The following is a 115,343-nucleotide window of genomic DNA, read 5'->3' on the forward strand; positions in this document are numbered from 1 at the left end:
AAAATGCCAGCGTCGGATAACGCTCAACAATGCCATGTCGATCACTCCACAGCCCCCGCTCAAACCACGAGGGGCAAGGGTCACACATGGGTCAAATCTCGATGGAAAAATCCCAGCCTGCTGGGTCAGTTCTCAGTGGCAATCAACACGAAGCTCTCAAAGAGGGCTTGGCCGCCGTATCGATCGAACTCGAGAGCGGCGACGACCCTCAGACGATCTTCGAGACGCTCAACAGCCGCGGCGTCGACCTGACGCCCGGCGATCTGATGCGGAACTTCATATTCCAGCGCGCAAAGGGGCTCGGCCAGGCTGACCATTCGCTGGTCGTGGACAAGCTCTACGAGAAGCACTGGCTGCCGCTCGATAGGTCGTTCTGGAGCCAACCAGCCTCTCGGGGCCGGCAGACCCAGACCCGCCTCGACTGGATGCTTACCGATCACCTCGCGATGCACATCGGCGATCTGGTATCGGTCGACAGGCTGTTTGACCGATACCGTCGTTGGATACTCACCGACAGGCCGTTCTCGACCGTGACACAGGAGCTGGAATCCATTTCAGCCACGGCTGCGATCGAAAGGCGGCTGTTTGATCAGGACCCCAACGACCCGATCGGCAACTTCGGCCGGCTGGCCGACGCGTTCGACGTATCAACCGTCATGCCGCTGGTTATCTATTTGGCCACCGAGCCCAGTGTCGCCTCGGAGATCGACCGCGCCCTTGAGGTTCTTGAGAGCTACATCGTGCGGCGGGACATCTGCGGCCTGACGAACAAGAATTACAACAGGCTGTTCGTCGGCTTGATCGATCGTCTGCGCAAAGCGGAAGGCGACAAGCTCGACGATATGGTGTCGTACCTGTCCGGTCGACGTTCCGACATAGATCGCTGGCCGGCCGACGATGAATGGCGCACTGCCTGGTTGGGGCGAGGGCAATACAAAGGCGCTCGCCAGCCCCGCCTGAGGTACCTGTTCGAAGCTATCGAGATGGCCAAGAGGTCGGCACTCAATGAAGATATCGAGATCAAGTCCGCCCTGACTATCGAACACATCATGCCTCAGCGTTGGCGTGAGGCATGGCCGGTCCCGGGCTTCGAACATCTGGACGACGATGACGACATGAATTTTGATCTTCTGACGCGGCAGGCGGAACGCGACGCCGTCATTGATCGCCTTGGCAATCTCACTTTGCTGACGGGGGCGCTGAACTCGACTGTATCCAACGGCCCCTATTCGGTGAAGATGCCCGCGGTGCGATCGCACTCCAGCTTGGCACTGAATCGCGAACTCAACCAGTTCGACCATTGGGACGAGGACACGATTGCCGCCAGGGGGCTCTCGCTCTTCGAGAATGCTCGCCGCATCTGGATGGCCCCCCTGCCCAGCGACGACAAGCAGATCGCTAACGGAGCGCCGGGACTGCCGGCGGACGGCACTCAGTGCCGCTTCACCTATGCCGGCCGACGTTACGAAGGTTACATCGAGAACGGTGCCCTTATGGTTGACGGCGTCGACCGCACATTCGGCTCGCTGTCTGCAGCATCGAGGTTCATCACCCGAACCCATCGAAACGGATGGAATGACTGGCACTTCGGGGATGGCATGGGTGGATGGGTGCTAGCTGATGCATGGCGGCGTGAGGCCGCTGAATAGCGGGCTTGCCACAAGCGGACACAGCATAGTTTCGGGGGATGTTTTTTTTGGCCGACACGACGAACGACCGGATTGCAGCGATAGCGGACCATACGCTTCGACACTTCGCAGAGACAGCGGACAGGGCAAGAGAGGGACTGAACGAACCTCGGCCGAACCTCGCCAACGCGTTCACCTCTTTCAACGCCGCTACCGACAATGCGCTGATCGACAACATGAGCGACGTCACGGACGCTCGTGCACGGGCGCTGCGCATGTTGCTGTCCGAGCCGGCCGTGGCGCGCGTCGTCGCCGAAGACGAGGACGGGAATCGTCGCGTCTACTTCGTGTCGCGCGCCACGCCCCACCGGTCTCCCTCTGACGGTAGCTACGCTGTCAGCTACAACGCCATGCCACTGGGCAGGCTGGCAGCAACGAAGATCGGCGGCGAGGTCGACGCTCCTTCCAGAAGCGGCCCCGTCACCCTCACAGTCGTGGAAAAGACCCTCCTGACGCCGAAGGAAGTCCGCGGTGAATGGGACTCGCAGAAATCCGTCGTGGAAGGAAAGAGGTTCGGCCCCTTCACGGTACCATCGTTGCGCGCCGTGCTGGAGGGCCTCGGCGTCACTGAGGATGAACTCGACGCCCTCGACCGCCTACTCGCCGAGGACAAGGCTGCGGGGCTCTTCATCGAAGGGCTGAAGCGCGACGCCATCGCCAAGATGGAACTACGGGATCTTGCGATCCTTGATGAGTACCAGGACGAGATCTTTCGGCTCCCCATAGACAGCCACCTGGTAATTCTCGGTCCTCCGGGCACGGGAAAGACAACGACCCTTATCAAGCGTCTGGGCCAGAAGTTGGACACCCCGAGCCTTATCGATGAGGAGCGTGACGTCATTGCGCGTACCAGTGCGGGTCCGGCCGGGCATCAAGACAGCTGGATCATGTTCACGCCCACCGCCTTGCTGAAGCAGTACGTGAAAGAGGCATTCGCGCGGCAGGGCGTCGCCGCTTCGGATCAGCGCATTCAAACATGGGACGACTATAGACACGACCTGGCGAGGAACCACTTTACAATCCTCCGATCGGGCTCCGGAGGGCAGCTAGTCTCCAAGGACGACCTACCCTCTCTCGTACCGGCAACCGTTCACACACAGCGCGAGTGGTTCGAGGACTTTTTCGATTTTCAGATCAATCTCTTCTGGGAAGATCTTCGCAATCATGCCGGCGTCCTCGCGCGAGATAATGCGGAGGCTATCAAGCAAATCGGGACGCGCGTTCAGGCTGCGCTTCCTGTCGCAGCATCTGGCATCGATACCGGCTCCATCGTCACACTCAACAACCTGTCCGAGCCTCTGCAGGCGCTGATCACCCAACTGCGCACTGACACCGACAAAACGGTCCGTTCCGCTATCGCCAAGGCATTTCTGAGTGAGCCGTCGCTGCTCGACGACTTGATGAAGTTCGTCGCCACCCTCGAAACGGTTGAAGAAGTCGATGACGACGAGCTTGATGGTGATGACGACGAGGAACCACGTCAGGTTCGCGTCGGTCGGGACGCGGCCGTTGACGCCCTTCTGAGAGCGCTTAAGGCCAAAGCGCGTGCAATCGCGAACAGCCGACCGACTTCGAAAAGATCTCGAAACGGCCGTATCATTGAGTGGTTCGGTGAGCGGGGTCCCGATCGGGACGCATTGCGCAAGATCGGCCAGGACCTCGCGGTACTGACCTCGTTGCGGCGGTTCCTGAACCCAGCTCGGCGGCTCCTTAACGGCATCTCTACTCGCTATCGGCGGTTCCGCCGGGAGCGACAGGCAGACAATCGCTGGTACGCCGCAAATGGGTTTCAGCTGCACGAACTGAATCCACTAGAAGTGGATGTCATTCTCTTGGGGCTCTTGCGGGCCGGGGCCGACCTTCTTGCTGACCGCCGCATCGCTCGTTCTGCCGCAGGCTTGGCAAACGCGGCGTTGGAACAGGTGACCTCGCTCTATCGGAATCAGGTTCTGGTCGACGAAGCCACTGACTTCTCCCCTATTCAGCTTGCTTGCATGGCGGCGCTCTGTGATCCGCAAGCTTCGTCTTTTGTGGCAGTCGGTGATTTCAACCAACGAATTACCGACTGGGGCAGCAGAGAAACTGAGGATCTCCAGTGGGTGTTCCCCGACTTTGACATTCGCTCGGTTTCGATCTCCTACCGCCACAGTCGGCAACTGAACGAGCTTGCACGCGACATCGCTCACATCTCGGACCCGAATGCCAATGAGGCCCAGCTACCGGATCGCGTCAACAACGATGGTTTTCGCCCGGCAGTCGGCACCGGTCTGACCACCACCGAGGAAACGGTGGACTGGTTGGCCGACCGCATCGCCGAGATCGAACACCTGGCCGAGGAGTTCCCGCCGATCGCCGTCCTGGTTACAAGCGAGGAGGAGGTGGTTCCGTTCGCGCAGGCGCTCAACCAGAAGTTGGCGGATTCCAATGTACGTGTGGTTCCCTGCCCCTTCGGCCAGCTCGCCGGTCAGGATAGCGACGTGCGCGTTTTCGACGTTCGCCACATCAAGGGCCTGGAATTCGAGGCCGTTTTCTTCGTAGGCATCGACCGCCTCGAGGAGACGCAACCCAACTTGTTCGAAAAGTTCCTCTACGTCGGCGCGACGAGGGCAGCGCTGTTCCTAGGGGTGACGACCTCCGGGGCGAAGCTTCCAGATCGGATCAGTTCTTTGGAGGCTAGCTTCGGTCACACCTGGCCATAGCTCCGAGATGTTGGCGGCACCGCTGCCTAGACGATGGCAGCAGTGTGCCGGCACTCCGGATAGCGGCTGCAGCCCATGAACGAGGCCCGCTTCTTCGAACGCCGCTCCACCAGATAGCCCGCCCAGCACTTCGGGCACGCCGGCAAAGCCTGACCATCGACGCCCTCGAACCGGATCTCCTTGCCGGCAATGTCGGCAAGCTCGTCGATGTAGCGAGACTGCTGATCCGCGTTGGTAAGCAGGAAGACGCCGCGACTAGCGCGCGTCAGCGCCACGTAGAACAGCCGCCGTTCCTCGGCATAGGGGAAGGTCTCGGGCTCGGGAATGACCAGGTGGAGCAACTCATCGTCCTCGATGCGGCTGGGTACGCCGTAGTCGCCCTCGCTGACATCGATCAGGATGGTGTAGTCGGCCTCTAGGCCCTTGGCCCTATGGAATGAGAATGCCTCTACCTCAAGGTGGTCGAACTTGGGGATTCGGCCCTCGAACGGATCGAGGTAGTTATAGCGCCACAGCACCAACGCCTTGAGCTTGGGCTTGGCGTCGGTTCGCCAATGCCCAGCAATGCCGCCGAGGAAGCCGTCGAGGCGTTCAAGCACCTGCCGGCAGGCCGGGCCGTAGTCGACCTTGCCGCGCACTGGCTTGACGGGGACGACGCGGATGGACTTCGAAATCGCCGGCCTTGTTGAGCGCACCGATTTCTTCAGCTGGGCGGGATTGCGCTGCACGAACTTGGCGGCGACGTCAGCGATCAGCTGGTTGCACCGATAGGTCTGCTCGAGCCTTCCCTGCCAGCTGGTGCCGAAGTTCTCCTTGAAGCGGGTGAAGATCGAGATGTCGGAACCAGCGAAGCGATAGATCGACTGCCAGTCGTCGCCCACGGCGAATACCTTGGCGAAAGGGTTCTGCTGTCGAAGCGCCTTGATGAGGTTGGCGCGAGGTTCGGAGATGTCCTGGAACTCATCGACGAGGATGAGCGAGTACGGGCTGACGTACCGCCGCGTCTCCACCAGCCGGGTGGCGTCTCCGATCATCGAGTCAAAATCGATCCGGCCGGCATCGGCCAGCTTCTTGGAATAGGCCTCGGTGATCAACCAGATGACCCGAGCGAAGATCCGGGCCCGCTCCTTGTCATGCAGGGCCTTGGCGCGCTCGAACAGCATGTCGAGGGTCAGCTGGCTGGAGCGGATATGCTTGATGCAGGTCCCGATGAGCTGGTGGTAGTGCTTGACCACCCGGGGGTTGATCGCCTTCTGAATCTCGTCAGGCGACCGCTGGACCAACGGGATCTCCCGGCGCTCCAACTCCGACTTCAGAACTGTCAGCAGTGTGCCGTCAGTGGCCTGTGCCGAGGTCGTCTCGAAGAAGTCCATCTCGGCCTCGCGATAGCCGCGACGCTTGCTCTCGGCGTGCATCACGTAATTGGCGAAGGGCGAGGTGCCATCGGCGTTTATGGCGAAGTGCTCATGCACCGTCTTCGTGGCGGGGTAGTAGAAGTCGGGATGCACGTGACGCACCGCGTCGGCCTCGTCGTCGGCTCCCACGTCCTCGGCGCCGTCTTCGTCGTCTTCATCGCAGTCGTCGTCTACATCGTCGACGGCGACCTGCTTCTCGTATTCGAACTCCACCGAGTTCAGCCACAACCAGTTGGCGATCGACTGCTCTTGCAGCGACTTCACATAGATGTCGCCAAGGGCGCGGATCGATGCCCTGCCCTTCGACCGTCGCTCGCTAACGTAGCGCTCGTACTCCGTGTCGGAATCGAAGACCTCCCGGGGAATGTCCGCCTTCGGGTGGAGGATCAGCAGCTCGATCCATAGTCGCTGAAACTCGGAATCGGCCTTGGCGAGATCCTGGATTATCTCCTCTATGGCCTTTGCCTCGCCAGCGGGGTGCTCGACCCAATTGGCCAATTGTGGCGGCCTGCCCTCGACCTCCTGAATGATGCCACGGCCAAGCGCGTGAAATGTCGTCACACGACAGCCGACCGCGTCTTCGTCGACATTCATCTGCTTGGCGATGCGGACCTTGAGTTCGTCGGCTGCGCTCTTGTTGAAGGCGAGGACAAGGATCTCCTCGGGACGATAGAGCTTCTTCTCGAGAACGTAGGCGACCTTGCCGACCATCGTGGCCGACTTGCCCGACCCCGCTGACGCCACCAGCAGGTTGTTGTCCTCGAGGCGAATACAGGCCTCGCGCTGCTGGTCCGACAATGAGCGGCCGTCGAGATCGTCGAAGAACGCGCGGAACGCAGCGAGCTCCGACCTCAAGAACTCACGATTGTACCGATCGCGAATACCAGGGTCGGTCAGAAGGTCGAACGACACCGGCAGTGCAGCCTTCAGCGTGGAGGCGGTGAGCTCCGGATCGAGCATTGGATGCGACAGGGCAGCCGCCGCCCTGCCCGGCACGCTGGCAATGGCCCGGCTTAAGTCAGCATGGGCGAGGTACTGGGCCTTGGCGCCAACGATGGCGTGCAGACGACCGTCAATCTCGCGCAGCCTGTCGCCGTCCGAGACGATCAGCTCGCAGAGATGGTCGTTGATGAACCGCTTCAGATCGACGGCCAGCTTGGCGGCTGCGTCCCCCGACAGACCGGATAGCCGATCCACACGCGAATGGGAGCGGATCTCCAGCGTGTGCCAAAGCAGCCCTTTCGTCGAGGAAATGGCTACGACGTCAAGGCACGGTAGCTCTACGTCGCCACCGTCTTCCAGCCGAATGACGTCGGAACCCCTTCGAGCCAACGTGAGCTTCCAGCTGCCGGCGTTGAACAGGCGAGCAATCAGTCCCGGGCGGTAGGTTCGGTTGAGACCAAGCATTGTGTCGAGTTGGTCGCATGATCAGGCTTTATGCATCGATAAGGCCACAGACAGCTATTCTCGCGCGAGCGAACCGCGCGTAACAGGACGATAGACCCTACGTATCCTCTGGCCAGTTATCTGGTAGCGCAAGCGCCTGACCCAGTGTTCCTCCAGGGTACTCCGTCTCCGCCTCCTGGGAGATGTGGAGTTCGCGCAGACCAACATCCAGCCTGGGCATCGTTCTAGCCGCCCATGGATTGGCAACTATCACTGGTGCGCGCGCCGCGAAATTCCACGGGTCAATCTGCTTGAACCACAGAACGCCACTAAGAACCCGTCTGCGCGGACCAGTCTCGTCGTGCCACACTCCATCGGGGTTCCGGCCGTGGCGCACCACCGCCTTGCCTTCATCGTCTTTGTGCACCACCGATATTTCCGTGCCGAGAAGCACATCTATCGCGTCGGTATCGAAGTTGAAGTTGTCGTACCCAGCCACGGCTACCAGCATGGGGTAGCTTAGCGCCTTGCCATACTTTCGTGCCTTAAACTCGACAGCATCCTTCATGCTCTCGGCGCGCATGACATTGCTGGCGCCAAAGTGACGGGCACCAATGCTCCTAGTGACACCCCTTCGGTGCTTTGGCCACGCAGTGAGCACAATCTCCAGCCCGTCGTGCTTGTATTTGAAGGGTGCCGCAGTCCTCGCAGCGTTACCCTCTGGAAGGCCGGCGATCCATTGCTTGAGAGCTCTCTGGAGCTTGTTGATTGGCACAGGCGTCCTCGGCGTGCCGTTGGTCCTCAGGTCTAGGAAGTGATCGGGGCTAGGCGTGCTGTCTATGGCGTTCAGTGCGGAATTCAGCCGCTGCTCCGCCCCTTGCGCTTCCTTTGTCAACCCCCTCGCGAGCACGGCTTCCAAATAGTACCGCTCACCCTTGGGGGTCTCCATCAGAAAGTCAGGTTTCTTCGTCGTTCCAGGTATTTCCGGCTCAACATCGATCACCTTATGGCCGCGCCTAAGGAATAGCTCGTGAAGCAGTAGCTCCAGAAAGGCACCGCGGTGAGCGGTGTCGATAGGCGAACGCAAACGTTGGACCAACGATGGCCGGTCATCCTCTGGGTAGCGAGTTAGCCAATCCTCGACTAGCGCGCGAACCTTCTTGGCCTCCTCGCGTCCTGACCTGTTCGTGTAGACGAAATCACTTTCCCCATACGGATGAGCCTCAACACCAGGCCTCTCGATGTCATCGAAGACAATCATAGCTCTCTCCTGTCGGCTCGGCGGGGAGTGTATCGGCCACTGCACTTGACTCGCTGCCCTTGTTCAACCATCTCATGGCCGATGACTTCAAAGTTCGGCAATCCTGAGCTTTGGTCTCCCTATCTGGGGCATCGGGGCATGGCTGCTCACTTTCTGGCTCTGCATTGACCTATCCATTAACTTGGAGACGCCGATGTCAAAGTCGCTGACTGCCATACTCAAGACTGGCTTGAACGCGCTCGGGGCACTGCGGGGCCGGAAACGGGAGTTGCGCCATGCCATCGGTGTCAAGATCTGGACCCAAATCTCGTCGGAGAGCCGGAAGTAGCCCCAGAGTGGCTTATCGCTACTCCCCCGCACCAGTTTCAACCCCGGCCTGAGTGCCGGGGTTTTTGCACCTTCTTGGAACTTTGGGCGTCGTGGAACCTGACAAACACTGCCTTGAACGCAACGCACGTGTCATTACTCATCCCACACCCTGTTGAGCACCTGCGCGGCGATAGCGGCTTTGTCCTGCGGCAGGAAGCGACCATAGTGCTGCTGCACCATATCGGGCGTGTCCTGGATCGCGTAGCTTGCCTGCTCGTATGAACCGGTCTTCTTGAGGATGTGGGTGGCCAGCACGTCGCGAACGTTGTGCGGCCCGTGCGGCAGCAATCCTTTGATGGCCCCGCGCTCGGTATAGGGGTTGTAGATCCCATAGCGCTGGATGATCAGCCGCCAAGCATCGTAGAAGGTGGTCTGGTCGTACCGGGCATTGGTGCTCGACTGCTTGACGGTCTTCACGAAGAAGGTCCCCGGATCGTCGGCGCTGGCCAGCAAGCGCGCCCGATGCCGATCGACATACGCATCGATCATCTCATAGAGGCCCGCCATGTCCGGCAGCACCAGCCGGAACGGCTTCTGGCCGAAGAAGGACGAGTTGGCATTCTTGAAGGCCACGGACGGGATCAGGATCTCCCAGCCATGATCGCGGCTGCTCCATCGGAGCTCACCGCACTTCATGTCCTCGAGGTTGCGCTCCGATGTCGGCATCCTGCCCGGCGGGCAGATCCGCAACTCGCGCAGGTTCTTCTGCCGCAGGCCCGTGTGCAGCCCGATCCGGAGCATCAGGAAGGATCGCACGGCTTCGGCCGCCGGCCGCGGATAGAGCCGCTCGTCCGGCATGAAGCGCAGGATCTCCTCGGTGATCTTCCGATACTCGCCAACGGGGCTGTCGGCCTCGAGGATGGGCAGGATCGGCTCGAACGGATCCCGGTGGACCTTCGCCACCCGCTCGATCTCCTTGAGGCGCTGGCGGGCGTGCCGGTACATCTCATCGCAGGCACCGTGCCAGTCGGCGCGAACGCGCGCGATATCGGCTGCGGTGATCAGGACGTCGATCGGACGCAGGCGATCGGCCAATGCCGGCGTCTGCCTGATCCAGCCCGTGTCCACCTTCACCACCGATGTCAGCAGGGCCAGCATGCCGACCTCCCACTTGGTGAAGAAGCCACGGCGCTGCTCGCGCCACTGCAGGTACCAGTCCCAGACCGGCGGGAACACCAGCATGGCGAAGCAGAGCGATTCCAGCGGCGCGCCGAAGCCGTGCACCGGACCATCCGCCGGCGCCGTGATGGCACCGAACATCAGCCCGAGGTGCTCGACCTTCTGCGATGCCGTCTCCTCGCCCCAGACGCCGTTGCGCTGGAATCCGAAGGCGGTCAGCGTCGCGGTCTTGAACTTGAGCAGGCCCGCCATCTCGCGTTCGAGTTCAGCCGGCGCATCCACCACCGACGACACCATCTCCTGATCGACATCGGCAGTGGCGGCCGGCTGCTTCTTCGGGAGGCCCTTGCCCTGGAATGCACGGAAGCGAACGGCATAGCGGTTCTTGATCGCCGCCGCCTGGAAGGCCCGGTAGTCGGTCGACCCAGAAATGATGACCCGGTTCACCCAGTCGAGGATCTCGTCCTGTTCGGCCGGCGAACGTGCATTGAAGTCGTCCGGGAGATGCCATGCCAACCTGCGCCGTTCGGCCGGCGTGAAGTCCTCAAGGACGTGACCAGTTCGCGCTCGTCCGAGATAAGGCAGCTTGGCCTTGAAGTAACCGGGCGGCAGTCGATATCGGCGCTCGATGCGCCCCAGCACCTCGAGGCTCTGGATAGACCGCGGCGTGAGCTCGCCGGTCGCCCACTTCATCAGCGTGCGATGGTTGGTGGCCTTGTCCTCCTTGGCCACCGCGTGGAACAGGTGACGGACGCTATCGCCGTGCCGCCGGATGTGCAGGTTCAGGGCGTCGGCAAAGCCATCCACGTCTTCCCATTCCGTCCAAAGTGGTTTCGGGAACTCGACGATCGGCCGCCGTGTGTACTGACGCTTCGGCCGAGCCGGTGCCGGCGGAACAGGAGCCGGCTTCGGCTGGACCACACCAGATAGAACGCGATTGGCGCGATCGGTGACATCCAGGGTTCGTCTCGGTGCGACGTCCTTCTTGACCGGCGGCGGCCTGACGGTCGTCTGCGTCTTGATTTCGGCAGGCTTGGGCGCCCGTGCCACCGATCGGCCGATGGCATCGAGGAGAGGGGTGATGTGCCGCCCTGCCCCGACCAGCATCTCCGCGGGCACGTTGGTCAGCATGCCCATGGCCGTCCAGTCGTACTTGCCTGCGTAGCGGGGAACGCCGACGCCGGTGTCGACGGAAGCGATCAGGAACTTCCGCAGGGCTTCGGTGTGCACCGGCAGCAGATATGGAGCGACGCGCTTCCGGCAGAAGTCGGAGATCATTCGCTCGGTGATAGGGGCGTTCGTCGGCACTGCTGTCTCCGGCTACGGGGCCGGCAGACATGGTGTTTGGGAGGTAGGGATTTACCCGGACAGATGTCCGGGTGGATGTGTAACACTAGCTATCCTCGAGGGCTAAGTGCTTACCGCTGCGCGCGAAGGGCAGATAGCAGGCTAGATAAGCCATTCCTGCTCTTGCTGCGCTACGGCTACTAGATCCGCATAGCTCCAAGTGCCATTCCTGAACCTGACGTAATCGATGTCGTACAGACTGTCGGTTCCAGACGATCCTACGATCTTGAGCTGACCAACGGTTTCTTCGAAAGTGAACGCTTCGAAGTTGGCATCGTACACTGCATAGTCCACCCCTCCGCCACCAGTGATCATGTCATTGCCAGACCCCATGTAGAAGGTATCGTTGGCTGTGCTGCCGTCGACGATATCATCTCCGGCACCATCCCAAATCCGGCTGGACTCGGTAACCCAGATGTAGTCGTTGCCGCCGCCAAGCCTGAACGTCCCGCCGCCTTCATACGAGTGCACGTAGTCTTCGCCGTCGCCACCCCACAATGAGTTGGTCCCCATAAGGCCCATAATGCTCCCTGCCGAACCACTGTAGATGGTAGCCGAACTGCGTTCCAAACTCTCAAATGAGAAATAGCCTCGTTGTCCGTAGACGACGACTGGCGCCGAACCTGCGCCGATCAAGTCGCCTCCTGCCGCACCCACATAGATGCGAGCTCGTCCAGTCATCGCGTGCGTGAACGCGTAGTCGTTGCCATCCAAATGAAGTTCGTAGGTACCAGATCCGTTCAAGTGGAACAGATCCCAATCTGAATCCCCGCCCGCATATGCGCGTACGAACCCACTACCATTCAGCTCGAAGATGTCGGCGCCCGATCCGCCGTGCACGTAGTGGTTGCCGTCAGAAACATCGAAGCGATCATCGCCAGATCCGCCGAACATTCGATCATTGCTTCCCTCTGACCAGAACTGGTCATTGCCGTCCCCGCCGTAGAGATAATTGTCGCCAGCTCCGCCATACAGTTGGTCATTCCCGGCGCCACCGTAGAGATGATCGTTTCCAGCGTCACCCCACAGGTAGTCATTCATGCCGAAACCATAGATCGTGTCGTTGCCACCGCCGCCTAGGATGTAGTCCGTCTGCGAGGTACCGTGCAGCACGTCGTCTCCCGACGTCGACTGCACGTTGGACGGCGCCCCGGCTGCATTGACAAAGAAGCTGATTGCTGTTGCCGAAGACAGTGTTCCGGCAGCATCCCTTGCTGCCACCGTAACCGTGTATTGCTGTGCGCCTATCACACCAGTTGTCCTGATTTCGTCCCCTACGATCGAAAACAGACCGGACGGGTCGGAAACGATCTGGAATCGGGGAGCGCCCCCGCTTCCTCCGAAGTGCGCCTCATCAGCAGCGTCACCGTCCACGACATTTCCAAGATAGGCCACGACGCTTCCGGCAGGCATGCCCTGCAAGAGGTCTAGGAGTTCGTAGCTAAAGGATGTAGGTGCCTCGTTCCGATCTTCGAGCATCACAGTCAATTCGCGATCAACGTGCTTCTCACCATCGTGGGCGCGGACGGTGAGGTTGATCTCGGGGTCGCTCTCGAAGTCGAGCGGTCCATCAATGAAAACTTCGCCAGTGATCGGGTCGATGCGGAACATGCCGCCGTCATCGAGCAGTGACCATGTCAGGCCGTCGCCCTCCGGATCATCGGCGTCGGCGATGGCAACTCGAGTGCCGACAGCGTTGTTCTCGGCAATCGTCAGTTCATTCACTGCCGTCACCAAATCTCCGCCGACGAAGCGCATGTTCTCGGGCGCCTCGTTGACGTTCTCGATGCCGAGCACAAGGTTCGTAAGAGCGGTAAGACCATAGCTATCGGAGACGATGGCTTTGACCACATAGATCGAGTTCATGAAGGCGGGCGTTTGCCACCACGTCTGCTGGCTGACGCCATTGACAAGATCCAGGATCGGCGCGCCGCCGAGCATGCCGACGTACTGCTCGAAGTCGAGAGTGATGTCGTGAGCGGCTCTGACGATGTTGCCGTCCAGATAGAAGTGCTCGAGGCTGTCCGCATGCAACGCCCACGTAAACAAGTCAGGGTTGTCATCAATGCCACCAAGTCTCGCGACTTCAGCGCCGGCGTCGATCACGCCTTCGAGGTGCAACGCCCCGGAAACGAACTCGGACCCGATCGGCGCGACGTTCATGATGTTTGAAAGATCGAATTCCAGATCATCCAGCGCGAACTGTTCCACGCTGTCCGTCAGGAAAATCGTGGGAGTAGAAGTCTCACCTCGCTTAGCCAGCACCAGCGTGTCACCGTGATACTGGATTGTGAAGTCGCTCCAGGCGAGGGTGCTCTCGAGGGTATCGATCCCGAGACCACCAAAGATCCAATCGATGCCAGCATTAGTGACCACCGTGTCGTCGCCACTCCCCAGATCGAAATACTCGCTGGCGCCCGTGCCAACCACGGATTGCACTCCAATGCCGGCCACAAACTTAGTGGCGCCTCCAGAAGAAAGCGTTGGCAACTGAAGATTGGTCACATCGCTGGCATAGACTAGCGAATCGTACCGTCCTGGCCCCTGCATCAACAAGGCCATGTCGGCGCTACTCAGCCCGCCGTCATTCATCAGCCAGCTGAAATCATGACGCAAACCTAAGTCAGATCGACTATCTCCCACCGCATCCCATGTCTGTTCCGACAGGTCAGCGGTAAGGATGTTTTTTGCAGCGTTGAAGGACAGGATGCCGTCAAAATCGCCAAACACGGCTTCGATGGCCAGACCGCCCGCATAACGTGCGACCTGATATCCGAGCTCAAAGTCCACGACAACGCCATTGACGATCGCACGCCCTAGGTCATTCATGTCGTCGGTCATCGCTTCCGCAGCTGAGTTCCCGAACTCTCCTCCAATGATGGTTTGAGAGATCATATCTTTCAGCACTCCAGATTTGGCACTGCCGAACTGTGAGGCCAAGATCCCAATATCTGAGGCAAGCACATCATCCATCAGAGGAGTAATAATTTGACTGGCCGCCTGCTCCCAGTTCATGTCGCTCCCGAATTTCTCCTTCAGCAACAGACGGTACGCCAACAAGGATTGGATGTGAGCGTTGGGCGAGTCCCAGCCCGGCACTAGAACGTAATTCCCCAGATCTAACGTGGTGTCTTGATGTGCAAGCTGTGGACCACGGAAAAAAATTCCGGCTACGTCATGCGTAAGCGACATGGTCTTCAGACTGGTGGCTTCTGCCTCTGTCCATGAGGGTTGCCCACGGAATATGAGCTCAGCGAGTTCAAGATCGGCATTCGGACCTAGGGCTGCGTCCATCACCGTTTCGGCCGCCCATTCAAATCCGGTGTTGTCGAACATCAAGCCAGCGGTTTTCTTAACGCTGGCCACGATGCCGGCCAACGCCCCGCCAAGCGAGTGGCCAACCGTGATGATCGGAAGTCCACTCAGACTAGGCGTGTTTACAATCTTGTCTTGGACAAGATTGTAGAATTCCAGCGCCAGGCGGACGTGATCGTCGACGTTCCCAGCACCAATATTTGCCACCGTGCCCATATCATCCCAGAAGAGCTGATCGGACCCGCGGTAAGAGATGACTACCTCGCCGTCGACCTTGTAGGCCACGGCATGAAAACCCACCTGCTCGTCGCGAAAATCGCTGCCATCAAAGCCCAAAGCCGCAGAATCGAAGATCACCTGAGCAAGACCAAGATCTTTGTTGGGGGTGGCAAGAAGAAGAGCGTTGCTGTCGCCAACGGCGTGCAGCTTTGCGCCATATCCACGACTGTACGAGTCGAGAGCCAACGCCGCATATAGCGAGTCGGAATGCAGGTATTTGGAAGCGATGTACGGAGGTGCAGCATATGTCATGAGTTAGCGCCTTCTTCCGAATTGTTGAAACTGGGTCCGATTGACGGTGACCATCTGCGTGCCGGCGGGCAGAAGCATGTAGGGTTCCGGGAAGGTCCCGTCAGTTACCCAAGGAAATGTTGCTGACGCCTCGGCCGTGAGTGGCTCTTGGGAACGTTCAAGCGTAGCCGACACAAGCTTGATCCCATCTGTTTCCGTTTGCTGCTGCCAAATGACCTCAAGGCCTTCATATGAAGCGACATTCGGCACCAAGACCGTCAAAGGCACTGAAGTAGGATCGAGCTTGCAGGGACCTTTGAACCCCGCGAGGAACTGCCACCAATCGTCGAAATCGTCCGCTTCAGGTGGCGCGCAACTCAGGACGGTTGAAAGAAGAGGGTTTCTCGACCCCCTGTGGTCATCGACGAGCACCGCCAACGCCGCTGTGCCCGGAAGATCGACAACGACCGCTTGAGCGTTCACTGACCTCAGGAAAAATCCAACCGACCAGAGATCACCGCCCCGTTCGACCGAGAACTCTTGAACTGAGTGCCCCGTGTACTTCACACCCGCAACTTCAGCGGTGACCGTCAGCTTCGTCCTGACGAACATCTCTGGATGTGCCCATGAACATCCGCTCACAGCCAAGCCCGTCGCGAATGCGACGCCGGCTGCCAATAATCGCGTCGCCGCGCCAACCCTCCACCCCCATTCCACGACGCACCCCATCGAATCGAATACACGATACTAGTAACGTGCATTTGAAACCGTGACAAGTATCGTGCATGCGAAATCGCTTAACCGATACACGTAACGGCATTGACGACTCCCTCGTCTCCATGCACACCTTCGCCATGGGCAGACCGAAGCAGTTCGACGAGCGAATCCAGCTGACGCTGGTCGAGGGCACCACCGGCAGGATCGATGCCTTGCTGGAGACCGGCGAGTACCGTCTCGATTTCATCCGGACGGCGATAGAGGTCGAGATCGCCAAGCGGTCGCAGGAAAAGCCGCCTACCAAACGCGGCAAACCATCTTTGGCTGGCATCACTGCCGGACCAGCCCCCCACAAGCGCTAGTTCCTAACCCTCCTCCGGCGTCTCGTGCGCGCCTGCTCAGACTTGGGCTAGTACCTCTAGACGTTGATGCCGCGTTACATCTTGGGAGTCGAACTCGGTACGTTCTCGGGAAAATCGTCCTCCGACCATGTCCAGTCCGCTTGAGGGACGACGATGCTCTGGCTCCGGACCAGAACCTCGCCCTCGATCGATAGATTCTCGTCACCCACAGCGTCCGCGAACGCATCTACGTCCACGAGGACGGACAGGTCCGATGCCTTCATCCTCATCACCACCCCGTTCTCGAACTGGTTGGCGTGTTCGATGGCCCATCCGGCGTCGACAGTCCAGCTGTCGATCAAATCGATGGACCGAGGAATGATCGAAAGAGAACCGTCCGCAAGTCGGTGCGCCTTCTTGAGATCGAAGGCCCTGTAGAGCAGGGCATCTTCAGCCGGCTTCGGCAGGGATTCCAATTCCGCTTCATGCTTGAGCAGGCGGGCGCCAAGAGACTTCTTCTTGGAACGATACCCCACTGAGTAGAGGGGGTCGTTCTCTTTCCACCGGACGAGCAAGGTATGGATGGCATCCATTTGATCGGGAAGGCTGGTCACTCGACGTCTCCTGTGCAGTAGGCTTCAAGCAGCCAGCCCTTAACGCTCACAAGTATATCGTGCATGTGAAATCCCACAAGTACCGTGCATACGAAATTGAGATTATCGAATACACTTTACGACCTCGACACTCCCGTCCTCCGCCTCCCCATTGAGCGGACCCAAGCAGTTCGAAGAGCGAATCCGGCGAACGCTGGCCAAAGTCTCAGGAAGGGGGCAGGCCAACTGCCGTCGATATCGTTGCTGTCAGGGAGATGGAATCTTGCTCCAGTCCTCTGCCCAGGACGCCGATAGCAAGTCATGCGGTCTGCCAAGGACTCTTTCGAAGGCCACAATGGCTGCTGTTGCGTCGGCATAGGCGAACTCCAAGGCGATCCTCAGGTCATCGCTCCAATTCGCACGATCGGCGTCCTCCTTGAATCCGTCGACGAAGCGCAACAGTAGACCTACCCTGCGCTCGCGCGACAAAGACTCCACGTTGGTGAGCAGGATGGACAGATCGCGAAGGTCGTGAAGCTTGGCCTCTTCAAGGCGCTCGGAAAGATCGGAGACGGTTCGCGCTGCGGCCCCCAGCCTGCCATCGATGCCGCCATTGCCGAACATCTCAAAGGCACGAAGCGTGTCGTCGTCGCACTGGACGGGGGCCTCGACTTCCCAGCCCATCGCTGACAAGGCGCGCGCAAGGCCGATCTGTCGGCCAATGTCCTCGTAGTCTCCGCCATGGGAACGAGATACGACGACGACATTGTCGAAGACGATCTTCTTCCCCGGCCCGATCTCCATGATCATGCTTGGCACAAGATCTGACGTGTAGAGAGAGCCATCGACGATGGACATGGTCGAGGACAGGAACCGGCTGGCGCGCTCAACGTCATCAGGCGCTGCCACCCTCTCGTCATTGCGCATGCCAGCGAAATTCTCCGGGTATGGCAATGAAGTCGCTGACGGGTCTCCGATGAGTTGCTTGAGGTAGGGGTAGAGGGTGATCTCCGGTCGATTGTGGCCAACAAGCATGTTGGTCCACCTAGGGACGTCCTCCACCGCTAGCGGCCGCATCTCGCCATCCTTTGGAAAGAGCATTGGCGTGACGGGAATGCCATCGATCAGCCCCCATTCGAGGGGGAGGTTGCGCGTTTGAGTCTTGAGGCCGCCCGAGGATAGTTTCTTCTCCTCGACTTCAACGGGTCGCGCGCCCAAGGCTCGAGGGACGAAGCCGTGGCGCCCACGCTGGGGATGGACGACATCGAACGTAATGGGGAACGCGAGCCGCATCGAAGTACTCCTGGTCATTGACACCAGTGAAAGCCACGCGCCAGCAAGCCACAACAGGCCCATGCACTTCGATGCCTCTTCATCGTTCCGGGGATCCGCGACAACCACAGTCGCGCGTCGGCTCAGGTGCGGCATAGGCTGCCACCACGGAATCGGTGATGGCGATGCGACTGCCTGAATGGACATGGCACTGGGCGTGGGTGGCGTTCCTGCGATGGAGCCTATGCCCAACGCTGGCCGGCAACCTCACCGCCCGCCAGCGATGGCAGGTCGTGCTCTGGTCGCTCTGGCCGGGTATCAAGCACCACTACCTGTCCCCAGTGACGGAAAGCCTGCATCGGAAGCTGCCGACTGCGATGCTGTTGGTCCGGCTGCAGCGCCAAGGCGCCGGGTGGTATCGAGTCCCATCCATGCCAGCAGCGATCCACCTATGGCGGCGACTGGGCGTCCACGTCCTCGAGGATGAGTTCGTCAGGATCGAGCGTGGCGTGGTCACGATGAAGGGGTACGTCGATGACGACCTTCAGGTCTGCGAGTTCTGGCCCGTATCGATAGAATGAATCCGCGTATTCCCCAATCGGAACAACGTGCTATCTTAGGAGCAATGCTTGTGCCTGAGCAGCGGAGCTTGATCCATGCTCAGAATAGACAACATCGACGTCAGGAATGCTTTGCCCGGCAGCGCGCATTTCGACACGGACTGGCGAGTTGCCCAAGTCGAGCGCCTGTCGACCGAACGCGACGGCTGGTGGTTCGAAACCTTCCGGCACCCGTCCTTCGGCTCGACCATCGCCCTGGTGGGTCGTAGCGATCGACTCCGACCTCTGCTGAAGAATGCCACGTGGCCAGAGGATGCCTCCGGTTCCGTCTTGGCGGTCGTGCATGTCGATTGGCATTGGCTCGAAGAGCAACTCAGCCGCTTCGCCGAAGACTTCGCATTCTCGTCCGCCACGACCCGCACGGTCGTTGCCCTGTTCATGACGGGCGACGTGCGACGGGCTGCCGATGAAGCGCGCATCTCCTACGAGACGGCGCGCGAGTATCTCGAAAAGGCACGAGCGCTCGTCGGCGCCAGCAACCTGCAACGGCTCGTCACCATGATGGGAATGGGACTGGGGCGGACCGGTGAGGATGCCGAAGAAAGCGATCAGTTCCTCGCCATCGCATACGGCGTGTCGGAACGGCAAATGCGGATCGCTGGCATGATCGCCAACGGCGACACGCGCGCCGAGGTCGCCATCGCGCTCGGGATGTCCGAGGCACTGGTGAAGAAGGAAATGGCCGTGGTCTATGCGGCTTTGAACATCACCACGGCGCCGGCGCTTGCTCGGGCAATGATCGAACTTCGCCTTCTGGCGATCGCGGCGTCCCTCGGCGATGGCGCCGAAAGATTCCCGGAGCCGGCGCATCGCACCCTGTCGATCGGCGCCCGCGACGGCCGAACGATTGCTGCGAGCGACTATGGTCCGCGCGGCGGGACGCCGGTGCTGGTACTCCACAGCAGCATGACCAGCCGGCCGGTCAATCGCGCACTTGTAGAAGCTCTGCAGAACAGTGGCTTTCGTCCGATATCCATGGATCGCCCCGGCTTCGGCGACACCCCGGCGCCAACGGATCAGAACGGAGAGGCCTACTTCGCGCTGGCGGCCCATGACATCGTCGACCTGTGCACCGCGATGAACTGGCAACGCATCGCCATCGTCACGCGCGGCGCCGCCCAGATCGTGCTGGCTCTGCACCAGGCGGCGCCCGGTCTCATCGAGGCCGCGATCGTGACGAACCCCGATCCGGATGCGACGTCGAGCTCGCGCCGCTCTGGCTTCCTCGCCACCATGAAGCACAACTTCGTCAAACGCCCGTGGGCGGTCGCGCTCATGGCCAGATGGTTCGCGCAATCCCTGACCTACGAACGGGCTGCGGACAACGTCATGCGATCGACGGCAGGCTGCCCGTCCGATCGTGAGGTCATGGCAAGGCCCGAGCAGATGGCGGACTACTACCGGTCGCTCTCGAGCTTCCGACAAGGTCGCCTGGACGGCTTCGTCACGGAGCAGACGGCTTTGGCGACGATCGGACGGCCAAGACCAGTCGATGGCACCGATCAGTTCACTCTGCTGGTCGGCGAGCACGACAGCATCCACGATCCCGGCGAGACCCTGGAATACTGGCGACAGGTGCTTCCTGATGCGCGCGTCGAGATGATCGAGGGAGCTGGCCGGTTCATGACGTACAGCCATGCCGATGTCGTGGTCGCCGCTTTGGCGGCAGGACTTCGCAAGACCAATGCGCGAGCCGCAGCATGACGATCGCCCGAAAGACCATGTTCGATCCGCTGCTCGAAGCACTGCCCGCCTTCCGGCCCATGCGCGAAGCTTTCGTGGATAAATGGGCGGGCAACGCGCACAACCATTTCGACGCGCCGGGAGATCTGCCGGAATACCTGCTGCTCGGCGATCTGGGGCGATGGCTCATCGATCTGCTGAACGCCGGAAATCTCGAGGAGGTTCGGCTCGCCCTCGCCGTGGTCGAACGGTGGCTGCTGGAAGGCGACCACTACGTCAAGGAGGCGGCCACGATCGGCTTCATCGAGACGCTTCAGAACAACATCGAGGACGACGACACGCGAAAGCATTTCTTCGATCTGCTTGGTCCCGAGGGGCAGCACTGGTGGAAGAAGCTCGACCGGTTCTGGACGAATGGCGAGCACCTCGTCGACGAGCGGAAACTGCCCGCTGACAAGCAGGCGACTTGGACGATCGACCAGGCAGTGAACATCCCGCTCTGGCGGGCGGGCCGCACTCCGAACGGAGCAGACGATTGATGCCGCAGCCACCGATTTCCCTCATCAGGGGCAATACCCCCCAAATGGATACGGCAAGCGTTGCATCGCGCGATATCGTGCGGCTGCGTGGGGAATTCCGTGAGGGGAACGACTGAAGTGACGTGTTGGAAGAACTGTATGAGCGCCCTGCTCGGCGTGATGATGTCGTCCATTGTGGCGCACCCGGTCCAGGCAGCCTGGTTCACGGAGGACTATCCCGAGTTCGGCGAGTTCTCCGCCGTCACCGACGACGAGCAGGGCAAGGTCGAGATGCACATCTCCTGCAGCCTCGACTATCCCGATGACGTGGGGATCACGATCTTGACCGGCGAGACCTACGACCCGGAGACGAGCTACGCGGACGAGGTCCCTATCAGTGTGATCGCCAGCGACCAGCAGCAGCCCGTCGCCTATGGTACGTTCGAAGAACGCAACGGTGAGCTCGTCGTCGTGTCGGATACGTCGCGGGACGACACACTGGCCTTGGTCATCGGTGCCATGGCGAAGAGCACGTCCACCATCGCCGTACAGTTCTTCACACGGGACTATCGGTTCTCGCCGGATGATCTCGATACCGCGCTCGTCTACCTGTTCGAGAGCTGCACATGACCGGAATGCGCTCCAGGTTTGCTTTGCTGCCAATCGTGCTGCTCATGTCGGGGGGCGTTGTGCAAGCCGCCCCCGAGGACGACTACGTTGCGCTGATGACGGCCCTCGAGATCGACAAGGCCTGCGTCGCCCTCAAGTACATGGAATTCACCGCGGTCCGCGGCATTGCCCAGCGGTATTTGGAGAGCACGTCCCGATACGTTCAGAGCTTGGATGGCCGGCTGTCGGCTGCCGATTACGACGCTTGGCGCATCGGACTCGAAGAACAGGCCCGCACGGCCGCGGCTGCTGCGGGGTGCACTGATCAAGCGATGAGCCATGTGCTGACCGCAAAGGCGGTGGCATCCGATCAGTTGTACCAAGGCCTTCTGCTCGCCTTCCATTTCGACAGCCTCCCCGATTTCGACCGCATCCCGCTGGACGGGCACAAGAAGCAGACTGCGATGGGCTACGAAGCCTATCTGCGTCAGCTCTACGGCCAGAACTTCGATGCCTTCGCGCAACGGCAGCGGGATGCCGTAGTCCAGATGATTCCGGTCGAAGATCCGGGACTATCCACGTGGTCTTGGTCGCCCGATGCAGAGCAGCACGCCGGCACGCTTTGGGATCTCCAGATCCGCGCAGCGGCCGCCATGAGCGCGGTTCAGTTCGAGGTGACGGCCGAGGCGAACGGGTACTTCGTCCGTCCATATTTCGTTACCGAGGTGATGGTGGTCCCGTCACTCGTGCGTCCTGAGGTCGAGGGCTCGCTGCCGATCATTCGGGGACCGAGCTATCAATTGATCAAGGACGGCGAGGAACTGGTCGAGCTCTATTCTGTGGCGGGCATGCTGCCTGATCGCCGCATAGGTCTGCTGTTCTACGGCGACACGGCAACCAAGCACATGCAGTCCCCGACCGTCAGGCTCTACGTCCCGCAGCAGCCTTATCCTGACGGCACGAGTGGCATCACGGCCTTCAACGACCCTGCGTTCCGGGAGAACGCCCTCGTCTTCGAAGGCACATGGGCCTCGGACGGCTGCATGGGCGCACCATGCTACGACTTCCCCGTCGAAGCCACTGACGCACTATTGGCAGATCCGGCAGGAACCTATGCCGAGCTGTTCGTCTCGTTCACGCCGGACGACCAGCCGCCCCCGATCGACGAGTCGGGTCGCGAGCGGTTCGACAGCCAGTGGCTGCTCTGGTGGGCCGACAGCGTTGGAGCGCAAAGGTGAACATGTTGAACCATCGCTTGTCGACACGATCACTGTCGGCGCTATTGGGGATATCTCTGGTCGCCACGCTTGGCTTTCCAATCGAGATTCGGGCCCAGCCTCAAGCCGTGAATGCCTGGAACCTCTACAGCGCAGAGGATGCTGACGGACGCCCGCATTTCTCGCTGAGCTACATGGACCCAATCGAAAGGCGGTTCACACTGACCTTCGCCTGCTCCGCCCATAGCGATGAGGTCACCATCGTCTACTACCCGCCTGCCGGAACGGCTGCAGACGAGCAAAGTCACGAGGTCAGGTTGGTCTCCGAGACCAACAGCGACACTTTCTACGGCCCCTACAGAGATGTGGAGGGGCAAGTCCTCATCTTCGGTCTGGACGCAAAGTCCACCGAGCAAATCGCCCTGTTGCGGAGCGGCTTCGCCGTAACGGTCGATGACGTTCATGGCGCCCGGCTCTACACGATGCCCGAACAGGCCACCGACGTCGAAGAGTTGATCGCCGGATGCTGGCCTTGAGCCGCCCAAGTCAGGATATGTCATGAAGACCCGCTTGCCTTCAGCCTTGTTGGCGCTTTTCGCCCTCGCCTCGCCGATCCACGCTTCGGAGCCCGTCTCGCTTGACCGGATCGACATGGTCTGCCTCGAGACCGTGCTCCAGAACTGCAAGGTACTTACAGCGGGCTTCCTCAACGTCGATTGGGGCGACGACGAGGGAACGCCCTTGCTGGCTTGGCAGACGCAATCCGGTTTCACGCCCGAGGACGGCGTGCTGGGCGGCTTCGTGCTGCTGCATCATGTCGAAGGGAACTGGACGCGGCTCGACGCCGGTTTTGACGGCTGGCGTTTCTTCCCACCGCGTCTCAGTGAGGACGGGCTGTTGCATGTGCCGGGCTATACCGGTGGCACGGGCAGCTACAACGCAGATCGTCTCTACCAATGGAACGATACCGAGTGGGAGCCGATCGACACCAAGACCTGGCTGAAGACCATCGCAGAGCACCTGCCGGTCGATCGCGAGATATGGAAGGGCGTGCAGTACGACTTCGACAACCCATGGTCCCAGCTCGTGGCGCGCACCGCCCTGTGGCGCGGCGACGACGGGAACTGCTGCCCCACAGGAGGCCAAGCCGAGATATTCTTTTCCATCGTGGAGGGTCGTCTGATCGTCGATCGCGTGAACTACGCGCCGGCCCCAGAAGAACCCGCGCCTACCTCGGAGGGACTGCAGAAGTGAAGATGGGAAGGACAGGACGCGCCTCGACATAAGTGCATTTAGGGGCGGCGCTTATTGCCTGTTCGAGAGCAGTCCGATTTGCCGGTGGCAACGCATGCCGACATGGCGTGGGCCGACGCCTATTCCTCGCAACGCCGACCAATCGGTGCCAGACATCGAGACGAGGTAGATCCGCGCTGGCACCGATGGACTTCCGTAGGGCTACGGGGCAGCCGCATGTGCGGCAGGCAAGATGCAGCCCTTCGCTGCTTGTCAGCTCTATGATCGATCAGCCGCGATTGCGGCAGGAGTGGCAGCCTTTGTCGACGCCGCTAAGAGCGTGTGTCTATCAGCCGCGTGCGGCAGGCGGCATCAGGTCTACCTCATAGAACCGAATACACGAAACGATTCTAGCCAACGACATTAACGCAACATCTACGCCACCCGAGCCCGTCTCGCTTCCTCATGTATCCCGAGTACTCCTGAACGCAACTCTGCCTTCAGGTCCTTCTGACCGCCCATCTCCAAGTATCAGCCGCCTCACTATGGTCGCCGATAGCGTCATGGCCGCTGGAGAACTTCGTGACAGATGACGGCAAGGATAGAGCCATTCCCCCACAACGATGCCAAGAAAATCCGTTGATATTCTCACAAAAGTTCGCAATCTTAGTTAAGTCACACACTTATTTCCGTCACCGGAGATCGAATTGCGTCGTTTGATTGCTGCTCTGACGGTTTCCGTTGCGATGATTGGTGCTGTCGCTGGAGAGGATGCCACATTCTTTCGAATGCCTTCGTCCACCATTTTGGTGTTCAACGCCCCCGAGGGAGCGCCATCAACGCCCGCCGATGCAGCACACCGCCTGCCTGACGGATATGAAGCCAACGACATGGACTCGTGGCTGCACCTGTCTATGGTACCGAACCTACTCGGCACCTTGTATGATCGAGCAGTGGACATATCCGCAATCAGTTGGCCGTTCGAAAGCCCGGCTGAATCCCAGCGCCTCACCTTGACTTGGAACTCAGCCGTTCACGCCGATGGGTGCCATGTCGTCGCCAACGTTCGCGGCACTCCTTCCATCTCAGGTTACCGTTTCCAACATCGTCGTGAGGATGGAACCTGGTCGGAGTGGACAGAGCCGCTTGGCAGTTTCGACACGACGCGCAGCGGTAACAAGGTCTACGAGGGAAGCTGTGGTTTCACCGCCGGCACGATGATTACTGCTCTTCGCGTTGCCCCGCCCTCCAGTCAGGTGGGCGAGATCTGGTTTCGCGAGTTCCGTGCCTCTTTGGCTGGTGTATCGGCGCAGTAATGAGGTCGACACTCAAGTGTCGCCTTCTCGTCTAGGCCCTTCTGGCTACTCCGGCCCTCCAAGGATCGCTGGCGAATGCTAGGCAGTCCTTGCAGACATTGGCCTCGCGCTGGAGGTCGCCCGCGCGCCATTTTCCGAAGTGCTTCGCCGTCGCTAGCCGATGATCGGACTTCGGATGGATGCCAAGGCAGCACTCGCAGACGAATCGATCGCTGCTGGGCGGATCGCCCACGCTGAAGATCAGGCCGCGGTCCTCGAAAACGTTGCGAGCGCCTTTCTCGTCGATGCCGACGATGCGGGCGACATCGCCCATGGATGATCGCGCCAGCACCTGCTCGAGGATGTAGCTGGCACAGCGCGAGGTCATGCGGCGCTTGCCATCCATTCCCGGCAGGGCCTGAAGAAAGGCCTGCTTGCAGTCCGGGCACCGGAAACGTTGGACGTCCACGGAGATCGTGACTTGCCGCCCAACGAATGGCGCATCCCGGTAGTTGGCCGCTAGAGCCCCGTGGCGGCTAGGCCGCCGTGCCGATCCGCATCGCGGGCACGACGTCGGGAAGGCAGCATGTGCGGCATTGACGACGATGGAGCCGTCCTCCGCCACGTCGACCTGCGTCACCCGCCAAGGCGATTCGTCGCTCATTCGCACCGTTTCGACATTTCGAGGTGCGTCATCAGGTCATGGAGAATCCGGGGAATCAAGGCCCCTCGAAAGGGGTAGCAGATTTCACAATGCAATCCGTTGCTTTTTTCTCTTGGAATCGAGATTTTAGATTGCTCACACATTTTCTTCCGGTCAGGAGATCGAATTGCGTCATTTGATCAGTGCTTCAATCCTTGCCCTGAGCCTTGCGCTCTCCACCTCTGTCCATGCGGAGGAGTGGTTCCGGCTGAACCTTGATGCGCCGATCTTCTTCGGCGCGGGTGTGCCCGATATCGGCGAGAACAATCCCATCACCTTCGTGGTGAACGGCGATGCCGCAGGTTCCAGTGTCGACGGGCGCGATCTTGGCACGATCAACATTCCGATCACCGTCAACGGCATCGACGCCAGCCACACGGTGGATGTCGACGGGCTGCCGGACGGCGCATCGTGGAATGGATCGGCCATCATTTGGTCCCCTGCGTCCGAAGGCTCTTACGATCTGACGATCGAGGTCCGGGACGAGAACGACATCCTCGTCGCCTCTCAGGGGGTGGAGCTTGTGATCCACCAGCCGTTGACGGCATCCGTGCCGGAGACAGAATACGAGGTCGAAATCGGAGAGGACCTCACCATCACGCCCACCGCAGCGAACGCCATCGGCGCGCTGCAATGGGGCAGCACGCCGTCCGAGCTTCCGGAATGGCTGGACTTCGATGCGGCGACAGGCGTCATCGATGTCGATACCGCCGAGGCGAATGAACTCGGCGAGATCGTTCTCACTGCCGTCGACCAAGCGGATCTCATGTCGGCCAGTACGCTGCCGTTCTCGATCAGCGTGAATGGTGCCGACACGGACTATTGGCTGGCGACGTTGGGCGGGGCGTCAAGCGACATTGGTCAGTCCATCCGCGCCGGCTCTGACGGTTCGCTCTACGTCACAGGCTACACCAACAGCACCGGCGCAGGTGGTTATGACCTTCTCATTGCCAAGTACGGTGCGAACGGCAGCCTCAGCTGGAAGAAGACCCTTGGCGGGGCGTCGACCGACTATGGCTACGGTATCGCTGCCGGCTCTGACGGTTCGCTCTACGTCACGGGCTCTATCAGCTCTGGCGCCGGCGGTTATGACCTTCTCATCGCCAGGTATGGTTCTGACGGCAGTCTCAACTGGCAGAAGACCCTTGGCGGGGCAACGCATGACAATGGCCGGTCCATCGCTGCCGGCCCTGACGGTTCGCTCTACGTCACAGGCTCCACCGCCAGCTCTGGCGCCGGGGGCCATGACCTTCTCATTGCCAAGTACGGCGCGAACGGCAGCCTCAGCTGGAAGAAGACCCTTGGCGGGGCGTCGACCGACTATGGCTACGGTATCGCTGCCGGCTCTGACGGTTCGCTCTACGTCGCCGGCTACACCAACAGCGCCGGCGCTGGAAGCAATGATATTCTCATTACCAAGTATGGCTCAGACGGCAATCTTAGCTGGAAGAAGACCCTTGGCGGTGAATCAACCGACATAGGCTACGACATAGCTGCGGGCTCTGACGGCTCGCTCTACGTCACCGGCTACACCCAAAGCGCAGGTTCCGGCGGGATCGACGTGTTGATCGCGCGGCTGCCTGCCGATGGCGGCGACGACATGGTTGCCGGTTCGCTCACCTGGCAGGACGCCGAGTTGACGGTTGGACCTAATCCCAGCCTGACGGTGTCGTCGCCGTCTTGGACCAGCCCCGACGCCAATCTGACGCCGAACGACGCCAGCGCGCTGGTGCCGGGCAATGCGGCGGCGTTGACGTCAACCACGACCGATTTCGAGCAGCAGGCCCAGCCCTGATCCCGATCAGCACTCCCATTCAGAACTGGACCACTTCAAATGCGTCATCTGCTTACCGCTTCGATCCTTGCCCTGAGCCTTGCGCTCCCATCGTCAGTTCATGCCGCGGAGGACTACTTCCGGCTCAACATGACGGGCACGCTGTTCTTCACCGGCGCCGGTGAGGACGGCGCCCCCGGTGTTCAATTCGTCGTGGATGGTCATGCGAATCCGTCTGCGCCTCTGACCGGCCGCCTCTCTGGCGATCTCATGATCCCCATTTCGGTGAACGGCATGGGCGATACCGACGTCATTGTCGTCAATGGATTGCCCGATGGCGCAACGTGGGATGGCGAGGCTATCCATTGGGCCTCGACCGACCTCATCGTCGGTACGCACACGCCGTCGATCGAGGTGCGAGATGCGGATGGAACCCTCATTGCGGGCACGAACCTCGACATCGTGATATACCCGCATCTGCAGGCGGCACTTCCTAAGCCCTCCTTCGAGGCCGACGTCGGCGATGATCTGACGATTGCCCCCAACGCGAACCATCTCATCGGGCCGGTTCTGTGGGGATCGTCTCCCTCCGATCTGCCTGACTGGCTCGATTTCGATCCGACAACTGGCGAGATCAACGTCGACACGAGCGGCCCCAACTCCCTCGAGGGCATAGTGCTGACCGCCGTCGACCAGGATGACTTGGCGTCCGCATCCACTGAGCCTTTCTCGGTCACTGTGATGGGTGCCTGCGACGCTTGGAATTCGGCGACGGCCGCCGAGGCGAACGCCTGGTACTCCGTGGCATATGGCAACGGTCAGTTCGTCGCCGTGGCCGGTAGCGGCACGAATCGAGTGATGACCTCTACCGATGGCGTTACTTGGACACCTAGGGCGGCCGCAGAGGCGAACCCTTGGTACTCCGTCACCTACGGCAACGGCCAGTTCGTTGCCGTGGCGGGTAGCGGCGCCAACCGGGTCATGACTTCTCCGGATGGGGTCGCTTGGACGCCGAGGGCCGCCGCCGAGGCAAACACCTGGAATTCCGTCGCATATGGCGCCGGCCGGTACGTCGCGGTGGCGTCGGTCGGCACGAACCGAGTGATGACTTCCCTCGACGGCGTCACTTGGACTGCGGCGACAGCGGCCGAGGCCAATAATTGGCGCTCGGTGACTTATGGCAACGGAAAGTTCGTAGCCGTGGCGAACAACGGCACGAACCGGGTGATGACCTCTATCGACGGGGTCGCTTGGACCTCGAGTCCGGCTGCCGAGGCGAACTCTTGGTACGGAGTGACTTATGCCAATGGGCAGTTCGTCGCCGTGTCGAGCACCGGTACGAACCAGGTCATGACCTCGCCGGACGGTGTCACCTGGACACCAAGGGCCGCAGCCGAGGCAAACAATTGGCAGTCGGTGGTTCATGGCAACGGCAAGTTCGTTGCCGTAGCAAACAGCGGCACTAACCGGGTGATGACCTCTCCGGATGGGGTTGTCTGGACAGCTGCGGCCGCTCCCGAGGCGAACAGTTGGTACTCCGTGGCCTACGGCAATGGCATTTTTGCTGCCGTGGCCAGCACCGGCGCCAATCGGGTGATGACCTCAAACTGCAACTAACATCGCGTTGCGGGCGAAACACCGACTGTCCGCTTGTGCGGCAGCCGATCAGCCATCGCCCTTGAGCATGACACCCCTGCCCTCATCGCTCTCGAAGAACACGACGCCTTTTCCTTCAAGCACCTGCCGCATCCGTTCCAGCGTGGACGGGTGCGGTTTCGTTTGGCCGGCCTCGAAGGTCGCCAAGGTCTTGCGGGTGACGCCAATGGCAGCCGCCAGATCGTCCTGAAGCATTCCGAGCATGGCGCGAGCGCCGCGGGCTTGGGCAGGCGTAATGGTCATGGCGCACCAGAATCGAAAGGCAGCAGTTCGTTAACCATGCCTATCATCGCTTACCCATGATGGGTAGTTTGATCTTGAAGGACTGATCCGTCCGGACTATCTCGTCGGTCATGGATGCAGTCACGCATCCTTTCACGGCACCGGCAACGGTGGTCGTTTCCCGCGCCGCGACGGTCTCGTCTGCACAGCGCGTCGGCTTAGTCATCGCAATCCTCGCAATCCCGCGAAACCACCCGGAAAGAGCATTTCCGGGACAAGGAGAAGTCATGTCCGTCGCAACCGCGCACCGTCTGCCCAACGCCACTCCCCGCCCCGTCCGGTCCACGGAGGATTTCCGCCGCAATCGCCAGATCAAGCGGAACGTTCGGCTGCACCAGCAGATCAGGGACCTGATCGCCGCCAATCCCACCTGCCGCTACATCGGCGGCAACGCCGCGGTCGAGAACATCGCCTTCCGGGCCGGCTTCGAGCCGCACGAGCTCGCCATCGCCGACGTTCGCATCGGCCGGCGCATCGTCACCCTGATCTGCGTGCCGCATCGGATCTGGGATCAGCCCCTGCCCTCCGCTCGCGTCATCGACCTTCGGTTCCAGGCGCGCGAGGCCGGCCATGCCGCCATCCTCGTCCCGCAGGCCGTGGTCGAGCGCGAACCGCGGCTGGGCAATAGCCAGCTGCTGGCCCGCACGGTCAACGTCAAGGTCGACGCAACCGCGCGCATGATCGTGCTCGCGCACCTGATCGAGAACGGCGCCAGCTGCCTCAGCGAGCTCGCTGGCCTGATCGAGCACGTCGATCCGTTCGGGGCCGTGCTGCACCTCGTCACCACCGGCGTCATCGCGCTCAACATCGAGCAGTGCATCACGCCCTACACGATGGTCGACATCGCCAACCCGGCCAGCGCGACGCGGCACTGAGGACATCCATCATGAGCATTCTCTTCACCGGTGGAGGCGACAGCGCCTCCACCATCGCGAACCTGCGCGCCCTCGCGGACGATCTCGAGCGCATGGCGATGTTCCAGCCCAACGGCGAACTCGAAGGGGCGCCGACCCTTCATGGCTGGTCTGCGGTGCGCAGGCCTGTCGGTGGGCTTTCCGGCATCGTCGAGGGGCACCCGCTCCTCGGGACGAGTCATGTCGTCACCAGCGAGGTCTTCGCCATCGACCGCGAACGCGGCTGGGCCCGCACCTTTTCCAGATTCTACCGACTCGGCGAGGCCGCCGACTTTTCCCAGGAGACCAGCGAATGAGCGAGCACGACGACATCGAAACCATCGAAAACATCGACGACATCATGTTTGCGATCACCTTCGACGACTGGCCCACGATCGACGCGAACATCAAGGTGCGCCCGCACTCGGCAACGGTGCTGGTCGACCTGGCGATCGAGCGCGCCATCGACGAGGACCTGCGCGATCAGCTGCGTTCCGGCTCCATCCGCGCGCTCGTGGTCAAGGTTCCGGACGGCGGCTGGGCCGAGCCCATCGGCAACGGCCTCAAGGACCTGATCGGCGAGAGGGCCTATGTCGTCTCGCGGGCTTCCATTCCGCGGGCCCATGAGCTCAACGACCGGATGCTGGCGAGCAAGCTTCAGGACGGCCGGGTGGCGATCGGCGTCGCTGCCGAACCCGATCGTGCGTTGCCGCCGTTGCTCCTCAGCCTCGCCGAGGTGCGGGTCTCGATCGATGCGCCCGATGCCGCGATGATCGTCGAGGTCATCCGCAAGTCGCAGGGCGGTCGCATGCCGAAGGAGACGGCCAACTTGATGCCGTCGCTGCTGAGTTTCGACGAGATCACTTCCCTGATCGATCGCGACGGCAATGCCGGCGATACGGTGCGGCGGATCAAGGCGGCGACCGAGCGCAAGACCGGCACCACGGGCAGCCGCAAGGACAGCAAGGCGTTGCCGAAGCTCGAGGACGCGATCGAGTATGGCGATGCTCGTACCTGGGCGTTGGACCTGAGGGACGACATCGCCGATATGCGGAAGGGGTTGATCGGCTGGGACGACATCGACCGCGGCTGCGTGCTGCACGGTCCCCCGGGCACGGGCAAGACCTTGCTCGCTCGCATGCTCGGCGAGGCATGCGGCGTGCCGGTCGTGGTCAGTTCGATCGCGGAGCTGTTCGCCAACTCCAGCGGCTATCTGAACGACGTCATCAAGGCGCTGCGGAAAATCTTCGATGAGGCCAAGGCGAAGGCGCCCTCGATCCTGTTCCTGGACGAGATCAATGCGCTGCCGAACATCGACACGGTCGGCGAGCGCAACAAGGACTACTGGGCGCCGGTCATCTTCGACTTCTATACGCTCCTCGACGGCGCCATGTCCGGACGAGACGGCGTCATCGTCATCGGTGCCACCAACCGCATCGAGGATATCCATCCGGCATTGCTGAGGCCCGGGCGGCTGGAGCGCGCGATTCACGTCGGGGCGCCCGATGCCGCCGGTGTCGAGCGGATCATGCGACATCATCTCGGTGATGATCTCGCTGATGCCGACCTCGGCAAGCTGGCCATGCAGAACGTTGGTCGCGGGGCGACCGGCGCGGTGATCATGGAGCAGGTCCGTGCTGCTCGGCGCCTCGCTCGTCGTGCCGGCCGACCGATGGAACTGGCCGACCTCGAGGCCCAGATCGTCGACGACGACCCTCGGACGACCGACGAGCTCAGGCGGTCGGCGATCCACGAGGCCGGCCACGTGATCACCGGTCTTGCGGTCGGCAGCACCCTGGACATCGTCAGCATCGCCATGGCCGGCGACAACGGTGGCGTCGCGCGGCTCTCGATGCCGAATGGCACCCTGGTCACCCGGCATCAACTCGAGGGAACGGTGATGTCGCTCCTGGGAGGTCGCGCGGCCGAACAGCTCCTGCTGGGCGAACCCTCGCAGGGCGCCGGCGGCGCTGCCGACTCCGACCTGGCTCGTTGCACCAGCATGATCGCCAGCATGGAAGCCTCGCTCGGTCTTGGCGGCAGCCTTCTGTTCCGCGCTTTGCCCGAGGACGCATGGACGCTCCTGCGCGAGCCCGACTTCAGGAGGCGGGTCGAGAAGCAGCTCGACGACCTCTATCAGCGGACTATCGACATCCTGCACAGCCGTCGACCTGCCCTCGAGGCGGTCATCGAAGCCCTGCTCGAGAAGCGGTTCCTGACTGGCCTCGAGGTGGATTCGATCATCGCCGAACGCGAATCCATGGGTGCATCGGCGGAGTCCCCGGCCAGCGCCACGTTGGTGGAGGCGTGATCGAAACGAGAACATCGAAAAAACACGCGTGGCAAATGCGCAACACTGAGCGGTGACGCCCGTGTATGCCGGAAGCCGGAAACCTACCCAAGCCTCCGAAAACACCTAAGTCGTTGATTTCTCGAAAGGAATAGGAACGTGTCAAAATGGTTAATGGCGGAGTCTCCGGGAAATCCGGGACTTTTTGCTCGTCCGTCCCCGAACAGCAGCGCCCTGATGCTTCAAATGCGATGATTTCGACGCAAGGGCGGATCGGCGCGAAAGTCGGAATGAACATTGTTCATCAAAGACTTCGCCAAGTCCCCTCGCGGAAAAATCGACATGGGGGGACTTGCGCCGTCCGGGCCGGAAGAACGAGATCATCAACGTCGCCGGCAAGAAGAGAGCGCCCTGCTCTCTCGAGCCGGGCGCCATCCTGAACCGGCCCTCGACCGTCTTGGCAGTTGAGCGAGGACCAAACGCAACGACTGACGTCGTGCATGCTCAAGTTAGGGGCTGACCCGATGCGGGTCAAGTTCGCCGACCTGGGCAGGCATGACGAAGGAGATGTCATGCCTGACGATTACGATGAAGAAGACACCACCATCACCTATGGCGACCTGCTCGAGTTCGAGCAGGGATATGCCGATGCCATGATCGGCCACTTCAGCAACCGCGAAGACGCTGCGGACTGGGTGGGCATCGACGGCAAGTCCCTCGCAACCGAAACGCTCGAAGCCATCCGGAACGACTGCCGGCACTTCGTGATCAACATGATCGATGCCCTCGTCGACGAGAACGGTTCGATGGAGGTCATCGACGAACTCTGCGACTACGACGCCGGTCGCCTCTTCTTCCTTGAGCGGATGGAGGTCGGCATCGGATTCGGCGACATGGCGAGTGTCGAGGACGACGTTCGGCAGCACCTGATCGATGCCGCCGAGATCTTCAAGCCGTTCGAGCTCGACATTGGCGAGGACCGCCTGGTCCGGATCGTGATCGGCCCGCTGTCCTATCGATCGCTCAACCAGGTCCAGAAAGGCTTTGCGGACGCCTTGGTGGAGTTGGAGGCCCAGAATCACAACGACAAGGACCGGGAGGACTTCGAGGACGGCGATGGAGGAGAACCGGAGCGCCTGTGGGACGGCGTGACCGTTCACGACCTCTCCCAGCGCGCCCTCAGGACCATCGTCGAGGGATGCGAGGAATTCCTCGCCGTCGTCGGCAGCCACCATGACCAATGGAGGGATTTCATCGCGGATGTCCCCGACTACGACATCGGCTGGTACCTCTGCCTCCAGCGGCAGCGAGCTGGTGTCGGCTTCGCCTCCGTGCTCGGCAACAGCGACCTCACCGATCTCATGGTGAACGCGGCCGAGGCCCTCGGCGAGATGGTGGTCGAAGTCCGCGACGACGGCCAGATCCATATCCACAACCACCGGGGCCGGGCGGCGACGCCCGCAGTCTGACCCATTCCATGAGGATCATGTTCATGCGTATCCACGGCACTCGCCTTCGCCTGCCGACCGATCTGCCTTGCCGGCTTCGCCTCGACGTCCGCCCGTTCGACGTGAATGGGTGGACCGATCCCGAGGAGACCAGTGCCCCTCGTTCCAGTCACTCGCCGACTGCGCCGCCGGCGTCGCACGACGGCGCCCGGTTCACCAAGGTCTGGAACGATCACACTCCGCACAAGGGGCGGCGCCCGCCGCAGAAGGGCGTTGCCAACTTCCGCGGCTCCACCACCGATGCCGAAGGCCGCGAGATCGTGCTCGAAAGCACCCTCGAGCGGGCCGCGGCCACCATCCTCCTTGTTGATCGCAATGTCGCTCGGCTGCGGTCGCAGGTCGGCCCTGTCCATCACGTGGACGAGGCGGGCAAGGAGAAGCGCCCGATCTTCGACTTCGTGGCGGATGGGAATTCCGACGACCTCGCCATCGCCATCAAGCCCGAACGCAAGCGCGTCTCGTCCGGCATCGACGACACCATTGCCAAGGTCCTGGTCCAGCGGCCCGACTTCACCGCCGAGGCCACCGTCTGGACGGAAGAGCAGTTGCCCAGGTCTGCCGAGCACAATGCCGGCTTGATCCTGCGCAGTCGCAGGCTTCGCGACGACACCGAGATCGCCGCGGTGAAGGAAATCGCCGGCAAGACCACAGGCACCTTCTGCCTTGGCCAACTCGTCGGATCGCGAGGCGGCACCGCCGATGCATTCGCCGCGGCGGTCAACCTGATCGACGACGGCATCCTCGTGCCAACCGAGCGCGGTCGCATTCGACCCGAGCTCAAGGTCCGCTTCGCGGCCTGACACCACCAAACCCACTCAACGACTGGTCCGCGCGCAGCCCTGGCTGCCGGCGCGTGGGCCTCCTCGTCCCCAGAAACAGGAAACTACACCATGCAGACCAACTCGAACCTTCCCGTTCCCTCGTCCATGCCGGTGTCGGCCGCAGCGCCGATCTTCAAGATGCGCATCGACAGCACGACCGGCGTCCACATCGACGAGCACGACTACATCAAGCACAGGAAGCTCCCGACCGGCTATCTGCTGGCCCGGCTCGACATCCCCGAGATCATCCAGGAGTTCAGCTTCGAGGAACTGGAGGAGCTCAGGGTCGCCGACAGGCTCTCGGTCACCCACAACTATCACACGACCGCCTCGGCGTCGGGCCGGCTGCACAAGAAGGGGAGCCTTCTCTCCGACCTCCCGGACGGCACGCAGACGCGCTGGGCCGATCGCCTCGAGATCATCGAAGCCTTCCTCTACTACGAGCGCGACGGCAGCTACAGCCGCAGCGACGCCTCCCTGAAGGACTTCACGACGGACCTCGTCGCCGGCAAGATCGAAGACGCGGATGGCAAGCGTTGGGGCAGCAAGCTCGACCTCACGAAGCCGCCCAGCCCGACGTCCATCCGTCGTTGGCTCCGGCGCTTCGAAGCCTGCGACCACGATGCCGCGGCGCTGATCGATGGTTACGGCCGCAGCGGCAACCGCGACGCCCGATTGCAGCCCGAAGCCGCTACGGTGATGGCGAAGTACGTCGAGAAGTTCCAGAGCAACCTGAAGCCGTCCATGGCATCGCTCTACCGCGACATGCGCGCCGACTTCGGTAAGAACCATGCCAACCTGTCCCTGCCCAGCCGGAACACCTTCGAGCGAGCGATCAAGAAGCTCGACCCTTTCGAGGTGCTTGCTGCCCGTGAAGGCGAGGCCACGGCGCGCAGGAAGCTCTATGCTGTCAGGGACCGTGTCGATGTCACTCGTCCGCTGCAGCGCGTCGAGCTCGACGAGCAGTTGATCCCGCTGCAGGCCATGCTCATCGAGCGTGGGAAGTGGGACAAGCTTCCCAAAAAGCTCAAGGCCGGCATCACCCACGATCGCCTGTGGTGCTCCAAGATCATCGACGTCTATTCCCGCGTCGTTCTTGGTTTCGTGCTCACCAGGGCGCCTTCGACCGATAGCGCGCTGGCGACGGTCAGGATGGCGCTCGAGGACAAGACTGCGCTGGCCCTGCTCATGGGCTGCGATAGCCCGTGGGACATGTTCGGGCTGCCCGAACTGATCGTGACCGACTCGGGTTCGAACTTCAGGTCCAAGAAGTTCCGGGCGGCGATCCTCGATCTTGGCTGCTCGATCATGATTGCGCCGGCTGGTCTGCCCCAGATGCGCGGTGTCGTGGAGCGGTCGTTCCGAACGGACACCGAGCGGTTCTATTCCAAGTTCCCGGGGCGGGCCTTCAAGGACGTCGTCGAGAGGGGGGAGTATGACAGCGAGGAGAATATCGCCGTCACGGTCATGGAATTGGCGAAGCTGATGTTCCGCTACTTCGTCGACATCTACCACAACACCCCGCATGCCGGCCTCGGCGGTGACACGCCGGCAAACAAGTACCGCACGGGAGTGGATCGCTTCGGCGTTCTTCCCCCGCCCCCGCGCGACGTGATCCGCCACATCTTCAGCACGGTCATCGAGTGCCGCGTCGGCAATCGTGGCGTTCGCGTCGCCGGCCTCTTCTATCAGTCCAAGGCCCTGCAGCAGGCCCGCCGGACCATTCGCGACCGGTACGTTCTCGTTCGGGTCGACACCGAGAACCTCGAGGCCATTTCGGTGAAGACGGACGAGGGCTGGATCACTGTCCCCTGCTCCACTCCTGGCTTCGAAGGCGTGTCTCTCGAACACTGGAAGCTTGCGCAGGCTTCGCTTCGCCGCAAGCACGCCAGCGTGGCGGCGCTCTCGGAGAGCATCGTCAACGAGGCATTGCTCGACGTCACCGCCGAGATCGAGCGGCTTCGCATCGAGTCCCATGTCCCCTCGCCGATCATGGCGTCCGACGACTTCGTGAAGTTCAACCGCGATCTCGAACGGGGCTTCGACATGGTTCGTCCGGAGCACGGCGAAGTAGGCACGATGCCGGCTGCGCTCGAGGTCTACGGCGCCAAGGCGGTCAAGGAAGAGGACCAGGAGGCGATCGAGCACGCCCCCCTGATCATCCCCACCAGCACCACCTTCTTCACGGAGTGATCGCCATGACCGCTACCACCACGACTTCCGAGGACTTCCTCGAGCGCATCCGCGGGCTTCGCTCCGACCAGCGCCAGTCCGTCTCCGAGGTGATGCGCGAGGTGCGTGCCGGATACTTCGGCACCGCCACCGACACCGAGTTGGATGTCGCCATGGACGACATGTTCGACGACGTCATCGAAACGCTGGACGCCCAGGGGGCGTCCAGCAAGGACACCAATCACATCGGCCGCATGTCCGAAGGCTACCCGCTGCTCGGGCTTGGTGCCTCGGGCACGCGCAAGACCTCGACCTTCGCCCGCATGATCCATCGGCGGAAGGAGTTCGAAGGGTTCAACTACGAGCCTCACCTCAACAAGAGCGCGCTCATCGTGGTCAAGGCTCCCAGTCCCTGCACGCTTCGGGTTCTCGGCAGCACCATCGCCCGCGCGATGGGCCTGCCGCCCTGCGACCATCTCAAGGAGAACGAGGTGTGGGACCACGTCATCGAGAACATCCCCATCCGCAAGGTCAGGTTCGTCCATATCGACGAGTTCCAGCACGTCATGGAGAACCGCAACGTCGTCGACATCGCCAAGATCGGGAACGCGATGAAGCGGCTCGTCCAGACTCCCGAGCACCCGGTCTGGCTGTTGATCACGGGCATGCCCGAGGTCGGGGTCGTCTTCGAGGGCGACACCCAGCTCTGGCGACGGAAGAGCTATGTGCTGTTCGAGGAACTGACGTTCGAGCGCGATGCCGGTCTGTGCCTGGGCATGGTCGAGTTCTTCGCCTCCAAGCGCGCCGGCCTGAGCCTCGACGAGATGACGATCTCCGAGAACGTTCACCGGCTGATGCATGCCGCGCTTTTCCGGCTGGGCATTGCCATCGACATCGTGGTGAAGGCGATCCGCGTCGCGCTCAAGGCTGGAACGGGCGAGCTCAAGGTCGAGCACTTCGGGACGGCATACCGCGCGTTCGCCGGCTGTCCCGACACTGCCAACCCCTTCCTCGCGCCGGGCGATTTCACGCAGATCGAGGTCGACAAGTACCTGACGCGTCTGCTCGAGCACCAGAAGTCGGGCTCGGGCGCCAAGGCCACGGGAGAAGCCAAGTGATGATTCTCCACCCTTCTTTCGTGCTGGCGGTGATGCCGGGCGAAACTCCTGTCGGTTACGCCTCGAGGGTGGCGTTGCGGATCGGTTGCTCGTTGCGGACGTTCTGCAACCGCATCGATGTTCCGCTCCAAGCCCTACTCGAAGGCGCTACGGACGCCGTCGCCCTGCTATGCCGTTCTTGCCAGCTGCCGAACGACACTTTCGCCGACACCACCTTCGTGGCATCGTCCGGAAGGCGCTTGCTCCTGGCAGGGCAAATGTTCTCGGTCGATCAGATCAGTCGTCACACGCTTCGGATCTGCCCCGCCTGCATCGAACAGCAACTCGGCAATGGCGGGGGCATTCACGCCGCTTGGTCGCCGCGGGAGTGGCACATTCTCCCGCTTCACGTCTGCGACCAGCACTCGGAACCAATGCTGAGCGTTTTCCAAGATGGACCAAGTCGCCACCGCCAAGACTTTGCGAGCGCCATCGAGGAAGCAGTTTTCAAGGGCAGTCTGGGCCGGGAAGAAACCGAAACGGTGCCAGAATCGGGGCTCGGTCACCATGTTCGCTGGCGACTTCGTGGCATTGAGGACGATCACTGGCTTTCTCGGCAACCGCTCTACGCTGCCATCAAGACGGCGGAGATGATCGGAACCGCCGCGGTTCACGGCGTCAGTCAGAAATGGATGGATCTAGGTCTGCTCGATCGTTTCGAAGCTGGCCGTGTCGGCTACGACATCCTGAGCGATGGCGATGCCGGCCTCAGGCGGCTCTTCGCGGATTTCCAGCGCGATCAGAATGCCGAGACCAACAGCTCGGGACTTCTCTCCACTTTCGGACGCATCTACGTGTCGATGTCTCAGTGGGACGATGTGGCCTACGACCCACTGAGGGACGTGCTCAGGCAGCACATCGTCGAAACGATGCCGTTCGGCCCCGGCGACGTCGTCCTTGGAAAAGAGGTCAAGGATCGGCGCATTCATTCCGTTCGTACCGTTGCGCCGGAGTTGGGACTTGCGGGCGTCACTGCCCATAAGCGCCTCCGATTCATTGGAGTCATCGACGAGGCCGACGCAGCATCCTTCAGAAGCCAGATCACGTTCGATGCGCAAGAGCACGCAGACGATATCCGCCGCCTGGCAAGCGCACTGCAGCGCGCCGAAGCCGGGCGGTATCTCGGTCTAAGGCGAGTCTATGAGGACGTGGCACCAATCCTTGACATGGTTGGTTCGATGAACATCGACAAGACCAACCTCATCGACCAAGTCTATGCCAAGGAAGACCTCGATGCTTTCCTCGCCTCCATCCTCAGCAAGGCTTCGCTGGGCCCGACTGCCGGGTTCGAGCCGATCGCCAAGGCCTCAAGACGTGTTCGCACCGGGATCGCCAATGTGCTCGACATGATCTTGAAGGGCGAGATCACGGACATTCGTCTATCACCGGCGCACAAAGGCATCATGTCCGTCATGGTGCGAAAGCAGGATATCTTTCCCGCCCTGGTTGCCCGCCGTCCGTGGATCACTCTGACCGCCGCCGCCAAAGCAACCAATATCAGGGACGTCGCCCTCACCGCCCTGGTCCGGAACAACATCATCCCGTCGAAGGGGGTATCCCCGGTGATGTTGCAGCCTGACGATCTGGATGTCTTCACCCGAAACTATATGACCCGATGGGACGTCGCTCGGGAATACAGGTCGCTTCGTGGTCCGAAGAACCGTTTCTCCATCACCAAAGCGATCGCCATCGCGGGACTTGAGCCTGCGTTCGACGAACGGAAGAGCTTCTTCAAGTTCTATAGACGAGACGAGGTCCTCGCGGCCTTCGGCCCGCCACCCGACTGAAACGCGTCAGATCGAAGATACCAACCCCGCCATGGCGGGGTTTTTCTTTGCCCATTGTCGACACCAACAGTTTGCCGCAGGATGCGCGTCGACATTCGCCCCGAAAACCCGAGCCACACTGTTGCTTGGCAAGCCCGCCAATTTGAGCCACCCTAAAATCTAGATCGTTGATTAGACGTCACTTTTTAGGCAGGGTGAGGCAAACTGTGTGGTGAGGAACACGAGACCATTGCGGCTCGTGCGAGGGGCGCCCGGCTGGCGTCCCTTGTCATTTGGCGGCAACGTTTCCTTCGCCAAACCGTCATGCGGTCCGGGTACCGTCGTCGGCATCTGATCATTGAATCGGGTCATGGCCTCGTGCGCGAGATTGAGCGGGCCCTTGCGGCAGCAACCCTTGTCGGCAGCTTGATCAACGGCTTCCGCCACGACCTCGCGTGGTTCTTGCTCATCGGTGCCGCCTTCGGGCTCTACATCGTGCTCGCCGATCGCGCCCTGCGCCGACGCATCGGGCCGCGGCACTGGCCGAGCGAAGGCTTTGCGCGCTTCACCTTCAACACCAACCTCTATTTCGCCGTCCGGAACCTGCTGGTTGGCGCCCTCGTCTTCGCCCTCGCCGGCAGCGCTGCCGGCCTTGTTGGCCTCTGAGGCCTGCAACGCCGCTGTTGCCCATGGCGCATTCCTTGCTATAGCAGCGACATCCTTCCTAGCAGCGGATGCGTCCCATGGCGGCCTTCAGGACCCTCGACGACTTCGATCTCACGGGCAAGCGCGTGCTGGTGCGCGCCGACCTCAATGTGCCGGTCGCCGACGGCAAGGTGACCGACGCGACCCGCATCGAGCGACTGGTCCCGACCCTGCGCGAGATCGTCAAGGTCGATGGCAAGGCCATCATCCTCAGCCATTTCGGCCGCCCCAAGGGCAAGGTCGACCCGGAGTTCTCGCTCGAGCAGGTCGTGCAGTCCGTGGCGCAGGAATCGGGCCATCCGGTTGGCTTCATCGCCACCGACTGGGTTGACGTGGAGCAGGCCAGGCAGGCCATCGACGAGGCCCCGGCCGGCTCGATCCTCGTGCTCGAGAACACCCGCTTCCATCCCGGCGAGGAGGCCAACGACGCCGAACTGGCGCAGCGCATGGCCTCGCTCGGCGACATCTATGTCAACGACGCCTTCTCCGCCGCCCACCGGGCCCACGCCTCGACCGAGGCGATCGCGCACCTGCTGCCTTGTGCCGCCGGCCGCGCCATGGAGCACGAACTCAAGGCGCTCGAACAGGGCCTGGGCAATCCCGAGCGCCCGGTGATCGCCATCGTCGGCGGCGCCAAGGTCTCGACCAAGCTCGACCTGCTCGAGAACCTGATCACCAAGGTCGACGCCCTCGTCATCGGCGGCGCCATGGCCAACACCTTCCTGCATGCCGGAGGGCTCGGCGTCGGCAAGTCGCTGGCCGAGAAGGATCTCGCCGAGACCGCCAACCGCATCCGCGACAAGGCCGACGCGGCGCACTGCGCCATCATCCTGCCGATCGACGCCAACGTCGCCTGGCACTTCGAGGCCAACGCCCCGCACCGCTATTACGGCGTCGATGCCATGGATCCCGAGGGCATGATCCTCGACGTCGGGCCCGGTTCGATCGAGCGCATCAAGGGCGCGATCGACGAAGCGAAAACCGTCGTCTGGAATGGCCCGCTGGGCGCCTTCGAGATGCAGCCCTTCGACCATGGCACGGTCGAGATCGCCCGATACGTCGCCCAGCGCACCAGGGCCGGCAAGGCCGTATCGGTTGCGGGCGGTGGCGACACCGTGGCTGCCCTCGCCCATGCCGGGGTCAAGGACCAGTTCACCTACGTCTCCACGGCCGGCGGCGCCTTCCTCGAATGGATGGAAGGCAAGGCGTTGCCGGGGGTCGAGGCGCTGAAGGGCTGATGTTGCAGCCGGATGGCGCTTGATATATATCAACGATATATATCAATGAGGCATGCGGGGATGAATAAGCTGGATCCCGCTCCCAAGCGCGCCAAAGTCTTCTGGTCCGGCCGCTCGCAGGCTGTCCGCCTGCCCAAGGAATTCCGGGTCGAGGGTGACGAAGTCACCATCCGGCGCGAGGGTAACGCCATTGTCCTCGAGCCGCCGCCTGCACCGGACGATTGGGCGTGGCTGGACGGAGTGATCGGTCACTTCAGCGAAAGCGCCATCCAAGCCATCGAGGAGAGCCACTCCGAGGCTCAGCAGCGACCGGATCTGGAAAAGCTGTTCAAGTGAGCTTCCTGCTCGACACCAGCGCGATGATCGCGTTCCTGCGCGGCCATGCGTCTGTAGTACGACAGGCACGCAATGTCGGCCCAGGCTCTATCGCCATTTCGTCGATCGTCCTGCACGAACTGTATTTCGGAGCCTACAAGGGCAATCGCACGGACGCCGATCTCCGCGTCATCGGGCAGCTCCGGTTCGCTATCGTCGAGTTCGATGCCGCCGACGCGCTGCGCGCGGGGGAAATCCGTGCGCTCCTGCAACGGCAGGGAACCTCCATCGGCCCGCTCGACACCCTCATCGCCGGCCAAGCGCTCGCCCGCGACCTCACCCTCGTGACGCGCAACACCCGCGAATTCGAGCGCGTTGATGGCCTGCGCGTCGAGAGCTGGGAAGCCTGAGCCCCACCTTCGTCGGAGAACCAACGTCTAATACCTGAACGTCCAATCGACCACGGTGGGCGCGCGCGGGCATTATCCGGACAAAGTGAACGGAGACCCTCGCCCCATGGCCTCGCTCAATGCCATTGCCAAGAAACTCGTAGCGCCCGGCAAGGGCATTCTCGCCGCCGACGAATCCGAGGGCACCATTGCCAAGCGCTTCGCGCTCATCGGCCTGCCTGTGACCCTCGAGACGCGCCGCGACTATCGCGAGATGCTGTTCCGCTCGACCGACGCGATGCGCGATTACATCTCGGGCGTCATCCTCACCGAGGAGACGCTTGAGCAGAAGGCCAAGGACGGCACGCCCTTCCGGCAGCTGTTCGAGGAGACCGACGTCATCCCCGGCATCAAGGTCGACCGCGGCGCGCTGCCCATGCCGGGCAGCAAGGACGAAAAGATCACCGAAGGCCTCGATGGCCTGCGCCAGCGTCTCGCCCACTATGCCAAGCTGGGCGCCGGCTTCGCCAAGTGGCGCGGCGTCATCGCCATCACCAACCATGCCCCCTCGCGCAACGGCATACGTGCCAATGCCCACGCGCTCGCCCGCTATGCCATGTACTGCCAGGAGGCCGGCATCGTCCCGGTGGTGGAGCCTGAAGTACTGGCCGACGGCGAGCCGGGCGATCACTCGATCCAGCGCTGCGAGGAAGTCACCGGCGAAACGCTCGAGGCGGTGTTCAAGGAGCTCCGCCTGGCCGGCGTCGACCTCTCCGGCATGCTGCTGAAGCCCAACATGGTCACGCCCGGCCTCCGCTCGCGCGACCGGGTCAGCGTCGAGGAAGTCGCCCGGCGCACCGTGGACACGCTGCGCCAGTACGTCCCGGCGGCCGTTCCCGGCATCGCCTTCCTCTCGGGCGGCCAGTCCGACGAGGAAGCTACCGCGCATCTCAGCGCCATGAACCAGATTCCGAACCTGCCCTGGGCCCTGACCTTCTCCTACGGCCGGGCCCTGCAGACCTCGGCGCTGGTCACCTGGAACGGCGAGGCAGCCAACGTTCCCGCCGCGCAGAGGGCCTTCGCCCATCGCGCGCGGATGAACGCTCTCGCCGCGCTCGGGCAGTACAGGCCCGAGCTCGACCTCGCCGCCTGACCGAGCCAACTGATCTCCCGACGACTGGGGCGCTTCGGCGCCCCTTTTGTTTTCCGCTGACCGGCTGCCCGCTTGCCGCCAGAATCCGGCTCCACATCGGCGTGTCCCCCGCTATAACACCGACATGTCAGCCGAAATCTACCTCATCGCCCCCACCGATATTCCGTCCGACCGGCTCACCGCCGCGCTGGCCGCCGCACTGGCCGAGAACGAGGCCGCCGCGCTGCTGCTGCCGCGCGGCCAATTGTCGGAGAACGCCTACAAGGCCCTGGCCAGGGCCGTCGTGCCGCTGGCTCAGTCCCGCGGCACAGCCGTCCTCGTCGAGGGCGACCCGGGCCTCGTGCGCCTGCTCGGCGCCGATGGGCTGCACGTCCGGGGCGGCATCAAGGCGGTCAAGGAGGCCCTCGCCGCGCTCAAGCCCGACCTGATCGTCGGCGTCGGCGACATCCACTCGAGCGACGACGCCATGCGCAAGGGCGAACTGGGCGTCGACTACATCCTATTTGGGCCGCTTTCGGGGTCCATATCGCCCGATGAGCGCGAGATGGCGCGGTGGTGGGCCGAGACTATGGAAATCCCGAGCGTGCTGTCCGATCCGGAGGCAACCGGCGCCAGCTATGATGCCGCCGGCTGCGAATTCATCGGCCTGCCGCTGCGGCTGCCGGAGACGGTGAAATGATGCGCCGCTTCGGGCTCGCCCTGCTTGCCGCGACGCTGGCCCTGCCCGCCCTGGCGCAGTCCGACCGCACCGACGTGCTCGACCTGCGTCCCAAGGACATGCAGTACCCCGACAATCTCGGGCTGGAAGACCTGCCCATTGGCCCGGTGCCCGACGAGTTCTACAGCCAGCAGCCCAATGACGCCGCCGACATCAGCGGCGAGATCTTCGGCAACAATGTCGACGAGGCCTTCGGTGCCTTTCAGCGCGGTTACTATCTCACCGCCCTGCAGCTCGCCATGCCGCGCGCCAAGCAGGGCGACGCGCATGCCCAGACGCTGATCGGGGAAATCTACAACAAGGGCCTCGGCGTGCCGGAGGATCCGTTGGCCGCCGCCGACTGGTACGCCATGGCCAGCAAGGCCGCCGACCCGCTCGCCACCTTCGAGCTCGCGCTGCTCTACCAGGACGGACGCGGCGTCACCAAGGACCGCAAGCACGCCGCCGAGCTGTTCCGGCAATCGGCCGACGCCGGCAACATGATGGCCAAGTACAATCTCGGCCTGCTCTACGTCGAAGGCGTCTATGTCGAGCCCAGCCTGACCAGGGCCGCCGAACTGATCGGCGAGGCCGCCAATGCCGGCATCACCGAGGCCCGCTACGATTTCGGCGGCATGCTCAGCGAGGGCGCCGGCGTCGCGCCCAACCCGGCTGCCGCCGCCGAGCAGTATCGCCTCGCCGCCGAGGACGGCATGGTCGCCGCCCAGATCGAGTACGCCACCATCCTCTACCTCGGCAAAGGCGTGCCGCAGGACCGCGAGGCCGCCGCCAGGTGGTACGCGCGCGCCGCCGATGCCGGCAATCCCGTGGCCCAGAACCGCTATGCCAAGCTGCTCGCCGTGGGCGAGGGCGTGACTGCCAATGTCGAGGACGCCGCCATGTACCGCGCGCTCGCCCGGCGGCAGGGGCTCAAGGACGCGCAGCTCGACAAGCTCCTCGTCGCCGCCGCGCCCGAGGTCGTCGCCCGCGCCGAGGAGCGCGCCCGCTTCTGGCCCTCGAGCCCGCCGACCCGGGTGGCCACCGCGACCACACCGACACCAGAGCCGGTCAAGCCTGCGACCAACTAGGCCGAAAGGCCCCCTCACCCGCCGCCGTTCGGCGACCTCTCCCCCAAGGGAGAGGTGAGCTGGGGCACAATCTCGCCCGGTTCGGGCCAGCGGCCTTTGCCCGAGCACCGGGTCCCCCTCCGCTGCCAACCCTTGCGCTCCGCGCCGATCTCGGGCACATAGCGGCCCTTCCCGATCCCTAGACCTTCCTGCGCGGAGTCTCCCCATGCGCTCAGCGCTTTTGAACATCATGGTCCAGGCCGCGACCAAGGCGGGCCGCTCGCTTACCAAGGACTTCGGCGAGGTCGAGAACCTGCAGGTCTCGGTCAAGGGTCCGGCCGACTTCGTCTCCAACGCCGATCGTCGCGCCGAGCAGATCGTGTTCGAGGAATTGCAGAAGGCGCGCCCCACCTATTCCTTCCTCGGCGAGGAAGGCACCGAGGTGAAGGGCAGCGACGGCCAGCACCGCTGGATCGTCGACCCGCTCGACGGCACCACCAACTTCCTGCATGGCATCCCGATGTTCGCCGTGGCCATCGCGCTTGAGCGCGGCGAGGAGATCGTCGCCTCGGTTATCTACAATCCGGTCATGTACGAGCTGTTCACCGCCGAGAAGGGTGGCGGGGCCTGGCTCAACGACCGCAAGCGCCTGCGCGTCGCGACCCGCAGGCACCTGGCGGACGCGGTCATCGTCACCGGCATCAACTCGCAGGGCCGCGCGCTCGACCTGCTGCAGCTCAAGCAGCTCGCCCAGGTCACGCCCGCCGTCGCCGGCATCCGCCGCACCGGTTCGGCCTCCACCGACCTCGCCTGGCTCGCCGCCGGCCGCTTCGACGGCTACTGGGAAGCCGGGCTGAAGCCCTGGGACGTGGCGCCGGGCATGCTCATGGTCCGCGAGGCCGGCGGCACCACCACCGACTACGCCGGCACCGCCGGCTCGATCTGGAACGGCCAGGTGATCTCCGGCAACGAGAACATCCAGGGCCAGCTCCTGAAGATCGTCAAGGCGGTGAAGTAAGGCAGCGCTGGATGCCCCTTGGTCCTCCCCTGCGAAGCGGGGGAGGGGGACCGCCGAAGGCGGTGGAGGGGGCGGCCACAAGCACCGAGTCCAGCCTCGCCCCCTCCACCAGCTTCGCTGGTCCCCCTCCCCCGTAAACGGGGGAGGATGAAGGCCCTGCCACCCGCTCGTCGCATTGCCCTGATTTCATGGGGTTAACCGGCCGACCCGGCCGCCGACCGTTGCGCGGCTTTGTCGAAGCGCATTATTGTCGGCCCGATTGCACTCGACCATAGGGCAGCCAGATGTCGCAGAGCTACGACCCGTACCGCCTTGCGAGCCCCGGGGTCTACCTTGTCAAGATGATCGTGTTCCTGGTGCTCGTCGCCCTGATCGCGGCGATCCTGTTCACCGAGCTGCTACGTTTCTTCTGGGCCAACCCGTTCATCAACGCCCTGATCCTGCTTACGGCCGGCGTCGGCATCGTGCTGAGCTTTCGCCAGGTGGTCCGCCTGTTCCCGGAGATCAACTGGGTCAACTCGCTGCAGGAGGGCCGCATGCCCTCGACCCAGCCGCGGCTCCTCGCCCCGGTGGCCAATCTCCTGCGCGATCGTCTCGGCGAGGCCGTGATCACCCCGTCCTCGATGCGTTCGATCCTCGATTCGGTCGGGAACCGCCTCGATGAGGCCAAGGATACCTCGCGCTACCTGACCGGCCTGCTCGTCTTCCTCGGCCTGCTCGGCACGTTCTACGGCCTGCTCGAAACCGTGACCCACGTCGCCTCCACCATCCAGGCGCTCGATGCCACGGCGGGCGACACGGCGACGCTGTTCTCCAACCTGAAGGAGGGCCTCGCCGGCCCGCTGGGCGGCATGGGCACCGCCTTCTCCGCTTCGCTGCTGGGCCTGTCCGGCTCGCTCATCCTCGGCTTCCTCGACCTCCAGGCGAGCCAGGCGCAGAACGCCTTCTACACCGATCTCGAGGACTGGATGACCTCGATGACCGAGCTTGATCATCCCGTGACCCAGATGCAGGCGACCGGCCTCGGCGTCTCGGGCGATGAAATGAGCGCCATGCTGGCCCAGTTCGGCTCGACGCTGCAGAACTCCAACTCCTCGCAGAACGCCATCCGCGCCATGGCGGAACTGGCGCGTGGCATCGACGGCCTCGTCAAGCATATCCGGGCCGAGCAGGAGGACCTGCGCGGCCACATCATCCAGCAGGGCGAGACCAACAAGAAGTTGCAGCAGCTGATGGAAGCCATGATCCGCGAAGGCGAATCCGACCGGCGGCCGAACTGATGGCCCTCGCCCGCTCGCGCCGATCGCAGGTCACCAACTACTGGCCGGGCTTCGTCGACGCCCTGTCGAGCCTGCTGCTGGTCATCATCTTCCTGCTTTCGCTGTTCATGCTGACGCAGTTCTTCCTCGGCCAGGAGATCAGCGGCAAGGACACGGCGATGAGCCGGCTCAACGCCCAGATCGCCGAGCTCACCGAGCTGCTGCAGCTCGAGAAGGCCAATTCCAGCGACCTCGACACCACCATCGCAACCCTGCAGGCGACCCTCGCCACCACCGCCGCCGACCGCGACAGGATGGCGGCGCAACTGGCCGGCCTCGGTACGGGCACCGATGGCAAGGACGCCCAGATCGCGCAACTGCAGTCCGACCTTCAGGCCAAGGAGGACCTATCCAGCGAGGCTGCCGCCCAGGTGGCGTTGCTGAACCAGCAGCTTGCCGCGCTTCGCACCCAGATCGGCGCGCTCGAGGAAGCGCTGCAGGCCTCCGAGAGCAAGGAAACCGAGAGCCGCACCCAGATCGCCGATCTCGGCCGGCGCCTCAACCTCGCGCTGGCGCAGCGCGTACAGGACCTGTCCCGCTACCGCTCGGATTTCTTCGGCAAGCTCCGTGCGGTGCTCGAGAACCGCTCCGACGTCCGCATCGTCGGCGACCGCTTCGTGTTCCAGTCCGAGGTGCTGTTCCCGGCCGGCGAAGCCACGATTTCCGATGCCGGCCGCACCGAGATGGCCAAGCTGGCCGCCGTCATCAAGGAGCTGACCACCCAGATCCCGGCCGACGTGAACTGGGTGCTGCGCATCGACGGCCACACCGACAAGCGTCCGATCAACACCCCGGAATTCCCCTCGAACTGGGAGCTCTCGGCGGCCCGCGCCATCGCCGTCACCAAGTACTTCGTCGAGCAGGGCATCCCCGCCCAGCACCTCGTCGCCGCCGGCTTCGGCGACAGCCGGCCGATCGACACCGGCGACACCGAAGACGCCTTCGCCAGGAACAGGCGCATCGAGTTCAAGCTGACCGACGGGTGATAAGTAGAAGTAGAGGTCAGAAGTTAGTTGGCTGACTTCTTTTCACTCCGCCGCGGGTGCCGCTTCCCCCCGGAACTGCAGCTTGGCCAGCTCGGCATACTTGCCGCCCTTGCGCACCAGCTGGTCGTGCGTCCCCTGGTCGACGACGCGGCCCTTGTCCAGCACGAGGATGCGGTCGGCATCGCGGATGGTGGCGAGGCGGTGCGCGATGACCAGCGTCGTGCGGCCTTGCATCAGCCGCTCGAGCGCCAGCTGCACCAGCCGCTCGCTGTGCGCATCGAGCGCCGAGGTCGCTTCGTCGAGCAGCAGGATCGGCGCGTCCTTGAGCAGGGCGCGCGCAATGGCCAGCCGCTGCTTCTGTCCGCCCGACAGCATCACGCCGCGCTCGCCCACCATGGTGTCGTAGCCGCTCGGAAACTCCATCACGTAGTCGTGCACCAGCGCCGCCCTGGCAGCCGCCTCGATCTCGGCGAAGCTCGCCTCCGGCCGGCCGAAGCGGATGTTGTCGGCAATCGTGCCGGCAAAGATCGTCGGCTCCTGCTCGACATAGGCGAAACGCCGCCGGAGCTGCGCCGGATCGACGTCGCGCACGTCGAGGCCATCGACGAGGATGCGCCCGCCGGTCACGTCGTAGAACCGCTGCACCAGCGCGAAGATCGTCGACTTGCCGGCCCCCGAGGCGCCAACCAGCGCCACCGTCTCCCCGTGGACGACGGCAAAGCTCACCTTGTCCAGCACCGGCTCGTCGTCGCGCGTACCATAGCAGAAGTCGACATTCTCCAGGGCCACCGTCCCCAGCGCCGGCTGAGGCAGCGCCCTGGGCTGCGCCGGAGCCTTGATCGCCGGTTCGGTATCGAGGATCTCCATCAGCCGCTCGGTCGCCCCCGCGACGATCTGGAACACCCCCACGATGTCGGAAAGGTTGGTCAGCGCATTCGACGCCATCAGCGCGTAGATCATGAACTGCGCCAGCCCCCCCACCGTGACCCAGCCCTGGAACACCGCGTTCGCGCCCCACCAGACGAGCACGACGAGCGCGGCGGTTGACAGGAACACCACGCCGCCCAACAGGGCCGCACGCGTCCACAGCCGACTCACCTCCGACCGGTAGGACTTTTCGGCCTCGACGCCGTACGCCCTCGACTGCTCGGTCTCCTGCACGAAGCTCTTGATCGTCTTGCTGGCGCCGAGCGCTTCGGTCGCCATCGCCGACATGTCCGCCAATGCGTCCTGCGTGCGCCGCGATTTCGACCTCAGGCGTCGGGCGAAGACCATCACCGGGATCAGGATCGCCGGGCCCACCAAGACCACCACCGAGGCGAGCACCGGGCTGGTGATGAACATCAGCACCACGGCGCCGATGAGCGTCACCGAGCCGCGCAGCATCACCGAGATGCTCGAGCCGATGGCGCCGCGGATGGTGGCGACATCTCCGGTGAGACGCGAGGTCAGCTCGCCCACCCGATGCAGGTCGAAGAAGCGCGAATCGAGGATCAGCAGGTGGTCGAACACCTTGCGCCGCAGGTCGGTGAGCACGCGCTCCCCGAGCACCGAGATGAAATAGAAGCGCGCGGCGCTGGTGACCGCCATCACCACCGCGACGCCCAGTGCAATCAGCCCGTACTCGGCGACCGCGTCGAGATTGCGTTCGACAAAGCCCTTGTCGATGATCCTGCCGGCCAGCGACGGCACCACGAGCGACGACAGCGTCGACATCAGCAGGAACAGGATGGTCAGTCCGAAGCGCCACGGATAGCGCAACAGGAACGGCACGAGGCGCCTTATCGGCGAAAGGTCCCTGGACCCGGTCGTTCTCGGTCGGCCCTTCACGGAGGCTCCATTCTTGCGTGCCGCTTGGGGCAGCCTTCAGCGCCCCCAGAAGTGCCCTCGATATAGGCGGGTCGCCGGTGGCCCGCAACTCAATTGCCGGGCTGCGACAACCTGCTGCCCCGCACTTGCGCGAAGGGCGGTTTTTCTCTATGTACCGCCGCAATCCGAATTCGACGAACCAGTCCGGGCGCTCGTGCGCTCGTTTGATTTGAGGCGAGCGCCATGAAGACCGACATCCATCCCGACTACCACATGATCACCGTGGCAATGACCGACGGCACCACCTACCAGACCCGTTCGACCTACGGGAAGGCCGGCGACACGCTGCAGCTCGACATCGACCCCAAGACCCATCCGGCATGGACCGGCGTGCAGGGCAACCTGATGGACCGTGGCGGCCGCGTCACCCGCTTCAAGGACAAGTTCAAGGGCCTCGGCTTCTAAGCCTCGAGCGCACGAACCTGCTCACGAGCCCGGCCATTGCGCCGGGCTTTTTGTTTCCTCCCCCATTCACGGGGGAGGGGGACCAGCGAAGCTTGTGGAGGGGGCGGCGGGAAGTGCCGGTGCGGTAGATCGGACCGTCACCCAACAATCGATGTCATTCCCGCGAAAGCGGGGATCTCCGTTCTTGGGTAGCCACCGCAAACAGAGGTTCCCGCTTTCGCGGGAATGACCCGGTGCAAGAGGAGACAGAGGGCAAGGTCCCGCCCTATTCCTTCAGCCGCCCGAACGCCGCCTTCAGCCGCGCCAGTTGGTCGGCGATGCCGCCCACTGCCTCCGGCGCATAGTCCGGCACGCCACCGCGCTCGAGGCGGTCATATTGCTGTACCCGCTCGAACAGCCGGTCGCCCTTGGCGATGAAGCCGCGCAAGCGCTCGGGCAGATCCTCGAAGCCCGGCCCGCCCCGCTCGCTCGGCGTTGCCGTGAAGCGGACCTTTTCCTTTTCGACCCGGGCATTCTCGGGCGTCAGTTCGCCCTCGTTCACCGCCCGCTGCAGCAACAGCCAGCTGGCCAGTTGCATCAGCCGGGTCGTCAGCCGCATGCTTTCGGTCGCATAGACGAACGACGCCTCGCGCGGCAGTCCGCGGCTCTCGCCGCGACCATCGCCGTCGAGATAGGCCGCCACCTCTTCGATCAGCGCCATGCCCTCGCGATACAGGGCGTCGAAGCCGCCCGACGCCACGATGCGCGGCCCGATAGCGACTGCCGGTCTGTTCCTGGTCCTGTCGTCCACGCTGCTGCCCGGATGCTGGTGGCCCGCCCCGAGCCATACCACCCTGTCTTGCGCCCCGCACTCTTGCCGTTGACTTAACGGCCAATGCACTGGGGCAAAAAAGAAAAGAGCCGTCAGATGGCGGCTCTCGAAAGTTAACAGGGAGGCGTCAAACAGAGGGAGAAACCACTCTGCAGAATCCAGCGAACTGGATGAGCTTGAAGTTAACGCGCAGACGTTAATTGCAGGTTAACAGGACTCGCTTTCTTAACCTTGCCGATTGGTGAGCGCGGTTCCCTATGCTGTTGCTCGAGTAGGGAGCCCGCACACCCGCTGTCACCCTGCAAAAGCAGGGACCCAACCATCCCCTTGCGCCAGCGGAAGAATGGGCTTCGGCCTTCGCTGGATGAGACCGAGTGGGTTGCAGTCCCTGTGCCTGCCGGCGCTCAGAACTTGAACAGCGAGTCGGCCTCCGACCGCGTCTTCTGCCGCGCGCCGATCGCCTGCTCGAGCCGGGCGATCTCGCTCCTGAGCAGCGCGATGCGCTCGTTCAGTTCCTCGACCGACATCGTGTCGATCGGCATGCCGACCTCGTGGGCCTTCGGACGCTTGGCTTGGTCGTCGTCGAACATCGCCATCTCCCTGTTCTTGTTTGCTTTCTTGTGGATTTTAGTCCCCCCGCCGGGCAGCGCAACCCTTTGCGAGGCCGTCTTGCCAGCCGGCACCGCCAGGGCCAAGCTGGCGCCATGACCGCCCCCATCGAAATGACCGCCATCGCCATCTCCGCCTTCGGCGGTCCCGAAGTGCTGCAGCCGGTCACTCAGCCCGTGCCCGTGCCGGGCCCCGGCGAGGTCCTGATCCGCGTCGCCGCTGCCGGTCTCAACGCGCCCGACCTAGGCCAGCGCCGCGGCACGTACAATCCGCCGCCCGATGCCTCGCCGCTCCCCGGGCTCGAGGTCGGCGGCGAGATCGCCGCACTCGGGCCGGGCGTCAGCGGTTTCGCCCCCGGCGACCCCGTGGTCGCCCTCACCCATGGCGGCGGCTATGCCGAGTACGTCGCGGTCGCCGCCGGCCAGGTCCTGCCCCTGCCCGCCAACTGGTCGATGCTCGCCGGTGCCGCGCTGCCCGAGACCTTCTTCACCATCCAGCAGACCCTGATCATGCGCGCCGGTCTCGACCCTGGCATGCATGTGCTGGTCCACGGCGGCGCTGGCGGCATCGGCGGTGCGGCGATCCAGATCGCGCGCCTCCACGGCGCCATCCCGATCGCCGTCGTGTCCGATCCGGTGAGGGCCGCCTATGCCAGGAGCCTGGGGGCTGCCGAGACCATCGACCGCACCCGCGAGGACTTCGTCGCCCGCACCCTGTCACTCACCGGCGGCAGGGGCGCCGACCGCATCGTCGATATCGTCGGCGGCGATGCACTCGACCGCAACCTGCGCGCCGCCGCCCGCTTCGGCCACATCGTCATCGTCTCCACCCAGGCCGGGCCGAGGGCCGAGATCAATGCCAGCCTGATCCTGATGAAGCAGCTGACCCTGTCGGGCTCGACGCTGCGCCCGCAGACGCGGGAGACCAAGGCCGCGATCGCCGCGAGCCTGCTCGCCTCCGTCTGGCCCGCGCTCAAGGACGGCCGCATCGTCCGGCCGCGCATCCGCGCCCTGCCGCTCGTCGAGGCCGCCCGGGGCCATGTCGAGCTCGAGCGCTCCGATAATTACGGCAAGCTGATCCTCGTCACCGACTGGGGCGCAACCCTCAGGGGCACCGGCGCTGATCGAGACAATCCGATTGAATCGGTGTGAACCGCCGCGTATATAGGCCGTCATTCCCCCTCAATGACGAACCCCGAGGCGGAGCGTTCCGGAAGATCCCGGTCCGCGCCCAAAGGAGACATTTATCAAATGGCCACGCCCCTTCTGATGCCCAAGGCAACCGCCGTCTGGCTGGTCGACAACACCGCTCTTTCGTTCGATCAGATCGCCGCCTTTTGCGGGCTCCATCCGCTGGAAGTGCAGGGTGTCGCCGACGGCGACGTCGCGAGCGGCATCATGGGCGTCAACCCGATCCAGAACGGCCAGCTCACGCGCGACGAGATCGAGAAGGCCGAGGCGGACCCGAACTACCGCATGAAGATGAGCGAGCCCAAGGTTCGCGTCGCCGCGCCCAAGCGCAAGGGCCCGCGCTACACCCCGATCTCGCGCCGCAACGAGCGCCCGAACGCCATCAAGTGGCTGCTGCGCAACCATCCTGAAATGAAGGATGCGCAGATCATGCGGCTCGTCGGCACCACCAAGTCGACCATCGACGCGGTGCGTGACGGCACCCACTGGAACAATGCCAACATCACCCCGATGGACCCGGTGACGCTCGGCCTCGCCAGCCAGATCGACCTCGATCTCGAAGTCAGCCGCGCCTCCAAGGGCGCCGCTCCGGGCGAGGTCGCCGAGGAGGGCACCATGCTGCTCACCGCCGAGGAGGCGCTGGCCGGCGCCCACCGCACCGGCGCCGCCCATGCCGAAGGCGACGAGCACGCCGAACACCGCACGGAGCGCGAGGAAGAGATCGACGCCGACTCCGTGTTTGCCAAGCTCAAGTCGCTCAAGGGCAGCAGCGAAGACGACGAATAGGCCGCACCAGCGCGCAGCATGATTGACGGGCCGTTCTCCGCTGCGGGAATGGCCCGTCTGCATTGCAATTTTCCGCTTTCTTGCCGCCTTGTCCGTGCGATACCACGGGGTATCCGCATCGAACTGGGGCAGCGGCGCCCGAAGTGCTGCCGCTGGATGGAAGCAACATGCTGCTGGCGATCTTCGTGCTGCTCGCAGCGACGGTCCTGCTGGTGCCGCTGTTCAAGTGGCTCGGCCTCGGGACCATCCTCGGCTACCTCGCCGCCGGGGTGCTGATCGGCCCCTACGGCCTGTCGCTCGTCTCGGACACCGAGGTCATCCACCAGGCCGCCGAGTTCGGCGTCGTCATGATGCTGTTCCTCATCGGCCTCGAGGTCGATGGCAGCGAACTCTGGCGCATGCGCAACAAGGTATTCGGCCTGGGCTTCACGCAGATGGTGGCGACCAGCATCGTCATCGCCATCCTCGCGCGCGTCATCGGCTTCGTGTGGGCCGATGCCGCCGTCGTCGGCCTCGCCCTGGCCATGAGTTCGACCGCCATCGCCATGCAGTCGATCGACCAGCGCAACATCACCAAGACCGATACCGGCCGTGCCTCGCTCGCCATCCTGCTGGTCCAGGACGTGGCCGTCATTCCCGTACTGGCCGTCATCCCGCTGCTCGCCAACATGGGTGGCCGGCCGATCGAGGCGATCGGCGAAGGCGTGCTCGATGCGGTCGACAATCCCATCGGCTGGTGGCTGGCCGTCGTCGTCGTCGCCGCCTTCATCGCCGCCCTGCTCGGCTCCCGCTTCGTGATCCGGCCGCTCATGGGCTGGCTCGCCCGCACGCGCGTGCCGGAGGGCTTCACCGCCTTCGCCCTTGCGCTCGTGATCGGCACAGCCCTGGTCACCCAGTCCTTCGGCCTCTCGCCTGCACTAGGCGCCTTCCTCGGCGGCGTGCTGCTCGCCGACAGCGAGTACCGGCACGAACTGGAGAGCAACCTCCAGCCGTTCAAGGGCCTGCTGCTCGGCCTGTTCTTCATCACCGTGGGCATGTCGATCGCCTTCCGGGTCGTGGTCGAGAACCCGCTGGTCGTGGCCGCCGTGCTGATCGCGCTGATCGGCCTCAAGATGCTGGTGCTCTATGTGCTCGCGACCTTCTTCCGCATGCACGCCGCCGAGCGCCTGCTGCTCGCGATCCTGCTCAGCCAGGCCGGCGAGTTCGCCTTCGTCGTGCTGCAGTTCGCGCGCACCGCCGGCAACCTGTCCGGGCCGGAGGTGGAACTGCTGACCGTGGTCGTGGCCCTCTCCATGGCGACCACGCCGCTGCTGCTCTTTCTCTACGATCGCCTGCTGGCGCCCGGCCTCAATACGGCGCCGGTCGCGGATGAAGCCGAACTGCCCCCCGGCCCGGATGTCCGGGATCCCAAGGACAAGGTGATCGTCCTCGGCTATGGCCGCTTCGGCCAGATCGTCACCCGCATGCTGCGCGCCCAGGGCTTCGAGATGACCCTGATCGATGACGATCCTGCCCAGATCGAGCTGGTCAAGCGCTTCGGCGTCAAGGTCTTCTACGGCGATGGCGGACGTCTCGAGATCCTGCGCGCCGCCGGCGCCGACCAGGCCCGCATGATCGTCATTGCCGTCGCCGGCGGCGAGCGCATCCTGGGCATCGCCGAGTTGATCCGCCGCCACTTCCCCGATGTCATCGTCGCCGCCCGCGCTGTCGACCGGTCCCACGCGCACGACCTCATGGCGCTCGGTGTCCACGTCATCGAGCGCGAGACCTTCCGGTCCGCCATCCGCCTCGGCGAGCAGGCGCTGATGGCGCTCGGGCACGACGAGGCCAAGGCCAGGCAGGTCGCCGATGCCTTCGAGCGACACGATACGCGCATGCTCAAGGAGAGCTATGCCGTGCGGCACGACCAGGCCGCCTATATCGGCTTCGTCCGCCGCTCCACCGAGATGCTCGACGCCGTCATGCGTGCCGACCGCGAGAATGCGTCCGCGACCGGGGAAGAGGTCGCCGACGATATTGACAAGCAGCGCCCCGCAGGCTCCGAGTAGCCGCCCCGCCTCCCTTTCCGCCTTAGCTCAAGAAATCCATGACCGATCCTACCTTCTGGGCCGTCGCGGTTCTCGCGGTCTTCATCGTTGCCTTGAGCAAATCCGGGCTCGTCGGCAGCCTTGGCCTGGTCGGGGTTCCGCTCCTGTCGCTGGTGATGCCGGCCCGCGATGCGGCGGGCATGCTGCTGCCCCTGCTCCTCGTCATGGACGTCATCGCGGTGTGGACCTATCGCAAGGACGCCGACTGGCGCATCCTGAGGATCATGCTGCCCGGGGCCCTTGTCGGCACCATTGTCGGCTGGGTGCTGTGGAGCTTCGTCTCCGACGCCATGGTGCTGCTCTTCGTCGGCATCCTGACGCTGCTTTTCATCCTCGATGCGCTGCTGCCGATCCGCAAGAAGCTCGAAGGCCTGCCGCCTTCCAGGGGCTGGGGTGCCTTCTGGGGCGGCGCAGCCGGCTTCACCAGCTTCATCAGCCACACCGGCGGCCCGCCGTTCCAGATCTACGTGCTGCCCCAGCGCCTGACGCCGGTGATCTATTCGGGCACGACGGCCTTCTTCTTCGCCATCGTCAACACCGCCAAGCTCGTCCCCTACTTCTTCCTGGGGCAGTTGAACGTCGCCAATCTCGAGCGCGCCGCCATCCTCGCCCCGCTCGCCATCGCGGGCGTCATGGCCGGCGTCTGGGCCGTGCGCCGCATCTCGGTCAAGCGCTTCTACCAGCTGACCTACTGGCTGGTGTTCCTGCTGGCCCTCAAGCTGATCTACGATGGCGCCATCGGCGTCTTCTTCGCCGGCGCAACAGCCTGACGGGAGCAACCATGAGCATCGACTACCGGCTCGACCACATCGCGCTGCTGGTTCGCGATCTCGACGAGACAGCCCAGTTCCTCACCGAGGTCCTGCAGATCCGCGAGGTCCCCGACCCGATGGGCGGCGGGCATATCCGCTGGTTCGAGTTCGGCAATGCGCAGCGCTTCCACATCCAGGCCGGCGACATCAGCCGGACCCACGTGGAAAAGCGCACCCACTTCGCCCTTTCGGCCCCCGACCTCGACGCCGTCATCGCCCATTTCCGCGCTATCGGCGTCCCCTTCTCGAACATGAAGGGCGACGTCGGCGAGGTGAACGTGCGCCCGGACGGCATGCGCGCCGTCTTCGTGCAGGACCCCAACGGCTACTGGTTCGAAATCAACGACTTCGAGCCGGGCTCGTAGGGCAAAATCGCTCCGGTTGAGCGATTCTAGGCGAGAAGGCCATGAGAGCTACGCTCGAATGGCAACGGCAGGCCCTCACCGGCGATACCCCCGAAACAAAAAAGGCCGCAGCATGCGCCGTGGCCTTGCGTCTGCATGATCTGATGCTTGTTTCTCAGGATACGTTGGCACGCGTCCGGGTCAGCTCGTCCTTGATTTCCAGTTTCTTGCGCTTGAGTGCCGCGATGTAGAGGTCATCGTGGCTGGGGTGGTTCAGTTCGTCCTCTATCTCCCGATCGAGGTCGCGGTGACGCCGCTCCAACGACTCGATGTGGCCTTCAGTCGTCATGACAACTCCTTCCCACTTGTCTCGGACGACTCGATCGTCACAAAAAATTCACGCGTTGTCGACGTGGCAAGGGTGCAACACCGACCGCCATGCGCGAAACCGGGTGCAAATTCCGGCCCGATCGCGTTAGTTTGATCAGGGCGCAACTCAGGGGGGAGCGGACCGCCAGCATGCTGCCGCTGACCAAGGAACAGGAAGCTGCTCTGGGGCTCGAACTGGCCGCCAAGCGCCAGGAGCATGCCGACCTCGACGCGGCCATCCATACCCTTTCCGGGTCGGGCTACGGCGACCAGATGCTGATCCAGCGCATGAAGAAGCGCAAGCTCGCGCTCAAGGACCGCATCGTCCAGCTCGAGAACATCCTGCTCCCCGACATCATCGCCTGAAGCACCCGGAAGCATCCAGCTCACCTACCCGCTCGATGTCATCCCCGGTGTTGTGGGCGCCTCCTCGATCGGCTTCGCAGATCCCGCCCCCCGCTTCGCCGGGGCAGCTACAACCCTGCTGCCCCTCCCAATCGCGGCCGACCCGTGCTAGACAGCCGACCGACCGTCGGTCGGTAGAGGATTGCGCATGCCCTTTCCACGTATCGTGAAGGCCGCCACCGTGCGGCGCGACGAAATCCTCGACGCCGCCCAGCGCCTGTTCGCGCGCCAGGGGTATGACGCCACTTCGGTGAACCAGATCATCGCCGAGGTCGGGGTGAGCAAGGGCGCCTTCTACCACCACTTCGCCTCCAGGGAGGATCTGGTCGAGGCCCTCGCCTGCCGCTACGCGCGCCAGACCGCGGCGCTCGCCGACGAGATCGTCAACGATCCGACCCTCGATGCCTTCTCCAGGCTCGTCGGCTTCATCGGCACCATGCGCCGCTACAAGGTGGACTCGGCCGCCGAGCTGCGCGCCACCTTTGCCCCCCTGTTCCGGGCCGAGAACCTGCACCTGTTCGAGCGCACCCATCGCGCCGTCGACGAGGTGGTCCTGCCCGTGCTGACCCGCATCATCGTGGAGGGGGTCGCCGAGCAGACCTTCGACACCGCCGATCCGGAGAGCGCTGCCGAGGTCATCCTCCACCTGCTCCGGTCCAACCGCGAGCTGATCACCACGCTCTACATGGCGGGCGACCGGCTGACCTTCGAGCGGCTGGCGCGGCAGCTGCTCGACAAGCTGACCTATCTCGGCACGGTGATCGACCGCATCCTCGGCCTGCCCGAGGGCTCGATCGAGCTGGCCGACCGCGACATGCTCGACGCGCTCGCCTGCGGCCTCGACAAGCCCTCGAGCGCAGCCTGAACGAAAGGCCCACGGCGAGTCGCTTGCGCGATGTGGGCGGCATCACTATGGGTGACGACTTGAGTGCCGAGCCTCCCGGGGGGACCACGTGCCGACCTCGCCACCCGTCGCCATCATCATGGGCAGCCAGTCCGACTGGCCCAACCTGCGCCATGCCGCCGAAACGCTGGACGCGTTGAAGATCGACTACGAGGCGCGCATCGTCTCGGCCCACCGCACCCCGGATCGCATGTACGAGTTCGCCAGGGGCGCCCGGGCGGAAGGCTTCAAGGTCGTCATCGCCTCGGCCGGCGGCGCTGCCCACCTGCCCGGCATGGTGGCGGCCCTGACGCCGCTGCCCGTACTCGGAGTGCCCGCCGAGACCAGGGCGCTCGGCGGCGAGGACAGCCTGCTCTCCATGGTCCAGATGCCTCCCGGCATCCCCGTCGGCACCCTCGCCATCGGCCGCGCCGGCGCCATCAACGCCGCGCTCATGGCCGCCGCCATCCTGGCCCTGTCCGATCCGGAGATCGCCGCCGCGCTCGACGAGTTCCGCGCCGACCAGACCGCATCCATACCCGAGTTTCCATCCGACGATGTCTGAGTCCACGCCGCTGCCGCAAGGCAGCACCATCGGTATCCTGGGTGGCGGCCAGCTTGGCCGCATGCTGGCGCTCGCCGCGGCCCGGCTGGGCATGAAGACCCATATCTACTGCCCGGATCCCGATAGCCCCGCCTTCGACGTTACCCCGCGCAAGACCGTCGCCGCCTATGACGACGAGGAGGCGCTCGCCCGCTTCGCCGCCGAGGTCGACGTCATCACCTACGAGTTCGAGAACGTGCCGGCCAGGACGGCTGCCTTCCTGCAGCAGTTGAAGCCGCTTCGGCCCGATGCCAAGGCGCTGGCCGTGGCGCAGGACCGGCTGGCCGAAAAGGCCTTCCTCACCATCAACCGCATCCCCGTCGCGCCCTTCGCCGCGATCACCGACCTCGACCGGCTCGAGGCCGAGCTCGCCGAGATCGGCACCCCGGCCGTGCTCAAGACCACCCGCCTCGGCTATGACGGCAAGGGCCAGCGTATCGTGCGCAACATGGAAGACGCCGCGCTCGCCTGGGAGATGCTCAGCCCCAGGCCGCTGGTGCTCGAGGGCTTCGTCGCCTTCGACAAGGAAATCTCCGTCGTCGTCGCCCGTAACGCCGCCGGCGAAGTCGCTGCCTTCGAGCCCGCCGAGAACGTCCATCGCGAGCACATCCTCAAGAGCAGCACGGTTCCTGCCGACATCAGCCGCAAGACCGCCAGGAACGCCGTCGAGATGGCCGGCGACATCGCCACTGCGCTCGACTATGTCGGCGTGCTCGGGGTCGAGTTCTTCGTCCTTCCCGGCGGCAGGCTGCTGGTCAACGAGATCGCCCCGCGGGTGCACAATTCCGGCCACTGGACCGAGGCCGTGGCCATCACCGACCAGTTCGAGCAGCACATCCGCGCCATCTCCAACTGGCCGCTCGGCGATCCCAGCCGCATGGCGGACGTCGTCATGGAGAACCTGATCGGCGACGAGATCACCGCCATTCCGGGCAAGCTTGGCGAGGGCCTGAGGCCGCATGCCTATGGCAAGGCCGAGTCGCGCAAGGGCCGCAAGATGGGCCACATCAACCGCGTTGCGGTGAAAAAGCGCCCGAAATGAGCGTTTTCGCTGCCGCGATGCTATGGACAACCGGGCCTGATCGGCCTATATAGCCGCCCACGAATGGATCGGCTCTGCCGGTCGGCGGCCTTTTGGGACGCTTTCACCAGACAAACTGACGATCACGAAGGGCGGTTACGCTTGCAAGTAGTTGTTCGCGATAACAATGTGGATCAGGCGCTGCGCGCACTGAAGAAGAAGCTCCAGCGCGAGGGCGTCTTCCGCGAGATGAAGCTTCGCAACTACTACGAGAAGCCCTCCGAGAAGAAGGCTCGCCAGAAGGCCGAAGCGGTGCGCCGTGCGCGCAAGCTGGCCCGCAAGCGTGCGCAGCGCGAGGGTGGCCTGCCCGCCCCGGCCGCTGCCGCCCGGACCGCGCGTCCGTAAGATCGAGGCCATTGGCTTTCGTTCAGAACAGGTTCAGGAACGCCGCCCCAAAAGGGCGGCGTTCTTCTTTTTCCGTGTCGTCATCTGTCCCGTCGCTCAACCCGACGAGCCTTTTCGCCGATGGCGGCAACGGATAGACTACCGATCCCATCAGGGTCGAATAAACGCGTCAAACATTGGGGACTGCAGAATGAAGAAACTACTCGCCGCCGTGGCTGCCGCCGCGATGCTGATGACTGCTGGCGCCGCTCAGGCCGCCACGCAGGTCAAGGTGGGCGTGCTGAGCTGCTCGGTCGATCCGGGCGTCGGCTTCATCATCGCCTCGTCCAAGGACATGACCTGCAAGTTCAAGCGCGAGGGCCACAAGTCCGAGACCTACCAGGGCAACATCAAGAAGCTTGGTATCGACATCGGCGTCACCGGCCGTACCGAGATCGTCTGGCTGGTGTTCTCGGCCTCCTCGACCAAGTACGGCCCCGGCTCGCTCGCCGGGACCTATGTCGGCGGCTCAGCCGAAGCCACGCTCGGCGTCGGCCTTGGCGGCAACTTCCTCATCGGCGGCTCGAAGCGCGGCTACGCGCTGCAGCCGTGGTCGATCCAGGGCCAGGTCGGCCTGAACTACTCGGTCGCCCTCTCGGGCCTCGAGCTGTGGAAGTAAGGCACTTCGCCTGAATGATCTGCGGAACGCCGGTCCCCTGGGCCGGCGTTCGGCTTTGCAACGCCTCCGGCGGGTCGCCCGCCGGTATCAGGCGGTAGCCGCCGCGAGCTTTGCCGGATCGAGCGCGTACTCGAAGGCGCGCTCGAACATCTCCTGCGGCTGGCAGCCGGAGACGGCGAATCTGTTGTCGAACACGAAGAACGGCACGCCCTGGATACCCTGCTGCGCGGCGGCGATCGCCAGCTGGTGCGTGATGGCCAGTTCGCGCTCGTCACGCACGGCGGCCAGCGCCTCGTCGCGACCGAAACCGTGCTTCTCGGCGATGCCGGCCAGCACTTCGTCGTCGTTGATCAGCTGGTGATCCATGAAATAGGCCCAGGCGATGGCATTGGCGAGCGCGTGCTGCGTCCCCTTGGCCTTGGCCAGCCGGACCAGCGTGTGGCCCTTGCGCGTCGGAAAGGAGCGCGGCTGCCGGCTCAGGTCGAGCGCAATGCCGGACATCCTCGCCTCGCCCTCGACGCGGGCCCACATGTCCCGCGGGTCGCGGCCATATTTCTCGCGCAGCATGTCCGCCACCACCACGCCCTCCTCGGGCGTGTTGGGGTCGAGATAGAACGGGTGGTTCTCCACCTCGACGACGACGTCGTCGGGCAGTGCGGCGATCGCCTGGTCGAGCCGCTCGGCGCCCACGAGGCACCACGGGCAGACGGTATCGGTGAACAGGTCGACTTTGATCGTGCGGGCCATGGATCATCCTCTGCTACAGGCCGACACATGGCGGGTCTGCCCGAGCCTCGCAAGCACGCACATGCAGGTAACCGGCCCTTCCCCCGCCGCGGCGTCGGTCGAACACCATGGCCGCCTGCTGGGTCGTCACCAGGCGCGGTGCGTGGAGATCGCCAGCCAGGCGGCGATGAGTGCCAGGAGCGCCGAGAATACGAGCCCGGCGCCGCGCCGCAGTCGGTCCGACGCCAGCAAGGGCTGCAGCAGGCTGGCAAGCAGCACGATGCCGAGGTGAATGATCGTTGCCACGGCCACATAGGCTGTCGTCAGCACCAGCGCCTGCGGTGCTGCCGGGGCGTCGGCGCCGATGAAATTGGGGAGCACCGCGACGTAGAAAACCGTCGCCTTGGGATTGATCAGGTTGCTGATCAGGCCGCGCCGGAAATAGGCGGCAAGGCTATTGCCATCCTTCGCGCCACCAAGGGGCTGGCGAGATTGCTGATAGCAGTCCCAGGCGAGCCAGACCAGGAACGCCACCCCGCCCCAGCGCAGCGCCTCGTAGAGCCAGCGCGTCTCGCTGATGAAGCTGCCCAGTCCGAAACCGGCGGCCAGCCCCAGGACCAGCAGCCCCAGCGCCACGCCGGAGACCGCCGCCAGCCCTGCCGGCCGGCCGCGATCGAGGCTCAGCACCACCAGATACCCCATGTTGGGACCCGGCGTCAGCTCGATGGCAAGGCTGGTCAGGACAAAAGGCAGGAGTGCCTCAAGCATTCCTGCCTCACCAGATCAATGCCCGAGGGCCTTCACGATATCCTCGGTGACCTTCTTGGCGTCGCCGAACAGCATCATGGTGTTGTCGCGGAAGAACAGCTCGTTCTGCACCCCCGCGTAGCCCGCCGCCATGCCGCGCTTGATGAACAGCACCGTGCCCGCGTCCTCGACGTTCAGCACCGGCATGCCGTAGATCGGCGAGGTCTTGTCGGTCTTGGCCGCCGGGTTGGTCACGTCGTTGGCGCCGATGACGAAGGCGACGTCGGTCTGGGCGAACTCGGAGTTGATGTCCTCGAGCTCGAACACCTCGTCGTAGGGCACGTTCGCTTCCGCCAGCAGCACGTTCATGTGCCCCGGCATGCGGCCCGCGACGGGATGGATGGCATACTTGACCTCGACGCCCTCAGCCTTCAGCAGGTCCGCCATTTCGCGCAGCGCGTGCTGGGCCTGCGCCACCGCCATGCCGTAGCCGGGGACGATGATGACCTTGCCGGCGTTCTTCATCATGAAGGCCGCGTCCTCGGACGAGCCCTGCTTGACCGGGCGAGTCTCTTCCTCGCCCGACCCGGCCGCGGCGGCGTCGCCGCCGAACCCGCCCAGGATCACCGAGATGAAGCTGCGGTTCATCGCCTTGCACATGATGTAGCTGAGGATCGCGCCCGACGAGCCGACCAGCGCGCCGGTGATGATCAGCGCCGTATTGCCCAGCGTGAAGCCGATGCCTGCCGCCGCCCAGCCGGAGTACGAGTTGAGCATGGAGACGACCACCGGCATGTCGGCGCCGCCAATCGGGATGATCATCAGCCCGCCCAGGACGAGCGCGACGATGGTGATGGCCCAGAACCAGATCGGGTCGACGGTGACCGCGAACAGCCAGATCAGCGCCACCAGCAGTACGCCGAGCGCGATGTGGATCAGGTGGCGCATCGGCAGGATGATCGGCTTGCCGCTCATGTTGCCGTTGAGCTTGGCGAAGGCGATGACCGAGCCGGTGAAGGTGAAGGCGCCGATGGCGACGCCGAGGCTCATCTCGATGATGGCCTGCGCGTGGATATGGCCGGGCGAGCCGATGCCGAACGCCTCCGGCGCGTAGAGCGCCGCAGCCGCGACAAACACGGCGGCAAGACCCACCAGCGAGTGGAACGCAGCCACCAGCTGCGGCATGTCGGTCATCTTGACCTGACGCGCCAGCACCGCGCCGATCGCCCCGCCGATGGCGAGGCCGCCGATGATCAGCAGCCAGCTGAGCCAGTCGGACACACCGGCGACCAAGAGGGTCGTGACGATGGCGATGGCCATGCCGACCATGCCGAAGGTGTTGCCCTGCCGGGCCGAGGCGGGGCTCGACAGCCCGCGCAGCGCCAGGATGAACAGGACGCCCGAGACCAGGTAGAGGACTGCGGCGAGGCTGGCGTCGATCATTTAGCGGCTCCCGCCGTGGTCTTGGAGGGCGCTTCCTTCTTCTTGTACATCGCCAGCATGCGCTGGGTGACGAGGAAGCCGCCGAAAATATTGACGCTGGCGAGGATCAAGGCGAGGAAGCCGAACAGCTTGCTCACCCAGTTGCTGTCGGCCGCGAGCGCCACGCCCACGGCCAGCAGCGCGCCCACCACGATCACCGAGGAAATGGCGTTGGTGACCGACATCAGCGGCGTGTGCAGCGCCGGTGTCACGCTCCACACCACGAAGTAGCCCACGAAGATCGCGAGCACGAAGATCGACAGGCGGAAGACGAACGGATCGATCGCGCCGCCGGTGGCGACGCTTACCGCCGCCGTGAGGGCATCCGCTGTGTGTTCGGCGGTCTGTTCCATTTACTGCGTCCCCTTGGCGCCAGCGGGCGTAGCCGCCGACGCGCCAGCATCGAGCTTTATGTTGGGATGGACGATGGCGCCGTCGCGGGTCAGCACGGTGGCCTTGACCAGCTCGTCGTCCCAGTTGATCGCCAGCTTCTTTTCCTTCTTGTCGATCAGCGTCTCGAGGAAGGACACGAGATTGCGCGCATAGAGCTGGCTCGCCGAGGTGGCGAGCCGGCCCGGCACGTTGGTGTAGCCGAGGATGGTGACGCCGTTGGCGGTAGTCGCCACGCCGCCCGGCTGCGTCAGCTCGACATTGCCGCCGCGCTCGGCCGCCAGGTCGACGATCACCGAACCCGGCGCCATCGACTCGACCATTGCCCTGCTGACCAGCTTCGGCGCCGGCCGGCCCGGGATCAGCGCCGTGGTAATGACGATGTCCTGCTTGGCGATATGGCCGGCGACCAGCTCGGCCTGCGCCGCCTGCTCGTCCTTGGTCAGCTCGCGCGCATAACCGCCCGAACCCGACGCATCCTTGAGCGCGTCGGTCATGATGAACTTGGCACCCAGCGATTCGACCTGCTCGCCGGCCGCGGCGCGCACGTCCGTCGCGGTCACCACGGCGCCGAGGCGCTTGGCCGTCGCAATGGCCTGCAGGCCCGCCACGCCCGCGCCCATGACGAACACCTTGGCCGGCCGCACCGTACCCGCCGCGGTCATCATCATCGGCATGGCGCGGTCGAACGCGACCGCCGCATCCAGCACCGCCTGGTAGCCGGCTAGGTTGGCCTGGCTCGACAGCACGTCCATCACCTGCGCGCGCGTGATGCGCGGCATGAACTCCATGGCCACGGCGGTCACGCCCGCCTTTGCCAGCGCCGCGATGTCGCCCTCGTGGCCGTACGGGTCCATCGTCGCGACGACCAGCACGCCCGGCGCCGCGCCCGCGATGGCGTTCGCTGCTGGCCGCCGCACCGCGAGCACGATGTCTGCGCCCTGGATCGTGGCGGCAGCGGTGCCGACGCTGGCGCCGGCCTTGGCATACTCGGCGTCCGGGAGCCGGGCGAATTCGCCTGCCCCGGCCTCGATGGCGACGTCCGCGCCCAGCCCGATCAGCTTGGTGACAGTCTCAGGGGTCGCCGCAACCCGGGTTTCGCCCTCTGAGCGCTCCCGCAACACCGCTATCTTCATCAATGTCTCCAGAGCCTCGTGGGCCGGCCGTCAACGGTGGCCACGCGCGATAGTCCAACCGTCAGGTGCGGCGGGATCCGAGGACCACGACCCCGAGGATGAGGGCGGGGATGGCCAGCAGCAGCAGCGTGCCGATGATCGCGTTGTGCCCCTCGATGAAGGCATACAGCGAGAGCACGATCAGCGCCGACGAAACGATGCCCCACTTCACGAAGGAGATGAAGCCGCGATAGGTGCCCTCGTGCATGGCATAGTCCATGGCGGGCGGCAGGTCGGCGGCGTTTGCCGAAGCGGTGGCGGGTTTCTTGGCCATCAGGTCCTCAAGTCCGGTTCGTCGAAATTTCGGAGGTGCTGCCGATCCGCGACGCGACACAGCGCGCCGCACCGCAAACCGGAAAGCCCTCGATCGTTCTCTTACTTCGCCACAATCCGCCGCACAAGCGCACGCGGCGGAACGTCACTGGGACACAAGTCTATGGGACTGAGGTCCTATTGCTGCGTCGCTTCCAGCTCGTTGATCAGCCGTTCGATCATGCCCAACCCCAGGTCCCAGAACTTGGGATCGCGCGCATCGAGCCCGAACGGAGCGAGCAGTTCGGAGTGGTGCTTGGACCCGCCGGCCTGCAGCAGCTCGAAATAGCGCTCCGCGAAGCCCTCGCTCGATTTCTCGTACTGCGCGTACAGCGAGTTCACGAGGCAATCGCCGAACGCATAGGCGTAGACGTAGAACGGCGAGTGAATGAAGTGCGGGATATAGGCCCAGAAGATGTCGTAGCCGTCGTTGAGCTTGATCCCCGGCCCCAGGCTCTCGGCGCCGATATCGAGCCAGATCCGGTTGAGATCGGCCGTGGTCAGCTCGCCTTCCTTCCGCCGCGTGTGGACCTCGCGCTCGAAGGTGTAGAACGCGATCTGCCGCACCACCGTGTTGAGCATGTCCTCGACCTTGCTCGACAGCATGGCGAAGCGCTGCTTCGGATCGGTCGTTTTCGCCAGCATCGATCGGAACGTCAGCATCTCGCCGAACACCGAGGCCGTCTCGGCCAGCGTCAGCGGCGTCGGCGCCATCAGCGCGCCCTGCGGCCCCGCCAGCACCTGGTGCACGCCGTGCCCCAGCTCATGCGCCAGCGTCATCACGTCCCGCGCCTTGCCCAGGTAGTTGAGCATCAGGTAGGGGTGCGCCGACGGCACGGTCGGATGCGCGAAGGCGCCGGGCGACTTGCCGTCCTTGGTCGGCGCATCGATCCAGCCCTGGGTGAAGAACGGCTGTGCGATCTCCACCAGCCTGGGCGAGAACGCGCCATAGGCCTCAAGCACGGTTTCGGTCGCAGCCGTCCAGTCGTAGACGCGATCGTCCGAGGTGGGCAGCGGCGCGTTGCGATCCCAGGCGTTGAGCTGGTCCTTGCCGAACCACCTGGCCTTCATCTTGTAGTAGCGGTGCGAAAGCCGCGGATAGGCGGCGCGCACCGCCGCCTGCAGCGCATCGACCACTTCGCGCTCGACCGAATTCTCGAGGTGCCGGCTGTCGGCGATGTCCTTGAAGCCGTGCCAGCGGTCGGAGATTTCCTTGTCCTTGGCCAGGACGTTGGTGATGTGCGTGAACAGTCGCTCGTTGCCGTGCAGCGTCGTCGAGATCCCCCGGAACGCCGCCTCGCGCTTCGTCTCGTCCTTGTCCGACAGGTAGTTGAGCGTCGATTCGAGGTTCAGTTCCTCGCCCTCGACAGTGAACTTCAGGCTCGCCATGGTCTCGTCGAACAGCCGGTTCCAGGCCGAGGCGCCGGTCACCGACTTCTCGTGGAATAGCTCCTCGATCTTGTCCTCGAGCTGGTAGGGCTTGGCCTTCCTCAACTCGGCGAACCATGGCCGGTAGCGGCCGAGGTCGGCATTGCCGGCCAGCGCCTGCTCCAGCACGGCCTCGTCAATGCGGTTGAGTTCCAGCCCGAAGAAGATGAGTCCGGTGCTGAGGTCGGTCAGCGCCTGGCTGAGGTCGCCGAGGAACTTCACCTTGTCGGCGTCCTGCGTGTTCCGCACATATTGCAGGAACGCATACGAGCCGAGCTTGCCCGTGAGGTCGCTCAGCGCCTCGTAGCGCTTGATCGCCTCGACCAGCCTGCCCGCCTTCGCCAGCCCCTCGAGCTTGCCCTTGTAGTCGGACTCGAATGCCTTGGCCTCCGCCTTCGCCTTGGCGAGATCGAGCTTCAGCTGGTTGGAGTCGTTGCCGGGATAGAGGTCATCGAGGTTCCAGACCGGGAGCTTCCCGAGTTCGTTGTGCCCCTTCTGTGCGGTCGCTTCGGCGGCGCGGGTCAACTCGTTCTTCACTTCCATCACCTCGGAACTTCAAAGCGCGCGACCATAGCCACAGGGTACCGCGATGTGAAGCGGAACCCGGATTGGTTAGCCTTAATGGCCTCTTAACCCCCCGGACTCATCCTGCCTCAAAACGGCACAGCGCGATTCGTCGTCCGGCGGGTCGTGCAACGACAGAGTCTTGGAGGACCAGTGACGCGCGTTCTGATCGTCGACGATGACCCGGTGCAGCTCAGGCTGACCTCCGAGGTGGCCAGCCGCGCCGGATTTGCCGCGGTCACCGCCACCGGCGGAAAGCAGGCGCTGGACCTGCTGCGGGCCGATGCCGGCATCGGCGCCATGGTGCTCGACCTCGTCATGCCCGATCTCGACGGCATGGCGGTGCTGGAAGCCATGCGCCGCGAGGGGCTTTCCACGCCCGTCATCGTGCAGACGGCGCACTCCTCGCTCGAAATGGTCGTCTCCGCCATGCGCCAGGGCGCGGCGGATTATTTCGTCAAGCCGGTCGCCCCCGAGCGCCTCGTCATCTCGCTGCGCAATGCGCTCAAGCTGGCCGAGCTCGAGACTCTGGTCCGCACCGATCGCAGCCGCATGAGCGGCACGCTCGGGGTCGGCGACATCGTCACCCGGGCGCAAGGCATGGACCGGGTCCTGAGCCTGTGCGCCAAGGCGGCCAGGTCGACCTTGCCCATCATCGTCGAAGGCGAGCCGGGGGTCGGCAAGCAACTCATCGCCCGCGTCATCCATGGCTCCGGCGATCGAGCCGGCAAGCCCTTCGTCACCGTCAACTGCGGCGCGCTGACGACCGACGAGGTCGAATCGGCGCTGTTCGGCCATCGCAAGGGCGCCTTCGCCGGGGCGACATCGGACGAGGCCGGCAAGGTCCTCGAAGCCCAGGGCGGCACCCTGTTCCTCAACGAGGTCGGCGAGCTGCCGGACGAGCTCCAGGCCAAGCTCCTGCGCGTCGTCCAGGAGGGCGAGATCGTGCCGGTCGGCGCCGAGCGCCCCGTGCGGGTCAACGTGCGCATCATCTCCTCGACGAGCCGGCGCCTGCTCAACCTCACCAAGGCCGGGCAGTTCCGCGAGGACCTGTATTATCGGCTCAACGTCCTGCCTATCTATGTGCCGCCGCTGCGCGACCGCACAGAGGACATCCCGCTCCTCGTCGATCACTTCATCGGCCGCCTCGCCGCGGAATCGGGCAAGCGGGTGGCGGGTATCTCCGATGCCGCCCTCGAACTGCTCCGGCGCTACAACTGGCCCGGCAACATCCGCCAGCTCGAGAATGCCGTGTACCGGGCGGTCGTGCTCTGCGACGGCGCCTATCTCGAGACCGTCGATTTCCCGCAGATCGTCGCGCAGAGCGCCGGTCGCGAGGAGGCGATCAGGCTGGCGGCGGCCGCGGCGGCCCCTTCAGCCCCCGTTCACATCGACGATGCGAGCGTGCCGGCGCGGGAAAGCGCGAACCGCTCGACCATGCCCGATCGCTTCGTCGCCCAGAACGGCGAAGTGGCTGCGCTGGCCGACGTGGAGCGCGAGTTGATCGGCTTCGCCCTGCGCCACTACGGCTTCCGCATGTCGCGGGTGGCCCGGGCGCTCGGAATCGGCCGCTCGACCCTCTACCGCAAGTTGCGTGAGTACGGCCTGGATGAGGGACTCGAAAGCGACGCGGCCTAGGAAAACCTAGCGTGCGTTGCATCGAGTCCACAGCCGCGGCTCACAAGATCGCGAGGAATTGTCAGCGTTAAGTTTTGTGGGCTAAGCAAAATCGCAGCAGGGGCAAAGTCCGACTCCTCCCGGTCGAGTTTTTCCCGCCCCGGCGCGCCCACATGAGGGCACGGAGTACCTGATGCTAAAGCTCAAGGCCTTGTTGTTGGCGGGTACGGTGGCTTTTGCGCCCCCGGCTGTCGCGCTGGCGCAGGAAGTCGTCAACGTCGCCGGCATCGAGGCGACGCGCGTCGTCATCGCGCCGCCCAAGACCGAGCTCGCCCGCATCATCAAGGCCGGCCTGTCGCAGGCCTATGCCTCGGCTGAAAAGGGCACGCGCGCCTACGAGCAGACCCAGAGGCTCTACTTCTTCTACGGGGCCCGCCACTTCGAGCCGCTCTGGCTCAGCAAGGACGATTCGGGCACCATCCACTTCTCCGCCAATGCGGAGAAGATCATCGACGTCTTCAAGAAGTCCGAGCTCGAAGGCTTCCGCCCTGCCGACTACCTGACCCCCGACCTCGACGTCGCCGCGGCCGGGACCGACCCGGCGAGGCTCGCCGCCCTCGAGACCGCCTTCTCCGCCGCCACCATGCGCTATGCGCAGGATGCCTTCGGCGGCCGCATCAACCCGCTCGACGTCAACAAGACCTGGACGATCACGCCCAAGCGCGTCAACGAGGCCGAGCTGCTGGTCAAGCTCGCCGCCAGTACCGACCCAGGCAAGGTGCTGCTCGACCTGTCGCCGACCCAGCCCGAGTTTCTTGGCCTGAAGTCGGCCCTCGCCAAGTTCTATGACGGCACCGTCATCGATGCCGCCATCACCATTCCCGAGGGCAAACTGCTCAAGCCCGGCATGTCGGATGAGCGCGTCACGCTGCTGCGCCAGCGCCTCAACGTGCCCGAGCCCGACATTCCGGAGACTGCCGGCGCCGAGGCCCAGGTTGACATCACCTACGACGCGCCTCTCGTCGAGGCCGTCAAACAGTTCCAGGCGAGCCTCGGGCTCAATGCCGATGGTGCCATCGGTCCGGCCACCATCGCCGCCCTCAACGGCGGCGCGGCGACCACCAAGGAAGACATCATCGCCAACATGGAGCGCTGGCGCTGGGAGCCGAACGAGTACGGCGACTTCCAGGTGACGGTGAACATCCCCGAGTTCCGCCTGTGGATCGTCGACCACGGCGACATCGCCTACACCACCCGCGTGGTCGTCGGCCGCCCGCAGAACCAGACGCCGCTGTTCAACAACGAAATCCGGCACGTCGTCGTCAACCCGTACTGGAACGTGCCGCCCTCGATCGCCGTCAACGAGATCAAGCCGCACCTGATCGCCAATCCGGGCTATCTCGCCAGCCAGAACATGGAGATGCTGTCGGGCGGCAAGGTCGTCAACGCCTCGGCCATCGACTGGACCCAGACCAACATCAACAACTTCCACATCCGCCAGAAGCCGGGTGCCGGCAACGCGCTCGGGCAGGTGAAGTTCCTGTTCCCCAACGAGCATGACGTGTACCTGCACGACACGCCGTCCAAGTCGCTGTTCTCGCGCTCGTTCCGCGCCTACAGCCATGGCTGCGTGCGCGTCGAGAATCCGATGGAGTTCGCCGACGCCCTGCTCAAGCTCGAGCCCTCGATGAATGCCAGGACGCTCGAGGCGGCCTTCGGCGACAAGGAACGCTGGTTCAACCTCACCACCAGGATTCCGGTCCACATCTCCTACTTCACCCTGCGCGTCGACGCGGACGGCACCATCCGTTCCTATGGCGACGTGTACGGCATGAACGAGCGGTTGAAAGAGCTGCTCGCCAAGTAGAATTGCCCGCCGGGCGGGTCTAGAGTCTCGGGGCCGGCGTCCATCGACGCCGGCCCTTGTTGTTCCTGCGTTTGGATGGAACGGCCAAGCGTTTACGGCCGCTTAGGAATTTGGCCTTGGTTCGGCCGGATTTCCTGCCTAAAAATGTGAACGTGGCCATCTCGCCTTGGCTACGGACCGTTAGCGTTAACAACTTCTCATCCATCCGGCGCTACGGTTTTGACTGGTATCGGGTTGCAACGGGTCGTCGGGGCGTGTTGGGGAAACTATTGCAGATCTGGCGGGCGCTTCCGCGGCTGTTGCTTGCCGCGACGATGGCCATGACCGTCCTGCTGCCACCGACCACCGCGCCGGTGAGCGCCGCCTTCGGCAGCACCGGCGGCCAGGGCGACCGCACCCTTTGGCTGCACCACACCCACACCGGCGAAACCGCCCGCTTCACCTTCAAGCGCAACGGCAAGTACGATCAGGCCGTGCTTCGCCAGATGAACGTCTTCCTCGCCGACTGGCGCACCAAAGAGCCCACGAAGATGGATCCCGCCCTCTTCGACCTGCTCTGGGAAGTGTACCAGGAAGTCGGCGCCAGCCAGCCCTACAACATCGTCTCGTCCTACCGCTCGCCCAAGACCAACGCCATGCTGCGCGCCAAGTCCTCCGGCGTCGCCGAGAACAGCCAGCACATGCGCGGCAAGGCGATGGACGTGTTCATCCCGGGCGTGAACCTGTCCAAGCTGCGCGCCACCGCCATGAAGCACCAGGTCGGCGGCGTCGGCTTCTACCCCACCTCCGGCAGTCCTTTCGTCCACATGGACACCGGCAACGTCCGCGCCTGGCCGCGCATGACCCGGGCCCAGCTCGAAAAGGTCTTCCCCGACGGCAAGACCCTGCACGTTCCCGTCGACGGCAAGCCGCTCTCCAGCGCCGGCCGCGCCTTTGCGCAGGCCGAGTGGAGCAAGTGCCACACCGTGCCCTGCGACGGCGATGCCATCTACCAGCCGGCCCCGGAAGTCATGCTGGCCGACAATGCCGGCGAGGCCGCGCCCATCCCGGCCAACCGCCCGCGCACGTTGGCCGGCGGCGAAGCGACGGTGCTGCTGGCTTCGGCCGAGCAGCCGGCGCAGCGGCTGGTGTCGACCTTCGAGGTCGTTGCCCCCGTCCCGGTCCGTCGCGGCCTGCAGATCGCCACCTTCGACACCGCGGCCTACGAGGCCGTCGGCGCACCTGTCCCGCTGATGAAGTCCGAGCGCATCCAGCTCGCCACCCGCGGTCGGATCGAAGGGGAGACGGCGGTAGCCGCGCTCGAGGCCATCGACATGCCCAAGCCGCGCGTGCTGATGACCCCGCGCAGCGATGAGATGGTCACCGCCTACGTGCCCACCAGCACCAGCCCCGAGGCGCAGAAGGCGCTCGAGATGATCATCGAGCGCGAGACCGCCGTGGCGCCGGCCCTGCCCACCCGCGAGCACCTGCTCGACCAGGCCACGATTCAGACCGCCTCGCTCGGCGGCACCGAGACCCTGGCCGGTCTCAAGGGCATGTTCGACATGACCTTCAACGCCCTGACCGGCGCCAGCGCGCCGCAGCCGATCCAGCAGGCGCTCGCCGACCTCGCCGTTTCCCGCCAGCCGAACCGGTCGATCGGCCTGCGCGAGATCGACCTCGTCGCCCCCGAAATCGACCACGTCAACGATACCCTGGTCGAGCCCGTACCGATGCAGTCGGCCTTCTGGGCGGAGATGACCGAGGCCGAGGGCTATCTCGACAAGGGCACCGAACTCGGGCCGCTCACCGGCCGCGTCGCCTTCCTTCCCGACAATGCCGCAATCCCCGCCTATGACCGCTTCGTGACCAGCGGCCTGCAGCTGGTCGCCGAACGCTAGGAAGCTGCGCCGGCAGGGACGTTGCATTGCCGATCCCGAGCCTCTAAGTCATGAGGCGACAGACCGGCTCGTTACCGGCCAAGGATCGGTACATTTGGACAAGCCGCAGACACCGCTGCTCGACACCGTCTCGACGCCCGCGGACCTCAAGTCCCTGTCGCGTGAGGAACTCCGCCAACTGGCCGACGAGCTGCGTTCCGAGGTCATCGACGCCGTGTCCGTCACCGGTGGGCATCTGGGCGCCGGCCTCGGCGTGGTCGAGCTCACCGTTGCGCTGCACGCCACCTTCGATACGCCCGACGATCGCCTGATCTGGGACGTCGGCCACCAGGCCTATCCGCACAAGGTGCTGACCGGCCGCCGCGACCGCATCCGCACGCTACGCCAGAAGGACGGGCTGTCCGGCTTCACCCGCCGCGCCGAAAGCGCCTACGATCCGTTCGGCGCCGGTCATTCCTCCACCTCGATCTCGGCCGGCCTCGGCATGGCCGTGGCATCGGACCTCAAGGGCGAGCGACGCAACGTCATCGCCGTGATCGGTGACGGCGCCATGTCGGCCGGCATGGCCTACGAGGCGATGAACAATGCCGGCGCCATGGATGCCCGGCTGATCGTCATCCTCAACGACAACGACATGTCGATCGCGCCCCCCACCGGCGCCATGCGCTCCTATCTGGCCAAACTCGTCTCCGGCCCGTTCTATCGCGGCTTCCGCGACACGGCGAAATCGATCACCGAAAAAATGCCGCGGATGATCCACGAGACGGCCCGCAAGACCGAAGAGTTCGCCCGCTCCTTCTTCACCGGCGGCACGCTGTTCGAGGAGCTCGGCTTCTACTATGTCGGCCCGATCGACGGCCATAACCTGAATGACCTCATGGATGTGCTTCACAACGTGAAGACGCACGAGGGCGGCCCGGTCCTGGTGCATGTCGTTACCCGGAAGGGCAAGGGCTACGCCCCGGCCGAGGATGCCGCCGACAAGTATCACGGCGTCAACAAGTTCAACGTCATCACCGGCGCCCAGGCCAAGCCGCCGTCGAACGCCCCGAGCTACACCGCCGTCTTCGCGCAGGCCCTCGTCACCGAGGCCAGGGCGGACGAGCGTGTCGTCGCCGTCACCGCGGCCATGCCCAACGGCACCGGCCTCGACAAGTTCGCCGAGCTGTTCCCGACCCGCGTCTTCGACGTCGGCATCGCCGAGCAGCACGCCGTGACCTTTGCCGCCGGCATGGCGACCGAGGGCATGAAGCCGTTCGTCGCCATCTACTCGACCTTCCTGCAGCGCGCCTACGACCAGGTGATCCACGACGTCGCCGTGCAGGGCCTGCCCGTGCGCTTCGCCATCGACCGCGCCGGCTATGTCGGCGCCGACGGCCCGACCCATGCCGGCAACTACGACAACGCCTATCTCGGCGCCATTCCCGGCATGGTCATCATGGCCGCTGGCGACGAGGCCGAGCTCAAGCACATGGTCGCCACCGCCGCCGCCTATGACGAGGGCCCGATCGCCTTCCGCTATCCGCGCGGCGACGGCCTCGGGGTGGAGCTGCCCGAGCGCGGCAGCGTGCTCGAAATCGGCAGGGGCCGCCTGCTGCGCGAGGGCAAGTCCGTGGCGCTGGTCAACTTCGGCACCAGGCTGGGCGAAGTGATCGCGGCCGGCGAGAAGCTGATGGCCTACGGCCTCACCCCCACCATTGCCGACATGCGCTTCCTGAAGCCGCTCGACGAAGAGCTGTTGGCCCGCCTGGCCCGCGAGCACGAACTGCTGATCACCATCGAGGAAGGCGGCATCGGCGGCTTCGGCAGCCACGTCGCGACGTTCCTCGCCAGCAACGGCCTGCTCGACGGCAAGCTGAAATTCCGCCCCCTCATGCTGCCCGACACCTTCGTCGAGCAGGCGAGCGTCAACGACATGTATGCGGCGGCGGGCCTCGATCGCGCCGGCATCGTGGCGACCACGCTGACCACCCTCGGCATCGACAGCGCCAAGGCGGCCAAGTCGACGCTGGCCTGAGGTTTCGATCTCTCCGTGATCCTCCCCCGCGGGGCGGGGGAGGGAGACCGCCGTAGGTGGTGGAGGGGGCCACCACCCTCACCATTTTCCGCCAGTCACTCTCGATGTCATCCCCGCGAAAGCGGGGATCCCCGTTTTTTTGCGGGCACCGCAAACAGAGGTTCCCGCTTTCGCGGGAATGACCGGTGTGGAGGCGATAGACCGCCCTCCATGACAACGTGTGTGTGGAGAGGCTACTGCACGCCCTAGCCTCCCCAAGAATCAGCTAACCACATCCCATGCAGGTCGCGATCGACATGGGTGTGGCGCAGGGTGGCGCCGAGGCGAAGCTCGATCTCGAGGAACTGCTCGCGACGCGCCTGCTCGTGCAGGGCAATTCCGGTTCCGGCAAGTCCCACCTCCTCCGCCGCCTGCTCGAACAGAGCGCCCCCTGGGTGCAGCAATGCATCGTCGATCCCGAGGGCGATTTTGTCACCCTCGCCGACAGATACGGCCACCTCGTCGTCGATGCCTCGCGCTCGGAGAGTGAGCTCACCACCATTGCCAACCGCGTCCGCCAGCACCGCGTGTCGGTGGTGCTGAGCCTCGAAGGCCTCGATGTCGAGCAGCAGATGCGCTGCGCCGCCGCCTTCCTCGGCGGCCTGTTCGATGCCGACCGCGACTACTGGTACCCCATGCTCGTCGTCGTAGACGAAGCCCAGCTCTTCGCTCCGGCCATCGCCGGCGAAGTGAGCGACGAAGCGCGCAAGCTGTCGCTCGGCGCCATGACCAACCTGATGTGCCGCGGCCGCAAGCGTGGCCTTGCCGGAGTCATCGCCACGCAGCGCCTCGCCAAGCTCGCCAAGAACGTCGCCGCCGAGGCGTCCAACTTCCTGATGGGCCGCACCTTCCTCGATATAGACATGGCCCGCGCGGCCGACCTGCTCGGCATGGAGCGCCGGCAGGCCGAGATGTTCCGCGATCTGAACCGCGGCCACTTCGTCGCCCTCGGCCCCGCCATGTCGCGCCGGCCGTTGCCCATGGTCATCGGCCCGGTCGAGACCTCGGCCCGCTCCTCGAGCCCCAAGCTGATGCCGCTGCCGGACCAGCCGGCCGACGCCAGGGACCTGATCTTCGCCCCGGTGCCCGAAGCACCGCGACCCGTTCGCCGCGCCCCGCCGCCACCGCCGCCCTCGACCAACGATCTCCTTGCCCAGCTGGTGCGCACCCAGGTGCCGCAGCCGCGTCCCGAGGAGCCGGCGGTCGACGAAGCCGAGCGCGATGGCGCCATCGACGACGTTATCCGCGAGCTGCTCGAGGACCGCGACGCCGCCTATCGCTCGGTCGCCGTGCTGTATCAGGATTTCCTCGTCCGTTGCCGCATCCGGCGCGTCCCCGGCGAGGCGCTGGCCCTCCCCGCCTTCCGCCGCAAGCTCGCGGTCGTCCGTGCCGGCGTGGCCGGGGAAACGGCTCAGTCCGAGGCCTGGCAGAACGCATTGGCGATGTCGAGCGAACTCGCCGACGACGTGCAGGGGGTATTCCTAGTGCTCGCCCGCGCCGCGGTCGAGGGCCTTGCCTGCCCGTCCGACGCTACCCTTGCCCGGGCCTACGGCACGCACTCGACCGGCCGCGCCCGGCGCCTGCTCACCTGGTTCGAGGAACGCGGCCTGCTCGTCGTCCGCATGGACCTCAGGCACCAGCGCATCGTTGCCTTCCCGGATCTCGGCGCCGAAACCGCACCGGGCAATCCCGGTGCGCCGGACTATGACGCGCGAACGGCAGCGGAATAGAAAAGGCCGCCCCGCGGGCGGCCTCGTCTCGTTCGTCGTTCGGCCTATTCGTCTTCGCTGGGCGCCGCCGCCATGCCCAGGGCGGTGAGGTAGAGCTCGAGCAGCGCTTCCTGCTCCATGCGCTCGTTGTGGTCCTGCTTGCGGATCGACACGATCTTGCGCAGCACCTTGGTGTCGAAGCCGTTGCCCTTGGCCTCGGCATAGACCTCCTTGATGTCGCCGGAGATCGCCGCCTTTTCCTCCTCGAGGCGCTCGATGCGCTCGATGAAGGCCTTGATCTGGTCCTGGGCGACGCTATCGGGAGAGACGGTAGCCATAGTCGTAGTCCTCTTCGTTTAAGACCCCGTTCAACCCGGTTGGAGCGCCCGGTTCAAGGTCAATCGACGCCTATCCACACCGCGCCCGCCGAGCCCCCTCCAATTTCCGCCAAAACCCTCCGATAGCGGTTGACAGCGCGCGGGACGCTTTGCACAACACCTCGCGCGCTGCAAACGATTTCAGGCGTCGAATCCGGACGGTCCATGCGCTATATCCTCGCCATCGCCGGCGTGCTCGCTGCGGCCTTCGTCGCTGCGTCGATCTGGGCCTTCCTGCCCCGCACCCTCGCGCCGCAGAGCGTCGTGGCGCAGGAGCAGGCGCCGGCCCCCAACGCCGCGGCCGACACCAGCCAGGGCAGCTTCCGCGTCTGCAACGAAACCGCCAACAAGGTCTCCATCGCCTTCGGCTACCGTGCCGAGAAGGGCTGGCAGTCCGAGGGCTGGTGGGTGGCCGAGCCGTCCAACTGCGTCACCATCTATCGCGGCGACCTCGAAGCGCGCCGCTACTACTATCTCTACGCCGCCGACGACGTCAGCGGCGGCGCCTGGGATGGCAACGTGTTCATGTGTACGCGTGACGAAACCTTCACCATCTTCGGGGTTGAGGATTGCCTGGCGCGGGGCTACGAACGCACGGGGTTCTTCGAGGTCGACACGCATAACCGTAGCGACTGGACCTTGCAGCTGACCGAAGGGGAGGTGGTCGGCGGCGAGCCGGACTCCACCGAGACCGTGCCGCTCGAAGGCGACCTGCCGACCGACGGTAACTTGCCTGCCGACGGCGGCGATGCGCCGACCGATGACGCTCCCACTGATGAAGGTGCAGACATTCAATGAGACGCATGAGACGCGTGAAGATCGTGGCGACCCTGGGGCCGGCCTCCAATGACGAGGCCACGATCGAGAAGCTGGCGCGCGCCGGTGCGGATGTCTTCCGCATCAACATGAGCCATGCCAGCCACGAACTGCTGAAGCAGACCGTCGGCTACATCCGCAATGTCGAGGCCCGGCTGCACCATCCGCTCGGCGTGCTGGTCGACCTGCAGGGCCCCAAGCTCCGTGTCGGCAGGTTCGCCGAGGGCGCCATCCAGCTCGTCGCCGGCGCGAAGTTCACCCTCGACAGCTCGGACACGCCCGGCACGCTCGACCGCGTCTTCCTGCCCCATCCGGAAATCCTCGAGTCCGTCTCGGTCGGGGATCGCCTGCTGCTCGACGACGGCAAGCTGCAGCTGCGCGCCACCAAGGTCGGCGGCGGCCAGGTCGAGACCGAGGTCATCTACGGCGGCAAGCTCAGCGACAGGAAGGGCGTCAGCCTGCCCGACACGCTGCTCCCCATGGGCGCGCTCACCGAGAAGGATCACGCCGACCTGCTCAAGGGTCTCGAGGCCGAAGCCGACTGGATCGCCGTCAGCTTCGTGCAGCGCCCCGAGGACATCATCGATATCCGCAAGATCGTCCAGGGCCGGGCCGGCGTCATGGCCAAGATCGAGAAGCCGCAGGCAGTGGAGCGTCTCGAGGAGATCATCAAGCTGTGCGACGCCTTCATGGTGGCGCGCGGCGACCTCGGCGTCGAGATGCCGCTCGAGCAGGTCCCCGGCCTGCAGAAGCGCATGATCCGCATCGCCCGCCGCTACGGCAAGCCGGTGGTGGTCGCCACCCAGATGCTCGAATCGATGATCACCTCGCCGGTCCCGACCCGCGCCGAAGTCTCGGACGTGTCGATCGCCGTGTTCGAGGGCGCCGACGCCGTCATGCTCTCGGCCGAGAGCGCTTCCGGCCAGTACCCGGTCGAAGCCGTGGCCATGATGAACAAGGTCGCGATCGCCGTCGAAGGCGACGTCAACTATCGCGGCATCATCCGCGCCCAGGCCGCCGAGCCCGAGGCAACCGCGGCCGATGCCATCTCGGCCGCCACCCGCCAGGTCGCCGAGACCCTCGACCTCGCCGCCATCGTCACCTACACCTCGTCCGGCTCGACCGCCATCCGCGCCGCCCGCGAGCGGCCGAGCAAGCCCATCCTGGCGCTCTCGCCCAACCTGCGCACGGCCCGCCGCCTGTCGGTGGTCTGGGGCATCCACTGCGTGGAATCGCCCGACGCGGTAAACCTCGAGGACATGGTCGATCGCGCCTGCGTCATCTCCTACCAGGAGGGTCTCGCCCGTCCGGGCGACCGCATCGCCATCACCGCCGGCATCCCGCTCGGCACGCCCGGCGCCACCAACATGCTGCGCATCGCCTTCGTCCGCCAGGACGGCGCCGGCTCGTCGTGAGCGCGCAAAACCTGCTATCACTCCCGGCCTTCCCGTTCGCGGGGAGGCCGCTTGTTCATCTCAGAGAGAAATGCCGATGACCACCAAGCTCGAAGCCGCCCAAGTCCTTGAGAAGGCATTGGCCCACGCCGATGCCCACATCGGCGACAGCCTCGAGCGCCTGAAGACCCTGGTGGCCATCAAGTCGATCTCCACCGATCCGGCCTATGCCGGCGAGGTGAAGCGCGCCGCCGACTGGGTCGCCCACGAACTCGAAGGGCTCGGCTTCTCCGCCTCGGTCCGCCCCACTCCGGGCCATCCCGTCGTCGTCGGCCATGCCGGCAGCACCGGCCCGCACGTGCTGTTCTACGCCCACTACGACGTGCAGCCGGTCGATCCGATCGAACTCTGGAACACCGATCCCTTCACTGCCACGCTGGTGCAGGGCGAGGACGGCGAGACCCGCATCGTCGGCCGCGGCACCTCCGACGACAAGGGCCAGTTGCTCACCTTCGTCGAAGCCTGCCGAGCCTGGAAGGCCGTCAACGGCCAGCTGCCGCTCAGGGTCACCATCGTCTCCGAAGGCGAGGAGGAATCGGGCGGCAAGAATCTCCCCGCCTTCCTCGAGGCCAACAAGGCGGAGTTGGGCCAGGCCGACATCGCGCTCGTCTGCGACACCGACCTGTGGAACCGCGACACGCCCGCCATCGTCACCTCGCTGCGCGGCCTCGTCGGCGAGGAAGTCGAGATCACCTGCGCCAGCCATGACCTCCACTCGGGCATGTACGGCAACGCCGCGCGCAACCCGATCCAGGTGCTGGCCGACATCATCGCCAGCCTGCGCAATCCCGACGGCAGCGTCGCCATCGACGGCTTCTACGACGACGTCGCCGAACTGCCGGCCGACATCGCCGCGCTGTGGAAGCGCCTGCCCTATGACGAAGCCGCGTTCATGAAGGGCGCCGGCCTCACCACGCCCGCCGGCGAAAAGGGCCGCTCCGTCCTCGAGCAGACACGCTCGCGCCCCACCTGCGAGATCAACGGCATCACCGGCGGCTACACCGGCGACGGCTTCAAGACGGTGATCCCGGCCAAGGCCAGGGCCAAGATCTCCTTCCGCCTCGTCTCGGGCATGGACCCGGTCAGGATCCGCGCCGCCTTCCGCAAGCATGTCACCGACCGCCTGCCGCCCGATGCCACCGCGACCTTCGCCGAACATGGTGGCAGCCCCGCCGTTTCCGTCCCCACCGATGGCGCCTTCCTCAAGCAGGCTGCCGCCGCGCTCAAGGACGAGTGGGGCCACGAAGCGGCCCTGATCGGCTCGGGCGGCTCGATCCCCGTGGCCGGGGAGTTCAAGAAGATCCTCGGACTCGACACGCTGCTGATCGGCTTCGCGCTGGATGACGACCGCATCCACTCGCCCAACGAGAAGTACGACCTGAGGAGCTTCCACAAGGGCATCCGCTCCTGGTTGCGGATCATCGCCGCCCTCGCCGCATAGGCCCCGCCGGCGCTCGACCGGTGTGCCCGGGGCGCCAGCGCGCCCCGGCGCCTGCATTGGCCCATGCCGGAATGCGAAAAGGCCCGCCGGAGCGGGCCTTTTCGGAGATCGTCGCAGGTGAGCGCCGCTCAGCCCTGGCGGGCCTTGTAGCGCTTGTCCACCTTGTTGATGATGTACACGCGGCCGCGGCGGCGCACGAGCTTGTTGGCACGATGGCGACCCATCAGAGCCTTGAGCGAATTGGTGACCTTCATTCCAAACCTCGGAACAGAAACAAAAAGAGGCGCGCCGCGCCTATGAATTGGCGCTGTACCTAAGGGCAAAAACCCCTGCTGTCAACGGCTCGGCGCGGGTTTTCCGGCCTTTGCCGGTTAACCGGCCGGCAAGGCACCGGTGCGACAATGGCACATCATGCTCAAGCCCGATTTTTCCAAGCTTGATATCCTCGTGGTCGATCCCTCGCCGCACATGGCGGCGCTCGTCGGCCAGATGCTGCGGCACATCAAGGTGCGCCGGATCGACGAGGCCCACGATTCCGACAGGGCGGCGCTGCTGCTGCAATCGCATCGTTTCGGCGCCATCATGCTGAACGACCGCTTGCTGCCGATGAACGGGCTCGCCCTGGTCAGGGCCCTGCGCCAGGCAGGCGAGGGGCTCAACCGCGACACCCCGGTGATCATGATGTCATCCGAGCCCGACGCCGCCGAGATCACCGCGGCGCGCGATGCCGGAGTCACCGAGTTCCTGCGCAAGCCGTTTGCCGCCCAGCACATCGCCAGCCGGCTGAACGCGATCATGGCGGCGCCGCGCCCCTTCGTCGAGGGCGGCGGTTTCGTCGGTCCCGACCGCCGCCGCCGCCGCGGCGACTACAAAGGCAGCGAACGCCGATCGCGGGGCTGAAGTCGCATCACCGGCCTCTCCATCATCCTCCCGCCTGCTCCCCTCCCCCTTGAGGGGAGGGGTTGGGGGTGGGGGTCCATCGGAGGGTCACCGCGCTACCCCCCTCGGTCCCTCCGCTCAAGGGGGTGGGAGGCCCTGCAACCTCAGAGCCTGGGGTTCAGCTCGACACCGAGACAGCCTGCTCCCCTCCCCCCTGAGGGGAGGGGTTGGGGGTGGGGGTCGGTCGGTGGATCACCGCACCACCCCCTCCCTCAGTCCCTCCCCTCAAGGGGGAGGGAGGCGCTGCAACCTCAGAGCCCGGGGTTCAACTCGACACCGAGACAGCCTGCTCCCCTCCCCCTTGGGAGGGGTTTGGGGGTGGGGGTCCATCGGTGGATCGCCGCACCACCCCGTCCCTCGGTCCCTCCCCTCAAGGGGGAGGGAGGCGCTGCCGCCTCAGGGCCCGGGGTTCAGCTCGACACCGAGACAGCCTGCTCCCCTCCCCCTTGGGAGGGGTTTGGGGGTGGGGGTCCATCGGCGGTCACCGCACTACCCCACTCCCTTGGTCCCTCCCCTCAAGGGGGAGGGAGGCGCTGCAGCCTCACGGCCCGGGGTTCAGGTCGATCTCCTGCCAGCGGATGCAGGCCACCCGCCGTCCGCCCGGCAATGTCTCGAGCGGCGGCACTTTGTCGGCGCAGCGTGCTTCGGCGAACCGGCACCGCGTCCGGAACGTGCACCCCGACGGCTGGTTGATCGGTGACGGGATCTCGCCCACGAGCCCCTCGATCGTGCGTTGCCGCGCCCGCTTGGGATCGGGGATCGGCACGGCGGTGAGCAGCGCCCGCGTATAGGGATGCTTGGGATCGTCATAGAGGTCGTCGCCGTCGGCGAGCTCGACGATCCGGCCGAGGTACAGCACAAGGATGCGGTCCGACACGTGCCGCACGACGCTGAGGTTGTGCGAGATGAAGATCAGCGTCAGCCCCAGCCGCTCCTTGAGGTCGGAGAGCAGGTTCAGGATCTGCGCCTGGATCGACACGTCGAGCGCCGACACCGGCTCGTCGCACACGATCAGCTTCGGCTCGCTGATCAGCGCCCGGGCAATGCCGATGCGCTGCGCCTGCCCGCCCGAGAACTCGTGCGGATAGCGGTTGATCATCTCGGGCAGCAGGCCCACCGCCTCCATCGTCCGGATCACCCGGTCCCGCCGCCCCTTGGCGTCGATCTCGGGCATCAGCGTCTTCAATGGGTCGGCGATGATCTCGCCCACCGTCATGCGCGGATTCAGCGACGCCAGCGGATCCTGGAAGATGATCTGCAGGTCGCGCCGCTTCTTGCGCATCTCGGCTTCGGGCAGGCGCGAAATATCCTGGCCGAGCCAGAGCACCCTGCCCTGGTCCGGCGTCAGGAGCTGCAGGATGCAGCGGCCGAGCGTCGACTTGCCGCAACCGCTCTCGCCCACGATGCCCAGCGTTTCGCCGCGCTTCACGGTGAAGCTGATGTCCTGCAGGGCCCTGAGCTCGAACGGCTTGGCGAAGAGGCCGGCCGAAATCGAGAAGTTCTTGTAGAGGTTTTCGACCTTGAGCAGGTCTTCGGTCCGGTCGAGCATCACGCGACCTCCTCGTAGTTCAACTCGCCCTGGTACCAGCACGCCTTCTCGCGCACGTCTTCCACCGGCAGCAGGGGCGGCCGCTCCTCGAAGCAGCGATCGAAGCGGAAGGCACAACGGGGATGGAAGGCGCAGCCGCGCGGCAGGTGTTCGAGGCTCGGCGGCAGCCCCTGGATCGGATCGAGCCGGGCGGCCCGCTTGTCGACATTGGGCGTCGAATGCAGCAGGCCCAGCGTATAGGGGTGGCGCGGGTCGTAGAACAGCGTGTCCGTCGGCCCCTTCTCGATGCAGCGCCCGCCATACATCACCATCATGCGATCGGCGACGCCGGCCACCACGCCGAGATCGTGCGTGATCAGCACCAGGGCCGTGCCGAAATCGTTGGTCAGGGTCTTGAACAGGTCGAGCATCTGCGCCTGCACGGTGACATCGAGGGCCGTGGTCGGCTCGTCCGCGATCAGCACCTTGGGCCGGCACAGCAGCGCCATCGCGATCATGACGCGCTGTCGCATGCCGCCCGATAGTTCGTGCGGATAGGCGCTGGCGCGCTTGACCGGTTCGGGAATGCCGACCCGCTCCAGCATCTCGATGACTGCCCGGTTGGCTCTTTCCCGGTCGTAGCCCTGGTGCCGGACCAGCACCTCGCCCAGTTGTGTCCGGATCCTCAGCGCGGGATTCAGCGAGGTCATCGGGTCCTGGAAGATCATGGCGATGTCCTTGCCGCGATAGCGGTCAAGCTCACCGGGGCTGAGCCCGATGAGATTGGTGTCGCCCAGCATGGCCCGGCCGGAACCTTTGCCGTTCTTGGCCAGCAATCCCATGATCGACAGGAACGCCTGGCTCTTGCCCGAGCCACTTTCCCCCACCACGGCGAGCGTCTCGCCTTCGGCGAGGGCAAAATCGAGGTCCGAGACGGCTTTCACCTCGGAATTGTGCAGCTGGAAGGTGACGTCGAGATCGTCGACGACGAGGACATCGGCCATTCTAGCGGTCCTTGGGATCGAGCGCGTCGCGCAACCCGTCGCCGATATAAGAGAGGCAGACGAGCATGACGACGAGGAAGGCGGCAGGGGTGAACAGCATCCAGGGCAGCGCCTCGGCCACTGGCGCGCCGAACGAGATCAGCGTGCCGAGCGAGGTCTGCGGTTCCTGCACCCCGAGGCCGAGGTAGGAGAGGAAGCTCTCGGTGAGGATGATTTCCGGCACGGTGAGCGTGGCGTAGATCACCACCGGGCCGGTAAGGTTAGGCACCACGTGCCGGAAGATGATGGCGAACGGACCGGCGCCGCCGGCCCGCGCCGCCTCGACGAACTCGCGCTGTTTGATGCTGAGCGTCTGGCCGCGAACGATACGCGCCATGGTCAGCCATTCGAGGCAGCCGATGCCGACGAACAGCAGCACCGGAGAGCGCCCGAAGATCACCACCAGGATGATCACGAACAGGATGTAGGGCAGCGCGTACATGATATCGACGAAGCGCATCATCACCGCGTCGATCTTGCCGCCGAAATAGCCCGCAATGGCGCCGTAGATGATGCCGATCACCACCGAAACGACGGTGGCAACGGTCGCCACGAGCAGCGACATCTGCGTGCCCTGCAGTGTGCGGGCCAGCATGTCGCGGCCATTCTGGTCGGTGCCGAAATAGTGGCCCTTGACCCAGTCCGGCGGCTTGCGGATCGCCGACCAGTCGATCTTGTCGTAGGTCCAGGGCAGGAAGTACGGGCCAGCCAGTGCGAACAGCACCAGTGCGGCGAGCACGAAGATCGAGACGAGCGCGGCCTTGTTGCGGCTGAGCCGGCGCAAGGCGTCCTGCGTCAGCGAGCGGCCTTTGGGAGCTGCCGCAAGCGCGTCTGCATAGGCGGTGAGGGTGGCGTCCTTGCCGGTGATCCCAGCCATCAGCGGAACCTCACCTTGGGATCGAGCCAGGCGTAGACGACGTCGACGATCAGGTTGAGCGCGAGAATGATGAACACGTAGAGGATCGTCGTGCCGAGCACGACGCCATAGTCGCGGTTGAGCGCCGCGGTGATGAAGTACTTGCCGATGCCCGGCAGCGCGAACACCTGCTCGACGACCAGCGAACCGGTCAGCAGGTACGAGAGGCCCGGCCCGAGATACGAAACCACCGGGATCAGCGCTGGCTTGATGGCATGCCGCGCCAGGATCAGTCGGGCGCCGAGGCCCTTGGACCGCGCGGTGCGGATATAGTTGGTGCCGAGCACTTCGATCATCGAGCCGCGGGTCAGGCGGGCGACGCGCGCGCCATGCGGCATCGCAAGGATCAGCACAGGCAGCACCAGGTTGAGCCAGGCGCCCGGCGTATAGCCGCCCACCGGCAGCCAGTGCAGGTATACGCCGAACACCAGTTGCACCACGTTGGCCATCAAGAAGTTGGGAATGATGATCGGGATCAGCACCACGAACACCAGCAGGTAGTCGGGCCAGCGGTTCTGGTTGACCGCCGCGATGGCGCCGGCGACGAGCCCGGCCACGGTGCCCACGATGAACGCGGTAAAGCCCAGCATCAGCGTGAACGGCAGGCCGATGCCGATGAGCCGCGCGACAGTGAAGTCCTTCATCACCATCGAGGGGCCGAAATTGCCCTGCGCCACGCCCGCGACATAGCGGAAGAACTGCATCACCAGCGGTTCGTCGAGGTGATAGTAGGCGCGGATGTTCCGCAGCTGGTCGGGTGGCAGGGCCCGCTCGCCGTCGAAGGGACCGCCGGGCGCCAGGCGCAGGATGAAAAAGCATACCGTGATCGTGAGCAGCACGATCGGGATAGCCGTGAGTACGCGCCTGAGCGCATAGCCTAGCATCTCGTTTGTGACCTTTCCCGCCAGTGCGCGGGATCATCGCCGATAGACGGCGGAAATGGGAATCGGCCGCGAAGTCCCAACTCCGCGGCCGCTCTCTTTCGCGAGACTCTACTCGGACTTGCTCATCCAGCGGACACGATTGATGTCCTTGGCATTGTCCTCGAAGCCCGTGATCTTGGGCGAAACGACGTTCTTGCTGACGTACCAGTAGATCGGGATCGCAGCGAACTGGTCCATGGCCAGCTTCTCGGCCTCGTGCAGCAGCGCGGCGCGCTTGACGAGGTCGAGTTCCTTGGAGGCCTGGTCGAGCAGGGCGTCGTACTTCGGGTCGCTGAAGCGGCCGTAGTTGTTGCCCCAGTTCATCGTGTCGCCCTGCTTCACGCCGGACTTCAGCAGGTCGAGCGTGTTGGAGGCGTCGTCGTAGTCGAGCAGCCAGCCGGCGCGACCGACGTTGAAGTCGCCGGCACGCAGCGCGTCGTAGTGCACGGCGGTCTCGGCGTTGAACAGCTCGACCTCGACGCCGATCTGCTTCCACATGTCAGCGATGGCGACGGCGATGCGCTGGTGGTTCTCGTTGGTGTTGTAGCGCAGCTGCAGCTTCAGCGGCTTGTCCGGGGTGTAGCCGGCATCCGCCATCAGCTTCTTGGCCTCCTCGACGCGCTGGTCGTAGGGCTCCTTGGACCAGTCGGGCAGGTACTGCTCGCCCTCGTAGTTGCCGGTGCCGGGCGGGACCCAGCCATAGGCCGGCAGTTCGCCGGTGCCCAGCACGTCGGGACCGATCACGTCACGCAGCACCGAGATCGACAGGGCCTTGCGGATGTTGACGTTGTCCAGCGGCGGCTTTTCCTGGTTCAGCACGTAGTAGTAGATGCCCAGGAACGGCGCGACGTGGGCCTGGCCCGGGTAGTTGTCCTGCAGGAACTTGTACTGGTCGGCCGGGAAGTCGGTGAGGATGTCGAGTTCACCCGCGCGGTAGCGGTTGAGCGCCGCGGTCAGGTCCTCGGTATTGTCCCACTTGATCTCGTCGATCTTCAGGCTGTCCTTGCCGTAATAGGTGTCGGACTTGACGCCGCGCAGGTACGAACCGGGCACCCACTCGACCAGCTTGTAGGGGCCGTTGCCGACGATGTTCTCGGGCTGCGTCCACTGGTCGCCGAACTTCTCGATGATGTCCTTGCGGATCGGATAGGCGGTGTAGTGGGTCAGCGCGCCGATGAAATACGGCGTCGGGGATTCAAGCGTGATCTCGAGCGTCTTGTCGTCGATGGCCTTGACGCCGAGCTGGCTGAAATCGGTGATTTCACCCGAGCCGATCTTGGCCGAATTCTTGATCGGATACTGCAGGTAGGCATAGTCGGCAGCGGTCTTGGGATCGAACAGGCGCTGGAAGGCGTCGACCCAGTTCTGCGCCACGACCGGCTGCCCGTCGCTCCACTTGGCATCGGCGCGGATCTTGAACGTGTAGACGAGGCCATCGTCGGAAATGGTCCAGGATTCCGCCTGGCCGGGGATCGGCTGGGCATGGATGTCCTCGGCGGCCAGACCCTCGAACAGCTCGCCGACGATCCGGTTTTCCCAGTCGCCCGACGCCTTGTGCGGGTCGATCGAACCGGGCTCGCTGCCATTGCCCAGGTTCAGCGTCACGGCCTGTGCCGCGCTCGCCATGAACAGCGCTAACGCGCCGGCGGTCGCGACCGCTTTCAGGACCTGCGTTATTTTCATTCTTGTCCCATCTCCTATGAAAAAGACATTTCCCGACGTGCCTGGCGACTAGGATGCCATGCCTCTATTTATCCCGACTGGTCGAAACCGTCGGATTGGGTACGGACCCTATGGCATCGGCTTTTCCGTGACAAGACGGTGACTGACGTAAGCGTCAAGCCGGGGGAGGCTGGGGAAAATGTGGCGCTCAGGCGGCTCTTTCGACCAGTGCCGCTACGCCCATGCCGCCTGCAGTGCACACCGAAATCAGCGCGCGTTGCTTGCCCGAGGTCGCCAGTGACTTGGCCGTCAGGCCGAGGATTCTGGCGCCGGTCGCCGCGAACGGATGCCCGTAGGCGAGGCTCGAACCGCGCACGTTGATCCGATCCGGGTCGATCTCGCCCAGCGGCGTGTCGCGCCCGAGCGTCACGCGATTGTAGTCCGGGTCGCGCCAGGCCTTGAGGGTCGCCAGTACCTGCGCCGCGAAGGCCTCGTGGATCTCGAACAGGTCGATATCGGCGAACGTCAGGTTCGAGCGCCTGAGCATCTCGCTCACGGCAATCGTCGGCGCCATCAGCAGTCCCTCGCCGCCGGCGAAATCGTTGGCCGCCACCTGCCCCAGCGTCAGGTAGGCCAGCACGGGCAGACCGCGCGCCCGGGCCCAGTCCTCGCTGGCCAGCAGCACCGAGGCCGCTCCGTCGGTCAGCGGCGTCGAATTGGCGGCGGTCAGCGTGCCGTGCCCTGATTGCTTGTCGAAGGCCGGCTTCATCGTCGCCATCTTCTCGAGGCTGGTGTCGGCGCGCACGTTGTTGTCCTTCAGCACCCCGGCGAAGGGCACCACGAGGTCGTCGTGAAAGCCCTCGTCATAGGCGCGCGCCGCGTTCTGGTGGCTCCTGAGCGCCAGCGCATCCTGCTCCTCGCGCGAAATGTCCCATTGCCGCGCCATCAGCTCGCAATGCTGGCCCATCGAGAGGCCGGTACGCGGCTCCTGCGTCGAGGGCGCCACCGGCGTCAACTCGCCGAGGTTGAAGCCCTTGAACGCCTTGAGCTTCTCGCCAGTCGTCCGGGCCCGACTGAGGTTAATGGCACGGTGCTGGAACTTGTCGCCGAAGACGACGGGACTGTCGGAAACCGTATCCGTTCCCGCCGCGATGGCGCTGTCGATCTCGCCGATCGCGATCTTGGCGCCCAGCGCCAGCGCAGCCTGCAGCGAGGTCCCGCAGGCGATCTGCACGTTCGTGCCCGGCGTGCGCGGCGACAGCCCGGCATCGAGGCTGGCCTCGCGGGCGAGGTTGAAATCGCGGCTGTGGCTCAGCACGGCGCCGGCCATCACCTCGCCGATATGCTCGCCCCTGAGGTTGTATTTCTCGACCAGCCCGCCCAGCGCCGCGCCGAGCATCGTGAGGTTCCCCTCCTCGGCATAGCCCGTATAGGCGCGGGCGAAAGGGATGCGGGCCGAACCGACAATGGCGACTTTCCTCAGTTCAGCCATCAGGCCCTCCCGTCCTTGCGGGCCTGCATCGGCCCTCCGAGGAACGGCGCGAAGCCCGTCCCGTAGATGACGCCGATATCGGCCAGGTCGTCCGACGCGACGACGCCCTCGGCCACTGCAACGGCCGTGGCATTGACCAGCGGCTGCACCAGCTCGCGCCCGAGTCCCGCGAGATCGGGATGCGGCGGCACCTCGCCCTTCACCGCCTTGCCGTTGCTCCAGGTATAGAAGCCCTGCCCGGTCTTGCGGCCCAGCTTCCTGTCGGCGATCAGCCGTGCGAACTGGCTGTCGGGCGCCACCGGATTGCCCAGTTCCTCGGCCACCGACTTGCCGACGTCGAGGCCGACGGTGTCCATCAGCTCGATCGGCCCCATCGGCATGCCGAAGGCCACCGCGGCGGCATCGATCTGCTCCTTGTTGGCGCCCGCTTCGACCCGCTGCACCGCGCCCAGCATGTAGGGCATCAACACGCGGTTGACGAGGAAGCCCGGCGCCGACTTCACCACCACCGGCGACTTGCCGATGGCGAGCGCAAAGGCCGCGCCACGGGCGATGTCGGCATCGGCGTTGAAGCGCGAGCGGATCACCTCGACCAGCGGCAGTTGCGCCACCGGGTTGAAGAAATGCAGCCCGATCAGCCGGCCGGGCGCCGTCAGGTTCTCGGCGATGCGCTCGAGCTCGATCGAGGACGTATTGGTGGCAAGGATCGCGCCCGGCCTGGTCTTGAGCTCGGCCTCGGCGAAGATCTTGCGCTTGATCTCGAGGTTTTCGACCACCGCCTCGATCACCACGTCGGCGCGGGCAAGGCCCTTGCCGGTAACGTCGGCCTCGAGCCGCGCCACGGCGTTGTCGATCTCGGTCTTGGACCTGAGCCGCTTCCTGAACAGCGCCTTGGCCCGGTCGAGCGCCGGCTTGATACGCTCCATGTCGAGATCCTGCAGCGTCACCCCCATGCCGCGCAGCGCGCACCAGGCAGCAATGTCGCCGCCCATCACGCCGGCGCCGATCACGTGCACGCGCCGGAAAACCGGCTTGTCCTTGCCGCGTACGCCCTGCTTCTTGAGGCCTTCGGACAGGAAGAACACCCGACGCAGGTTCTTCGACGTGTTGGAGTTCATCAGCGGGATGAAGCGTTCGGCCTCGCCCCGTTTCATGGCGCGCCAGTCGTCGCCATGCTGCTCGAACAGCTCGATCAGCGAGTACGGGGCAGGATAGTGCTCGGGCTTGGCCTTCCTGCCGACCTCGGCGCGCATCTTGTTGGCGACATAGCCACGCACCGGTCCAAGCGCCATGACGCGCTTGGTGAAGGGCGCCGGGCTGCTCTTCCTCGCCTGCAGCACGGCCTTGCGCGCCTCCCAGCGCAGCGTGTCGCGCACCCGCACCAGCTTGTCGACCAGCCCCATGCGGCGGGCCGGGCTGGCGCGCAGCAGCTTGCCGGTCAGCATGATCTGCATCGCATCGACCGGCCCGGCCTGCCGGATCGAGCGGCCCGAGCCGCCGAAACCCGGGAAGATGCCAAGGTTGACCTCGGGGAAGCCGAGCCGCGTCCTGTCGTCGTTCACCGCCACCCGGTAGTGGCAGGCGAGTGCCAGCTCCAGCCCACCGCCGAGGCAGAAGCCGTGGATACCGGCCACCACCGGCACCTTCAGCGCCTCGATGCGGTCGAACAGCCCATGCGCCCGGTCGAGCGCGGCGCGCAGCACGCCGGGATCGCTCATTTCGTCGAATTCGGTGATGTCAGCCCCGGCGATGAAGCCGCTGTCCTTGCCCGAGAGCAGGACCACGCCCTTGAGCTCGCCCGAACTGGCCATCTCCTCGAGGGCGGTGACGATGCCGGCCAGTTCCGCCAGCGTCTCGCGGCTCAGCGTGTTGACCGGCGCATCCGGCACGTCAATGGTCAGCCAGCCCAGGCCCTCGAAATCGAGGTGGAACGTGAAGGCACGGCTCGGCGGCATTTGCACGTTTGGGGTCTGCATCTGGGCCATTTCCGGCTCCTTGCTGGTCTTTATTCGGCGGCTTCTTCGATCGGCCGTTCGCGGCGCAACTGCCTGGATCCCAGTTCGTCCGGATCGAAGTCGTCGACCTTGATGACGCGGTCGGTGGCGTGGTCGGCGAGCCGGAGCGTTGCCGCCTCGGCTTCGGTCAGCACGCCCTTTTCAACCGCGTCGGAAATCGCATCGCGGTCGAGCCGGCGTTCGACCACGCCCTTCTTGATGGCGCGGATGAACTTGGTCTCGATTTCGGCTGCGCCGGTGACCTTGACCAGCGCATCCTCGAGCACACCCGTGATGTCCTTGGGATCCATCGAGACATATACCCCCTTGGTCAGCCGGTCGCGGAAGGCGCCGGGCTGCAACACCGAGCGTGCCAGGCGGTAGGTCTCGCGATCCGTGGCCGGCTTGGCATGGCGTCCGAGGGGGAACACAAGCAAGCGCATCGCGTTCCGCAGCACGAAATTGGGGAAGTTGGCGAACACGGCGGCAAAGCTCTGCTCGATCGAAAAGATCAGGTCGCGGGCAATGGCGTTGACCACCGGGCGATCCTCCTCGAGCCGGCCGTCGTCCTCGTAGCGCTTCAGCGTGGCCGACAGCAGGTAGAGGTCCGAGAGGATATCGGCCATGCGGCCTGAAAGCCGCTGCTTGCGCTTGAGATCGCCGCCGAGGAACGCCACGGTCCAGTCGCCGACCAGTGCAAAGCTCTGGCTGTAGCGGGCGAGTTGCCTGTACCAGCCCGCCATCTCGTGATCGACCGGGGTTGACGCAAAGGCGCCAAGACTGATCGCATGCAGGAAGCTGCCAACCATGTTGCGCAGCATGAAGCCGACATGTCCGGTGAAGGCCTTGTCGAACGCGGCGATGCCGGCCTTCCTGTCCTTGTTCTGCGCCGCTGAAATTTCGGCATAGAGGTAGGGATGCGCGCGCAGCGCCCCCTGCGCGAAGGTGATCAGCGTGCGCGTCAGGATGTTCGCGCCTTCCACCGTGATCGCCACCGGCGTCGTGGCATAGCCCGAGAACAGGTAGTTGGTCGGCCCGTCCTGCACGGCGCGGCCGCCATGGATGTCCATGGCGTCGTTGAAGGCCGATCGCATCGCCTCGGTGGTGCGGTACTTGAGCAGCGCCGACAGCACCGAGGGGCGCTGGCCTTCATCGACCATCGACGCGGTGAGCGCGCGCGAGGCCTCGTAGAGATAGGACCAGCGGACCATGCGGCTCAGCGGCTCGGCGACGCCTTCCATCAGCCCGACCGGAATGCCGAACTGGCGGCGGATGCGGGCATAGGCCGAGGTGACGCGCAGCGCGTACTTGATCGACACCGTGCCGATGGCCGGCAAAGAGATGGCGCGCCCGGTGGCAAGGCACTCCATCAGCATGCGCCAGCCCTGCCCGACATACTCCTTGCCGCCGATGAGGAAATCCATCGGGATAAAGACATTGCGGCCCTGGGTCGGGCCGTTCATGAAGGCCGAGCGCGACGGGTAATGCCGGCGCCCGATCTTGACGCCCGGGAACTTGGCTGGCACCAGCGCCAGCGTGATGCCGACATTGTCGACCTCGCCGATCAGGTGCTCGGGGTCATGCAGGTGGAAGGCGAGGCCGAGCAGCGTCGCCACCGGCGCCAGCGTGATGTAGCGCTTGTCCCAGCTGAGCTTGACGCCCAGCGTCTTCTTGCCCTCGTACATGTCGTAGCAGACCACGCCGACATCGCGCATGCCGGCCGCATCCGAGCCGGCATGCGGGCCGGTGAGCGCAAAGCACGGCACTTCCTGGCCCTTGGCGAGGCGGCCGAGATACTTCTTCTTCTGGTCCTCGGTGCCGTATTTCTCGAGCAGTTCGCCCGGCCCGAGCGAGTTGGGCACCATCACCGTGATGCCCGCGGCGATCGAGCGCGAGGCGATCTTGCTCACCACCTGGCTCTGCGCCTGGGCAGAAAAGCCGAGACCGCCATGCTCGCGGCCGATCAGCATGCCCAGGAACCCCTGCTCCTTGAGATAGGTCCACACGGCCGGCGGCAGGTCGGCGCGATTGTTGCGCGTATCCCAGTCGTCGATCATCGCGCAGACCTTCTCGACCGGCCCGTCGAGGAAGGCCTGCTCCTCGGTCGAGAGCGTCGGCTTGCGCACCCCGAGCAGCTTGGTCCAGTCCGGCCGGCCTGAGAACAGTTCCGCGTCCCAGCCGACCGTACCGGCGTCGAGCGCCTCCTGCTCAGTCCGGCTCACGCGCGGCAGGATCGACTTCACGATGCCATAGGCCGGCCCGGTAAGGATGACCCTGCGCACCGGCGTCAGCGCGAGCAGCGCCAGGATCGCGGCCGGCAACAGCGCCAGCACCCACCCGAGCGTGTCCGTCATCAGCCACAGGCCATTGTGCGTCGAGATGCGGCTCAGCGCGCCGACGACCAGCGCCACCAGCGCCCACTGCCACAGGGGAGCGCGACGCATGGCGAGCACCGCGATGGCGACGAGCGTCAGGACAAGGAGCACCCAGACCATCGATATCCTCCTCTGCCGAACCGGCACTGGCGCCGCGCCGGAGGTGACGGTCAACCACCTCGCGAGCCCGCCCGGACCGACTCCACGAGACGGGAGTCTAGGCGCGAGCCAGCACCATCCGCCACAAAATACCGCCAGTTGACGTATACGTCAATCTGGCGACGTATAAGGCAATTCGAAAAGTCCAGAAGGTGCAATGAAAGATGGCGGAGGACTGCCGGTCCATTCCTGCAGCAACGGCATCCGATTGGTTCGAGTTCCAACGTCCTCCATTTGACGCTTACGTCACTTGGTGGAATACTCTTTTCAACACTGGCGACACAGCCGGAGGAGGAGAGAGATGGCAACCGAGCCCGAAAAAGGCATGGAACGCCCGTGGGTTAGTCACTATCCCGAGGGCATCTCCTGGGATACGCCGGTGGACCTCACCCCCGTCCACGAACAGGTCCTCGCCGCCTGCGCCCGCACCCCCCAGTCCGACGCCCTCGACTTCCTCGGCAAGAAGACCCGTTACGGAGAATTAGGCAAACAAATCAATGCTTTCGCCGGCGCGCTGCAGTCCGAGTTCGGCATCGCCAAGGGCACCCGCGTCGCCCTCCTCCTCCCCAACACCCCCTTCTACGTCATCGCCTACTACGCCATTCTCCGCGCCGGCGGAATCGTGGTGAACTGCAACCCGCTCTACACCGTCAAGGAACTCACCCACATCGTCGGCAATGCCGGCGCCGAGCTGATGGTGACCCTGGATCTCAGCCAGGTGTTCGACAAGGCCGAGAAGCTGGCCGAGGCCGGCCACGTCAAGAAGCTGATCGTCTGCCACTTCCCAGACGCCCTGCCCGGGCCCAAGAAGTTGTTGTTCAAGCTGGCAAAATCCGGGGACTTGCGAAAGCTCGACCGCTCCACCGTCGCGGACCGCATCACCCGCTTCGACCAGATGCTGGCCAGGAAGCTCGCCCCCCAACCGGTGACAATCGATCCGAAGTCTGATGTCGCGGTGCAGCAATATACCGGCGGTACGACGGGCCTGCCCAAGGGCGCGATGTTGAGCCATGCCAATATCGCCGCCAATCTCAGCCAGATCGACGCCTGGGGCTGCGGCCTGTTCTACCCGCCGAGCCGCGTGGTCGCCGTGCTGCCGTTCTTCCACATCTTTTCCATGACCGTGTGCATGAACGTGCCGCTCTCGGTCGGCGCCCAGGTGGTGATGCTCCCCCGCTTCGAGCTCAAGGCGTTCCTGCAGTTGATGAGCCGCACCGGCGCCAATGTCCTGCCGGCCGTGCCCACCCTGATCCAGGCGCTGGCCAGGACCGGCGAGCGCGCGAAGCCGCACCTCGTCTCGGTGGAAGTCGCCATCTCCGGCGGCGCGCCACTGAGCGACGAGGTGCGCGAGAACTGGTCGAAGGTCAGCACCGCCCTGCTTGCCGAGGGCTACGGCCTGACCGAGGCGTCGCCGGTCGTCTGCTGCGCCGCACTGCGTGTGCCGAGCAAGCCCAGGTCGATCGGTCAGCCCCTGCCTGCCACCGATATCCGCTTCGTCGACGTGGACACCAATCAGGTGGTGCCCCTCGGCCAGCGCGGCGAGCTGCAGGTGAAGGGGCCGCAGGTGATGCTGGGCTATCACGACAACCCCGAGGCCACCCGAGCCGCCTTCATGGACGGCTGGCTGCGCACCGGCGATGTCGGCATCATGGACGATGACGGCTATGTCTTTATCGTCGACCGGATCAAGGACCTGATCATCTGCTCGGGCTTCAACGTCTACCCCCGCAATGTCGAGGAGGCGATCCTGCAACATCCAGCCGTGGAAGAAGCCAACGTCATCGGCGTGCCCGACGAGTATCGCGGCGAGGCGCCCGTCGCCTTCGTTAAGCTCAAGGACGGCCAGCAGACCTCGGAAGCCGAGCTCAAGAAATTCCTTGCGCAGAGCCTGAACAAGATCGAAATGCCCAAGGAAATCATCTTCAAGGATCAGCTCCCCAAGACGCTGATCGGCAAGCTGAGCAAGAAAGAGCTGCGCGAGGAATACGCAGCGCGGGGCGAGACGCATGAACCGGCCTGAACCCGAAAACCGCGACCTGTTCGCGATCGCCGACCTGAGCCGGGAATTCGGCATCTCGACCCGGGCCATCCGCTTTTACGAGAGCAAGGGCCTGCTCAACCCGGAGCGCGTCGGCAGCACCCGCGTCTTCCGCCGTCGCGACCGCGCACGACTGATCCTGATCCTGCGCGGCAAGCGCCTGGGCTTTTCGCTGCGCGACATCTCGGATTATCTCAGCCTCTACGACGCCCAGTCGCAGACCCGCCAGGTCAGCATGCTTATCGAGAAGGTCGACGAGCGGCTCGGCCTGCTCGAGCGGCAGAAGAAGGACCTTGAGACGACGATCAGCGAGTTGCGCGAGATCCGCAAGCTCGCCGACGAGCAGATGGCGCGGTCATAGGTCGCCAGTCCAGTGGGGTGTCATTGCGAAAGGACAGAGATCGTGAACCGACTCGCTCACTGGCGTCGCGGCGCCCTTGCGCTGCTTGCATTTGGCCTGATGGTGGTACTAACGGGGTGCGTGGTAAGCTCAAAGAGCGCGCTGGTTCCGGTCGATGAGGCCGTCGAGCTGCTGCCCGCCAACCTGGACTTCGTCACATACAAGGAGGACGAGCCTGGCAAGTTCACCCGGTCCGACGACCAACCGGGAGGCCTGTCCCTCGTTCCGGCTACGCGGACTTACGTCGATGCGGCCGGGGAAATCACCGCATACTTCGTGCCGCGCGACGACGGCACCTACTTGATCAGTGTACTGAGCAAAGGCTCCAGCGGCGAAGGTGTGATGTACGGGGTTGCCCGGTACAAGGACGGCATCCTCGAGCTCAGGATGATCTTCTCCGGCAAGCCGGACGAGGAAATGGCCGCAGCCGGGGCTGCGATTCCAGACGGCGCGACCATCGAAGGCGGCGGCATCGTCGTTACCAGCCGCGCCGGGCTAGAAACGATCATACATATGGTCGCCACGGGGGCACTTGCGACAACCCCGCTCATCGCCTGGGCCGAAGAAGCACCGGCTCCCGATGCCATTGTCGGCGATGGCGACTGGTACCGGGTGGAGTAAAGGCTAGCGCTTCCGCCCCTTTACCGTCGTCATCAGGTTCGGCTTGTTCGGGCGTTTCCAGCCCTTTGGCGGCTCGACCACCGGCACCTGCGTGCCGAGCCCCATTTCGCCCGGCGGGGGCTTGCGCACGGCGGTGCCACCCTTTAGCCGCACGATCTCGTCGCGCAGGCGAGCGGCAGTCTCGAAGTCCTCGCGGGTCACTGCGGCGAGCATCTCGCCCTCGAGGGCAATGATCTTTCTCTCGATGGCGGCAAGCGACATTTCCACGCCCTCAGGTTGCCGACAGGAAGACCTGCATGTCTTCAAGTGTCGCGGCCTCGGCGGCCGGTTTGTCCCACCTTATCCGGTTGATACGCGGGAAGCGAAGCGCGATGCCGGACTTGTGCCGGCCGGATTGCTGAGCAGAATCAAAGGCTACCTCGAAAACGAGTTCCTTGCTGACCTCGCGGACCGGGCCGAAGCTGGCGACCGTGTTGTTGCGCACCCACTTGTCGAGCTGGCGCAGTTCCTCGTCGGTGAAGCCGAAATAGGCCTTGCCGATGGGGACGATCTCGTTCCCCTTCCATACCCCGAAGGTGTAATCGGAATAGAACGAGGAGCGTTTGCCGTGACCGCGCTGGGCGTACATGAGGATGGCGTCGACCACGTTCGGATCGCGTTTCCACTTGTACCACAAGCCTTTAGGGCGACCAGGCACGTAGGGTGACGAGCGCAGCTTCAGCATGACGCCCTCGTGGCCGTGCTCGGCGGCGCCGCGGCGGCGGATCTCGGCGAGTTGCTCCCAGTTCTCGAACGGGACGATCGGCGAGAGGTCGAGGCGGGTCTGCGGGTGGGCGGCGAACCAGGCTTCGAGCCGTTGCCGGCGCTCGCGCCAGGGCAGGCTGCGGATGTCTGTACCGCCCTGGAACATGAGGTCATAGACGCGCAAAAATGCAGGTAAAGTCTGCAGATGTTTCATGGAAGCCTGTTTGCGGTTCAGCCGCTGCTGAAGGTCGTTGAACGGCAGCGGCTCGAAATCGGCCCCGACCAGCAGTTCGCCATCGAGCACGCCGTCGCCGAAGACGTTGTCGACAATGTCGGGGAAGGCAGCGGCGATGTCGTCGCCGGTGCGCGAGAACATCGACACCTTGCCCCTGGCGGCGATGATCTGGACCCGGATGCCGTCCCATTTCCACTCGGCGACCCATTCGGCCGGGTCGAGGGTGGCAAAGTCCTTTTCCTCGTCGATGGGGTTGGACAGCATCAGCGGGTGGAAGCGCGCCGTGTGGTCGATGTCAGGGCGTTCCGCCCTGCCCTCCAGCCAGTCGAAGAGTTCGGGATAGGGCGCGCTGATGCCGTTCCACACCTCCTCGATCTCCTGCAGTCCGATGCCGCTCATTTCGGCGAGCGCGGTCTTGGCGAGGCGCGCATTGACGCCGATGCGCAGCGCGCCGGTGGCGAACTTGACCAGGGCCCAGCGCTCATTGATCGAGGCGCGGGTGAGGAGCGAGCCGATGAGCCGCGGCAGCTCGGCCTTGCTGGTCATGTTGAACAGCTCGACCAGATCGGACAGCGACGGCAGCGGCTCGGTTCCTCCGTGGTGCTGCCAGATCAGCGCGATGGTCTCGCCGAGGTCGCCGACATAGTCGTAGCTGAGGGCGAACAGATGCGGATCGACCTCGGCAAGGACGACGTCGCGCAGGATCGCCGGCTTCACGTTCTTGAACGTCAGCGCCCCGGTGAGGATGGCCAGTGCGATACCGCGATCCGGATCGGGGGTCTCGCGGAAGTACTGCGCCATCGCCTCGATCTTGCGGTTACGCGACGGAGTGAGGGCGAGCAGCTCCATCAGCTGGGCGAAGCGCCTCATTCGTCGAGCCCCTCTTGCTCCTCGCCTTCCTCGAAGGCCTGGATCTTGAGCGGCTCGGCCTCGAGCCCCAGCTTGCGGCACTGGTAGACGAGCGCATCCTCGCGCCCATGCGTGACCCAGACCTTGCCCGCGCCGCTCTCCCGGATAGTGGCGTTGAGCTCGTTCCAGTCGGCATGGTCGGAGATGACGAGCGGCAGCTCGACGCCCGACTGCCGCGCCCGCTGCTTGACGCTCATCCAGCCCGAGGCGACGGCGAGAACCGGATCGGGCAACCTGCGGCTCCAGCGATCCTTGATGGCGGACGGCGGTGCGACGACGATCTGCCCAGCGAGCTCCCCCTTGCTGGCATCGAGCGAATGCCGGAGCAGGCCGAGGTCGATGCCGCGCTCCTGATAGAGTTCGCACAGCCGGATCATGGCGCCATGCAGGTAGATCGGCGCGTCGTAGCCGGCATCGCGCAGCAGCGCGATCATCCGCTGCGCCTTGCCGAGCGCATAGCAGCCGATGACATGCGCGCGATCCGGGAAGGTCGCAACCGAGCGCAGCAGGCGCGCCACCTCGTCCAGCGGCCGCGGGTGCTGGAACACCGGCAGTCCGAACGTGGCCTCGGTGACGAGGAGATCGCACTCGGCCAGTTCGAACGGCTGCGCGGTGCGGTCGCGGAGCCGCTTGTAGTCGCCGGTGACGACGATGCGCTGCCCGCGATGCTCCATCAGCACCTGCGCCGAGCCGAGGATGTGGCCAGCCGGCTTCAGCGTGATGGTCACGTCGTCCACCTGCAGCGGCGTATCGAAGGCGAGTGGTTGGAAGCGCCCGGCGCAATCCTCGCCGTATCGCACCTTCATGATGGCAATGGTGTCAGGCGTCGCCAGCACCGCCCCATGGCCGGAGCGGGCATGGTCGGAATGCCCATGCGTGATGATCGCCCGCGCCCGCGGCACCGGCGGGTCGATATAGGCGTCGATGGGCGTGACGCGCAGGTCGCGATCGAGGAAGGGCGTCGGCATTGCTCACCAATTCAGTGCAGAGACCAGTCTAAACGCACGAAACCCCGAATCAGCACACTATTCGCCAGCAATCGAAGCGAATAGGCTGCGCGAGAAACTGAAACGGAGCCGAACATGCAGAGCCTCCTGGCACTTGCCGCCGCGCATCCCACCCTCAGTCTCGCCGCAGGCAGGACTCTCCTTATCCAGGGACTCGCCGGCGGCGACCTCTACGTGCTCGAGAGCGGAGAACTCGCAGTGGAGCGCGACGGCGTGAAGATCGCGACGATCTCGACGCCCGGCTCGCCTGTGGGGGAAATGTCCGTCATCCTCGGCACGCCAGCAAGCGCCACGGTCAGGGCGGAGCGCCCGACGACCGTCCGCGTCGTCCATGACGCCGTCTCCGCCATCCGGCAGGATCCCGAACTGTCCTTCCGCATCGCCTGGCTGATGGCCAACCGGCTGGATTCGACCTCCGCCTACCTGGTCAAGCTGACGCACCAGCACGAGGGCAAGGCCGAGCACGGCCTGATCGGCGCCATCCTCGCGGCCCTCCATAAGCCTAACGGCTATGAGGAGGTCTCGCGCGGCGACATGTTCGGCAGTCCCCCTCCACCCCCGTTGTGAAACCAGCAGCCGGTGGGGCCTTCGGCCAGGGAGCGGCAACCACTTGCCTCTCGCCCGGTCCGTCGGCGATCACAGAACTACCCCTCCCTCAATCCCTCCCCTCAAGGGGAGGGAGGCGCCGCTACGGCGCGTACTGGCTCAGCCAGGCGATGAGAGACCGCGCGTCCAGGGCGCCGGCACGCTGAGTCACGATGCTGCCCTTGTGGAAGACGATGAGGTTGGGGATGCCACGGATATCGTAGCGCGCGGCGACCTGGGGTTCGGCCTCGGTGTCGAGCTTGAGGAAGCGCATCCTCGGTTCGAGTTCGCGGGCGGCAGCTTCGAAACTCGGCGCCATCATGTGGCACGGGCCGCACCAGTCGGCCCAGAAATCGACGACCACCGGCACATCGGAGCGGTTGATCTGCCTGTCGAACCGCGCCGCGTCGACGGCGGCGGGATGGCCGTCGAACAGCATCTCGTGGCACTTGCCGCACTTGGCTTCGGCCAGCGGCTTGCCCGCCGCGACACGGTTGGTGCTGCCGCAGTGCGGGCAGACGATCATCTGGGCTTCGGACATGGCCTGCTCCTCTTGTTCTTCACCCACCATTGTCGGTCGTCATCTTCGCCCGGGAATGACGCTGATGGGTGGGCGACGGCAGTGCCCTGGCGGCGGGCCCTACAGGACCTTCGTCACCTTAAGGAATCCGCCGCGCTCGTCATTGGCGGCCTTAATCGCCGTTTCCGAGCCCAGCACCACCACCTGGCCCGTGCGCGCCACCTGGTCGAGGGCCTCGGCCAGGGCCTTGAAGTCGCGGTTGGAGGCCGAGAGGATTTCCTCGCGCCGTTGCTGGCGCGCTTCGTCGGTATCGCCCGAGAGCTCCCAGATCAGCGAGGTGAACCCCTTGGCGTCCGGCAGCCGGTAGGTATCGACCGTGCCGATGACCCCGATGACGGAGCGGACCAGGTCCTGCTCGCCGACGCCGGCTTTGAGGAAGGCCGAAGCCTTGTCATAGACATCGATCGTGCCGAGCAGGTTGGGATCGCGATAGGACGTGAAGGCGAACGTGCCGGCGAACGGGTCGAGCCCGGATGAGCCCCCATAGGCGCCGCCCTGCACGCGCACCTTATCCCACATGTAGGTGGTGTTGAGGTGCTTGATCGCGACGGCGGTGCCGCCGGTCGGCGCGAAGCCGAGTTCCTTCAAATTGGCGCCCTTGGCCACGTAGTTGACCTGGCCCGGGAAGGTCAGCCCCTCGGACTGCGGGCTCGGTTCGAACCCCCAGCCCTCGAGCGAGGGCCCTGCCCCGACCGGCAGGCCGGTGATGAACCGCGCGAGTTCCGGTCGCAGCGCGCCGATGGCGAAGTTGTCGGCAGTGACGTTGGCGATCATGCCGCTGCGGCCGATGAGCAGCGAACGGATCTCCTCGAGCGCCGCCTGCACCGCCGGCCAGTTGCCCTCGATCTGGGCGATGAGGTCCTTGAGGAAGAAGTAGTGGGAAACGCCGCCAAGCTTCTCGTTGAGCCAGTCGGCCTCGCTGAAGCCGGCGCGCACGCGCATCGAGACGATGCCGTTACCCATCCCGGCGAGCGAGCTTTCGAAGCCGGCCTTGCTCTCGAGCACCATCTGCTTGATGCGCTCGCGGTTATCGAGGCGGGCATCGGTGATGACATCGTGAAAGATCGACAGCAGGTCGCCGACATGATCCGTGGTCGCCTTGCCGCGCACGAACAGCCACGCCGCCGTGCCCGCGCCGTCGCGCCGCGTCGACAGCCAGCGGTTGGCACCGACGCCGCCGGTGGTGCGGCCGATGCGCTGGGTGAGCGAGACGAAGTCTTCCCTGCTGGTGCCGGTCTGCGTCAGGGCCCGGATGAACAGCGGCAGGTACGGCATCAGCCGTCCGGGCAGCCGGTCGAGGTTGAAGCCGAGATCGAGATAGACCACGCCGCTGGTCGGCAGGTCGTGGGTGTAGAGCGACACCCCCTCGAGCTCTTCCCTGGCGATCGGAATGGCCTTGTTGGCGCGCGGCAGGTCGGCGAGCGTCAGCGTCGGGATCCTGGCCAGCGCCTCGGGCGGATCGCCAGCCTCCTGCAGCGCCTTGAGCCGCGCCGTCTGCTCGGCGACCGCCGCGATGCCCGCTGCATCCAGCGCCTGCTGCGCCTCGTCGAGCCGCGCCCGCTCCTCGGCACTCTCCTCGGCCGCCTTGTTCGGGTCGGCGGTAAGCAGCACCGTGGTGCGATGCGGGTTGTTGAGGATGTGCGTCCGGATCAGCGTTTCGAACACGCGCTCGCCGGCCGCCAGCTTGTCCTTGATTGCCTTGAGCGGTGCCTCGAAGCTCAGCGGCGCCAGCGGATCATGGCCATATAGCCAGCTCCCCATCGAGCGGAACATCAGGGCGATGCCGCGCGGGAACGAGCCGGTATTGTTCTCGCGCAGCGCGAATTCGGCCGTGTTCACCGCCGCCTCGATCGTCTTGGGATCGATACCTTCCCGGCTCAGATAGTCGAGCGTGGCGATGATCAGATCCTGCACCTTGCTGCCGGCATCGTCGGCGATGCCCTTGAGTCCGAAAGTGAAGTACGGCTGACGGATGCCATCGGCGAAGCCCGAGCCGGTGAGCCCCTCGCCGAGGCCGGAATCGATCAGCGCTTTCCTCAGCGGCGCGGCCGGGGTGCCGACCAGCACGGACTCGAGGATGTTGAGCGCCAGCATCGCCTCGGGATCGGTGATCTCGTCGAGCATCCAGTTGACCGTGACCATAGCGGTCTTCTTGCCGCCCACCTCGTCCGGGCTCGCGGCATAGGTCTCGTGCACCTGGCGCGGCGCGTTCCAGCGCTTCTGCAGCGGAACGTCGGCCTTGGGGTCGATGCGCTCGAACTGGCTGAAGTACGCCTCGAGGATATCGAGGCGCTTGGCAGGATCGTCGTCGCCGTAGAACACCACGCGCGAGTTCGACGGGTGGTAGAACCTCGAGTGGAAGTCCTTGAAATATTCGTAGGTGAGATCGGGGATCGCCTTGGGGTCGCCACCCGAATTCACGCCATAGGTCGTATCCGGATAGAGCGACAGCTGGCTGACCTTGCCGAGCAGCGCTGCCGGCGAGGAGTAGGCGCCCTTCATCTCGTTGAACACCACGCCCTTGAACACCATCGGGCCCTGGGTGTTGTCGAGTTCGTAGTGCCAGCCCTCCTGGCGGAAAGTGTCCTCGGTGATCAGCGGGAAATAGACCGCGTCGAGATAGACATCGACGAGGTTGTAGAAGTCCTTGAGGTTCTGCGACGCGACCGGATAGGCGGTCTTGTCCGAGAAGGTCATGGCGTTGAGGAAGGTGTGGAGCGAGCCCTTGAGCAGTTCCACGAACGGCTTCTTGACCGGGTACTTGCGCGAGCCGCACAGCACCGAGTGCTCGAGGATATGGGCGACGCCGGTCGAATCCTCGGGCGGCGTCTTGAGCGTCACGCCGAAGACCTTGTTTTCGTCCTCGTTGATGAGGCTCAGCACTTCTGCCCCGGTCTTCTTGTGCCGGTAGAACCGCGCCAGCGAACTGATCTCCCCGATCTGCTGTTCGCGGACGAGTTCGAAGGCGGGATGCTCGGACATGAAGGTACTCGGGAAGAGGAAGGTGGAGATAACTTAGGCAGGGGAATGCACGGATGGAAGAGGGCTAGGCGGATGGGGAGGTGGGCGGCTGGACTTCCCCTCATCCGTCTCGGCCTTCGGCCTCGCCCCCTCTCCCTCACGGGGAGAAGGGGGCATCATTGATGCCAGCGAGGCACCGTCTTCCCTCTCTCCTTGAGGGAGAGGGTGGCCGCGCAGCGGCCAGGGGAAGTCCAGTACCTAGATCCGACCCCGGATCTGCGGGCGTACCTTGTCCTGGTACCAATCCGCCAGCTTCGCAACCAAGGCCGGCTCGATCGGCTCGCGCCTGGTCGCATCGACATTGGCGCGCAACTGGTCCGGGCGCGTCACGCCGGCGATGATGGTCGAGACCGCGGGCTGGTCGAGGATCCAGCGCAGCGCGAACTGGCTGAGCGGCATGCCGGCCGGGATCATCTGCTTGAGCTGGTCGGCCAACTCGATGCCCGTCTCGAACTTCAGCCCGGAGAAGGTTTCGCCGACGTTGAACTTCTCGCCGTTGGCGTTGAAGTTGCGGTGATCGGTCGAAGCGAACTTCGTTTCCTTGGTCCACTTGCCCGAGAGCAGGCCCGAGGCCAGCGGCAGGCGCACGATGACGCCGACATTGTTCTTCTGCGCCACCGGGAACACCTCGGTGATGTAGTCCTGCCGGAACAGGTTGAAGATGACCTGCAGCGTCGTGCAGCCCGGCGCGCGCATGGCGAGCAGCGCCTCTTCGACGTTCTCGACGCTGGCGCCCCAGTGGCGCATCATGCCCGCGTCGCGCAGGTCGTCCATGATGGTGAACACTTCGCCGTCACGCAGCACCTCGGTGGGGATGGTGTGGAGTTGGGCGAGATCGAGCGTCTCGACCCCGAGGCGCTTCAGCGAGCCGGCGAGGCTCTCCTTGATGTTCTTCTTGTTGTAGCCGGTCTTGTTGGGGAAGATTTCGCCGTTGCGACCGAGCTTGGTGGCGACGAACACGCCCTTCCTGTCTCGGAACGCGCCGATCCGGCGCTCCGACTGGCCGCCGCCATAGACGTCGGCCGTGTCCCAGAAATTGACGTCGAGCGAGCGCGCGGTCTTGAGGATCTCGTTGGCCGACTCGTCGCTGACCGGGCCGAAGCTCTCGCCCAGTTGCCAGGTGCCCAGGCCGATCTCGGAGACGTCGTAGCCGGTCTTGCCCAGTGTGCGGATGTTCATCGCGTTCCTCCTCTTGTTGTCGGGCTTCATAGCCGGGGGAAGCTGGAACAGGAAGGGGACGAACGGACTACCGGTTGGGTGGGCCGAACGTCAGCGCCGCTCCTTGGTGGTGTGGAAGATGATCCTGGGGTAGTCGCGCTCGGCGCGCGCCAGCCACCACTGCGACTGCGCCAGATAGACGGGATCGCCGTACTTGTCCTCGGCCATCTCCAGCTTGTTGGTGGAGATGAAGCGCTCGAGCTCCGGCTTGTCGTCGGAGGTGACCCAGCGCGCCAGCTCGAAGTTGATCGCCTCGAAGCTGATCGGGACATTGTATTCGGAGTTGATGCGCGACTGCAGCACTTCGAGCTGCAGCTGCCCGACGACGCCGACCAGGTAGTCGGCCCCCACCATGCGGCGGAATATCTGCGCCACGCCCTCCTCGGCGAGATCGCTCAGCGCCTTGGCCAGCTGCTTGGCCTTCATCGGATCGGCGAGCCGGACACGCCGGATGATCTCGGGCGCGAAATTGGGAATGCCCGTGACCTGGACCTGCGCGCCCTCAGTGAGCGTATCGCCGACGCTCAGCGCGCCGTGGTTGGGAATGCCGACGATGTCGCCGGCCACCGCCTCTTCCGCCAGCTCGCGGTCGTGGCCGAAGAAGAACATCGGGTTCGAGACCGCCATGTCCTTGCCAGTGCGGACGTTCCGCAGCCGCATCCCGCGCTTGAAGGTGCCCGAGCTCAGCCGCACGAAGGCGATGCGGTCGCGGTGGTTGGCGTCCATGTTCGCCTGTACCTTGAACACGAAGCCGGTCACCTTGGGCTCGCCGGGGTTGATCGGCTGCGGCTCGGCCGGCTGCGGCCGCGGCTCGGGCGCCCAGGCGCCCAGCGCCGCCAGCAGTTCGGGCACCGCCACGGACTTGAGCGCCGAGCCGAAGATCACCGGCGTCAGGTGCCCGGCCCGGTAGGTCTCGAGATCGAAGGCGGGATAGCCGGCGCGCGCCAGATCGAGGGTCTCGAGGCTGGCCTTGATCACCGGATCGGCATTGAGCGTGGCATCTCCGAACAGCTCCTCGACATCGGCGAAGGTGCGCATCACCTCGCCCGCCGGGGTCAGCACGCGCCCCGCCGTCAGGTCGACGATGCCCCTGAAATCGACACCGCCGCCCAGCGGCCACACCACCGGGGTCACGTCGAGCGCCAGCGTGTCGGCGATCTCGTCGAGGATGGCCAGCGGATCCTTGCCCTCGCGATCCACCTTGTTGGCGAAGGTGATGATCGGGATGTCGCGCAGCCGGCAGACCTCGAACAGCTTGAGCGTCTGCGCCTCGATGCCCTTGGCGACGTCGATCACCATCACTGCGGCGTCGACGGCGGTCAGCGTGCGGTAGGTATCCTCGGAAAAGTCCGAGTGGCCCGGCGTGTCGAGCAGGTTGAAGGTCAGCCCCAGGTGCTCGAAGGTCATCACCGAAGAGGTGATCGAGATGCCGCGCTGGCGCTCGATCTCCATCCAGTCCGAGCGCGTGGCGCGTTGGTTGGCGCGATGGCGCACCGCGCCGGCCTGCTGGATCGCGCCCGAGGCGGCGAGCAGCCTTTCGGTCAGCGTGGTCTTGCCGGCGTCCGGATGCGAGATGATCGCGAAGGTGCGGCGCGATTGGTAGGGCAGCAGTTTGGCGGCAGGCGCCGTAGCGGTCAGGGCGGTCATCACAGGCTCTTCAGGGAAGGCCGCGATATACTGTGTCTGGCCGCCGAATGCAAAACAGAACGGCCGCCCGGATGGGGCGGCCGTTCCAGACTCGCGAAGCCGAGGCCTCAGAACTTGAAGTTCACGCCGGCAGTGAGCGCATGGGTGGTCAGGTCGAACGTGGCATTGTCCGTGGCGAGAGTGTAATCCGCCGTGCCGTAGTCGGTGTAACGGTACTGCAGGTCCAGCGACACGTTGTCGACCACGGCGACTTCCACGCCAGCGCCGGCCGTCCAGCCAAAATGCATCTGAGTGCTGTCGGTGCCGGTTTCGCTTGCCGTGGCGCCGGCAAAGGCCAGGCCCGCCGTGAGGTAGGGCATGAAGGCGCCTCCGTCGAAGCCGGCACGACCGCGGAGAGAACCGGCCCAATTGATGTCGAAATCGGCCGGCGTCTCGAAGCCGCTGACGCCCGACCAAGCGATGTCGCCGGCCGCGCCGAGCACGAAGCCCGGGGTGACGGTGAAGTTGGCGCCCAGCGTCGCGCCGACCAGCCAGCCGGACAGGCCGATGTCGGAGTAGTTGTTCAGGTCATCGATCGCCGTGCCCCAACCGTAGCCGACGAAGCCGCCGATATAGGCGCCGTCCCAGCCGCCGGCCGGGCTGGAGTAGCCGCCGCCATAGGATGGAGCCGGGGAATTGACCAGGAGGTCGGCTGCCTGCGCGCCCGAAATGAAGGTGAATGCGGCCACGCCGGCCAGCAGGGCGAGAGAGAGACGGTTCATGAAGTGCCTCCAGAACACGAGGGAACACGCGGGGTTTGGTGACCGCATGAATCGAATCCAAATTGCAAACAACTGGTTTACGCGCCGGTAACCGTCAGGGTTTGGTTAACGTTTGGTTGTCCGGCGTGGTTAACCCGGTGGGTTGAGGCGTCGCCGCTCCCATTGGAGGGGAAGGATGGGGTTGCATCGGTGGTCACCGCACCACCCCCACCCTCGGTCCCTCCCCCCAAGGGGGAGGGAGGCGCTGGCCGCATCCCACCCTGTTCGCCTGCCATCAGGGGACGCCCTGCCGTTCCCGCCACCGGCCGTCATCCCCGCGAACGCCGGGGGACCCACGGCTCAGACCGCCGGGCCGAATGCGGACGGTTCCCGACTGTTGCAGATGGGTCGGCAACACCACGCCGGAAAGCGGCCGGGGCACTGGGTCCCGGCGTTCGCTGGGATGACGATCGTGGTCCTGGCAGGAAACCACAGAGACAATGGTTGTCACCCACGCCCCGCACCCTGGGCGCGGCGTCTATCGGTGGTCCCCGCACCACCCCCACCCTCGGTCCCTCCTCTCAAGGGGGAGGGAGGCGCTGGCCGCATCCCACCGTGCTCGCCTGCCATCAGGGGACGCCCTCTCGTTCTCGCCGCCGGCCTGTGGCGCGCATTCGCCGAGAAGCCGCCTGCCGACGAATGGTGGCTCGTTTGGCAAAAAAAGAAGGGCCGCCCGGAGGCGACCCTTCCCGATTTCGCGGTGTTCGAAGCGGCCCTTCGCCCTCGCGGGGCAGGAAGGCTTCGATCAGGCCAGAGGCTGCTCCGAGCTGCCGGAGATTCCAAAGCCCTTCGAAACCGACGATTTCTTGTGAGACATTGAATCACCTCCTTGGGGCTGGTTGAACATGCACCAAAGGTGGGCCCGATGCGCGTCGATGACAAGGGCAAACCGGCAACACCCGCGAGCGATCGGCCGGCGCAAATCAAAGGCCCCGCCACGGCGGCTGCCGGGGCGGGGCCAGGTCGTCGGTGCGATCAGACGATCGCCAGCCGCATCAGAAGCGGAAGTTCACGCCGGCCGTGATCGCGTGCGAGGTCAGGCCGAAGTCGGTGTCGGTGAGGCCGAGGGTGTAGGTCTTGGTGCCGTAGTCGCTGTAGCGGTACTGCAGGTCGAGCGACACGTTGTCGGCAACGGCGAATTCCACGCCGGCGCCGGCGGTCCAGCCGGTGTGCAGCTGGGTGTCTTCGCTCGGGCCCCCAGCGTCGGTGACGGTGTTGTTGGCGAAGGCCACACCGGCGGTGACGTACGGCAGGAAGGCGCCCGCGTCGATGCCGAGACGGCCGCGGATGCTGCCGGTCCAGTCGGTGTTGTACGAAACCGCGGCGGTATCGCCGCCGTTGATGTCGGCCCAGGCCACGTCGGCCACGATGCCGGCGACCAGCGCCTCGGAAACGGTGAAGTTGTAGCCGGCGGTCACGCCGAGCTGCCAGCCCTCACCCTCGTAGTTGGTGCTGGCGGCGTCGTCAGCGAGCGTGCCCCAGCCGTAGCCGGCGAACGCACCGATGAACGCGCCGTCCCAGTTGCCGCCGGCGGTGTCGACGATGCCGACGGCCGGAGCGGGTTCAGAGACGATCAGGTCGGCAGCCGAGGCCGCCGACGCGAGGGAGACGCCAGCCACACCGGCCAGCAGAGCAATTGCAAAGCGATTCATAGAGTCTACTCCAAGAGAGGGAGCCTGATCGCAAGACCAGGTCGCCGAGGCCTAGACCCTGAAAACGACAAAAGCGACCTCTCCGATCCCGGAAAGTGTCGCCTTGGTGGCCTCTTGGAGAGAGTCGTAGCTTTCCCGCCACACCTGTCTCCGGCATGGCGATTTCAAGGCACGAATGGGGAATTTCGGAGAATTCGACCCCGCCCGGCGAACCGGACGGGGCCGACTTCGGAGGTTCTGTCGCTGACCTAGAAGTGGAAGTTCATCCCGGCCGTGATGCGATCGGTCTGGAGACCGAACACCGGGTTGAATGGACCAGCGCCCACATCATATTCCTGCTCGTCGTACCAGCTGTGGCGGTACTGCAGGTCGAGCGAGATGTTTTCTGCGACTGAGACGGCCACGCCGACACCGGCCGTCCAGCCCATGTGGGTAGCGTCAGCGGTCTCGTTGGCAAAGTCGGAGTAGTGGCTGGCGTTGGCAAATGCCAAACCGGCGGTCAGGTACGGCATGAATGCGCCGGCATCCCATCCAGCGACGCCGCGGATCGAGCCTTCCCAGTTGATGGTGTTTTCGGCGTCGCCAATGATGGGACCGAAATAGTCAGTGCCCGAAACGTTCGACCAGGCGATGTCACCGGCAACACCGAGCACGAAGGAACCACCGACGGTGAAGTTGGCGCCCGCGGTGACGCCGAGCAGCCAGCCGCTGAGATCGAGGTCGCAGCCCTCGTCATCGGACCCGCATGGCCCGCCCCCGCCATTGGTATGGTCCGCCAAGCCCCAGCCGGCGCCCGCGAACACGCCGACATACGGCCCGTCCCAGTTACCGCCCATATCCACGACGCCAACGGCCGGCGCGGGCTCGTCGACAATCAGGTCCGCTGCAAAAGCGCCCGACGACAGACCTGCGGCCATCGCGGACGCAACGAAAATAGTCTTAGTGAATCTCATGCTTGCCTCCTACTAGGTAAGGACAGTCAACCATGCCTCCGCCGCGGAATCGAGCGGATTCCGCCCAGTAATCGCTGTGTTTGCCGGAGTGTTGCAGCGCCGCATCAATGGTTGCCGGTCCACCCGCGACAGAATTTATGTTGCCTGACAGCCCAGTAAGTGGCGAACGCGGTCGAGACGACCGCCCTGATCACGGCGCCGTGAACTTGCCGGCTACTTGTGGCGGAGGTTCGACAACTGTCTTCACGGCGCGGTGAGGCCGAGCGGGGCAACATCGATTCTGCTTGCCGGATGGCTGGCGCCCGAATGAAGAAGAAGGCTGGCGCCAGAAAGCAGAACCCCCGGCAGCCGGTTCGGCGCCAGGGGCTCGCTGAAAGGATGGTGGGTGCGACAGGGATTGAACCTGTGACCCCCGCCGTGTGAAGGCGATGCTCTCCCGCTGAGCTACGCACCCATCCTCGGGGCCGCCGGCCGGATCGGCCGCGGCGGGAATTCGGGGCCCGGTGCATCGGGCCGTTGCCATTCGAGCATAGCTCTCATGGCCTTCTCACCTAAGATCATGCCACTGGCATGAGCTTGCCCCCCTGGGGCCGTTTCGAAGGATGGTGGGTGTAACAGGGATTGAACCTGTGACCCCTACCATGTCAAGGTAGTGCTCTCCCGCTGAGCTATACACCCATCACTTCGCCGCACCGCCGGGCGCCGCCCGCCGTTGCGAGCGGGGATAGACCATAAAACCCGTTTGCGGGTCAAGGGTCAATTCCGGGGGTGGAAAAGGAGGGCCGCAAGGTTGCTTTTCGTCGCTCTCCGGCGAGCCATTCGGGCACAGCTCTCATGGCCTTCTCGCCTCAGATCGCTCCACTGGAGCGATGCGGCCTACGGGACGGCTCGAAGCCCCTCATCCGGCGCTTCGCGCCAACTTCTCCCTCAAGGGGAGAAGGAAGCCCCGGGGGGAGGAATCACGCCGCGAGCAGGCGCTCGACCTCGTGCACCAGGTCCTTGAGGTGGAAGGGCTTGCTGAGCACCGAGGCATCCCGGGGCGCCTCCGAGTCGGGATTGAGCGCGACGGCGGCAAAGCCGGTGATGAACATCACCTTGAGGTCGGGGTCCAGTTCGGTAGCGCGGCGGGCCAGCTCGATGCCGTCCATCTCCGGCATCACGATATCGCTGAGCAGCAGCGAGAACGGCTCCTCGCGCAGCCGTTCATAGGCCGACCTGCCGTTGTCGAACGAGACGACCTCGTAGCCGGCGGTCTTGAGGGCGCGGGTGAGGAACTGGCGCATGTCGTTGTCGTCCTCGGCCAGCAGAATGCGCTTCATCATCTTCTCTCGCGGTCCCCGTTTCCGGCGTTCTGCCGGTACTCTAGGAGCTGATGTTTAATGCAAGTTTTCCCGATCGGAAACCGGCACCAGCCAAACGTCAACATCCGGCTGACGGCTTATGGACATTCGTCAGGCGGCGCGGCACATTAAATGCCATGACGAGGCGCTTCGGCGCGTGGGGAGCCCCGGTGCAGTCCGACTATTGGGACAGGCCAGCATTCGAGACCATCCGGCCCCGCCGGGTGACGGCCCCGCTGGTTTTCAGCTCCGCCCATTCCGGCCGCGACTATCCCGAGCGCTTCCTGCAGATGACCCGGCTCGACCACCTGTCGATCCGCCAGTCCGAGGACGCCTTCGTCGACGAACTGTTCGCCCGCGCGCCGCACCTCGGCGCGCCGCTGGTCCGGGCGCATTTTCCGCGTGCCTATCTCGACGTCAACCGCGAGCCCTGGGAACTCGATCCCACCATGTTCGTCGAACCGCTCTCGGACCGGTTCAACACCACCAGTCCCCGCGTCGCCGCCGGGCTGGGCACGCTGGCCCGGGTGGTGGCAGAGAACAAGCCGATCTATCGCGAGCGGCTGACGCTGGACGATGCGCGGATGCGCATCGAGGGCATCTACCAGCCCTACCACGCCACCCTGCAGCGCCTGCTCACCGAGGCGCACGGCAGCTTCGGCGTCGCGGTGCTGATCGACTGCCACTCGATGCCGCGGCTGTCGCGCTCCGGCGACCGGCTCGGGCCCGACATCGTGCTCGGCGACCGCTACGGCACGACCTGCGCGCCGATTCTCGCCGACCTGGCCGAGATGATCTTCGCCGGCGCCGGACTGCGCGTGGCGCGCAACCGGCCCTATGCCGGCGGCTTCTGCACCCGCACCTACGGGCGCCCCCAGCACGGCGTGCATGCGCTGCAGATCGAGATCAGCCGGCACCTCTACATGAACGAGGTCACGCTGGAAAAGAATGACGGCTTTGCCGCCATGCGGCAGCTCGTCGACCGACTGCTGACGACGCTGATCGCCATGGACCCGGGGCTGTTGCAGCCGGCCGTGCCGGCGGGACAAAGATACGCTGCGGAGTGAGGTACACCGCGCCCCAGAAAAACGGGCCGCCGGAGCGGCCCAGTCAAGGGAGGAAACGATTGGCAGCCAGACGCCTGGGCCCAAGTCGCGGCGAAGGTTTCGAGCCGCCCATCCATCATGCACCTTCCGGAGTGAACTGATTTGCGCACCGGAACAAGGCGAACTGAAGTCATCAACAGGAAATTCGCAACCCTGTTGCAAAAATGATTCAGGACTGCCAAGCACTATTCGGCGCGGCCGGTTCAAAGCAGCGGCTAATGTGCTGTGAAACTTAAACAAAAGCCGGCGCGGGGGCCTGCATGACCGATACTCTTCTTGGCGGGCTCGACGCCGACCTGGTTGGCCGCACGCTGCTCGATGCCGCCGAAATTGCGGCGGAGCACACCCTGCCCCGCTTCCGCTCGGGCCTTGCGGTGGACAACAAGCTCGAACAGGGCTTCGACCCGGTGACCGAAGCCGACCGCGAGGCGGAGCGCGCCATCCGCGAGCTGCTCGGCGAGCGCTTCCCGGAGCACGCCATCATCGGCGAGGAGTGGGACGACAAGCAGGGGAGCGGGCGCTTCGCCTGGATCATCGACCCCATCGACGGCACTCGCGCCTTCATCACCGGCGTGCCGGTCTGGGGCACGCTGGTCGGGCTGACCGTCGATGGCAAGGCCGTCGCGGGCCTCATGGCGCAGCCCTTCACCGGCGAGATCTACATGAGCCTCCCCGGCGAGGCGAGCTACTACCGCGGCTTCGACAAGGAGCCGATGCACACGTCGCGGGTCACCGAGCTCGGCAAGGCCAAGCTGACCACCACGTCGCCTGACCTGTTCGAGCAGAACGGCCTCACCGGGCCGTGGGACCGGCTGCGCGGCAAGGTACTGACCACGCGCTACGGGCTCGATTGCTACGGCTATGCGCTGATGGCTGCCGGCCACATTGATCTCGTCGTCGAGGCGGCGCTGAAGGATGTCGACATCTGCCCGCTGATTCCGCTGATCGAGAACGCCGGCGGGGTAGTCACCACGTGGGACGGCGGCCGTGCCGAACAGGGCGGCAACTGCGTCGCCGCGGCGACGCCGGAACTGCACGCGG

The 115,343-nt window shown here is 64.7% G+C and carries 99 protein-coding genes and 2 tRNA genes (1 of these 101 running past the window's edge); 58 read left to right on the forward strand and 43 right to left on the reverse strand.

All coding sequences use genetic code 11. The features are described from left to right. The first annotated feature begins 167 nt into the window (after nt 1-167). Together J0I99_RS15160 and J0I99_RS15165 are read left to right on the forward strand one after the other, a co-directional pair. Nucleotides 168-1,649: an HNH endonuclease family protein gene (locus J0I99_RS15160; RefSeq protein ID WP_291398494.1), complete on the forward strand. Its 1,482-nt coding sequence runs from the start codon at nt 168-170 to the stop codon at nt 1,647-1,649. Nucleotides 1,650-1,696: 47 nt separating this feature from the next. Next, complete coding sequence (locus J0I99_RS15165; RefSeq protein ID WP_291398495.1) at nt 1,697-4,387, forward strand: ATP-binding domain-containing protein; 2,691 nt, start codon at nt 1,697-1,699, stop codon at nt 4,385-4,387. 26 nt (nt 4,388-4,413) lie between these two features. Here J0I99_RS15165 and J0I99_RS15170 read toward each other — a convergent pair whose 3' ends face one another. The 5 genes from J0I99_RS15170 to J0I99_RS15190 all read right to left on the reverse strand — a co-directional run bounded on the left by J0I99_RS15170 (nt 4,414) and on the right by J0I99_RS15190 (nt 15,721). Next, nucleotides 4,414-6,999 carry a UvrD-helicase domain-containing protein gene (locus J0I99_RS15170; protein ID WP_291398496.1) on the reverse strand — a complete coding sequence of 862 codons (2,586 nt, stop codon included), beginning with the start codon at nt 6,997-6,999 and terminating at the stop codon, nt 4,414-4,416. Between the two features lie 307 nt (nt 7,000-7,306). Further along, nucleotides 7,307-8,449 carry a hypothetical protein gene (locus tag J0I99_RS15175; protein WP_291398497.1) on the reverse strand — a complete coding sequence of 381 codons (1,143 nt, stop codon included), beginning with the start codon at nt 8,447-8,449 and terminating at the stop codon, nt 7,307-7,309. Between the two features lie 462 nt (nt 8,450-8,911). Continuing rightward, nucleotides 8,912-11,215 carry a hypothetical protein gene (locus J0I99_RS15180; RefSeq protein WP_291398579.1) on the reverse strand — a complete coding sequence of 768 codons (2,304 nt, stop codon included), beginning with the start codon at nt 11,213-11,215 and terminating at the stop codon, nt 8,912-8,914. Between the two features lie 171 nt (nt 11,216-11,386). Further along, the gene (locus J0I99_RS15185) at nt 11,387-15,130 is read right to left on the reverse strand and encodes a cadherin domain-containing protein (protein WP_291398498.1); all 3,744 of its coding nucleotides are present in this window, start codon (nt 15,128-15,130) and stop codon (nt 11,387-11,389) included. 3 nt (nt 15,131-15,133) lie between these two features. Further along, nucleotides 15,134-15,721 carry a hypothetical protein gene (locus J0I99_RS15190; protein ID WP_291398499.1) on the reverse strand — a complete coding sequence of 196 codons (588 nt, stop codon included), beginning with the start codon at nt 15,719-15,721 and terminating at the stop codon, nt 15,134-15,136. A 173-nt stretch (nt 15,722-15,894) separates the two neighbouring features. On the opposite strand from J0I99_RS15190, the gene J0I99_RS15195 reads away from it, so the two are divergent. After that, nucleotides 15,895-16,188, forward strand: coding sequence for a hypothetical protein (locus J0I99_RS15195; RefSeq protein WP_291398500.1), 294 nt, complete (start codon nt 15,895-15,897; stop codon nt 16,186-16,188). A 74-nt stretch (nt 16,189-16,262) separates the two neighbouring features. On the opposite strand, the gene J0I99_RS15200 is transcribed toward J0I99_RS15195, so the two are convergent. Further along, entirely contained in the window at nt 16,263-16,781 is a 519-nt protein-coding gene (locus J0I99_RS15200; protein WP_291398501.1) for a hypothetical protein, read from the reverse strand. Between the two features lie 246 nt (nt 16,782-17,027). Continuing rightward, nucleotides 17,028-18,053 (reverse strand): hypothetical protein, encoded by a 1,026-nt coding sequence (locus J0I99_RS15205; protein WP_291398502.1) that lies wholly within the window; start codon nt 18,051-18,053, stop codon nt 17,028-17,030. 158 nt (nt 18,054-18,211) lie between these two features. On the opposite strand from J0I99_RS15205, the gene J0I99_RS15210 reads away from it, so the two are divergent. From J0I99_RS15210 to J0I99_RS15245, 8 genes are all read left to right on the forward strand, one after another. Then, nucleotides 18,212-18,613, forward strand: coding sequence for a hypothetical protein (locus tag J0I99_RS15210; protein WP_291398503.1), 402 nt, complete (start codon nt 18,212-18,214; stop codon nt 18,611-18,613). A gap of 75 nt (nt 18,614-18,688) precedes the next feature. Beyond that, entirely contained in the window at nt 18,689-20,356 is a 1,668-nt protein-coding gene (locus J0I99_RS15215; protein ID WP_291398504.1) for an alpha/beta fold hydrolase, read from the forward strand. Nucleotides 20,357-20,373: 17 nt separating this feature from the next. Further along, nucleotides 20,374-20,874 carry a hypothetical protein gene (locus J0I99_RS15220; RefSeq protein WP_291398505.1) on the forward strand — a complete coding sequence of 167 codons (501 nt, stop codon included), beginning with the start codon at nt 20,374-20,376 and terminating at the stop codon, nt 20,872-20,874. Between the two features lie 138 nt (nt 20,875-21,012). Beyond that, nucleotides 21,013-21,483 (forward strand): hypothetical protein, encoded by a 471-nt coding sequence (locus J0I99_RS15225; RefSeq protein ID WP_291398506.1) that lies wholly within the window; start codon nt 21,013-21,015, stop codon nt 21,481-21,483. Beyond that, entirely contained in the window at nt 21,480-22,700 is a 1,221-nt protein-coding gene (locus tag J0I99_RS15230; RefSeq protein WP_291398507.1) for a hypothetical protein, read from the forward strand. Before J0I99_RS15225 ends, J0I99_RS15230 begins: the two co-directional genes overlap by 4 nt. Then, entirely contained in the window at nt 22,697-23,215 is a 519-nt protein-coding gene (locus tag J0I99_RS15235; protein WP_291398508.1) for a hypothetical protein, read from the forward strand. Before J0I99_RS15230 ends, J0I99_RS15235 begins: the two co-directional genes overlap by 4 nt. 22 nt (nt 23,216-23,237) lie before the next feature. Then, nucleotides 23,238-23,933, forward strand: a complete 696-nt coding sequence (locus tag J0I99_RS15240) for a hypothetical protein (protein WP_291398509.1) — start codon at nt 23,238-23,240, stop codon at nt 23,931-23,933. Nucleotides 23,934-24,619: 686 nt separating this feature from the next. Continuing rightward, nucleotides 24,620-25,228, forward strand: a complete 609-nt coding sequence (locus J0I99_RS15245; protein WP_291398510.1) for a hypothetical protein — start codon at nt 24,620-24,622, stop codon at nt 25,226-25,228. Between the two features lie 31 nt (nt 25,229-25,259). On the opposite strand, the gene J0I99_RS15250 is transcribed toward J0I99_RS15245, so the two are convergent. Continuing rightward, nucleotides 25,260-25,871, reverse strand: coding sequence for a transposase family protein (locus J0I99_RS15250; RefSeq protein ID WP_291398511.1), 612 nt, complete (start codon nt 25,869-25,871; stop codon nt 25,260-25,262). Nucleotides 25,872-26,037: 166 nt separating this feature from the next. Here J0I99_RS15250 and J0I99_RS15255 point away from each other — a divergent pair, with 166 nt between their 5' ends. Together J0I99_RS15255 and J0I99_RS15260 are read left to right on the forward strand one after the other, a co-directional pair. Then, the gene (locus J0I99_RS15255; protein WP_291398512.1) at nt 26,038-27,705 is read left to right on the forward strand and encodes an SBBP repeat-containing protein; all 1,668 of its coding nucleotides are present in this window, start codon (nt 26,038-26,040) and stop codon (nt 27,703-27,705) included. 39 nt (nt 27,706-27,744) lie between these two features. Next, nucleotides 27,745-29,301, forward strand: a complete 1,557-nt coding sequence (locus J0I99_RS15260) for a hypothetical protein (protein ID WP_291398513.1) — start codon at nt 27,745-27,747, stop codon at nt 29,299-29,301. A gap of 48 nt (nt 29,302-29,349) precedes the next feature. Here J0I99_RS15260 and J0I99_RS15265 read toward each other — a convergent pair whose 3' ends face one another. Then, complete coding sequence (locus J0I99_RS15265; protein ID WP_291398514.1) at nt 29,350-29,583, reverse strand: helix-turn-helix transcriptional regulator; 234 nt, start codon at nt 29,581-29,583, stop codon at nt 29,350-29,352. A 266-nt stretch (nt 29,584-29,849) separates the two neighbouring features. Between J0I99_RS15265 and J0I99_RS15270 the strand changes: the two genes are divergently transcribed. From J0I99_RS15270 to J0I99_RS15355, 18 genes are all read left to right on the forward strand, one after another. Beyond that, a complete protein-coding gene (locus tag J0I99_RS15270; RefSeq protein WP_291398515.1) occupies nt 29,850-30,497 on the forward strand; it encodes a hypothetical protein in 648 nt (215 codons plus the stop codon). An 11-nt stretch (nt 30,498-30,508) separates the two neighbouring features. Beyond that, nucleotides 30,509-30,832, forward strand: coding sequence for a DUF6634 family protein (locus tag J0I99_RS15275; protein ID WP_291398516.1), 324 nt, complete (start codon nt 30,509-30,511; stop codon nt 30,830-30,832). Continuing rightward, a complete protein-coding gene (locus J0I99_RS15280) occupies nt 30,829-32,826 on the forward strand; it encodes an AAA family ATPase (protein WP_291398517.1) in 1,998 nt (665 codons plus the stop codon). Before J0I99_RS15275 ends, J0I99_RS15280 begins: the two co-directional genes overlap by 4 nt. A gap of 551 nt (nt 32,827-33,377) precedes the next feature. Then, nucleotides 33,378-34,274, forward strand: coding sequence for a hypothetical protein (locus J0I99_RS15285; protein ID WP_291398518.1), 897 nt, complete (start codon nt 33,378-33,380; stop codon nt 34,272-34,274). Nucleotides 34,275-34,297: 23 nt separating this feature from the next. Continuing rightward, nucleotides 34,298-35,113, forward strand: a complete 816-nt coding sequence (locus J0I99_RS15290) for a hypothetical protein (protein ID WP_291398519.1) — start codon at nt 34,298-34,300, stop codon at nt 35,111-35,113. Nucleotides 35,114-35,203: 90 nt separating this feature from the next. Continuing rightward, complete coding sequence (locus J0I99_RS15295) at nt 35,204-37,327, forward strand: DDE-type integrase/transposase/recombinase (protein ID WP_291398520.1); 2,124 nt, start codon at nt 35,204-35,206, stop codon at nt 37,325-37,327. A 5-nt stretch (nt 37,328-37,332) separates the two neighbouring features. Beyond that, nucleotides 37,333-38,424, forward strand: a complete 1,092-nt coding sequence (locus J0I99_RS15300; protein ID WP_291398521.1) for an AAA family ATPase — start codon at nt 37,333-37,335, stop codon at nt 38,422-38,424. Then, entirely contained in the window at nt 38,424-40,250 is a 1,827-nt protein-coding gene (locus J0I99_RS15305) for a TniQ family protein (RefSeq protein ID WP_291398580.1), read from the forward strand. Before J0I99_RS15300 ends, J0I99_RS15305 begins: the two co-directional genes overlap by 1 nt. Nucleotides 40,251-40,607: 357 nt before the next feature. Further along, nucleotides 40,608-40,895 carry a hypothetical protein gene (locus J0I99_RS15310; RefSeq protein ID WP_291390711.1) on the forward strand — a complete coding sequence of 96 codons (288 nt, stop codon included), beginning with the start codon at nt 40,608-40,610 and terminating at the stop codon, nt 40,893-40,895. Between the two features lie 77 nt (nt 40,896-40,972). Then, the gene (gene pgk, locus J0I99_RS15315; protein ID WP_291390710.1) at nt 40,973-42,172 is read left to right on the forward strand and encodes a phosphoglycerate kinase; all 1,200 of its coding nucleotides are present in this window, start codon (nt 40,973-40,975) and stop codon (nt 42,170-42,172) included. A 60-nt stretch (nt 42,173-42,232) separates the two neighbouring features. Continuing rightward, a complete protein-coding gene (locus tag J0I99_RS15320) occupies nt 42,233-42,508 on the forward strand; it encodes an AbrB/MazE/SpoVT family DNA-binding domain-containing protein (protein WP_291398522.1) in 276 nt (91 codons plus the stop codon). Then, entirely contained in the window at nt 42,505-42,897 is a 393-nt protein-coding gene (locus J0I99_RS15325; RefSeq protein ID WP_291398523.1) for a type II toxin-antitoxin system VapC family toxin, read from the forward strand. The genes J0I99_RS15320 and J0I99_RS15325 overlap by 4 nt, the downstream gene beginning before the upstream one ends. A gap of 106 nt (nt 42,898-43,003) precedes the next feature. Beyond that, entirely contained in the window at nt 43,004-44,029 is a 1,026-nt protein-coding gene (locus J0I99_RS15330) for a class I fructose-bisphosphate aldolase (RefSeq protein ID WP_291398524.1), read from the forward strand. A 124-nt stretch (nt 44,030-44,153) separates the two neighbouring features. Then, nucleotides 44,154-44,708, forward strand: coding sequence for a thiamine phosphate synthase (locus J0I99_RS15335; protein ID WP_291398525.1), 555 nt, complete (start codon nt 44,154-44,156; stop codon nt 44,706-44,708). Next, complete coding sequence (locus J0I99_RS15340; RefSeq protein ID WP_291398526.1) at nt 44,705-45,814, forward strand: tetratricopeptide repeat protein; 1,110 nt, start codon at nt 44,705-44,707, stop codon at nt 45,812-45,814. The genes J0I99_RS15335 and J0I99_RS15340 overlap by 4 nt, the downstream gene beginning before the upstream one ends. A gap of 205 nt (nt 45,815-46,019) precedes the next feature. Continuing rightward, nucleotides 46,020-46,811, forward strand: a complete 792-nt coding sequence (locus J0I99_RS15345; protein ID WP_291398527.1) for an inositol monophosphatase family protein — start codon at nt 46,020-46,022, stop codon at nt 46,809-46,811. A 284-nt stretch (nt 46,812-47,095) separates the two neighbouring features. Further along, nucleotides 47,096-48,091: a flagellar motor protein MotA gene (locus tag J0I99_RS15350; protein ID WP_291389511.1), complete on the forward strand. Its 996-nt coding sequence runs from the start codon at nt 47,096-47,098 to the stop codon at nt 48,089-48,091. Then, nucleotides 48,091-49,116: a peptidoglycan -binding protein gene (locus tag J0I99_RS15355; protein ID WP_291389512.1), complete on the forward strand. Its 1,026-nt coding sequence runs from the start codon at nt 48,091-48,093 to the stop codon at nt 49,114-49,116. The genes J0I99_RS15350 and J0I99_RS15355 overlap by 1 nt, the downstream gene beginning before the upstream one ends. A 42-nt stretch (nt 49,117-49,158) precedes the next feature. Here J0I99_RS15355 and J0I99_RS15360 read toward each other — a convergent pair whose 3' ends face one another. Next, a complete protein-coding gene (locus J0I99_RS15360) occupies nt 49,159-50,889 on the reverse strand; it encodes an ABC transporter transmembrane domain-containing protein (RefSeq protein WP_291389514.1) in 1,731 nt (576 codons plus the stop codon). Between the two features lie 279 nt (nt 50,890-51,168). Between J0I99_RS15360 and rpmE the strand changes: the two genes are divergently transcribed. Further along, nucleotides 51,169-51,390: a 50S ribosomal protein L31 gene (rpmE, locus tag J0I99_RS15365; RefSeq protein ID WP_291389515.1), complete on the forward strand. Its 222-nt coding sequence runs from the start codon at nt 51,169-51,171 to the stop codon at nt 51,388-51,390. 265 nt (nt 51,391-51,655) lie between these two features. On the opposite strand, the gene J0I99_RS15370 is transcribed toward rpmE, so the two are convergent. Together J0I99_RS15370 and J0I99_RS15375 are read right to left on the reverse strand one after the other, a co-directional pair. Beyond that, complete coding sequence (locus J0I99_RS15370; RefSeq protein WP_291390228.1) at nt 51,656-52,144, reverse strand: DUF1465 family protein; 489 nt, start codon at nt 52,142-52,144, stop codon at nt 51,656-51,658. Nucleotides 52,145-52,605: 461 nt separating this feature from the next. Continuing rightward, the gene (locus tag J0I99_RS15375) at nt 52,606-52,797 is read right to left on the reverse strand and encodes a DUF1192 domain-containing protein (protein WP_291390227.1); all 192 of its coding nucleotides are present in this window, start codon (nt 52,795-52,797) and stop codon (nt 52,606-52,608) included. A 108-nt stretch (nt 52,798-52,905) separates the two neighbouring features. Between J0I99_RS15375 and J0I99_RS15380 the strand changes: the two genes are divergently transcribed. The 5 genes from J0I99_RS15380 to J0I99_RS15400 all read left to right on the forward strand — a co-directional run bounded on the left by J0I99_RS15380 (nt 52,906) and on the right by J0I99_RS15400 (nt 58,050). Beyond that, the gene (locus tag J0I99_RS15380; RefSeq protein WP_291398528.1) at nt 52,906-53,961 is read left to right on the forward strand and encodes an NAD(P)H-quinone oxidoreductase; all 1,056 of its coding nucleotides are present in this window, start codon (nt 52,906-52,908) and stop codon (nt 53,959-53,961) included. A 99-nt stretch (nt 53,962-54,060) separates the two neighbouring features. Beyond that, the gene (locus J0I99_RS15385) at nt 54,061-54,786 is read left to right on the forward strand and encodes a DUF1013 domain-containing protein (RefSeq protein ID WP_291390224.1); all 726 of its coding nucleotides are present in this window, start codon (nt 54,061-54,063) and stop codon (nt 54,784-54,786) included. A 143-nt stretch (nt 54,787-54,929) separates the two neighbouring features. After that, on the forward strand, nt 54,930-56,834 hold the full coding sequence (locus J0I99_RS15390) for a monovalent cation:proton antiporter-2 (CPA2) family protein (RefSeq protein ID WP_291398529.1): 1,905 nt from the start codon (nt 54,930-54,932) through the stop codon (nt 56,832-56,834). A 38-nt stretch (nt 56,835-56,872) separates the two neighbouring features. Then, nucleotides 56,873-57,643, forward strand: coding sequence for a sulfite exporter TauE/SafE family protein (locus J0I99_RS15395; RefSeq protein WP_291398530.1), 771 nt, complete (start codon nt 56,873-56,875; stop codon nt 57,641-57,643). 11 nt (nt 57,644-57,654) lie between these two features. Further along, nucleotides 57,655-58,050, forward strand: coding sequence for a VOC family protein (locus J0I99_RS15400; protein WP_291398531.1), 396 nt, complete (start codon nt 57,655-57,657; stop codon nt 58,048-58,050). Nucleotides 58,051-58,204: 154 nt separating this feature from the next. Here the strand turns inward: J0I99_RS15400 and J0I99_RS15405 are convergent, their stop codons facing one another. Continuing rightward, a complete protein-coding gene (locus J0I99_RS15405; RefSeq protein WP_291390743.1) occupies nt 58,205-58,378 on the reverse strand; it encodes a DUF465 domain-containing protein in 174 nt (57 codons plus the stop codon). Between the two features lie 170 nt (nt 58,379-58,548). Between J0I99_RS15405 and J0I99_RS15410 the strand changes: the two genes are divergently transcribed. From J0I99_RS15410 to J0I99_RS15435, 6 genes are all read left to right on the forward strand, one after another. Beyond that, the gene (locus J0I99_RS15410) at nt 58,549-58,764 is read left to right on the forward strand and encodes a DUF465 domain-containing protein (protein ID WP_291390745.1); all 216 of its coding nucleotides are present in this window, start codon (nt 58,549-58,551) and stop codon (nt 58,762-58,764) included. Nucleotides 58,765-58,951: 187 nt separating this feature from the next. Beyond that, a complete protein-coding gene (locus J0I99_RS15415; protein ID WP_291390746.1) occupies nt 58,952-59,668 on the forward strand; it encodes a TetR/AcrR family transcriptional regulator in 717 nt (238 codons plus the stop codon). 88 nt (nt 59,669-59,756) lie between these two features. Beyond that, nucleotides 59,757-60,251, forward strand: coding sequence for a 5-(carboxyamino)imidazole ribonucleotide mutase (gene purE, locus J0I99_RS15420; protein WP_291390747.1), 495 nt, complete (start codon nt 59,757-59,759; stop codon nt 60,249-60,251). After that, the gene (locus tag J0I99_RS15425) at nt 60,244-61,332 is read left to right on the forward strand and encodes a 5-(carboxyamino)imidazole ribonucleotide synthase (protein WP_291398532.1); all 1,089 of its coding nucleotides are present in this window, start codon (nt 60,244-60,246) and stop codon (nt 61,330-61,332) included. Before purE ends, J0I99_RS15425 begins: the two co-directional genes overlap by 8 nt. A 141-nt stretch (nt 61,333-61,473) precedes the next feature. Continuing rightward, nucleotides 61,474-61,716, forward strand: a complete 243-nt coding sequence (gene rpsU, locus J0I99_RS15430) for a 30S ribosomal protein S21 (RefSeq protein ID WP_291390749.1) — start codon at nt 61,474-61,476, stop codon at nt 61,714-61,716. A gap of 190 nt (nt 61,717-61,906) precedes the next feature. Further along, on the forward strand, nt 61,907-62,374 hold the full coding sequence (locus tag J0I99_RS15435; protein WP_291390750.1) for a DUF992 domain-containing protein: 468 nt from the start codon (nt 61,907-61,909) through the stop codon (nt 62,372-62,374). An 87-nt stretch (nt 62,375-62,461) separates the two neighbouring features. Here J0I99_RS15435 and J0I99_RS15440 read toward each other — a convergent pair whose 3' ends face one another. From J0I99_RS15440 to J0I99_RS15470, 7 genes are all read right to left on the reverse strand, one after another. Beyond that, nucleotides 62,462-63,121 carry a DsbA family oxidoreductase gene (locus J0I99_RS15440; protein ID WP_291398533.1) on the reverse strand — a complete coding sequence of 220 codons (660 nt, stop codon included), beginning with the start codon at nt 63,119-63,121 and terminating at the stop codon, nt 62,462-62,464. 126 nt (nt 63,122-63,247) lie between these two features. Then, nucleotides 63,248-63,868, reverse strand: coding sequence for a LysE family translocator (locus J0I99_RS15445; protein WP_291398534.1), 621 nt, complete (start codon nt 63,866-63,868; stop codon nt 63,248-63,250). Between the two features lie 15 nt (nt 63,869-63,883). Then, on the reverse strand, nt 63,884-65,287 hold the full coding sequence (locus J0I99_RS15450) for an NAD(P)(+) transhydrogenase (Re/Si-specific) subunit beta (RefSeq protein ID WP_291390762.1): 1,404 nt from the start codon (nt 65,285-65,287) through the stop codon (nt 63,884-63,886). Continuing rightward, nucleotides 65,287-65,682 carry an NAD(P) transhydrogenase subunit alpha gene (locus J0I99_RS15455; RefSeq protein ID WP_363278208.1) on the reverse strand — a complete coding sequence of 132 codons (396 nt, stop codon included), beginning with the start codon at nt 65,680-65,682 and terminating at the stop codon, nt 65,287-65,289. Before J0I99_RS15455 ends, J0I99_RS15450 begins: the two co-directional genes overlap by 1 nt. Continuing rightward, nucleotides 65,683-66,855, reverse strand: coding sequence for a Re/Si-specific NAD(P)(+) transhydrogenase subunit alpha (locus J0I99_RS15460; protein ID WP_291390755.1), 1,173 nt, complete (start codon nt 66,853-66,855; stop codon nt 65,683-65,685). It abuts the gene before it with no gap. A 61-nt stretch (nt 66,856-66,916) separates the two neighbouring features. Continuing rightward, a complete protein-coding gene (locus tag J0I99_RS15465) occupies nt 66,917-67,168 on the reverse strand; it encodes an aa3-type cytochrome c oxidase subunit IV (RefSeq protein WP_291390756.1) in 252 nt (83 codons plus the stop codon). Between the two features lie 176 nt (nt 67,169-67,344). Further along, the gene (locus J0I99_RS15470) at nt 67,345-69,171 is read right to left on the reverse strand and encodes a M3 family oligoendopeptidase (protein ID WP_291398535.1); all 1,827 of its coding nucleotides are present in this window, start codon (nt 69,169-69,171) and stop codon (nt 67,345-67,347) included. Nucleotides 69,172-69,351: 180 nt separating this feature from the next. Between J0I99_RS15470 and J0I99_RS15475 the strand changes: the two genes are divergently transcribed. The 5 genes from J0I99_RS15475 (at nt 69,352) to J0I99_RS15495 (ending at nt 78,348) form a co-directional block, all read left to right on the forward strand. Continuing rightward, nucleotides 69,352-70,836 (forward strand): sigma-54 dependent transcriptional regulator, encoded by a 1,485-nt coding sequence (locus tag J0I99_RS15475; protein WP_291398536.1) that lies wholly within the window; start codon nt 69,352-69,354, stop codon nt 70,834-70,836. Between the two features lie 172 nt (nt 70,837-71,008). Beyond that, nucleotides 71,009-72,682: a L,D-transpeptidase family protein gene (locus J0I99_RS15480; RefSeq protein WP_291398537.1), complete on the forward strand. Its 1,674-nt coding sequence runs from the start codon at nt 71,009-71,011 to the stop codon at nt 72,680-72,682. Between the two features lie 269 nt (nt 72,683-72,951). Next, on the forward strand, nt 72,952-74,562 hold the full coding sequence (locus J0I99_RS15485; protein WP_291398538.1) for a DUF882 domain-containing protein: 1,611 nt from the start codon (nt 72,952-72,954) through the stop codon (nt 74,560-74,562). A 94-nt stretch (nt 74,563-74,656) separates the two neighbouring features. Then, the gene (dxs, locus tag J0I99_RS15490; RefSeq protein ID WP_291398539.1) at nt 74,657-76,579 is read left to right on the forward strand and encodes a 1-deoxy-D-xylulose-5-phosphate synthase; all 1,923 of its coding nucleotides are present in this window, start codon (nt 74,657-74,659) and stop codon (nt 76,577-76,579) included. A gap of 278 nt (nt 76,580-76,857) precedes the next feature. Next, the gene (locus J0I99_RS15495) at nt 76,858-78,348 is read left to right on the forward strand and encodes an ATP-binding protein (protein WP_291398540.1); all 1,491 of its coding nucleotides are present in this window, start codon (nt 76,858-76,860) and stop codon (nt 78,346-78,348) included. Nucleotides 78,349-78,392: 44 nt separating this feature from the next. On the opposite strand, the gene J0I99_RS15500 is transcribed toward J0I99_RS15495, so the two are convergent. Then, entirely contained in the window at nt 78,393-78,665 is a 273-nt protein-coding gene (locus J0I99_RS15500; RefSeq protein ID WP_291393393.1) for a DUF2312 domain-containing protein, read from the reverse strand. Nucleotides 78,666-78,869: 204 nt separating this feature from the next. On the opposite strand from J0I99_RS15500, the gene J0I99_RS15505 reads away from it, so the two are divergent. The 3 genes from J0I99_RS15505 to J0I99_RS15515 all read left to right on the forward strand — a co-directional run bounded on the left by J0I99_RS15505 (nt 78,870) and on the right by J0I99_RS15515 (nt 82,415). Next, nucleotides 78,870-79,502 carry a DUF1036 domain-containing protein gene (locus J0I99_RS15505; protein WP_291393391.1) on the forward strand — a complete coding sequence of 211 codons (633 nt, stop codon included), beginning with the start codon at nt 78,870-78,872 and terminating at the stop codon, nt 79,500-79,502. Continuing rightward, nucleotides 79,499-80,935, forward strand: coding sequence for a pyruvate kinase (gene pyk, locus J0I99_RS15510; protein ID WP_291398541.1), 1,437 nt, complete (start codon nt 79,499-79,501; stop codon nt 80,933-80,935). The genes J0I99_RS15505 and pyk overlap by 4 nt, the downstream gene beginning before the upstream one ends. Before the next feature lie 76 nt (nt 80,936-81,011). Then, nucleotides 81,012-82,415: a M20/M25/M40 family metallo-hydrolase gene (locus tag J0I99_RS15515; protein ID WP_291398542.1), complete on the forward strand. Its 1,404-nt coding sequence runs from the start codon at nt 81,012-81,014 to the stop codon at nt 82,413-82,415. 128 nt (nt 82,416-82,543) lie between these two features. Here J0I99_RS15515 and ykgO read toward each other — a convergent pair whose 3' ends face one another. Continuing rightward, nucleotides 82,544-82,669, reverse strand: a complete 126-nt coding sequence (gene ykgO, locus J0I99_RS15520; RefSeq protein WP_055046235.1) for a type B 50S ribosomal protein L36 — start codon at nt 82,667-82,669, stop codon at nt 82,544-82,546. Nucleotides 82,670-82,826: 157 nt separating this feature from the next. Here ykgO and J0I99_RS15525 point away from each other — a divergent pair, with 157 nt between their 5' ends. After that, complete coding sequence (locus J0I99_RS15525; protein WP_291393384.1) at nt 82,827-83,315, forward strand: response regulator; 489 nt, start codon at nt 82,827-82,829, stop codon at nt 83,313-83,315. A 580-nt stretch (nt 83,316-83,895) separates the two neighbouring features. Here J0I99_RS15525 and J0I99_RS15530 read toward each other — a convergent pair. The 8 genes from J0I99_RS15530 to J0I99_RS15565 all read right to left on the reverse strand — a co-directional run bounded on the left by J0I99_RS15530 (nt 83,896) and on the right by J0I99_RS15565 (nt 95,407). Beyond that, nucleotides 83,896-84,903, reverse strand: a complete 1,008-nt coding sequence (locus J0I99_RS15530; protein ID WP_291391609.1) for an ABC transporter ATP-binding protein — start codon at nt 84,901-84,903, stop codon at nt 83,896-83,898. After that, nucleotides 84,903-85,886, reverse strand: a complete 984-nt coding sequence (locus tag J0I99_RS15535) for an ABC transporter ATP-binding protein (RefSeq protein ID WP_291398543.1) — start codon at nt 85,884-85,886, stop codon at nt 84,903-84,905. The genes J0I99_RS15530 and J0I99_RS15535 overlap by 1 nt, the downstream gene beginning before the upstream one ends. Nucleotide 85,887: 1 nt before the next feature. Further along, the gene (locus J0I99_RS15540; protein WP_291391593.1) at nt 85,888-86,802 is read right to left on the reverse strand and encodes an ABC transporter permease; all 915 of its coding nucleotides are present in this window, start codon (nt 86,800-86,802) and stop codon (nt 85,888-85,890) included. Next, nucleotides 86,802-87,725, reverse strand: coding sequence for an ABC transporter permease subunit (locus J0I99_RS15545; RefSeq protein WP_291391594.1), 924 nt, complete (start codon nt 87,723-87,725; stop codon nt 86,802-86,804). Before J0I99_RS15545 ends, J0I99_RS15540 begins: the two co-directional genes overlap by 1 nt. Before the next feature lie 108 nt (nt 87,726-87,833). After that, nucleotides 87,834-89,447 carry a peptide ABC transporter substrate-binding protein gene (locus tag J0I99_RS15550; RefSeq protein ID WP_291391595.1) on the reverse strand — a complete coding sequence of 538 codons (1,614 nt, stop codon included), beginning with the start codon at nt 89,445-89,447 and terminating at the stop codon, nt 87,834-87,836. Between the two features lie 187 nt (nt 89,448-89,634). Further along, entirely contained in the window at nt 89,635-90,918 is a 1,284-nt protein-coding gene (locus J0I99_RS15555; protein ID WP_363278339.1) for an acetyl-CoA C-acetyltransferase, read from the reverse strand. Next, nucleotides 90,918-92,903, reverse strand: a complete 1,986-nt coding sequence (locus J0I99_RS15560) for a 3-hydroxyacyl-CoA dehydrogenase NAD-binding domain-containing protein (protein WP_291398544.1) — start codon at nt 92,901-92,903, stop codon at nt 90,918-90,920. Before J0I99_RS15560 ends, J0I99_RS15555 begins: the two co-directional genes overlap by 1 nt. Nucleotides 92,904-92,923: 20 nt before the next feature. Further along, complete coding sequence (locus J0I99_RS15565) at nt 92,924-95,407, reverse strand: acyl-CoA dehydrogenase (protein ID WP_291398545.1); 2,484 nt, start codon at nt 95,405-95,407, stop codon at nt 92,924-92,926. Nucleotides 95,408-95,747: 340 nt separating this feature from the next. On the opposite strand from J0I99_RS15565, the gene J0I99_RS15570 reads away from it, so the two are divergent. The 3 genes from J0I99_RS15570 to J0I99_RS15580 are packed head-to-tail and all read left to right on the forward strand — an operon-like array spanning nt 95,748 to nt 98,505. Next, the gene (locus J0I99_RS15570) at nt 95,748-97,466 is read left to right on the forward strand and encodes a long-chain fatty acid--CoA ligase (RefSeq protein ID WP_291398546.1); all 1,719 of its coding nucleotides are present in this window, start codon (nt 95,748-95,750) and stop codon (nt 97,464-97,466) included. Continuing rightward, nucleotides 97,453-97,845 carry a MerR family transcriptional regulator gene (locus tag J0I99_RS15575; RefSeq protein WP_291391599.1) on the forward strand — a complete coding sequence of 131 codons (393 nt, stop codon included), beginning with the start codon at nt 97,453-97,455 and terminating at the stop codon, nt 97,843-97,845. The genes J0I99_RS15570 and J0I99_RS15575 overlap by 14 nt, the downstream gene beginning before the upstream one ends. 42 nt (nt 97,846-97,887) lie before the next feature. After that, entirely contained in the window at nt 97,888-98,505 is a 618-nt protein-coding gene (locus tag J0I99_RS15580; protein ID WP_291398547.1) for a hypothetical protein, read from the forward strand. 3 nt (nt 98,506-98,508) lie between these two features. On the opposite strand, the gene J0I99_RS15585 is transcribed toward J0I99_RS15580, so the two are convergent. The 3 genes from J0I99_RS15585 to J0I99_RS15595 are packed head-to-tail and all read right to left on the reverse strand — an operon-like array spanning nt 98,509 to nt 101,361. Next, nucleotides 98,509-98,766 carry a UvrB/UvrC motif-containing protein gene (locus J0I99_RS15585; RefSeq protein WP_291398548.1) on the reverse strand — a complete coding sequence of 86 codons (258 nt, stop codon included), beginning with the start codon at nt 98,764-98,766 and terminating at the stop codon, nt 98,509-98,511. A gap of 10 nt (nt 98,767-98,776) precedes the next feature. Further along, the gene (locus tag J0I99_RS15590) at nt 98,777-100,354 is read right to left on the reverse strand and encodes a cisplatin damage response ATP-dependent DNA ligase (protein WP_291398549.1); all 1,578 of its coding nucleotides are present in this window, start codon (nt 100,352-100,354) and stop codon (nt 98,777-98,779) included. Then, nucleotides 100,351-101,361, reverse strand: coding sequence for a ligase-associated DNA damage response exonuclease (locus J0I99_RS15595; protein ID WP_291398550.1), 1,011 nt, complete (start codon nt 101,359-101,361; stop codon nt 100,351-100,353). The genes J0I99_RS15590 and J0I99_RS15595 overlap by 4 nt, the downstream gene beginning before the upstream one ends. A gap of 114 nt (nt 101,362-101,475) precedes the next feature. On the opposite strand from J0I99_RS15595, the gene J0I99_RS15600 reads away from it, so the two are divergent. Further along, the gene (locus J0I99_RS15600; protein ID WP_291398551.1) at nt 101,476-101,967 is read left to right on the forward strand and encodes a Crp/Fnr family transcriptional regulator; all 492 of its coding nucleotides are present in this window, start codon (nt 101,476-101,478) and stop codon (nt 101,965-101,967) included. A gap of 121 nt (nt 101,968-102,088) precedes the next feature. Here the strand turns inward: J0I99_RS15600 and trxC are convergent, their stop codons facing one another. From trxC to cpdR, 10 genes are all read right to left on the reverse strand, one after another. Next, the gene (trxC, locus tag J0I99_RS15605; RefSeq protein WP_291391605.1) at nt 102,089-102,526 is read right to left on the reverse strand and encodes a thioredoxin TrxC; all 438 of its coding nucleotides are present in this window, start codon (nt 102,524-102,526) and stop codon (nt 102,089-102,091) included. 99 nt (nt 102,527-102,625) lie between these two features. After that, the gene (locus J0I99_RS15610) at nt 102,626-105,547 is read right to left on the reverse strand and encodes an insulinase family protein (protein ID WP_291398552.1); all 2,922 of its coding nucleotides are present in this window, start codon (nt 105,545-105,547) and stop codon (nt 102,626-102,628) included. Between the two features lie 237 nt (nt 105,548-105,784). Then, nucleotides 105,785-106,765 carry an aldo/keto reductase gene (locus J0I99_RS15615; protein WP_291398553.1) on the reverse strand — a complete coding sequence of 327 codons (981 nt, stop codon included), beginning with the start codon at nt 106,763-106,765 and terminating at the stop codon, nt 105,785-105,787. Between the two features lie 90 nt (nt 106,766-106,855). Continuing rightward, nucleotides 106,856-108,451 carry a peptide chain release factor 3 gene (locus J0I99_RS15620; protein ID WP_291398554.1) on the reverse strand — a complete coding sequence of 532 codons (1,596 nt, stop codon included), beginning with the start codon at nt 108,449-108,451 and terminating at the stop codon, nt 106,856-106,858. A gap of 107 nt (nt 108,452-108,558) precedes the next feature. After that, nucleotides 108,559-109,212, reverse strand: coding sequence for an outer membrane protein (locus J0I99_RS15625; protein WP_291398555.1), 654 nt, complete (start codon nt 109,210-109,212; stop codon nt 108,559-108,561). A gap of 1,034 nt (nt 109,213-110,246) precedes the next feature. Further along, on the reverse strand, nt 110,247-110,903 hold the full coding sequence (locus J0I99_RS15630) for an outer membrane protein (protein ID WP_291398556.1): 657 nt from the start codon (nt 110,901-110,903) through the stop codon (nt 110,247-110,249). Nucleotides 110,904-111,151: 248 nt separating this feature from the next. Further along, nucleotides 111,152-111,856 (reverse strand): outer membrane beta-barrel protein, encoded by a 705-nt coding sequence (locus J0I99_RS15635; protein WP_291398557.1) that lies wholly within the window; start codon nt 111,854-111,856, stop codon nt 111,152-111,154. Nucleotides 111,857-112,235: 379 nt separating this feature from the next. Then, nucleotides 112,236-112,310, reverse strand: a tRNA-Val gene (locus tag J0I99_RS15640). Nucleotides 112,311-112,459: 149 nt separating this feature from the next. Next, nucleotides 112,460-112,534, reverse strand: a tRNA-Val gene (locus J0I99_RS15645). A gap of 281 nt (nt 112,535-112,815) precedes the next feature. Then, entirely contained in the window at nt 112,816-113,175 is a 360-nt protein-coding gene (gene cpdR / locus J0I99_RS15650; RefSeq protein ID WP_273958278.1) for a cell cycle two-component system response regulator CpdR, read from the reverse strand. Nucleotides 113,176-113,366: 191 nt separating this feature from the next. On the opposite strand from cpdR, the gene J0I99_RS15655 reads away from it, so the two are divergent. Both J0I99_RS15655 and hisN read left to right on the forward strand, forming a co-directional pair. Continuing rightward, nucleotides 113,367-114,263, forward strand: a complete 897-nt coding sequence (locus J0I99_RS15655; protein WP_291398558.1) for an N-formylglutamate amidohydrolase — start codon at nt 113,367-113,369, stop codon at nt 114,261-114,263. 299 nt (nt 114,264-114,562) lie between these two features. Further along, nucleotides 114,563-115,343 carry the 5' portion of a histidinol-phosphatase gene (gene hisN / locus J0I99_RS15660; RefSeq protein ID WP_291398559.1) on the forward strand. Its footprint extends 26 nt past the window's final position, so only the first 781 of its 807 coding nucleotides appear in the window; its start codon is at nt 114,563-114,565; the stop codon falls past the right edge of the window.

Source organism: Devosia sp. (assembly GCF_017307495.1).
Taxonomy (GTDB): domain Bacteria; phylum Pseudomonadota; class Alphaproteobacteria; order Rhizobiales; family Devosiaceae; genus Devosia_A.

Coding starts and splice junctions, on each gene's coding strand:
- J0I99_RS15570 (WP_291398546.1), top strand. CDS start 95,748: ATGGCAACCGAGCCCGAAAAAGGCATGGAACGCCCGTGGGTTAGTCAC.
- J0I99_RS15405 (WP_291390743.1), bottom strand. CDS start 58,378: ATGACGACTGAAGGCCACATCGAGTCGTTGGAGCGGCGTCACCGCGAC.
- J0I99_RS15460 (WP_291390755.1), bottom strand. CDS start 66,855: ATGAAGATAGCGGTGTTGCGGGAGCGCTCAGAGGGCGAAACCCGGGTT.
- J0I99_RS15280 (WP_291398517.1), top strand. CDS start 30,829: ATGAGCGAGCACGACGACATCGAAACCATCGAAAACATCGACGACATC.
- J0I99_RS15225 (WP_291398506.1), top strand. CDS start 21,013: ATGAGCGCCCTGCTCGGCGTGATGATGTCGTCCATTGTGGCGCACCCG.
- J0I99_RS15505 (WP_291393391.1), top strand. CDS start 78,870: ATGCGCTATATCCTCGCCATCGCCGGCGTGCTCGCTGCGGCCTTCGTC.
- J0I99_RS15480 (WP_291398537.1), top strand. CDS start 71,009: ATGCTAAAGCTCAAGGCCTTGTTGTTGGCGGGTACGGTGGCTTTTGCG.
- pgk (WP_291390710.1), top strand. CDS start 40,973: ATGGCGGCCTTCAGGACCCTCGACGACTTCGATCTCACGGGCAAGCGC.
- J0I99_RS15220 (WP_291398505.1), top strand. CDS start 20,374: ATGTTCGATCCGCTGCTCGAAGCACTGCCCGCCTTCCGGCCCATGCGC.
- J0I99_RS15270 (WP_291398515.1), top strand. CDS start 29,850: ATGTCCGTCGCAACCGCGCACCGTCTGCCCAACGCCACTCCCCGCCCC.
- J0I99_RS15385 (WP_291390224.1), top strand. CDS start 54,061: ATGGCCACGCCCCTTCTGATGCCCAAGGCAACCGCCGTCTGGCTGGTC.
- J0I99_RS15560 (WP_291398544.1), bottom strand. CDS start 92,903: ATGGCCCAGATGCAGACCCCAAACGTGCAAATGCCGCCGAGCCGTGCC.
- trxC (WP_291391605.1), bottom strand. CDS start 102,526: ATGTCCGAAGCCCAGATGATCGTCTGCCCGCACTGCGGCAGCACCAAC.
- J0I99_RS15625 (WP_291398555.1), bottom strand. CDS start 109,212: ATGAACCGTCTCTCTCTCGCCCTGCTGGCCGGCGTGGCCGCATTCACC.
- J0I99_RS15610 (WP_291398552.1), bottom strand. CDS start 105,547: ATGTCCGAGCATCCCGCCTTCGAACTCGTCCGCGAACAGCAGATCGGG.
- J0I99_RS15250 (WP_291398511.1), bottom strand. CDS start 25,871: ATGAGCGACGAATCGCCTTGGCGGGTGACGCAGGTCGACGTGGCGGAG.
- J0I99_RS15215 (WP_291398504.1), top strand. CDS start 18,689: ATGCTCAGAATAGACAACATCGACGTCAGGAATGCTTTGCCCGGCAGC.
- J0I99_RS15540 (WP_291391593.1), bottom strand. CDS start 86,802: ATGGCTGGGATCACCGGCAAGGACGCCACCCTCACCGCCTATGCAGAC.
- J0I99_RS15195 (WP_291398500.1), top strand. CDS start 15,895: ATGCGAAATCGCTTAACCGATACACGTAACGGCATTGACGACTCCCTC.
- J0I99_RS15410 (WP_291390745.1), top strand. CDS start 58,549: ATGCTGCCGCTGACCAAGGAACAGGAAGCTGCTCTGGGGCTCGAACTG.
- J0I99_RS15435 (WP_291390750.1), top strand. CDS start 61,907: ATGAAGAAACTACTCGCCGCCGTGGCTGCCGCCGCGATGCTGATGACT.
- J0I99_RS15230 (WP_291398507.1), top strand. CDS start 21,480: ATGACCGGAATGCGCTCCAGGTTTGCTTTGCTGCCAATCGTGCTGCTC.
- J0I99_RS15265 (WP_291398514.1), bottom strand. CDS start 29,583: ATGACCATTACGCCTGCCCAAGCCCGCGGCGCTCGCGCCATGCTCGGA.
- J0I99_RS15440 (WP_291398533.1), bottom strand. CDS start 63,121: ATGGCCCGCACGATCAAAGTCGACCTGTTCACCGATACCGTCTGCCCG.
- J0I99_RS15285 (WP_291398518.1), top strand. CDS start 33,378: ATGCCTGACGATTACGATGAAGAAGACACCACCATCACCTATGGCGAC.
- J0I99_RS15290 (WP_291398519.1), top strand. CDS start 34,298: ATGCGTATCCACGGCACTCGCCTTCGCCTGCCGACCGATCTGCCTTGC.
- J0I99_RS15355 (WP_291389512.1), top strand. CDS start 48,091: ATGGCCCTCGCCCGCTCGCGCCGATCGCAGGTCACCAACTACTGGCCG.
- J0I99_RS15500 (WP_291393393.1), bottom strand. CDS start 78,665: ATGGCTACCGTCTCTCCCGATAGCGTCGCCCAGGACCAGATCAAGGCC.
- J0I99_RS15395 (WP_291398530.1), top strand. CDS start 56,873: ATGACCGATCCTACCTTCTGGGCCGTCGCGGTTCTCGCGGTCTTCATC.
- J0I99_RS15525 (WP_291393384.1), top strand. CDS start 82,827: ATGCTCAAGCCCGATTTTTCCAAGCTTGATATCCTCGTGGTCGATCCC.
- J0I99_RS15425 (WP_291398532.1), top strand. CDS start 60,244: ATGTCTGAGTCCACGCCGCTGCCGCAAGGCAGCACCATCGGTATCCTG.
- J0I99_RS15400 (WP_291398531.1), top strand. CDS start 57,655: ATGAGCATCGACTACCGGCTCGACCACATCGCGCTGCTGGTTCGCGAT.
- J0I99_RS15175 (WP_291398497.1), bottom strand. CDS start 8,449: ATGATTGTCTTCGATGACATCGAGAGGCCTGGTGTTGAGGCTCATCCG.
- J0I99_RS15630 (WP_291398556.1), bottom strand. CDS start 110,903: ATGAATCGCTTTGCAATTGCTCTGCTGGCCGGTGTGGCTGGCGTCTCC.
- J0I99_RS15595 (WP_291398550.1), bottom strand. CDS start 101,361: ATGCCGACGCCCTTCCTCGATCGCGACCTGCGCGTCACGCCCATCGAC.
- J0I99_RS15455 (WP_363278208.1), bottom strand. CDS start 65,682: ATGGAACAGACCGCCGAACACACAGCGGATGCCCTCACGGCGGCGGTA.
- J0I99_RS15495 (WP_291398540.1), top strand. CDS start 76,858: ATGCAGGTCGCGATCGACATGGGTGTGGCGCAGGGTGGCGCCGAGGCG.
- J0I99_RS15465 (WP_291390756.1), bottom strand. CDS start 67,168: ATGGCCAAGAAACCCGCCACCGCTTCGGCAAACGCCGCCGACCTGCCG.
- J0I99_RS15575 (WP_291391599.1), top strand. CDS start 97,453: ATGAACCGGCCTGAACCCGAAAACCGCGACCTGTTCGCGATCGCCGAC.
- J0I99_RS15620 (WP_291398554.1), bottom strand. CDS start 108,451: ATGACCGCCCTGACCGCTACGGCGCCTGCCGCCAAACTGCTGCCCTAC.
- J0I99_RS15535 (WP_291398543.1), bottom strand. CDS start 85,886: ATGGCCGATGTCCTCGTCGTCGACGATCTCGACGTCACCTTCCAGCTG.
- cpdR (WP_273958278.1), bottom strand. CDS start 113,175: ATGAAGCGCATTCTGCTGGCCGAGGACGACAACGACATGCGCCAGTTC.
- J0I99_RS15380 (WP_291398528.1), top strand. CDS start 52,906: ATGACCGCCCCCATCGAAATGACCGCCATCGCCATCTCCGCCTTCGGC.
- J0I99_RS15515 (WP_291398542.1), top strand. CDS start 81,012: ATGACCACCAAGCTCGAAGCCGCCCAAGTCCTTGAGAAGGCATTGGCC.
- J0I99_RS15635 (WP_291398557.1), bottom strand. CDS start 111,856: ATGAGATTCACTAAGACTATTTTCGTTGCGTCCGCGATGGCCGCAGGT.
- J0I99_RS15190 (WP_291398499.1), bottom strand. CDS start 15,721: ATGTTCGTCAGGACGAAGCTGACGGTCACCGCTGAAGTTGCGGGTGTG.
- J0I99_RS15295 (WP_291398520.1), top strand. CDS start 35,204: ATGCAGACCAACTCGAACCTTCCCGTTCCCTCGTCCATGCCGGTGTCG.
- J0I99_RS15300 (WP_291398521.1), top strand. CDS start 37,333: ATGACCGCTACCACCACGACTTCCGAGGACTTCCTCGAGCGCATCCGC.
- J0I99_RS15545 (WP_291391594.1), bottom strand. CDS start 87,725: ATGCTAGGCTATGCGCTCAGGCGCGTACTCACGGCTATCCCGATCGTG.
- J0I99_RS15600 (WP_291398551.1), top strand. CDS start 101,476: ATGCAGAGCCTCCTGGCACTTGCCGCCGCGCATCCCACCCTCAGTCTC.
- rpmE (WP_291389515.1), top strand. CDS start 51,169: ATGAAGACCGACATCCATCCCGACTACCACATGATCACCGTGGCAATG.
- J0I99_RS15350 (WP_291389511.1), top strand. CDS start 47,096: ATGTCGCAGAGCTACGACCCGTACCGCCTTGCGAGCCCCGGGGTCTAC.
- J0I99_RS15180 (WP_291398579.1), bottom strand. CDS start 11,215: ATGATCTCCGACTTCTGCCGGAAGCGCGTCGCTCCATATCTGCTGCCG.
- J0I99_RS15275 (WP_291398516.1), top strand. CDS start 30,509: ATGAGCATTCTCTTCACCGGTGGAGGCGACAGCGCCTCCACCATCGCG.
- J0I99_RS15345 (WP_291398527.1), top strand. CDS start 46,020: ATGCGCTCAGCGCTTTTGAACATCATGGTCCAGGCCGCGACCAAGGCG.
- ykgO (WP_055046235.1), bottom strand. CDS start 82,669: ATGAAGGTCACCAATTCGCTCAAGGCTCTGATGGGTCGCCATCGTGCC.
- J0I99_RS15320 (WP_291398522.1), top strand. CDS start 42,233: ATGAATAAGCTGGATCCCGCTCCCAAGCGCGCCAAAGTCTTCTGGTCC.
- J0I99_RS15615 (WP_291398553.1), bottom strand. CDS start 106,765: ATGAACATCCGCACACTGGGCAAGACCGGCTACGACGTCTCCGAGATC.
- J0I99_RS15375 (WP_291390227.1), bottom strand. CDS start 52,797: ATGGCGATGTTCGACGACGACCAAGCCAAGCGTCCGAAGGCCCACGAG.
- J0I99_RS15585 (WP_291398548.1), bottom strand. CDS start 98,766: ATGTCGCTTGCCGCCATCGAGAGAAAGATCATTGCCCTCGAGGGCGAG.
- J0I99_RS15210 (WP_291398503.1), top strand. CDS start 18,212: ATGGCGATGCGACTGCCTGAATGGACATGGCACTGGGCGTGGGTGGCG.
- J0I99_RS15550 (WP_291391595.1), bottom strand. CDS start 89,447: ATGAAAATAACGCAGGTCCTGAAAGCGGTCGCGACCGCCGGCGCGTTA.
- J0I99_RS15555 (WP_363278339.1), bottom strand. CDS start 90,918: ATGGCTGAACTGAGGAAAGTCGCCATTGTCGGTTCGGCCCGCATCCCT.
- J0I99_RS15530 (WP_291391609.1), bottom strand. CDS start 84,903: ATGCTCGACCGGACCGAAGACCTGCTCAAGGTCGAAAACCTCTACAAG.
- J0I99_RS15240 (WP_291398509.1), top strand. CDS start 23,238: ATGAAGACCCGCTTGCCTTCAGCCTTGTTGGCGCTTTTCGCCCTCGCC.
- J0I99_RS15185 (WP_291398498.1), bottom strand. CDS start 15,130: ATGACATATGCTGCACCTCCGTACATCGCTTCCAAATACCTGCATTCC.
- J0I99_RS15205 (WP_291398502.1), bottom strand. CDS start 18,053: ATGCGGCTCGCGTTCCCCATTACGTTCGATGTCGTCCATCCCCAGCGT.
- J0I99_RS15335 (WP_291398525.1), top strand. CDS start 44,154: ATGTCAGCCGAAATCTACCTCATCGCCCCCACCGATATTCCGTCCGAC.
- J0I99_RS15260 (WP_291398513.1), top strand. CDS start 27,745: ATGCGTCATCTGCTTACCGCTTCGATCCTTGCCCTGAGCCTTGCGCTC.
- J0I99_RS15590 (WP_291398549.1), bottom strand. CDS start 100,354: ATGAGGCGCTTCGCCCAGCTGATGGAGCTGCTCGCCCTCACTCCGTCG.
- J0I99_RS15305 (WP_291398580.1), top strand. CDS start 38,424: ATGATTCTCCACCCTTCTTTCGTGCTGGCGGTGATGCCGGGCGAAACT.
- J0I99_RS15565 (WP_291398545.1), bottom strand. CDS start 95,407: ATGGTCTGGGTGCTCCTTGTCCTGACGCTCGTCGCCATCGCGGTGCTC.
- J0I99_RS15330 (WP_291398524.1), top strand. CDS start 43,004: ATGGCCTCGCTCAATGCCATTGCCAAGAAACTCGTAGCGCCCGGCAAG.
- J0I99_RS15415 (WP_291390746.1), top strand. CDS start 58,952: ATGCCCTTTCCACGTATCGTGAAGGCCGCCACCGTGCGGCGCGACGAA.
- pyk (WP_291398541.1), top strand. CDS start 79,499: ATGAGACGCATGAGACGCGTGAAGATCGTGGCGACCCTGGGGCCGGCC.
- J0I99_RS15445 (WP_291398534.1), bottom strand. CDS start 63,868: ATGCTTGAGGCACTCCTGCCTTTTGTCCTGACCAGCCTTGCCATCGAG.
- J0I99_RS15340 (WP_291398526.1), top strand. CDS start 44,705: ATGATGCGCCGCTTCGGGCTCGCCCTGCTTGCCGCGACGCTGGCCCTG.